The 115,343-nt window shown below is 53.9% G+C and carries 75 protein-coding genes and 9 pseudogenes; 47 read left to right on the plus strand and 37 right to left on the minus strand.

Annotated features, from left to right (window positions below; all coding sequences use genetic code 11):
• A pseudogene (locus ACMGFL_RS15315) lies at positions 1-590 on the plus strand (transposase domain-containing protein); the annotation flags it as partial.
• Positions 591-609: 19 nt separating this feature from the next.
• On the opposite strand, the gene ACMGFL_RS15320 reads toward ACMGFL_RS15315, so the two are convergent.
• Complete coding sequence (locus ACMGFL_RS15320) at positions 610-1,494, minus strand: NAD-dependent epimerase/dehydratase family protein (RefSeq protein ID WP_436936468.1); 885 nt, start codon at positions 1,492-1,494, stop codon at positions 610-612.
• Positions 1,495-1,614: 120 nt separating this feature from the next.
• On the opposite strand from ACMGFL_RS15320, the pseudogene ACMGFL_RS15325 reads away from it, so the two are divergent.
• Positions 1,615-2,474, plus strand: a pseudogene (locus ACMGFL_RS15325) (transposase); the annotation flags it as partial.
• Between the two features lie 1,152 nt (positions 2,475-3,626).
• Here the strand turns inward: ACMGFL_RS15325 and ACMGFL_RS15330 are convergent.
• A complete protein-coding gene (locus tag ACMGFL_RS15330; RefSeq protein ID WP_436936469.1) occupies positions 3,627-4,613 on the minus strand; it encodes an ABC transporter permease in 987 nt (328 codons plus the stop codon).
• Positions 4,600-5,604, minus strand: a complete 1,005-nt coding sequence (locus tag ACMGFL_RS15335) for an ABC transporter permease (RefSeq protein ID WP_436936470.1) — start codon at positions 5,602-5,604, stop codon at positions 4,600-4,602. Before ACMGFL_RS15335 ends, ACMGFL_RS15330 begins: the two co-directional genes overlap by 14 nt.
• Before the next feature lie 161 nt (positions 5,605-5,765).
• Here ACMGFL_RS15335 and ACMGFL_RS15340 point away from each other — a divergent pair, with 161 nt between their 5' ends.
• The 4 genes from ACMGFL_RS15340 (at position 5,766) to ACMGFL_RS15355 (ending at position 11,472) form a co-directional block, all read left to right on the plus strand.
• A complete protein-coding gene (locus ACMGFL_RS15340; protein WP_436936471.1) occupies positions 5,766-6,833 on the plus strand; it encodes an ABC transporter ATP-binding protein in 1,068 nt (355 codons plus the stop codon).
• A 17-nt stretch (positions 6,834-6,850) separates the two neighbouring features.
• Entirely contained in the window at positions 6,851-7,891 is a 1,041-nt protein-coding gene (locus ACMGFL_RS15345) for an ABC transporter ATP-binding protein (RefSeq protein WP_436936472.1), read from the plus strand.
• 565 nt (positions 7,892-8,456) lie between these two features.
• Complete coding sequence (locus ACMGFL_RS15350) at positions 8,457-9,386, plus strand: mannonate dehydratase (RefSeq protein WP_436936574.1); 930 nt, start codon at positions 8,457-8,459, stop codon at positions 9,384-9,386.
• Between the two features lie 991 nt (positions 9,387-10,377).
• Positions 10,378-11,472 carry a Gfo/Idh/MocA family protein gene (locus ACMGFL_RS15355; protein WP_436936473.1) on the plus strand — a complete coding sequence of 365 codons (1,095 nt, stop codon included), beginning with the start codon at positions 10,378-10,380 and terminating at the stop codon, positions 11,470-11,472.
• A 79-nt stretch (positions 11,473-11,551) separates the two neighbouring features.
• Here the strand turns inward: ACMGFL_RS15355 and ACMGFL_RS15360 are convergent, their stop codons facing one another.
• On the minus strand, positions 11,552-11,854 hold the full coding sequence (locus tag ACMGFL_RS15360; RefSeq protein WP_436936474.1) for a hypothetical protein: 303 nt from the start codon (positions 11,852-11,854) through the stop codon (positions 11,552-11,554).
• Here ACMGFL_RS15360 and lipP1 point away from each other — a divergent pair.
• From lipP1 to ACMGFL_RS15390, 6 genes and pseudogenes are all read left to right on the plus strand, one after another.
• On the plus strand, positions 11,817-12,680 hold the full coding sequence (gene lipP1 / locus ACMGFL_RS15365; RefSeq protein WP_495849335.1) for a LipP1 family hormone-sensitive lipase: 864 nt from the start codon (positions 11,817-11,819) through the stop codon (positions 12,678-12,680). The genes ACMGFL_RS15360 and lipP1 overlap by 38 nt on opposite strands.
• 920 nt (positions 12,681-13,600) lie before the next feature.
• On the plus strand, positions 13,601-14,365 hold the full coding sequence (locus ACMGFL_RS15370) for an IclR family transcriptional regulator (protein ID WP_436936476.1): 765 nt from the start codon (positions 13,601-13,603) through the stop codon (positions 14,363-14,365).
• A 1,150-nt stretch (positions 14,366-15,515) separates the two neighbouring features.
• Positions 15,516-15,780: pseudogene (locus ACMGFL_RS15375) on the plus strand (IS6 family transposase); the annotation flags it as partial.
• A gap of 53 nt (positions 15,781-15,833) precedes the next feature.
• The gene (locus tag ACMGFL_RS15380) at positions 15,834-17,687 is read left to right on the plus strand and encodes an ABC transporter substrate-binding protein (protein ID WP_436936477.1); all 1,854 of its coding nucleotides are present in this window, start codon (positions 15,834-15,836) and stop codon (positions 17,685-17,687) included.
• A gap of 261 nt (positions 17,688-17,948) precedes the next feature.
• The gene (locus tag ACMGFL_RS15385; protein WP_436936478.1) at positions 17,949-19,436 is read left to right on the plus strand and encodes a sulfatase family protein; all 1,488 of its coding nucleotides are present in this window, start codon (positions 17,949-17,951) and stop codon (positions 19,434-19,436) included.
• 97 nt (positions 19,437-19,533) lie between these two features.
• On the plus strand, positions 19,534-20,547 hold the full coding sequence (locus ACMGFL_RS15390) for a DUF4432 family protein (protein ID WP_436936479.1): 1,014 nt from the start codon (positions 19,534-19,536) through the stop codon (positions 20,545-20,547).
• Between the two features lie 118 nt (positions 20,548-20,665).
• On the opposite strand, the gene ACMGFL_RS15395 is transcribed toward ACMGFL_RS15390, so the two are convergent.
• Positions 20,666-21,676 (minus strand): DUF5005 domain-containing protein, encoded by a 1,011-nt coding sequence (locus ACMGFL_RS15395; RefSeq protein ID WP_436936480.1) that lies wholly within the window; start codon positions 21,674-21,676, stop codon positions 20,666-20,668.
• A gap of 268 nt (positions 21,677-21,944) precedes the next feature.
• On the opposite strand from ACMGFL_RS15395, the gene ACMGFL_RS15400 reads away from it, so the two are divergent.
• From ACMGFL_RS15400 to ACMGFL_RS15410, 3 genes are all read left to right on the plus strand, one after another.
• Complete coding sequence (locus tag ACMGFL_RS15400; RefSeq protein WP_436936481.1) at positions 21,945-23,192, plus strand: glycoside hydrolase family 38 N-terminal domain-containing protein; 1,248 nt, start codon at positions 21,945-21,947, stop codon at positions 23,190-23,192.
• Entirely contained in the window at positions 23,189-24,730 is a 1,542-nt protein-coding gene (locus ACMGFL_RS15405) for an alpha-mannosidase (protein ID WP_436936482.1), read from the plus strand. The genes ACMGFL_RS15400 and ACMGFL_RS15405 overlap by 4 nt, the downstream gene beginning before the upstream one ends.
• Before the next feature lie 377 nt (positions 24,731-25,107).
• Positions 25,108-26,298 carry a DUF5005 domain-containing protein gene (locus ACMGFL_RS15410; RefSeq protein ID WP_495849333.1) on the plus strand — a complete coding sequence of 397 codons (1,191 nt, stop codon included), beginning with the start codon at positions 25,108-25,110 and terminating at the stop codon, positions 26,296-26,298.
• 84 nt (positions 26,299-26,382) lie between these two features.
• Here the strand turns inward: ACMGFL_RS15410 and ACMGFL_RS15415 are convergent, their stop codons facing one another.
• Both ACMGFL_RS15415 and ACMGFL_RS15420 read right to left on the minus strand, forming a co-directional pair.
• Positions 26,383-27,345, minus strand: a complete 963-nt coding sequence (locus tag ACMGFL_RS15415) for a mannonate dehydratase (protein WP_436936484.1) — start codon at positions 27,343-27,345, stop codon at positions 26,383-26,385.
• A 125-nt stretch (positions 27,346-27,470) separates the two neighbouring features.
• Positions 27,471-28,229 (minus strand): RraA family protein, encoded by a 759-nt coding sequence (locus tag ACMGFL_RS15420; protein WP_436936485.1) that lies wholly within the window; start codon positions 28,227-28,229, stop codon positions 27,471-27,473.
• Between the two features lie 140 nt (positions 28,230-28,369).
• Here ACMGFL_RS15420 and ACMGFL_RS15425 point away from each other — a divergent pair.
• Positions 28,370-28,975, plus strand: a pseudogene (locus ACMGFL_RS15425) (IS6 family transposase).
• Positions 28,976-29,006: 31 nt separating this feature from the next.
• On the opposite strand, the pseudogene ACMGFL_RS15430 reads toward ACMGFL_RS15425, so the two are convergent.
• From ACMGFL_RS15430 to ACMGFL_RS15440, 3 genes and pseudogenes are all read right to left on the minus strand, one after another.
• A pseudogene (locus ACMGFL_RS15430) lies at positions 29,007-29,645 on the minus strand (IS6 family transposase).
• A 745-nt stretch (positions 29,646-30,390) separates the two neighbouring features.
• Complete coding sequence (locus tag ACMGFL_RS15435; protein ID WP_436936486.1) at positions 30,391-30,786, minus strand: HVO_A0114 family putative DNA-binding protein; 396 nt, start codon at positions 30,784-30,786, stop codon at positions 30,391-30,393.
• An 891-nt stretch (positions 30,787-31,677) separates the two neighbouring features.
• On the minus strand, positions 31,678-31,998 hold the full coding sequence (locus ACMGFL_RS15440; protein ID WP_436936487.1) for a hypothetical protein: 321 nt from the start codon (positions 31,996-31,998) through the stop codon (positions 31,678-31,680).
• 726 nt (positions 31,999-32,724) lie between these two features.
• Between ACMGFL_RS15440 and ACMGFL_RS15445 the strand changes: the two genes are divergently transcribed.
• Positions 32,725-33,369, plus strand: a complete 645-nt coding sequence (locus ACMGFL_RS15445; RefSeq protein ID WP_436936488.1) for a helix-turn-helix domain-containing protein — start codon at positions 32,725-32,727, stop codon at positions 33,367-33,369.
• Here ACMGFL_RS15445 and ACMGFL_RS15450 read toward each other — a convergent pair.
• The 3 genes from ACMGFL_RS15450 to ACMGFL_RS15460 all read right to left on the minus strand — a co-directional run bounded on the left by ACMGFL_RS15450 (position 33,362) and on the right by ACMGFL_RS15460 (position 38,563).
• Positions 33,362-36,853: a type IV secretory system conjugative DNA transfer family protein gene (locus ACMGFL_RS15450; RefSeq protein ID WP_436936489.1), complete on the minus strand. Its 3,492-nt coding sequence runs from the start codon at positions 36,851-36,853 to the stop codon at positions 33,362-33,364. The two genes, ACMGFL_RS15445 and ACMGFL_RS15450, sit on opposite strands and share 8 nt — an antisense overlap.
• Before the next feature lies 1 nt (position 36,854).
• The gene (locus ACMGFL_RS15455; protein ID WP_436936490.1) at positions 36,855-38,102 is read right to left on the minus strand and encodes a DUF8128 domain-containing protein; all 1,248 of its coding nucleotides are present in this window, start codon (positions 38,100-38,102) and stop codon (positions 36,855-36,857) included.
• A 212-nt stretch (positions 38,103-38,314) separates the two neighbouring features.
• The gene (locus tag ACMGFL_RS15460; protein WP_436936491.1) at positions 38,315-38,563 is read right to left on the minus strand and encodes a type II toxin-antitoxin system RelE family toxin; all 249 of its coding nucleotides are present in this window, start codon (positions 38,561-38,563) and stop codon (positions 38,315-38,317) included.
• A gap of 396 nt (positions 38,564-38,959) precedes the next feature.
• Between ACMGFL_RS15460 and ACMGFL_RS15465 the strand changes: the two genes are divergently transcribed.
• A complete protein-coding gene (locus ACMGFL_RS15465) occupies positions 38,960-40,360 on the plus strand; it encodes an ATP-binding protein (protein ID WP_436936492.1) in 1,401 nt (466 codons plus the stop codon).
• Positions 40,361-40,554: 194 nt separating this feature from the next.
• Here ACMGFL_RS15465 and ACMGFL_RS15470 read toward each other — a convergent pair whose 3' ends face one another.
• Positions 40,555-40,794: a MarR family transcriptional regulator gene (locus tag ACMGFL_RS15470; protein WP_436936493.1), complete on the minus strand. Its 240-nt coding sequence runs from the start codon at positions 40,792-40,794 to the stop codon at positions 40,555-40,557.
• A 366-nt stretch (positions 40,795-41,160) separates the two neighbouring features.
• Here ACMGFL_RS15470 and ACMGFL_RS15475 point away from each other — a divergent pair, with 366 nt between their 5' ends.
• Positions 41,161-41,652 (plus strand): HNH endonuclease, encoded by a 492-nt coding sequence (locus ACMGFL_RS15475; RefSeq protein ID WP_436936494.1) that lies wholly within the window; start codon positions 41,161-41,163, stop codon positions 41,650-41,652.
• Between the two features lie 380 nt (positions 41,653-42,032).
• On the opposite strand, the gene ACMGFL_RS15480 is transcribed toward ACMGFL_RS15475, so the two are convergent.
• Entirely contained in the window at positions 42,033-42,512 is a 480-nt protein-coding gene (locus ACMGFL_RS15480) for a hypothetical protein (protein ID WP_436936495.1), read from the minus strand.
• 228 nt (positions 42,513-42,740) lie between these two features.
• Here ACMGFL_RS15480 and ACMGFL_RS15485 point away from each other — a divergent pair, with 228 nt between their 5' ends.
• The 7 genes and pseudogenes from ACMGFL_RS15485 to ACMGFL_RS15510 all read left to right on the plus strand — a co-directional run bounded on the left by ACMGFL_RS15485 (position 42,741) and on the right by ACMGFL_RS15510 (position 51,191).
• Positions 42,741-43,100 carry a MarR family transcriptional regulator gene (locus ACMGFL_RS15485; protein WP_436936496.1) on the plus strand — a complete coding sequence of 120 codons (360 nt, stop codon included), beginning with the start codon at positions 42,741-42,743 and terminating at the stop codon, positions 43,098-43,100.
• Positions 43,097-43,437: pseudogene (locus ACMGFL_RS15490) on the plus strand (type II toxin-antitoxin system PemK/MazF family toxin). Before ACMGFL_RS15485 ends, ACMGFL_RS15490 begins: the two are co-directional and overlap by 4 nt.
• Positions 43,438-43,499: 62 nt before the next feature.
• A pseudogene (locus tag ACMGFL_RS15935) lies at positions 43,500-43,604 on the plus strand (DUF6788 family protein); the annotation flags it as partial.
• Positions 43,605-43,987: 383 nt separating this feature from the next.
• On the plus strand, positions 43,988-44,182 hold the full coding sequence (locus tag ACMGFL_RS15495) for a hypothetical protein (protein WP_436936497.1): 195 nt from the start codon (positions 43,988-43,990) through the stop codon (positions 44,180-44,182).
• A gap of 417 nt (positions 44,183-44,599) precedes the next feature.
• On the plus strand, positions 44,600-46,822 hold the full coding sequence (locus ACMGFL_RS15500; protein ID WP_436936498.1) for a PD-(D/E)XK nuclease family protein: 2,223 nt from the start codon (positions 44,600-44,602) through the stop codon (positions 46,820-46,822).
• Complete coding sequence (locus ACMGFL_RS15505) at positions 46,815-49,703, plus strand: UvrD-helicase domain-containing protein (protein WP_436936499.1); 2,889 nt, start codon at positions 46,815-46,817, stop codon at positions 49,701-49,703. The genes ACMGFL_RS15500 and ACMGFL_RS15505 overlap by 8 nt, the downstream gene beginning before the upstream one ends.
• An 84-nt stretch (positions 49,704-49,787) precedes the next feature.
• Positions 49,788-51,191, plus strand: coding sequence for a PD-(D/E)XK nuclease family protein (locus tag ACMGFL_RS15510; protein ID WP_436936500.1), 1,404 nt, complete (start codon positions 49,788-49,790; stop codon positions 51,189-51,191).
• Between the two features lie 9 nt (positions 51,192-51,200).
• On the opposite strand, the gene ACMGFL_RS15515 is transcribed toward ACMGFL_RS15510, so the two are convergent.
• From ACMGFL_RS15515 to ACMGFL_RS15560, 10 genes are all read right to left on the minus strand, one after another.
• Entirely contained in the window at positions 51,201-54,116 is a 2,916-nt protein-coding gene (locus ACMGFL_RS15515) for a helicase-related protein (RefSeq protein WP_436936501.1), read from the minus strand.
• 109 nt (positions 54,117-54,225) lie between these two features.
• Positions 54,226-54,975, minus strand: a complete 750-nt coding sequence (locus ACMGFL_RS15520) for a hypothetical protein (protein WP_436936502.1) — start codon at positions 54,973-54,975, stop codon at positions 54,226-54,228.
• Between the two features lie 2 nt (positions 54,976-54,977).
• A complete protein-coding gene (locus ACMGFL_RS15525) occupies positions 54,978-55,760 on the minus strand; it encodes a hypothetical protein (RefSeq protein WP_436936503.1) in 783 nt (260 codons plus the stop codon).
• 9 nt (positions 55,761-55,769) lie between these two features.
• Positions 55,770-57,962, minus strand: coding sequence for a BREX-5 system phosphatase PglZ (gene pglZ, locus ACMGFL_RS15530; protein WP_436936504.1), 2,193 nt, complete (start codon positions 57,960-57,962; stop codon positions 55,770-55,772).
• A 3-nt stretch (positions 57,963-57,965) separates the two neighbouring features.
• Positions 57,966-62,294 (minus strand): BREX-5 system adenine-specific DNA-methyltransferase PglX, encoded by a 4,329-nt coding sequence (pglX, locus tag ACMGFL_RS15535; protein ID WP_436936505.1) that lies wholly within the window; start codon positions 62,292-62,294, stop codon positions 57,966-57,968.
• Between the two features lie 124 nt (positions 62,295-62,418).
• Positions 62,419-63,927, minus strand: a complete 1,509-nt coding sequence (locus ACMGFL_RS15540; RefSeq protein WP_436936506.1) for a hypothetical protein — start codon at positions 63,925-63,927, stop codon at positions 62,419-62,421.
• Between the two features lie 304 nt (positions 63,928-64,231).
• Positions 64,232-68,074 (minus strand): hypothetical protein, encoded by a 3,843-nt coding sequence (locus tag ACMGFL_RS15545; protein ID WP_436936507.1) that lies wholly within the window; start codon positions 68,072-68,074, stop codon positions 64,232-64,234.
• Positions 68,071-68,652, minus strand: a complete 582-nt coding sequence (locus tag ACMGFL_RS15550) for a BREX protein BrxB domain-containing protein (RefSeq protein WP_436936508.1) — start codon at positions 68,650-68,652, stop codon at positions 68,071-68,073. Before ACMGFL_RS15550 ends, ACMGFL_RS15545 begins: the two co-directional genes overlap by 4 nt.
• The gene (locus tag ACMGFL_RS15555) at positions 68,649-72,359 is read right to left on the minus strand and encodes a hypothetical protein (protein WP_436936509.1); all 3,711 of its coding nucleotides are present in this window, start codon (positions 72,357-72,359) and stop codon (positions 68,649-68,651) included. The genes ACMGFL_RS15550 and ACMGFL_RS15555 overlap by 4 nt, the downstream gene beginning before the upstream one ends.
• Positions 72,356-73,198: a BrxA family protein gene (locus ACMGFL_RS15560; RefSeq protein ID WP_436936510.1), complete on the minus strand. Its 843-nt coding sequence runs from the start codon at positions 73,196-73,198 to the stop codon at positions 72,356-72,358. Before ACMGFL_RS15560 ends, ACMGFL_RS15555 begins: the two co-directional genes overlap by 4 nt.
• Positions 73,199-74,016: 818 nt before the next feature.
• Between ACMGFL_RS15560 and ACMGFL_RS15565 the strand changes: the two are divergent.
• The 3 genes and pseudogenes from ACMGFL_RS15565 to ACMGFL_RS15575 all read left to right on the plus strand — a co-directional run bounded on the left by ACMGFL_RS15565 (position 74,017) and on the right by ACMGFL_RS15575 (position 78,057).
• A pseudogene (locus ACMGFL_RS15565) lies at positions 74,017-75,043 on the plus strand (Cdc6/Cdc18 family protein).
• A gap of 412 nt (positions 75,044-75,455) precedes the next feature.
• Positions 75,456-76,790, plus strand: coding sequence for a restriction endonuclease (locus tag ACMGFL_RS15570; RefSeq protein ID WP_436936511.1), 1,335 nt, complete (start codon positions 75,456-75,458; stop codon positions 76,788-76,790).
• 91 nt (positions 76,791-76,881) lie between these two features.
• Positions 76,882-78,057 carry a PD-(D/E)XK nuclease family protein gene (locus ACMGFL_RS15575; RefSeq protein ID WP_436936512.1) on the plus strand — a complete coding sequence of 392 codons (1,176 nt, stop codon included), beginning with the start codon at positions 76,882-76,884 and terminating at the stop codon, positions 78,055-78,057.
• Positions 78,058-78,292: 235 nt separating this feature from the next.
• On the opposite strand, the gene ACMGFL_RS15580 is transcribed toward ACMGFL_RS15575, so the two are convergent.
• The 3 genes from ACMGFL_RS15580 to ACMGFL_RS15590 all read right to left on the minus strand — a co-directional run bounded on the left by ACMGFL_RS15580 (position 78,293) and on the right by ACMGFL_RS15590 (position 80,400).
• A complete protein-coding gene (locus ACMGFL_RS15580) occupies positions 78,293-78,691 on the minus strand; it encodes an AAA domain-containing protein (protein WP_436936513.1) in 399 nt (132 codons plus the stop codon).
• 18 nt (positions 78,692-78,709) lie between these two features.
• Positions 78,710-79,147: a hypothetical protein gene (locus tag ACMGFL_RS15585; RefSeq protein ID WP_436936576.1), complete on the minus strand. Its 438-nt coding sequence runs from the start codon at positions 79,145-79,147 to the stop codon at positions 78,710-78,712.
• Between the two features lie 452 nt (positions 79,148-79,599).
• The gene (locus ACMGFL_RS15590; protein ID WP_436936514.1) at positions 79,600-80,400 is read right to left on the minus strand and encodes a DUF8170 family protein; all 801 of its coding nucleotides are present in this window, start codon (positions 80,398-80,400) and stop codon (positions 79,600-79,602) included.
• A 115-nt stretch (positions 80,401-80,515) separates the two neighbouring features.
• On the opposite strand from ACMGFL_RS15590, the gene ACMGFL_RS15595 reads away from it, so the two are divergent.
• Positions 80,516-81,004: an ArsR family transcriptional regulator gene (locus tag ACMGFL_RS15595; protein WP_436936515.1), complete on the plus strand. Its 489-nt coding sequence runs from the start codon at positions 80,516-80,518 to the stop codon at positions 81,002-81,004.
• A gap of 209 nt (positions 81,005-81,213) precedes the next feature.
• Here ACMGFL_RS15595 and ACMGFL_RS15600 read toward each other — a convergent pair.
• A pseudogene (locus ACMGFL_RS15600) lies at positions 81,214-81,744 on the minus strand (SOS response-associated peptidase); the annotation flags it as partial.
• A 48-nt stretch (positions 81,745-81,792) separates the two neighbouring features.
• On the minus strand, positions 81,793-83,136 hold the full coding sequence (locus tag ACMGFL_RS15605) for an RNA-guided endonuclease InsQ/TnpB family protein (protein ID WP_436936516.1): 1,344 nt from the start codon (positions 83,134-83,136) through the stop codon (positions 81,793-81,795).
• 557 nt (positions 83,137-83,693) lie between these two features.
• Here ACMGFL_RS15605 and ACMGFL_RS15610 point away from each other — a divergent pair.
• Both ACMGFL_RS15610 and ACMGFL_RS15615 read left to right on the plus strand, forming a co-directional pair.
• Entirely contained in the window at positions 83,694-84,629 is a 936-nt protein-coding gene (locus ACMGFL_RS15610; RefSeq protein ID WP_436936517.1) for a hypothetical protein, read from the plus strand.
• 2 nt (positions 84,630-84,631) lie between these two features.
• Positions 84,632-84,952: a DUF8156 family protein gene (locus tag ACMGFL_RS15615; RefSeq protein WP_436936518.1), complete on the plus strand. Its 321-nt coding sequence runs from the start codon at positions 84,632-84,634 to the stop codon at positions 84,950-84,952.
• Positions 84,953-85,285: 333 nt separating this feature from the next.
• Here the strand turns inward: ACMGFL_RS15615 and ACMGFL_RS15620 are convergent, their stop codons facing one another.
• The gene (locus tag ACMGFL_RS15620) at positions 85,286-86,932 is read right to left on the minus strand and encodes a hypothetical protein (RefSeq protein WP_436936519.1); all 1,647 of its coding nucleotides are present in this window, start codon (positions 86,930-86,932) and stop codon (positions 85,286-85,288) included.
• A 929-nt stretch (positions 86,933-87,861) separates the two neighbouring features.
• Between ACMGFL_RS15620 and ACMGFL_RS15625 the strand changes: the two genes are divergently transcribed.
• The 3 genes from ACMGFL_RS15625 to ACMGFL_RS15635 all read left to right on the plus strand — a co-directional run bounded on the left by ACMGFL_RS15625 (position 87,862) and on the right by ACMGFL_RS15635 (position 92,487).
• Positions 87,862-88,482, plus strand: a complete 621-nt coding sequence (locus ACMGFL_RS15625) for a hypothetical protein (RefSeq protein ID WP_436936520.1) — start codon at positions 87,862-87,864, stop codon at positions 88,480-88,482.
• Between the two features lie 876 nt (positions 88,483-89,358).
• Complete coding sequence (locus ACMGFL_RS15630; protein ID WP_436936521.1) at positions 89,359-90,828, plus strand: orc1/cdc6 family replication initiation protein; 1,470 nt, start codon at positions 89,359-89,361, stop codon at positions 90,826-90,828.
• A gap of 828 nt (positions 90,829-91,656) precedes the next feature.
• Positions 91,657-92,487 carry an IS5 family transposase gene (locus ACMGFL_RS15635; protein WP_436936522.1) on the plus strand — a complete coding sequence of 277 codons (831 nt, stop codon included), beginning with the start codon at positions 91,657-91,659 and terminating at the stop codon, positions 92,485-92,487.
• Between the two features lie 55 nt (positions 92,488-92,542).
• Here ACMGFL_RS15635 and ACMGFL_RS15640 read toward each other — a convergent pair whose 3' ends face one another.
• Positions 92,543-95,833, minus strand: a complete 3,291-nt coding sequence (locus ACMGFL_RS15640; RefSeq protein ID WP_436936523.1) for a KAP family P-loop NTPase fold protein — start codon at positions 95,831-95,833, stop codon at positions 92,543-92,545.
• A 585-nt stretch (positions 95,834-96,418) separates the two neighbouring features.
• On the opposite strand from ACMGFL_RS15640, the gene ACMGFL_RS15645 reads away from it, so the two are divergent.
• The 5 genes from ACMGFL_RS15645 to ACMGFL_RS15665 all read left to right on the plus strand — a co-directional run bounded on the left by ACMGFL_RS15645 (position 96,419) and on the right by ACMGFL_RS15665 (position 102,974).
• Positions 96,419-97,411, plus strand: coding sequence for an amidohydrolase family protein (locus ACMGFL_RS15645; protein ID WP_436936524.1), 993 nt, complete (start codon positions 96,419-96,421; stop codon positions 97,409-97,411).
• A 295-nt stretch (positions 97,412-97,706) separates the two neighbouring features.
• Positions 97,707-99,104 carry a ribonuclease H-like domain-containing protein gene (locus ACMGFL_RS15650; RefSeq protein ID WP_436936525.1) on the plus strand — a complete coding sequence of 466 codons (1,398 nt, stop codon included), beginning with the start codon at positions 97,707-97,709 and terminating at the stop codon, positions 99,102-99,104.
• Positions 99,105-99,109: 5 nt separating this feature from the next.
• Positions 99,110-101,536, plus strand: coding sequence for a DEAD/DEAH box helicase (locus ACMGFL_RS15655; protein WP_436936526.1), 2,427 nt, complete (start codon positions 99,110-99,112; stop codon positions 101,534-101,536).
• 560 nt (positions 101,537-102,096) lie between these two features.
• Complete coding sequence (locus ACMGFL_RS15660) at positions 102,097-102,414, plus strand: DUF6788 family protein (RefSeq protein WP_436936527.1); 318 nt, start codon at positions 102,097-102,099, stop codon at positions 102,412-102,414.
• Between the two features lie 278 nt (positions 102,415-102,692).
• Entirely contained in the window at positions 102,693-102,974 is a 282-nt protein-coding gene (locus tag ACMGFL_RS15665) for a hypothetical protein (protein ID WP_436936528.1), read from the plus strand.
• A 92-nt stretch (positions 102,975-103,066) separates the two neighbouring features.
• Here the strand turns inward: ACMGFL_RS15665 and ACMGFL_RS15670 are convergent, their stop codons facing one another.
• Both ACMGFL_RS15670 and ACMGFL_RS15675 read right to left on the minus strand, forming a co-directional pair.
• Positions 103,067-104,389: an RNA-guided endonuclease InsQ/TnpB family protein gene (locus tag ACMGFL_RS15670; RefSeq protein ID WP_436936529.1), complete on the minus strand. Its 1,323-nt coding sequence runs from the start codon at positions 104,387-104,389 to the stop codon at positions 103,067-103,069.
• A gap of 351 nt (positions 104,390-104,740) precedes the next feature.
• Positions 104,741-106,786 carry a RecQ family ATP-dependent DNA helicase gene (locus ACMGFL_RS15675; protein WP_436936575.1) on the minus strand — a complete coding sequence of 682 codons (2,046 nt, stop codon included), beginning with the start codon at positions 106,784-106,786 and terminating at the stop codon, positions 104,741-104,743.
• A gap of 572 nt (positions 106,787-107,358) precedes the next feature.
• On the opposite strand from ACMGFL_RS15675, the gene ACMGFL_RS15680 reads away from it, so the two are divergent.
• Positions 107,359-108,777 (plus strand): lamin tail domain-containing protein, encoded by a 1,419-nt coding sequence (locus ACMGFL_RS15680; RefSeq protein WP_436936530.1) that lies wholly within the window; start codon positions 107,359-107,361, stop codon positions 108,775-108,777.
• Positions 108,774-109,058, plus strand: coding sequence for a DUF3006 domain-containing protein (locus tag ACMGFL_RS15685; RefSeq protein WP_436936531.1), 285 nt, complete (start codon positions 108,774-108,776; stop codon positions 109,056-109,058). The genes ACMGFL_RS15680 and ACMGFL_RS15685 overlap by 4 nt, the downstream gene beginning before the upstream one ends.
• Positions 109,059-109,189: 131 nt before the next feature.
• On the opposite strand, the gene ACMGFL_RS15690 is transcribed toward ACMGFL_RS15685, so the two are convergent.
• Positions 109,190-109,474, minus strand: a complete 285-nt coding sequence (locus ACMGFL_RS15690) for a hypothetical protein (RefSeq protein ID WP_436936532.1) — start codon at positions 109,472-109,474, stop codon at positions 109,190-109,192.
• A 340-nt stretch (positions 109,475-109,814) separates the two neighbouring features.
• Here ACMGFL_RS15690 and ACMGFL_RS15940 point away from each other — a divergent pair, with 340 nt between their 5' ends.
• Both ACMGFL_RS15940 and ACMGFL_RS15695 read left to right on the plus strand, forming a co-directional pair.
• Positions 109,815-110,003, plus strand: coding sequence for a glycine zipper domain-containing protein (locus ACMGFL_RS15940; RefSeq protein ID WP_495849334.1), 189 nt, complete (start codon positions 109,815-109,817; stop codon positions 110,001-110,003).
• 230 nt (positions 110,004-110,233) lie between these two features.
• The gene (locus ACMGFL_RS15695; protein WP_436936533.1) at positions 110,234-111,478 is read left to right on the plus strand and encodes an RNA-guided endonuclease InsQ/TnpB family protein; all 1,245 of its coding nucleotides are present in this window, start codon (positions 110,234-110,236) and stop codon (positions 111,476-111,478) included.
• A 229-nt stretch (positions 111,479-111,707) separates the two neighbouring features.
• Here the strand turns inward: ACMGFL_RS15695 and ACMGFL_RS15700 are convergent, their stop codons facing one another.
• Positions 111,708-112,037 (minus strand): hypothetical protein, encoded by a 330-nt coding sequence (locus ACMGFL_RS15700; protein ID WP_436936534.1) that lies wholly within the window; start codon positions 112,035-112,037, stop codon positions 111,708-111,710.
• Between the two features lie 252 nt (positions 112,038-112,289).
• On the minus strand, positions 112,290-113,288 hold the full coding sequence (locus ACMGFL_RS15705; RefSeq protein WP_436936535.1) for a Cdc6/Cdc18 family protein: 999 nt from the start codon (positions 113,286-113,288) through the stop codon (positions 112,290-112,292).
• Positions 113,289-113,432: 144 nt separating this feature from the next.
• Between ACMGFL_RS15705 and ACMGFL_RS15710 the strand changes: the two genes are divergently transcribed.
• The 3 genes from ACMGFL_RS15710 to ACMGFL_RS15720 all read left to right on the plus strand — a co-directional run bounded on the left by ACMGFL_RS15710 (position 113,433) and on the right by ACMGFL_RS15720 (position 115,311).
• Positions 113,433-114,080 (plus strand): hypothetical protein, encoded by a 648-nt coding sequence (locus ACMGFL_RS15710; protein WP_436936536.1) that lies wholly within the window; start codon positions 113,433-113,435, stop codon positions 114,078-114,080.
• A 55-nt stretch (positions 114,081-114,135) separates the two neighbouring features.
• Positions 114,136-114,399, plus strand: coding sequence for a HalOD1 output domain-containing protein (locus tag ACMGFL_RS15715; protein ID WP_436936537.1), 264 nt, complete (start codon positions 114,136-114,138; stop codon positions 114,397-114,399).
• Between the two features lie 222 nt (positions 114,400-114,621).
• Positions 114,622-115,311: a DUF3050 domain-containing protein gene (locus ACMGFL_RS15720; protein ID WP_436936538.1), complete on the plus strand. Its 690-nt coding sequence runs from the start codon at positions 114,622-114,624 to the stop codon at positions 115,309-115,311.
• Positions 115,312-115,343: the final 32 nt, after the last annotated feature.

Genomic DNA, 115,343 nt, shown 5'->3' on the forward strand with positions numbered 1-115,343 from the left:
TTCAGTTGCATCTTGCTAAACTATATCTTTCAAATATGTAATTATTTTTGGCATTTGGTGTCGAGTGCGCACGATCCACCGTCTATAATTGGTTTTACAAAACCGATCTACAGCCCGAAGATGGACAGAGTCCGGATCACGTTGCGGTTGATGAACCTGTGATCCGGCTCAGCGACGAGCAGTATTGGCTGTACGCTACCGTCGATCCTGAAACAAACGAATTGCTCCATACAAAGCTTGAATCGACCACTAACAATATTATTGATTACGCATTCTTTGCCGAACTCCACGAGAAACACGACGTTGACGACGCCCCCAGAAATCGGCGGTTTCTGGTGTGCAAACGAGACGCGATGCGTCTCGTTAACGCCGTGCTTCTCGTCGATGGCTCGCACTCGATGAAAAATGCCAGTTCGCGGCACGGCCTCGATTTCAGATACGCAAAACATGGAAATCGAGATGCTGTCAGACATGTTTCTAGAGATATAAAATGATATCATTCTTATCTTTCAAACTGTTTCAGTCACATCGAACCAGACGCCGACGACTGGCTCACAACCTTAGATTTCGCATGGAATCAGCTTATCTGACCACTACCTCGTTTAGTGCTCAGATGTCTCGCCAACTTCGCTGCGGTTCCCAGCCAAGCATGCGCTTGGCCTTCGAGATATCGATCAACGATGTGGTGCCGGTCAATTCTTCTCGCACTTCGACATTTGGAAAGTATTCGTCGATCAACGTCCTTGTCGGAACGGCTGCGGTCGTATCTGCGGCGACGGCCCAGAACACCTCGTGACCGTCGTGGTCAGCCTCGATCGCACGCCGTGCGATCGAGGCTGCGTCATCGATGTGCAAATACGAGAATAAGACATCGCGCGTCGTCCCTGTGTGGGCCTCCGGGAGCGCAGCCAGCGATCGGTCCGCGTCGGCGAACATTTCTCTTACTTCGTCGTCGTTCGGAACCCAGGGATATCGAATCGATGAGATGGTAAGATCTGCGGATGGCCGTCTAGCAATCCCGTCTGCTGTCACCTCCATGGCGTGCTTGGCGATTCCGTACGAGTCGTCTGGCGTTCTATCGTGTGCTTCGTCCACGGGGAGATACTGAATCTTTGCGTTCCGTTCTTGATGCTCACTCCCAATCGCGTTGATGCTTGAGGGGAGACAGATCGCTTCCAGATCGAGTGCATCACCCGCTTCAATGACATGTGCCGCCGACATGACGTTGCTTTCATACACGCGAAAGTCGGGATCGCTGTTTGGGTGTGGGATTGTCCCCATGTGAATAACCGCGTCGATGTCGGTTTTCGCTATTGCACCGTAGGTCTCTCCGGCATCCAACAAGTTTGTCGTGATATACTCGTCGGACACCTCTTCACGGCGACTTCCACGAGCAATATTGACGGTTTCATACCCGGCGTCCGCTAGATGGTTCAGGATTGCGGATCCAATCTTACCGTTGCCACCAGTCACTGCTACCTTTGATACTGACATTTTACTGATATTGACAGGGCTAACCGCTAATATCTTTCGCTCACCCCGAGGTAGTGTGTAGCTGTGAGGGTGTTATAGAACAGCTATCACATCAAAGAGCAGCATGAACGCTGCTGTGGAATGAGTTCAGCGACTTTGCAAGATGATCCTTCGGTAGGGTCGTTCTTGAATATCGCGGAGACGGAGACGCTAGTTGTTTGAGCATTTCTCTTCCGGGTTTCTCGAAGAGTTTGACGTACGCGCCCCGTCTCCGCCGGGCGAACACGAGTGCACGAACTACCAGAGCTGCTACGGAATTTTCTGCACTGCTACAACAAGGACATCTACGGCATTCGTCCGGTTGGGGGAGCTTCAGAACGCGATTGTTTGCCTGAGCTGTGGCTTCGATTGACCGCGTCTCGGGACGACGGTCGATCGCTTCCTCACCGATTTTGAACACATCGTTGACGAGGCCTTCGACCATCTCGTCGAGCAGGCCGCGGCAGGCGACCTGCTCGATTTGACCTACTGTATCGATTCAGTCGACGTGAGGACGATGCCTGCCGATCAAGACGCCCCGAAGTGCCACGATCCAACAGCCGAGGAGTCCTACTACGGCTTCAGCTGTACGATCCTCTCAACCGGGCAAAAGATCCCGGTTGCGGCGGCGTTCACAGAGAGTAAGCAACGCCAGAGGAGACGATCTGAATGGTCGATGACAGCGCCTACGACACGCTCGACTGGCACGAATTCCTGCTGGCCGCAGGGGTCGTGCCAGTCGCTCCGTACAAGGGGCGAAACACTGACGACCCGAAAGATATCAAGTACAGGGTCGGAGACCGCATCGAGGAATACAGCGAGGAAGTTCAGCTGAAGCAATCGATGCTGGACGGGACGTACAACCACCAGTTAGAAGTCGAACGAACCAATAGTGCAGTCAAGGACTGCGGCCTCGACATGTCTGCGCTCGAGGGCGCGCCCGCGCACGAGCGCAGGTGTATTATTAAAAGAGACAGTATTGGAAGGCGATAACCAGGAAGGCGCAGTTGAATACTGAGTTTAAGCAAATATTCCAGTGTCGCTTACATTCAAAAGATTTAAATTGAACTAGTCTATACTAATCCTGAAGCAAACAAGTTTTCCGGCATGAATACTCAGAAAAAGCTACGCCTCAGCCATCAACCCGTATCTGAACTCCGCCTCGTGGAAGAGGCAACGATTAAGAGCCAACCAAATAGTCACTCTAAAAATGTCATCTGATTTTTCTGATCGATTCTGGATTCGGGTCTGCAGAAACAAAGAACTGTTCGTCGTAGGTTTTTCCCTATCGACGACGCTGTTGTTTCTCTCGCTTCTCGCATATCCGGTGGTAGATCGGGGGACCGCGACCTTCGTCATTTTAGTCATAGATCTCGTGATACTCTCGGCGGTGTTCGTCCTTAGTGTAATCATTCTGGTGGTCTGTCGACGAAGAGAGAAGCTACCCTCGCGGCCGACGAATCCGAACGATTGAGTGGACTGTTCTCCACGGCACTTGCAAGCAGTATTCATTCGGGGATTGATCTTCGGCCGTCTCTCAGGCCACTACCAATTGGCAAGGTCGTTAGCGTGTCATAGAACTCTTCACACACTACAGTCAGGTTGAGTACTATTATAGCGGATTATTATCTTAGAGGTGTGTACACTAAGTGCACGATGTTTAGAATTGGTTAGAGAGTGCTTTTTCGTTTTCGAATGATTATTTCTCGAACCCGTTCAACGTGGTTCGTCTCGGTTTGAACGAATGCTGAGAGGATGGCTTCGACGATCTCGGAGCGGCTGACTCCGAGATTGTCACACGCAGCGACCAATTCATCCACATCTCGTACGATTTCTTCGACGACAGCGACTCCGAACTTCTCTTAGGCATAGCTACAACAAGCTAAGAACAGTGTGCATCAAGTGTATGGCGTTATCACTTCGTTAGAGTTGATTTAGCAACCCATGTGGACTCATCTTTGACGCCCTCTACTAATGTTTTACCTCTGCCCGCTGCACTTTGACAACGCCGAATCCCCTCAACCTACAGCTGTTTCCGAAGAGCACAACTCTAAGGCCCTGCGAACGTGCGGAGAAGCGCGGCATCAAGAAATAGTGTCTGGGAGTTACTGGGTTCAGAGCTCAGACTCGGATTCCGATGCAGTCTTTTCACTTTTCACACGGATCCGTGGATTGAAGACGCTATCTGAAGCCTGGGCGAAGAGCACGAACGCGTAGATGAACGCAGTAATCGCAATAAATGGAATAACGATGGTATGCATTCGGCCGAAGCTGTACATTGCACCCTGATTGTATGCTTCGTTGAGCATGATACCCCAGTTGAGGTTCCTTGTTGGGAGGATACCGATAAAATAGAGCGCAACTGAGCTAAACATAATGTTGCGGACAGCATTAGCGAATCGGATCATAATGTATGGCATGACATTAGGAAGGATATTCCACTCAATAATGGTTCTTGGTGATATTCCCATGGCACGTGAGGCTTCGACGTAGCTTTCGTCACGTAGGGTGAGTATCTCTGACCGGAGCGCTCGAGCAAGCCCTGCCCAAGCGTTGATCGCGAGGATGATCCCGACGAGTGCAGGGCTTTCCGGCTGAAAAATCGCCGACAGGACAACAACCAGCGGGAGGCCCGGAATCGTCATAGCGATGTCCGTGAATGTCATTAAGACTGAATCGACACGGCCACCCTTGTAGCCGGACACGGTGCCAACGATTGTCGCTACAATCGTCGTGAACAGTGCCCCGGCAGCTACCATTTTTAGCATCGCGGGCGTCGAATGTACCAATAGGCGGAGGATGCCACGTCCCTGAAGATCTGTTCCTAATGGATGTTCCAGCATCTGGAAGGGTGAGAGATAAGACAGTGCAACGTCCGATTCTGGCGTGGGGACCAATACGACGCCGACAGTACCCATAAAGACGTAGAACGCAATTAGAACGATGCTTAATTTCCCCCGCCAGTCACTCCAAATGACTCTTGCTGGCGCCGCAACGTACTGGTCGAACGTTTTGTAAAGATCGGAGCGGTTATCGCTATCCGTTTCGACATCATCAATAAACTCGAACGTCTCGACGGGAGTGTCATCAGTACGACTCACGGTCACCACCTCCTGCACGGGGATCGACAAGTCCGTAGGTCAGGTCTGCGAGCAACACGCCGAGAACCACTGCTAGTGTGAGCACGATGAAAGTTCCCATCATAAGTGGATAATCGCGGCTGTAGACGCCTTGGAGCATGTAATACCCGATACCGGTGTACTTGAAAATCTCTTCAAGGATGACCGACCCACCGAAAACGACTCCGAGACCGATCAAGAAGTCCGTGTACAGGGGGAGCATCGCGTTTCTTGCAACGTATCGGTAGGCGATGCGAGGTCCCGATAGTGCTCGAAGGCGGGCGACTCGAACGTAATCGGATTCGAGTGCGCTGATACTGTTACTACGCATGCGGAGTGCGACGACGCCGAACCCGGTAATGACGAGCGACAGTATCGGTAACGCAGCGTGTTTGAAAACGCCGACCACGAATGGCAAATTGAAACCTGCCACCGTGCTCGGATCCATCTTCCCGCCAGTTGGGAAGAAAGGGTACTGGTACGCAAACAGAATCAGGAGCAACAGTGCAACGAGGTAATACGGGACTGAGTACAACACAGTTGACAGCGCACTCATTCCCGCGTCGAATCGAGTTCCCTCGTAGTACGCCATGAATGCGCCCAGCAGGAGGCCAAGGATGTACTGGACGATCAAAGCGGTCCCCATCAAAAATATCGTCCATGGGAGTGCATTAGCGATTATTTCGTTGACAGATCTGTCTATCGTGAGCGGATTCCCCAAGTCCCCCGTGAGGATACTCCCCATGTAATCTACATATTGTTGCCACAGCGGGGTGTCGGGCTGCATGTTGATGTACACATCTATCAGCGATTCAAGCTCTTGTGGAGACATGTTCGGATTCCGTGAGATGAGCTGTGCCCGAACGTAGTCCATCGGTCCGCCAGGCATGAATCGGATCAAAAAGAACGTGAGAGAAACGACAGCAACTACGGTGACGATGGCCTGGGTCAACCGTTTCACGTAGTAGTGCATACGATAGTGAAGGGTTTGTAAAGGAACCAAAATAAGTGTTTTGGGAAGGCGCGGATCAAAACTATAATTCTCCGTAAATCGGGAACCGCGTCCTCCGTATGCATGAGTGAATTGTTGCTACCATCGATAGATTAAAATAGTGGTGCAGTTTTTTTCACCCCATGTTGGATCGGGATGCTTCCGACCACGGGCGAGACCAGCACTCGAGACGAGGCACCACTGATTCCATCTTCGAAATCCGTAACGTCACCGTCGAGTTCGGGATGGAACGGGGCACGTCTCGAGTATTAGACGATGTCACCCTCGATGTCTACGAAAACGAAATTCTCGGTATTATTGGAGAAAGTGGGAGTGGGAAGTCGATGCTTGCATCGTCGCTTCTGGATGCGGTTGTCGCCCCCGGCACAACAACAGGAGAGATTCTGTACCACGAAGATAATGAACCATATGATGTCCTCAACCTGAACAGTAACGAAATGAAATCATACAGATGGGAAGAAGTTTCGATGGTCTTCCAAGGGGCGATGAACTCATTCAATCCGACGATGAAGATTGAGGAACACTTTCGGGAAACGATCACTCGTCACGGCGTGGCTGTCGAAACAGGAATGAAACGCGCACGCGAGTTATTGTCCGACCTCCATCTGAATCCCGAGCGAGTCTTGCGATCTTATGCCCACGAATTGAGTGGAGGGATGCGGCAACGCACTCTTCTCGCTCTCAGCTTGGTACTCAATCCAGAAGTCGTCGTGATGGACGAACCGACTGCCTCTCTAGATTTACTCATGCAGCGGGCGATACTCTCGTTGCTCGAAAACCTCAAGGACAAATACAACCTGACTATCATTTTTATCACACATGACCTCCCACTTGTCACCGACCTCGCCGATCGTCTAGCCGTGATGTACGCGTTCGATATCGTAGAAATTGGTTCGACAATAGACGTTCTGAGTAATCCTTCTCATCCATACACCCGGGAATTGCTTATGTCCACGCCGAGTCTTGAAACCGTTACCGAAGAGATGGAAGCTATTGGAGGATCGAGCCCGGATCCAGTCAACCCACCCTCCGGGTGTTCGTATCACCCTCGATGTCCGCTCGCAGACGACCAGTGCGAAACCGAGGAACCACCACTAGATGAAGTGTCCCCGGGACACCAATCGGCGTGCTTCTATTCAGAGGCTGCCAGTGAGAAAATTCCGCTCGAAAACACGCTGGAGGATCTATGACACCACCACTCCTTTCGATGGACAACGTCGAGGTATCGTTCGAACAGTCAGCAGGGCTCAGAGAATTGTTTAGCGGCCCGGTGAAAGTCGACGCAGTCGACGGCATCTCTCTAGATATTGAGGAGAGTGACGTCGTCGTTCTTGTCGGGGAGAGCGGTTGTGGAAAAACGACTCTTGGAAAAACAGCGATCGGCCTGCAACGACCGACGAACGGATCCGTCCGATACCGAGGGCAAGACATTTGGGATGCGAAGGACGGACGTGGAGAGGTCACCATTTCGTCCCAAGAGATCCGTCGTTCGTTACAGATCATCCACCAAGACCCATCAAGCGCACTCGATCCGAATCACCGCGTGATGCCGACGCTCAAGCAGCCACTAGAGAAATGGTATCCGGAATTATCTAATCAGGATCGTGAACAACTTATTCATAAACTACTCAACTTCGTCGGGATGGCTCCACCGGCCGATTACGCACGCCGGTATCCCCACCAGCTGAGCGGCGGCGAGAAACAGCGGGTCGCTCTCATCAGGGCGTTACTGATGGACTCCGATCTGATTTTGGCTGACGAGGCAATCAGTGCCCTCGATGTCTCGTTGCGCGTTGACATGATGGATCTGTTCATCGAGATCCAGGAAAGTGTTGGGACATCGTTCCTGTTCATCTCCCACAATCTCTCAAATGCGAAGTACTTAGCGGACAGGGCTGACGGACGAATCGGTGTCATGTATCTGGGCGAACTCGTCGAGATCGGCCCAGTCGATCAAATAATCGACGATCCGACTCATCCCTACACGAAGGCATTAAAATGGGCGACACCGCGTCTCTCGCCGACCCCGGAAGCAGAACGGGAGTTGCCACTCCGGGACATCGACATTCCTGATCCGGTGAATCCCCCATCGGGCTGTCGGTTCCACACCCGATGTCCCGAGGCCAGAGAGGCCTGTACATCAATAACGCCCTCGCTTAACGAAACGGAAGACGACCACTACGTTGCTTGCTTCCGATCTAAGGACGGCCACGAATACTGGGCGAGCGACCCGCTGGACGAGACGTGACTATTATTCGGAGTGGAAGAGCCTGTGAGGAGCTGAAAATTACTCCGTCGTGATGGTACTCTGAGACAACATCCATGTTTTTCGAACAGTTCATCATGGTAATTACTAGAACTGATATTCGCTAACCGGTATATTTTAGTCGATCTAATCATATATTCTTATGATAAGATGAATAGCAACAGCCGCTCACTATCCTTCCGGTTCAGGTACTGTCTCAGTTCGCAAACTCTCCGATACATTCGTGAGAAACGTTCTATCGATCTCTTCGACACTGGTTGGACCGTCAGACTCACGAGAAGGCCGGGGTTTCTTACTGACTCACGGGTGACACTCAATAACCCGACTACGAGTTCTGTTGGTCAGCGACTACGGGACCGGAGTTCGACTCGTCGCGACACTCACCGCTCAACAGTGTCACCGTTTCCGGTGACTAGACGGACGGATCCTATGATTGCAGCAACCACAATGGTGTTCGATAATGTCTGATGACGGACAGGATCGACTAACCGGTGGAACTGCTCGTCGGGACAGCAAAGCAACGTCTGACGGCATAGACCCGGCACTCATACTCCCACCGCATCCTGATCGCCGCTGGACGCTTGCGAAGCAATTGGGCGTCCACTCGGCGGTGGTACGGTTCTGGGGCGTCGACGACTGGTGGGAATACGAGACGCTCATGCGAACCAGAAATAGGTTCGCGGATCAGGGATTCTCACTCGACGTCGTCGAAGATCGTCCGCCCATGCAGAACGTTGTCCGAGGGACTGACGGTAGGGACGCCGAAATCGAGACAGTCAAGAACCTCATCCGGAACATGGGAAGGCTCGATATCGATACGTACTGCTGGGTCTGGACTGAAAACCCACTCGGTGCGATCCGAACCTCTGACTCTGTCCCTGGCCGTGGCGACTCACAGAAAACAGCGTATGACCACCGCTGGATAAAAGGGTTACCCGATCATCCTGCTGCTGGTATCACCGAAGAAGAATCGTGGAAGAATCTCCAGTACTTTCTCGACGAAGTCGTCCCAGTCGCTGAAAGTGCAGGCGTCAATCTTGCACTACATCCTGACGATCCACCGCGAACCCCGATTCGAGGTGTCCCACGAATTGTGACTTCGGTTGAGGATTATCGTAGAATTTTAGATATGTACGATAGTGCCCGGCACGGGATTACGTTCTGCCAAGGTAACTTTTCCGCGATGAACGCCGATATTCCGTCCGCGATACGAAGATTTGGTGACCGCATCCACTTCGTCCACTTTCGCGATGTGGATGGGGATGCGGATTCCTTTGTCGAAACCTGGCACGACAACGGGCCGACCGACATGAAAACCGCGATCGAAGCGTATCAGGACATCGGATTTGAGGGTCCGCTCCGGCCAGACCACGTCCCGCGAATGGTCGGGGAAGACGACCGCGATGAGGCGATGGCAGGATACACAGATATGGGTCGACTGTTCGCTATCGGCTATATCAAGGGGTTGCTGGAGTAGGTATCTCGAAAAGAAGTGCTGGGTTCTGATGGTGGGAGGAAGCGATACCCATGAAGGGTAGATTGTCCATCCGCGGCTCGCCTACTCCGTGGCCACCAAGATACCATCCATGAGTAGCCAGCTGTTCGGACATTATATCGGGCACTTCTAGTCCAGGGAGTTTGAGAAACGAGGAGTCATAGCGGGAACTGTTTATGGAACTCGCAGACTCCCTCAGAGAGTACTTTGACATAGCAATTAAGACGCTAGGGAGAAGAAGCGTGCAGCGACGCCCGTGCACTGTTTCGCGGTTCGACTTCACTTGATGGAGTTGTCGTTGCATGAAGATGAGACAGTCTTAGACTGGCTGGGTGTCGATCGCTGCCATCACAGCGTACCATAGAATAGTCCGCATAGTTGTCTGCATATTCGGGGTCAGCGATTCCAAGATAGTCATCTCCATTCTCACCGCTGAATATGGTGTTATGAGAGGCTCTCTGAAATTACCGGTGACCGGCGAAGGGGGCCATGGCGGTTCTTGATTTTGTTGAAGTGGGCGTCGCCCATCACCGCACGCGCCAATACCGCGATTGCCAGACAAGCGTCATACTTGTCGGTACACAGAATTACCGTTTCATCATCCTCCATCAGAACTACCCCGCGTATGTCTTGGAGATTCTCCCGGACTTGAAACCCAACTTGAGAGTCGTTTCGACGGACAAGTGTTACGACTGGCGGTTTGTCCGATTAGAATCTTCTCATCCTATTTTCGAGTCCACGCTCGCGCCGACTCTCGTCTTTATTTCTTATTTGACCGCTCTCATTACTGTTGCGTAGATTTCGTCGGCTTCACACATCTCTAAAATCTTGAGTTCGACCAACACTTCAGTCAACTCGGAAAGATAAATTTTAATCACCTCTAGCAGGAGTCAAATCTCTCCATCCTTTTCGCTATGTTAGGTGCAACGTCCACCATAAAAAACTAATACGAGGCGAGACGTTGATCGAACGCATGAATCTGAAAGCCGGGATTATCGGTACCGGCGGAATCGCCGGAATGGGAATTCTCGGGATGCACAACGAGAAAGACATGGGTCAAAAGAAATTTCAGGCGAGTCACGCCGGGGGATATAACGCGACCGAGGATATCGAACTTGTGGCAGTCGCCGATATAGACTCCAAGAAGGCGGACAAGTTCGGTGAAGCATGGAACATTCCCATCGAGGGGCGCTTTGATGACCACGTCGAAATGGTCGAAGAGATGAACCTCGACATCGTCTCCGTGTGCACTCCGACGTATCTACACCACGACCACGTCGTGGACGTCGCACAAACCGAGAACACTCCCGATGCTATCTGGTGTGAAAAACCCATCGCATCCAGCATTTCCGACGCCGAAGAGATGCGGAAGATCTGTGAATCTGCCGGGATTGAACTCGTTATCAATCACTCATTCCGATTTACCGAACGCATCGACAGTCTTCGTGAACGCATCGGCGACGGACTCATCGGTGATGTCAAATCCGTCAACGCACAGTTCCGACGAGAATTGTTGCGGAACTCAACACACCTTCTCGATACGTTGGCTTTTTTCCTCGGGGAGCGTGCCGCTACCGTTAGTGGCTACATTAATGGCGAGAACGATGCCGTCGACGCTCTCGACGGCGATCGGGCTGTGGATGACGCTGGCGGTGGTGGAATCGTTGTCATGGACGACGGAACCTTCGTTACCATCGATTGTACGGTGGCACGTGACATCTCATCGATGTCCTATATTTTCATCGGGGACGAAGGAAAGCTCTACCTCAACAACGACGATGGAGAGTGGCGATACTGGACGCTAGAGGATGACACTCACGTTGAGCAGAACCTTCCAGGAATCGACGGGACGTGGTCGTGGGACGACGACTATCAGAAGGCGTTTCAACGCGCTGCAAAGCACGTCGTCGCAGTCGTCAAAGGAGACGCGAAAAACAAATCCCCACCGGAGGAAGCGACAAAATCGCTTGAGATCATCATCGGATTTTACGTTTCTCATTACACGGGAGCGGACGTAGACATTCCGCTGAGCCGTCCGCTCCGTGACATCGAAATCACTTCTTGGTGAAAAACCCGCCGTTTAAGCGACGACTCCCTATCCCTTGTAGAGGTTCCACTGGCGGGACGGTCGAATGTCACCGAAATATTCAAACCCCTATATTATATAAGATATATGTTAATTTTAAAATTACTTGACTTTTAGGAAAATTATCTGTTTCAGTGACCTCATACATTTCGAGAGTGCCTGATGAAACCAGTAGCTCGTCTTGCATGGAATTAGCAACACTGACCGATTCGCTGGTATCGAGCGAAACTATTATTTCAGTAAACGACTCATCTACAAAAGTGAGAGCCGCAGAACCTGCCCCAGAGGCACGGGAGTTACTCCGACTTTCAGAGGGATCTCCCCCGATGAGTTCCCTTTCGCCAGACGGGGCACGCCAGTTCATGAACGAACTGTTCGATGGCGAATCAGAAGAAGCATCGGTCGAGGATATCTCTGACTACTTAGTTGCGGGACCGGACGGAGACCTCCAGATCAGGACGTTCACGCCGACGCTGGACACTCAATTGCCGATCCTCGTCTGGTTCCATGGCGGCGGGTGGGTAACGGGTGGTATCGAAAGTTCGGAACCGCTCCTTCGAACACTCGCTAATCAGGTTCCTTGTCTCGTGATCACCGTCGATTATCGACTAGCGCCCGAGCATCCATTCCCTGCCGCACTCGACGATGCGTTTACCGCAATAGAATGGACAACAGAGTATGGGAGATCGATCGGTGGGGATCCAGAGCGGATCGCCGTCGGCGGCGACAGTGCTGGCGGAAATCTCGCTGCAGCGGTTGCGCTCTTGGCACGGGAGAGGCGGTCGGTTTCTATCAGCCATCAGTCGCTGTTATATCCTGTCCTCAACCACTCTTTCAACACGACTTCCTACGAGGAAAACTCTGAAGGGTATGGTCTCACCAAAAAGGACATGAAGTGGTTCTGGGAGCAGTACCTCCCACACGAAATTGCCGGGCATAACCAGTTTGCGGCACCCCTTCGAGCGAGGAACCTAGAGAACCTCCCGCCTGCCACGATCGTCACGGCGGGCTTCGATCCACTTCGGGACGAGGGGATAGCCTACGCAGAGCGCCTCGATCGTGCCGATGTTCCGGTAAAGCACGTCAACTTCGAGGGGATGGTTCATGGGTTCGTCGGCATGGAATTCGATCGCAGCGTTGAGGCACGGACCATCGTGATCGACAATCTCGAAACAGCTTTCAGTGTGTAATTTCAGCGGAGTAACGCCCTCGAGGGGGAGTAAACCTTTTACTGAATTTGACTGATCAACTTAATTACACAGACGCTCTTTTATAGCATTTTCCCTGAACTCAATAAAACCCGATCGGGCATATCGAGCTATTGTGTAGGTGACTGTACTCTGTCCGTTCTTTGACTGAACCGCTACAGATTCAGCTACCGGTGTTCGGTGTCGGGATCGTAGGGCTGGTGAGACATACGTTCATCCGGCGAAAGTTGCAGACAAATCGACGATTCGACTTTTGCTGGCTTGCCAGCGTCCCAATCTGTCTATACTAACAGCTTTCGAAACCACGAGTTACTGGATGAGAGCGATATAGTCAACCGACAGTACGTTGGGCAACGGCGGGGTTGTATACGCTGATGGAGACATCCACACCAACACCCACGAGAGTTGTGTGTAGCGGTGGGGGTAGCCAAAGTTTTCGTTCACCCCGAATAAGTGTCGAGTTGACTATGGCCATGCGTCTAAAGAGACCAATCGTTTATCCAAGATAGTAGGAAAATAGTCTCGGATGCGTGCCGACACAGCGCAACGAATTTCAGTGAAGAGGTCTCTTCCGTTCAAACATATTTTATCGCTTTTCCAAGGGCAAGGCACTCCATGTAATCTGTGATATATAAACAAGGTAATTTGTAAGAGAATCTACCGAATTCAGTCGAACTTTTCCAGATAACGGATATGTAAAGACTATAAAAACATAATCCAATATAATTGGATATTCTTATTGTTATTATCACACTCATAAGAGAGAATGAAACAGGGGCACCGAATGTCAAGGCTCCGTTCGGTAGGACGATTTAACAGGGTCTCAGAAGAATGAGAGTTGTTCGTATCATTAGACTTAATATCCGTAAAAAATTTTTACCAAGGCATCGAATATTGTGGTAATGACCAACAAACAAGGCACGCAAACACTACAAGGGGTTCAAGTTGCGTTCGATATTGTCCGTTATCTCGCTAAAAGCGGCACAAGTTCCGTGACGGAGATCTCCAACGAATTCAATTTGCCTACGAGTACTGCTCACATCCATTTGAAGACGATGACGGAAGCAGGCTACCTCCGACGAGTTGGTAGTAAGTATCAACTGAGTCTACGCTTCCTCGAACACGGGGCGCAGATAAGGCGTCGACACGAAATCTACAAAACCGCCCAAGATAAGGTTAAATCGGTTGCCCAGACGACTGGAGAGGTGGCGAGTCTAGGCGTTGAAGAAGGAGGAAAAAGAGTTCTTTTGTACAAGTCCGAAGGAGGAGATGCAGTGTACGACAACGCCGTCACAGGAGAGTTCACATATCTCCACTGGGTGTCACTCGGCAAAGCCATTCTCGCTCATATGCCGGAGTCCGACGTGCAAGACATTATTGACAAACATGGATTACCGAGTGCAACTGATGCAACAATTACCGATGAGGATCAGCTCTTCGACGAGCTCGTATCAATCCGCGAGCGTGGATACGCAGTTGAGAACGAAGAACATCACAAAGATATTTGTGCTGTAGCCGTGCCAATCCGTACAAACACGAAGGTAGTCGGAGCAATATCTGTTTCCGGACCAAAGACGCGGTTTGACGAATCGCGGATCAAAAACCAACTCGTCGAGGAGCTCACGGATCGGGCTAATGTTATCGAACTCGAAGTAAAACACTACTAAGACCCGTGGCGGTTCGCTGCTGAGACTTTAGATTCAAACGGCGGTGGTGCAGAAGTTTTCTTACAGCGTGGTGGTAGGGATAATGACACTATTGTCACGGTGATCGGCAGGGATGTCTGCCCCTGTCGATTCAATAAACTTGTCAAGTGGAATCTATTCTGCAATATCGTGAACCAAGTCAGTAAAACAGACTCTGCGATTAGTCCAATAAGAATGATAAACTGTGAGGGTCTCTGTTGAGACGCAAATTTCTAAGCCTATATCGTCGCCATACATCCTCTTTGTAGAATTCTTGTGCTATTAGTGGAGAGCAGTAGATGTCCTGATAGAAGTAGTGAAGAACGCCTTTCAGTAGTTCTGATGACTCACGCCCTGTGGCCTCTTTAGATCGAAGACGAACACGGGGATCAATAGGAAACGAGAGAGCAAACCCTCGAAGAGTGTCATTATCTCAGTGTCTGGTGTTTTGAAAATCTGCTCGGCCGTATCTTTATATGATAAGACGAATCTGGTCGTAGATTCATCAGATTAACCCTACCGCTTCTTTGTGAGGTTTTGCTGTACTAGTGCATTACAGTCATACTGTTGTAATCCTATATTGATGCTCTTTCCAATATTATTGGAAGATCTATGAACGTATCGACGTGTACTTCACCATCCGTGTTTGTCTATGCGACAAATTGCCCAACCCAGTGGGTATTATGATTGAGGGATCACGTCTGAGACTGACTGGCACAAACGACTGAAGGTCGCTGTCGACGACACGAAAATCGATCGAAGTCGACGGCGAGATAACTCTACGTGTTGGCGGCAGTCGGCTGTGACACGCTCGAAGTGTACATTTGGTGTCTCACCTGGCCGATCAAGCCTCGATGCGTAGCTGTTTCTCAAAGAGGTACTCAAGTGATGGCGCGGTTGCCCGCTGTAATGAATGAAAGAAGAGCTGCAAATAGTGTCCACCTGCGTCAGCAGTGGTCCCGTGTTAGTGCCACTGTTTAAAGCTGGTTTTCCCAGAAACCTATCTTTCATTAGTGCGGGCCAACCGCGGCCTCTGATATGATTGGGTGCTAAAGATCCCTGACTGTAAGCCCCGACGCGGCACTGTTCAAATAAGATCTGAAGAGCGAGACGGACGGTTTTGTTGGTGCCTATGCCAAGAAGTGTCCGCCTCACTGGATTTAGTACTGACTTCGAGTTAGGATTTGTGGAGCGAGAGGCGACACCCGAGCCAGTGATGAAGCTGAGTATCCAGCTGCATGCTGCAGGATTCTCTCTGTCGGATACCTTCTCGGTGTTATGGCTTGGGTGTCGGCCGGTGTCGGTCGACCGTGCATAATTGGGTGCAGAAAGCCGATTTACAGCCAACGAGCGGGAAAGCGCCGAATTACGTTGCGATAGACGAAACGGTGAATCAGTCACACCCCGATGCACCCTAACTTATTTATGTATAAGCAATAATGAGAAATTTATGAAGTCTGAATCACAGAGCAGGCGGATTGGACGGCGTGAATATCTTGCTGGAGGAGTATCGGTAGCCCTCGCCGCACTCGCAGGGTGCTCAGGTGATGGTGACTCGTCGGGAGATTCTGGTGATGATGACTCGTCGGGAGATTCTGGTGATGGTGACTCGTCGGGAGATTCTGGTGACTCCTCAAATACTGAAACTGAGACCGGAGATGGCGGAGTAGCTATATTAGATAGAAAATTTGATAATTTCACACAGACCAATCCAGATGTGGCCCAGTTCAATCGGTTCAATCCAAACAACGCTGCTGACAGGGTTAGCGAAATAATTTATGATCCACTCGCTGGATACAACCAACAAACTGGTGAGTGGGAGTATTTACTTGCAGATGATCTCTCGGTTCAAGAATCGTCTGCGACGCTCACGCTTAGCGATCAATACACCTGGCACAACGGCGATTCAGTGACCGCTTCCGACCTCGTCACTCAGTTTAAGATCGCCAGGGTCACAGACGATCCGCTGTGGGACTTCGTCTCCTCTGTCGAAGCAACCGGTGATTACGAAGTGACGTTCGGGATGGATTCAGCGACCAATCAGAACATCCTCAAAACACACATTCTGGACACGTATGTCAGTACACCAGAAAGTGTGTTTGGTGAAAAATTGAGCGCAGTGCAAGATGCCAGTGACGACGAACAGAGTCAGGTTCTGACATCCGAAATTCTGGAATGGGGTTGGAAGGATCCAATCGGTAATGGACCTTTCCAGTTAGAGGAAGCAGTGACACAGCGGTTCGAACTCTCACGGTTCCCCGATCACCCTAATGCAGATAAGATCAATTTCAATCAGTACCACGTCAAATACGTTACCCTTCAAGAAAAGACCCAGATGGCGATTAGCGGTCAGTTGGATGGTGGTAGTGGGGCAAACACGTCTGTCACGAACCGAAACCAGATTCCGGATCACTACGAATTTGTCACGTATACTGGTTACAACGGGGACGGCCACTTCTTCCAGTTCGACGACCCGCTGACCGGGAATATCCACTTCCGGAAGGCATATCAACATCTCATCGATCAAGTAAAAATGAACAGAACGGTCCGGACACCAAATACCCAAGGGTTCACTTGGGAACCCCACACCCTACAGACCGGGATTATGGAGAATCAAGCGGACACGTATTTGGACGGAGTGATCGATGGATTCACCGAGTACAACGGTGGTGCCGAGCGAGCAGCAGAAGTGCTCCGCGAAGGCGGATTCTCGAAATCGAACGGCAGTTGGCAGCTCCCGAACGGCGACGACACGTCCCTTGAAATTATCGTCGTCCAAGGGAACCCCTCGCTCACCGGCCAAGCTGGATACGTTGCGGAGCAGATGAACGATTTCGGGATTAGCACAAACGTTCGCGGGGTCGACTTCTCGACATACTTTGACGCCTACCAGACTGGCAACTTCCAAGTGACAATTTGGCTCTGGGGCGGCGGAAATCCCGATCCATACTTCCATTTCTCTAACTTACTCGATAGTATTGCCGGTCCAATCGGCTATCCCGAAACGATCGAGGTTCCGATGCCGGTCGGCGACCCCGATGGATCGATGCAGTCCGTTAATCCCCGAGAAAAACTGGAGCAGCTCGCCACCACGATTGACGAAGAGGAATATCAGACGCTCATCCAGGAACTCGCCTGGATTTTCAATCAGAGCGCACCGCTTCTCCAGGGCGTCGACGCCCTGTGGAATAGCCTTATCAGCCGGGACGGTTGGAATTGGCCCAGTTCTGATTCGGACGCTCTTGCCGTCCGTCCAGCGCCCGCTTGGCTCCCGAAGAAAGGAAAAATCACCGCCGAGGAGTAACGTCAGGCTACAGCAGCCATTTTTATCCGTTTCTCTTGCAACAAAGCGTATTTTCATTCTGATTCCGTTGGTAATTGCTCTTTCTTGGGTACTCGAAGCTCGTTTTCAGGTTCATCGAATTATTGAATTGCGTACCGACAATATGTACCGCGACAGTATCGGCACAAAATGTATCACAGTCACGGGGCTTGAACCAACCGGCCCTCGGTTTCGCTAATCATTCTGGACAATTTTTATGTATGTGTGGATAGTTTCCAACTTATGCGCATTCTGGTTATCGACTGCGATTCGTTGCGACCCGACCACTTGGGCTGTTACGGTTATAACAGGGATACATCCTCAAATATTGACGAACTGGCGGCTAATGGACGGCGGTTTACGAATTACTACACATCGGATTCTCCGTGTCTCCCGTCCAGGACAGCACTATTCACCGGACGCTTCGGGATACACACCGGTGTCGTCAACCACGGTGGATTGAACGCGGATTCGCGACCGGTAGGACGGAACCGCGAGTTTCGAAACTTCGGAGAGTTCCGGACCTTCGCCGAATCACTCCGTCAGGCTGGGCATCAAACAGTAATGATAAGCCCGTTCCCGAGTCGACACGCAGCCTGGCACGTTCTCGATGGATTTCAAACGTGGACAGATACTGGCGGGTATGGTGGCGAACGGGCCGGTGTCGTCTTCGACGAGGCCGACGCTTGGTTGGCCGAACACGGACGCGAAGAAGACTGGTACTTACACGTTAATTTCTGGGATCCGCACTGTCCGTACGACACGCCTGTGGAGTATGGCAACCCCTTTGCGGACGATCCGGCACCCGAATGGCTGACAGCGGAGACAATCCAAGAGCATCGTGACGGATACGGCTTCATTAGTGCGAGAGACACGCTCTGGTTCGCAGACTCACGGCGGACGGAACGAACCCCAGACGAAATTGCGACGCGTGAGGACTTCAAACAGTGGATCGATGGGTACGACGTGGGTATCCACTACATGGATTCGTACATCGGGCGGATCATCAATCGGCTGAAAAAACAGGGTGTCTTCGAAGAGACGCTTATCGTCGTTACGGCCGATCACGGTGAGAACCAGGGAGAACTGAACGTGTACGGTGATCACGAAACTGCGGATGACAAGACGGCACGAATCCCACTGATTATGCACGGCCCTGAGGTGGCGTCGGGAGTCGACACAAATCTCCACTACCACCTCGACCTCGGGCCCACGCTGGTCGAGTTAGCCGGTGGCGAGACAGCCGATAGGTGGGACGGCCGGTCGTTCGCGACTGCCGTCCGCGATGATGGAACGAGCGGCCGCGATTTCCTGGTTCTAAGTCAAGGAGCCTGGGCCTGCCAGCGAGCTGTGCGCTGGGACGATTGGCTCTGTATTCGAACGTATCACGACGGCGTGAAGCAGTTGGACGAGACGATGTTATTCGATCTAGCGGCAGATCCACACGAGACAAACGACATCTCAGAAGAGTACCCGTCAGTCGTCTCCAGTGCACTCGAGAAACTACAGCGGTGGAAAGCGGCTCGGATGGAAGAGTCTGCAACGGGCGAAAACGGTGGCAATCCCAACACTCCGAACGGACTCGTCGATCCGCTGTGGGATGTGATTTGCGAGGGTGGCCCGTATCATCCGAATCGTTCCGGTCGCCTGTCGGAGTACGTCCAGCGGCTCGAAGACACGGGACGAGAGGAACACGCCGAAAAGATCACGCGCCAGTACTTGGAGGGGTAATGATATCACTCTCGTTCGGCCTCGTATGGTTATCGAGCGAGGGTGACGCGACGGTTTGCGACCATACTATTATTAGGTGTCGACCGAATTTTCCCGTATGGCTGGCTGTCGAATCAGCGCAGAGTACGAGTTCCGCGGGAGTCAGGTTGTCCGCCTCGAAAACGAATCGTTGCGCGTCGAAGTCTTGGCAGGGAAAGGCGGTGACGTGACCGAAATACGAGACAAGCGAACAGACATCAACGTCCTGTTCGAGGCGCCCCACGAGTGGCACACCCCTGACGACGGGTACGAACATCCGACTGATGAGGCCGCAACGTTCCTTGATTACTATCCTGGCGGGTGGCAAGATGTTCTCCCGGCAGCTGGCGGCCCGTCAGCACCGTCCGGTGTCCCGATCGGCGTGCACGGTGAAACAACACTTGCGCCGTGGGAGGTCATCAAGGTTCGGGACGAACCGGAAAAAGTCGCGGTGACGCTGTCACTCTCGTTGACGCGCTACCCGTTCACCGTGGAACGAATCCTCGCGCTTGAAGCAGGGGATCCCGTCTTGCGCGTGGACGAACACGTTACGAACGAAGCGCCGATTGCGGTGTCGTTCTCGTGGCTCCAACACATTACGTTCGGACCGCCGCTGGTCTCTCCCTCCACTCTCGTGGATGTTCCCTGTACAACAATTCTCACCGATCCCGACCACGATCCAGCGGCCGCACGATTACCGCCAGACGAGGAGTACAAGTGGCCAATCGCACAGCGTGAGAATGGCCGTGACATCGACTTACGACGCTTGCCTGATCCCGACGAACGAGTCCACGACCTCGTCGCACTTACTGGATTCGATGAGGGGCGTTATACGGTGACGAACCCGGACATCGACCTAGGTGCGACGGTTCGATTCCCTGAGGACCTCTACGAGTACTTGTGGTACTGGCAACCGTTGGGTGGATTCACCGAACCCCCGTTCTTCGGGCGAAACTACAACATCGGACTTGAACCGTGTACGTCGATTCCGAACTCCGGTCTCGACCGGGCCATCGACAACGAGACGGCTGCAGTACTGGACGGTGGCGAGTCGCAACAGTCCACAATCGAACTTGAAACCCATCCAGCCTAGAGGCTCCGAGGTGTGGGCCTTCGGTGCGTTCGATGGTATTTCAAAGGAAGCGACGCGCCGACAGTAATGACCACAACGGTGTTCGCCCGCATTCCGGAGAGGAGGTATCCCCTCCCAATTATTCCAGTTCGACTTCGATCAGATGAGGGAAGTACTCAGCGAACTCAACGTATGTGATGTAGATTTTCTTTCCGCCTTCGATCGCGAGTTCAGGATGTTCCTTTCCGGCGTAAGTTGGGGTATGGGATGCTAATCGTTCGTGCTCCGGGTCGACTGACCAGAGGATCACCGGATCATCCCATGGTCCCCAAGGGGTCGGTGCAGTTCGACCGACGACTTGACCAGTCTGGTCGAGAGAATAGACGGTGAGGTACGCGTCGAGATGGGCGTTGTACGAGACAGACATCTCGTTAGGCATCCCGTGAAAGACTGGACGAGCGTCTTGGAGATCAACCGACCATGATCCCTCACCATCGAAGTATTCATAAGCCGTTACGTCGGCAATCGCGTCGTGGGGGACTCGAGCGACGTAACAATCGTCGACGCCAGCCGGTGCGTGCTCTGCACCATAGACGAACACGTAGTCCATATCATCCGGGTCAAGCACGGCCGTTCCGAAGTGTGGATCGCGACGATCCCCTTTCTGATCTTTCTCCCAGAGGATCGAGGAGTTGTCGTGTTCGACCCGTGTGAACTGATAATCATCGGCCGACCCGCGCGCGACGCCCGAGCCGATCAGTTCGAATCCCGAAGCAAAGTCGTCCTCGACTTCGGAACCGATTCTGACGACCACGTAATACAGATAGAGCGTCCCGTCGACGTAACAGCCGTCGAGACACCAAGGGCGGATTTCCGTCTCGTCTTCATCGGGGTGGGTCTCGACGAGCTGGCGGATTTCGCCGTCATCATCCAAGATGTACTCGAAGTTCTTGAGGCCGTCCGTGCCATCGGAATCACGGCAGATGAGTCCACAGTTGTACGGTAGTCGTTCGAAGCCCCCATACTCCCTGAGTTGCTCTCCGTGGGGCATCCGCTCGTCGACGGCCCGATCGCCGATAAGAGTGTCGCCGAAGAACCAGAGCGCTTCGCCCTCCATCGGAATCGAGTACGCTCCGTCCTGGCCGCTCATTCGATTCGGATTATCGGCAAATTGTGGACCGAGATCACGCGCTGTCACGGGTCGAAGTGTGGTATTCAGGCTCACATTCCAATACGAGCGTGGCGACCATTTATTGCTTATGTTTGTTTCAGCAGTCACCGGCGACGCGATCCAATTCCGTCAGTAACTCACAGCAGTTCATGGCAACAGGATGAAATCGGGAGAACCAGGGGCTTCTCCATCATCAAGTACCGTAACTACTATTACCTACTGTTTTGTTACTACATAACGATTATTGATGTCGAAGCTTGAATCAATAAAACTCGTCCATCACTGTCATACGGACATCGGTTATACCCACGACCAACCGGTGCTCTGGGATCTCCAGCGCCGTTTCATCGATCAGGCACTAACAATCACTTGGAACGAACGGCAGCGAGACGACCCCGGCGCGTTCAAGTGGACCGTCGAAACAACTGCCCCCCTCCTGCTCTGGTTGGACACGGCCTCGTCAGAGCAAATCCGGAAGTTCGAGGAGTTGGAGAATATGGGGCGGATTGAAGTCATGGCGACATTCGCGAACATCACGCCCAACTACGGCCCCGCACAAACCGTCGAATCCCTCCGGCCCGTTCGGTATCTCCGTGAGGAATACGACTTCGATGTTCAATACGGAATGAACTGTGATGTCAACGGACAGAATTGGCCGTTTGCGGACGCGCTTCTCGACGCTGACATCCGCGGGTTCTCGATGGGAATCAACGAACACTTCGGCGGCATTCCGTTCGAGCGTCCCAAAGCATTCAAATGGAAGGCACCGAGCGGACGTGAACTACTCTCATTCAACGGATTCCACTACTCGACTGGGATGCAACTCGGCATCGGTCACGACGAAGAATACCTCGAAGAGACGGGCGTGCCGCTACTGGAGCGACTCACGGATGAGTCTGGGTATCAACTCCCCTCGTTATTGGTCCAGAGCTACCACCCGTTTGGGGACAACGGTCCGGCCTACGCGCAGTTCTCGGACTTCATCCGGTCGTGGAACACTCGAGACGGTGTGGAAGCAGGCGAACTTCCATCTCTTGAAATGATTACTCCCGCCGAGTGGTGGAGCACCGTCGAAGCGCACGCGGACGACCTTCCGACGTACGAGGGGGACTGGACGGACTTCTGGAACTTCGGTTCGATCAGCAGCGCCGCTGAGGTCGCCGTAAACCGGAAAAGTCGGCGCCGTCTCCACAGTGCGGATGCGGTAGAGGCTGGCCTCTCCGCAATAGACGCCGGACAAGCCGACCGAGAGCCGTCGCGTCGGAGCGCACCTGGAACGCGGTCAGACGCTTGGTGGGCCGTCAACCTCTTCGACGAACACACTTGGGGTGCGGACACGGCTGTCAGCGTTCCTGACGGCGACGACGCACGGAGTCAGTGGTACCACAAGGCGAACTACGCACACGACGGGCGAAGTCTCAGTCAGATGCTTCAGCGCGATGGACTGGCAGAACTCTCCCGGCGCGTCGATCATGAGGGAGGTGAGGAGGCGTGAGCAAGTTCGACGAGGGGGTATTTCTCTTCAATCCGCTGCCGTGGGACCGCGACATCGCGGGACCAGTGCCGCTGCACGTCCTCAGTCCGCGCGGCGAGGATGACGACCAGACAGCCGGTCGGCACTATCAGGATCGCGATCCTGAGCAACCGTCGCTGCCAACCCACGATGGTGCGGATCGCGACTCCTCGCTGTATGGCTCGTCAGTGCTCCTCGAACCGACGACGGTTCCTGGGTACGGGTATACGGTCGCTTCTCCCGATGACCTCGTCTCTCAATCGGACATTTCAGAGTCCGAGCAGGGTACCATCGAGACTCATCGATACGACGTGAGGTTCGACCGTGAGCGCGGTGGAATCGCCTCTTTGTACGACAGAGACCTCGAACACGAATGGGTAGACGACGACGCGGAGTACCCCGTCGGCAGTTTTGTTCACGAACAAGTCGCTAACGACGACTGGTCACAGCCGCGTCAGAGATTGTTCCGCTGGCCAGCCGACGAGTGGCACGACGCGGCGATCGGGCTCGGCGACAACCCTCGCGGATTTCAGGCCGACTGGCACGCTCAGCGGCGTGGTCCCGAACAAGTTCGTCGCCATGTGGTCTACGATACGCCGCTCGGCTACGACGTGCGTCAAGAACTCGTCGTACCCCAACTTGAGAGTGATGTCGCACTCCGGCTGTTCTTCCCATCCTACAGCGACGAGGTCGTCGTCGAGGCACGCTGGCAGATGGGACTGACGACTCATCCGGAGTCAACTTACCTTGCGTTCCCTTTTTCGATAGACGACGCCGTTCCCCACCTGGATGTTGGCGGCACCGCGATCCAACCGGGAGCGGATCAGATGCCCGATTCGGTGCACGACTACTACACCGCACAGAAGTGGGCTAGCCTCTCGAACGAGAGCCACAGCATGGTCGTGAGTTGCCCGCTGAACCCGATGATCCAGTTCGGCGAGTTCGGATTCGCGAACAACGACCGGGAATTTTCGCTCACCTCTCCGCAGATTCTCGGGTGGGTCACGAACAACTACTGGGATACGAACTTCCGGGCGCACCAGCCTGGACCCGTGACGGCCCGCTATCACCTCACGCCACACGATGGACCATTCGACGAGTCCTTCGCGCACCGACGCGGCTCTGAAGCTGAGGTGTGGCGCCCACTCGCACAGACCCTCGGAGAGGGAACCGTCTCAGATCCGCCCCTCGATGCACGGGGACAGCTCCTCGACTTGCCCGCACCGCCAAATCTCGTCCTCCAGATCCGTCCCCTCGAAGAGCAAACAGGTCGGTCGTGGCCGGATTACACGGTTTTCGACCCTTCGGACGAGTTCGACATGCTCGTCCTAGTTCATAATGCCTCGGATACGAAGCAGTCCACGTCGATCGAATCGGAGCAGCTAACGATCAAAAATGCCGAATTCCGGACGCCACAGGGTGGATCGATGGACAGGGATCTCCAGAGTCAGGGCGGCCGCGTTGACCTCAAACTGGCACCGAGGAAGACGATCGCCGTCGCACTCGACTGCACGCAGTGAGAGTTACCGAAAACGGAGTTCTGATCAGGTTTCCAGTCAGTTCCAGTGAACGATGGTGACTTTCTCAGGAGGTTTGATAGTACAAGTTGTATCTCACATCGAATGCTTCGGATTTCGTATGTTGCCATCCCATGAAACACTCTATTGGGCAAGAGAACTGCACCGGCTTCGATCGTACACCGGAAAAATGCGGCAGTAGTTCGTGGATCAAACTGTTCACCCCTCGGAGAGTTTTCTCGGCCAACTCTAATAAAAAATTATTAATAAGGAGGTTATAATGAGTGGTACGTTATCATATAACTCAACAGAGCTCCACCCGCGAGGAGACGAGAGACACATCAGACGAGAAAGAAGAGCCACGAGTATCGAGGCGGTCGATGATTACAAGTGTCGTGGTCGCCGGCACTGCATTTGGTGGGATCGGTGCATCGCCGACCGTACTCGCTAAGAACGGATCCCCATCGGCAAACAATTATCCGAGAACGAAAGTCGCATCTGAGTGGACGAACAGGTTCGACCGAAAATCGGGGTGGTTGGGAGCCGCCGACATCTACTCACTACCGATGGAGGGGTACGACGCGCGTGTTCCACCGACAGATCAGAAGACGCTGTTCCTGTTTAGTGATTCGCTCGTAGAACTCGGCGATCCAACCGACGACTCATGGAGCGAATTCACGATAGTGAACAACACCCTCGGTATGATGGATCCCACCGACGAGAGAGGCGGGATGGACTTTTACTGGCGGGAGGACGATGCTGGTGATCCACGGGCCGTTTTCATTCCGGAGGAGAGCGATACCGGTGACTGGTACTGGCTCGGTGATGGGTATGTGAACAACACACTCGACGGCCAACGGTACGTCTTTGGACTGCAGTTCCGCGACGATCCGGACGGGTTCTTCCCTATTCAGGTGGAAACGGATCTCCTCATCCTCGGATCAGACGAAGACCCGCCATATCGAGACTACGATCGGCGGAGCACCCCGCTGTTAGTCTCGGCAACAGAGAACCGGGGGCGGCGCGCGTTTACGTCCTGTGTCATGCCAAACACGGAAGCCGCGGGCGCACCGAATCCGGACGGGTACGTCTATGTCTACGGCATCGAAGAGTTGGTGAAGCCAAAACAACTACTCGTTGCTCGGGTCAAGCCGCGACACTTCGAAAACTTCGATCAGTGGGAGTACTGGGACGGCTCGTCGTGGGTATCACAACCGGGCGCCGCAGCAGGTGTCACCACTCGCATCTCGAACGAATTGAGTGTGACGCCACTTCCCAACGGCGAGTATCGGCTCACATTCCAGCTCGACACGAACTCGAAGTATACTGCCGTGCGCCGTGGCGAGAGTCCCGTCGGTCCGTGGGGGCCGGTCGAGAAAATATGGGCTGCGGCGGAGCCGAACGAGGACGACGACCACTACGTCTACAACGCAAAGGCACACCCGCACTTGTCCACCGGTCGCGGGTCACTCCTCATCAGTTACAACGTCAACACGCGGGCATTCTTCGAAGACTACGATCGGTACCCGAGTTTCTACTATCCACGATTTATCCGCTACCAGGGACTGTAAGAACTAGACAGGTCTCGGAGTCTCACGTCACCGTTTCGTTTCACGTATCGGTATAAGCAGCACCCAAACCCGCGGCCCAGACAGCTAGACGACGTCTTGCATCGAACGGTACTGGTCGAAGAGTCCCTTCATGTAGCCGATCGCGAAGAGTCGTCCCTTGTCCTGGTAGCCCGGGGTGTCGTTCGGTTCGCCAGCCATCGTTGGAGTGTGATCTGGCCGGATTGGGCCATCGAACCCGATTGCATCGTACGCGCGAATTGCGGCACCCATATCCGTCGGCCCCTCATCCTGCCAGACTTCCGTAAAGGAATCCGCGGTTCCGTCCACGTCCCGGAAGTGTGCAAAGTGAATTCGCTCGCCGAAGTGACTGATCGCCTCGGGGACATCCACTCCCATCGCCGTGAAGTTGCCCTGGCAAAACGTGATACCGTGGTGGCGACTGTCGTTGAGCGCCAAGGCGCGATCGAAGTTTTCGACGCTAGTCATGATCCGATCGACGCCCCGGACAGAACTGATCGGCGGGTCGTCCGGATGCAGAGCCAGTTTGACATCCGCTTGCTCCGCGACTGGGATCACTTTGTCGAGAAAGTACTCGTAGTTCTCCCACAGTTCCGTCTGGTTAACGCCGACCAGATCCGGTCCTCGTTCCATCTTCGCATGTTCGTATCGTGTAACGAGCGAACCGCCCCGACCGCGAACCGAATTACTCGTTCGCAATACCGTCAGTGGTGCCATCCAAGCGTAACACCAGATATTGATTCCCACGCGACCCATGTTCCGAAGCATCGTCTGCACCGAATCGATCTGTTCGTCGCGTCCGTCCCGACCCAGAATCACGTCGTCGAGTGGCGGCCAGACCTCGAGCACATCAACATCGAACCCCGCGTCCGAGAAGCGCTCATTCATATGGAGGAGCGGTTCGAACGCCCACGGGTCAGTTTCGTCGTCCGTCTCTGGAAACCGCGTGACTGCGGTCGTGAGACCCATTTGTCGCGCGAGATCCCATCGTTCGGTCAGCTCTACAGGCAGGATTACACTATGATCCATATTTTATAAGAACACCAGAGGTAGAAAAGTATGGGTATTGCGGAAATATTATAATTTCTCGCGGTTGGATCGTAACACCATCACCGCTGCTTCAGTCAGCGGACGACTTGGGGTATTGGAACGCCTTAGAGGACGCCAAATTCTTCATAGACCTCGTCGATCGGCATCCCGTCGGCGATCTGTTCCCGCTCCTCGTTTTCCTTCTCGTAGATCGACTCGACGCGGAGCAATACTTCATCGACTACTTCTCTGGGAATGAGTTGAACACCGTCGAAATCTCCGAAGATGAAGTCCCCGGGTCGTACGGTAACGTAGTGGGTCAGGTGGCCGGGCAGATGAATTGCTTGGTCTATTTCGACGATCTCCCAGCCACCGAACGCATTCGGTGCAGTCCCCTGCGTGTAGATGGGAAACTCGTCCATTTCCTTGATATACTGCGTGTCCCGGACGTTCCCAGCACATAGCATCCCGCGAGCGCCGTGGGAATACGCCAGTTGGCAACTCATCTCTCCGAAATGTGCCAGCTGGCTGTCACCTCCCACATCGAAGCAGAGTATGCTTCCGTCCTCTTTGGCCTCGACGGTTCGCATCATCTGTTTCTGCGGGTGTACGTCGTCGCCTTCAACCTCTTCCCCGAACTCCTCCGGGTGGACGGACGAGTGAAGTTTCACGGGAAGTGCGCGTCCGGCGAGGATTTGATCCTCGTTCAGGGAGAAGAACTGCTGGGAGAGTACGGTATTTGTAATTCCAAGATCCCAGAGTGCGTCAGAGACGTTGCCGCCGTAGCCAGCACGTTTGAACCGCTCAACGCGTTCGATGTCGTCGATGTCGAGTTCTCGGGGTGCATCCTCAATCTCGAAGTCGTAGAGTGTCTCGGTTGGCATCATCCAAAGTTTAGAACCGATGATAATGAAAGTATTCCTCATTAATGGGGTCGTGTTTAGTTAAGCGTGAAGAGTGAGGCAGGAGAATTTCTTACTGATCTATGGCAGAAATCGCCCGCCTCATCGGAGTTAGAGACTGAATTGAATTAGAGTTTGTGGAGAGCGAGCGGACACCCGGGCCGGCGATGGAACTAGGTATTCAATCGCACGTTGCGAGACTTTCACTGTCGAATACCGTCGAGTTATTCGAGGGCCTGGGTGTCCAAAGCAGCCGAAAAGCAATCCATGATTGGGTCGAAAAAGCCGATCTACAGCCAGAATCCGGACGAACTCCGAATTAGGTTGCGCTTAATGAAACAGTGATTCGGATCAACGACCAGCAGTTCTGGCTGTACGTCGCTGGCGATCCCCCCACGAACGAGTTGCTTCACGTTCATCTCTTTTTGACAACAACGAGCGGACTCACCGAGATCTTTCTCCGCGGACTACGACAAAAACACGACGTCGAAACCGCCGTCTTCCTCGTCGATGGCGCTCAACACCTCCAAACTGCACTCCAACGATCTGGACTCCGATTTCAATCCTCGCGCCACGGAAATCGGAATGCCATCCAAGGGATTTTTCGAGAAGTGAAGCGATGAACATCGTCTTTCTCGAACTGCTTCAGCCACGTTGAACCAGAAACAGCCGAATCATGGCTCCAAGCCTTTGCTTGCTGGTATAATGCTACAAACGGCACTGTATAGATAATCTCAGCGGGTGTTTTCCATCAAGTGATTAGTGCGGTCTGTGGTGGTTGTAATAGTACTGGAATGGTCGCAACCACCGCCGGACGGCAGCCCGACTGCCCACCCATGAGGTATGAAAGCGGTCGGTACACATTTTGAGGGTGTGAAATTATTTTTCGGTGAGGTTTCGAGTCGAGTAGTCGAGCCGACCGCTCAACCCTAATCGAGAAAAGGCAGTCGAGTAGCCAAAGCCTTCGACGAGAAACTCTGCGTCTTCGACAGCGTGTTTCTCGGTGAGACCATGCAGAAACGCCGCTGCTGGATCAGTGCCATGGCGGCAAAATACAGCGACATCGAGCAACAGCTTCGTCTCAACGTCGATCGCAGCGTACACCCACTGCCACTCACCGTCGATTTTGACAGCGATCTCGTCGACCGCGACCCGCGTCGGCTGTGCCGACGGCGGGACAGGTGCGCTGTCAGCCAGTCGCTCCTTCCACTGCCACACAGATTGATGTGACCGATCTATGTCGAGCAACTCCAAGATAGCAGCTGTTTCCCGAAGCGACAGCCCCGCTGAATGGAGGCGGACGGCGAACGCCCTGACGACCGTCGTCGTCCGCTCCCGTTCCCAAACCTCATTATATTCTGCTTCTAAGCTCTCATCGAGGAGTTCTTTGAGTGGCATGGACACTTACTCAAAGAACTCCCCACCTTCTCAAACTCACTAACTAGACAGTGTCCGATCGATAAATATATTAAATATATTAGATACACCTGGAGATGATAATCCGGCAAGATGAGTTAAAAATCAGCTTCATCAGCATCTGCGGTGTCGTTTCTCGTGCCACAAGATCTAAGACAATCTGATCGATACTACTGCGAAAGTCTCGTTGTCAGACATAAATCCTTTGAAAGTGCTACGGCTCACCAATTATCCTTCTCTGTACACAGCCAATTACATAATATTCCAATTAGAACAGATTATCGTAAGTTACCGCGATAGGTAGTAGGTCATCTCGACGCAATCTCTAACAAGGAATTGCAAGACGTCCTCAACAACGTAGACGGATAGTAGCCAACTTGACTACTTTTCGCGGCAGTAACATACAAGCTCGACGGGACGTAAACTGAGTCAGCAGTATAGTACGACGTGGAGCGGCAAACCATCTACGGTTGGCTCGAATGCTTCGACACCAGTTAGTCACTTGAGCAGACCGATGTCTAATAATTCTTGAGATGGTAAAAGATAGAAGATAACAGTATTAGATAATATTAATTTGTAAAATTATCAATCAAGTCCACCTGAAGATATCAGGAGGGATGTGCCAGCATTAACCCGGGTCGATATTGAGATCGTCATCAGCAGGACCGATGTCACTGTCCAGTCAACAGACGTCATTCTGGTTAAGTACAATCCGATGGACTTCTTCTCATCTATCGAGAGGAGGGTCAGACGTAACGAGCGGTTCTACGATGACGGTCTCGTGTTCCAGTACAGGACGTTTGCTTGTTCCAGTCTCGACGTATCCAACGATGTTACTTCTCACAAGCGCACCCAGATCACGGCTTACATTCCCGTAGTCTCGTTCAAGAACGTCGGCAAGCTCGCGAACAGATTCTACGTTCGTCCGAGTGAGCGCCTGGATGATCTCGCGGCGATTCGGAGTGAGGGTTTCCTCGGCTGTCTCATGCGAAAGTACAAGCACATCGTCATATCCTGCATCAGAGAGAGTCTTCGCCAGCATGGAGCGGGCACGGACACGTTCCGGACTGTTTGCGTCTTCCAACCCCTTGCCAATTCGATCCTCGTGTTTGTTCTCACTCATACTATCACCAGTGACACTATTGTAGACCTCTACAATATTTAAATATTGGGGTAATAGCAATATGAACGAGACAACAAACATCGACTTCCGCCAATCGAGACAGTAGTGGTGGGACAGGGGAGTCGAAACACAGGGGACATCGGGGGAAGTGTCTCGAGGTGGCCTGACCACCAGAGACACAGAGGGGGAGAAGTGAGCGGGGCGTCGAAGATCGGGGAGTGAGCGGTCGAGACACAGGTGGGGGAGTGGGCAAGCTCGTCGCAGGTGGGACTCTCCACCGGGAGAGACACACTTGGGGACTCGGCAGATCTGCACTCACCTCTGGAGCGGGAGCTGTAGCGGTGCGGTGGCTGTCGGCGGTGCGGTGACACACACCAGGAATCCAACAGTCTGAGCCCACCTGGGGAGCGGGGCTGTCTGCTGTCTGCGGTGGCTGTGCTGTCGCGGGCTGTGGACAGCGGTGGAGAGTCGGGCAGGAGACTCGGACACTGGGGGGCAGGCCACACTGAGGCACACGGGAGAATCCACTGTGCTACACTCACCTGGGGAGCGGGGCGGTCTGCTGTGTAGTGCTGTCGGCGGTGGCTATCACTGCTGTCTGCGGTGCGGTATCTCACGGAGCTCGGCCACGGCACACCAGAGGACCAGATCAGTGTCGCGGGGTGACTCGTCCACAGTGTTCAGAGAGAGGCCGCTGAGAGGGCGCTGAGAGCGGTGGCACGCTGACAGAGGGGAAACCACATGGATTGGGTGGGAGAGTGCTGGGGCGCTGTCTGGAGCGCGCCACGCGGCCAGCAGAGAGTTTCTCCGGAGCCACGGAGAAACTCGATGGGTGGAAGTGGTGTGACCAGCTCACCGGAGATCTCTACTGGACTCGCTTCGCCACCTAGCTCAACTACCTGACTCAGCTAGTCCACCCACGCTGTCTACCTCCTGGTGCCGCTGTCCACGCTGTCTCCACTCGCCGCCGCTGTCCACGACGCTGTCGACGCCGCTGCTGATTCGGGACGGTGCTGTCGCTGTTGCTGTTGGAATGCTGTTTGCTGTGTTGTTGCGGTGCTGTTTCTGTTGCTGTTGCTGTTGCTGTTGCTGTCCCCGGTGCTGTTGCGGTGGCTGGTGTCGCCCAGAGACACGCCGGGGGTGCAGGTCTCGGAACCCGGTGGGGATACTCACCAGTGACTCGAGGTGGAGTCCCAGCCAGTCACCACTCATCTTGGATGTCCCCCTTCTCGATACCGGGGTGGTCCCACTGTCTGCACGCTGCTTCAGAGCTCCACTCTCGATGAGAGTCCACTTCGCTTGGAAACAGTCCACCTAGCCCTCCTGGTTGAGACAGTCCTACTCTCGATGAGAGTCCACACTCTTGGGAAGAGTCTGGATAGTCCTACTCGTAGAAACAGTTCTACTCTTTCTACTCTTGCTACTCTTGGGAAGAGTTCCACTCCCGGTCACACTTGCTGGAGTCTCACTAGTTCCACTCGTAGAAATAGTTCTACTAGTCCCACTCTTTGGACTAGTCCACACTCTTCCAACGATGTCTACTCTTTCTGATAGTACTACTCTCTGGAACTCCTCCACTCCCCTTTTCGCTTCGCCACCTGGATTCTCTCACACAGCTTTCTGTGGGTGCCCCCTGATCTGTCTTGACTCTTTCTCGCTCCACACTCTCTCCTCTCTATTCCACTCCCAGGCTCGCTCAGCACACCCACACTTCTCACCTTTATGATATAGGCCGGAGAGGCCAGCATCGACTCAATTCTGTATCCCACTCTCACATCGCTACTAGGGCACCCCAATATAGGGGTGACGCCGATGTGGTTTGTAAAGGAACTGTAGGGAAATTTGTAGGGAAATTTGTAAGGGAAAAGATTGTAAGGGAAAACTTTGTAAGGGAATTGTAGGGAAAGTTTTTTAGTACTTGGTTTCTGATACTTTTGCATGGTAGAGGTTCATGCTGAGATAGAACTGGACACGATGAGTGTGAAGATACTACAGGTGCTTGATGAACATGATGGGGTTGCTACCTCAACAGAGATAAAAAATGTTCTTGGACATGACAGTACACGCCTCATAAATTATCGGAAATATGAGTATCTGGAGCCTGCTGGGCTGATCGACACTTCTCAGACTGAGGGTGAACGGTCGGGAGGAAGACCCACTCAGGAGTGGTCGCTGACGGAGAAAGGATTGGAGCTTGTGGACGAGATCGATGAAGAAACGGGAGAGCCTCGTGGACTTGCAGACCGAGTTGAACGGGTGGAAGATCGGTTAGGAGCACTTCAAGAAACGTTGTCTGAACTAGAGGAGCAGGGGGTGAACTCTGACTCTGAAGCGGGTGAGAACGACCAGATTCTCTCGCTGATCGAGTCAGTCAATAATCTTCAACAGCGGGTTGGTGAGGTCGAAAGTCGAGTCGAGTCGATCGAGTCATACCCGGTGTTCGATGAGGAGATGCAAGGAACACTTGATGCTGCAATCACTATGTCGGCAGTGTCAAAACAACTCTTGGCAGAAGAGCACGGTGAGGAGAGGGTCGCGGATCTCTTTGCAGAAAAAGAAGAGGATCTTCACACTTTCAGGTGAGGAAATCCATCGTTTCACTGGGTTCTGAGTCGTCCTGCTCTGTGTCTTCTGTGGTTGGCTGTTCCTCGGAGTGTGTCTGTTCGTTGGCCTCGTTGCTGGGTCTAGTGGCCTGCTCTGGTGACTGCATCTCATCTTCAGACGGGGTGTAGCCGCAGTGTTCACAGGCAAGCAGATCGCTTTCCGGCGCTCTCTCGTAGCTGGTCTCCTCCCCACAGTTCGGACAGACATCAGGGAGTTCACTATCGCGCACGTCGCTCGCTTGTGCTGACCCCGCACCAGAGTCACCTCCAGAGTCGCTTTCACCGGGGGATGGTTCCTGCTCTGAACTGTCGCGTTGTGTCGCCTTCGACGCGCCACCCTCAGTACGATTTGAACCGGGTTCGTCGGGTTGTTCGCCCGCTGACTCCGGGGGTTCGCTCGTGTCTTCACCACTTCCTTCGGGCGTCTGCTCCTGGTCTTGGCTGGGTGCTTCGTGGTCGGGTGGGGTTTCATCAGCGGCGTCGTCAGCGCCTTCGTCGGTGTCGTCGGTCTGCTCATCTCCCTCTTCGCTCTCCTCGTCTGAGTACGAGACTGTCCCCATGTTCACGTCGTCGTCGGTGAACAACGGCTCCATCTCGCCTTGTTCGTAAATCATCGGCTCGTGGTAGTTCTCGTTGGCGCTGTCGGGGAACACCACGAACAGGAAATCATCGTCACGGGGCATCCGTGGGAATTCATTCTCGGGGATGAACGGCGTGTAGAGGTCTTGCCAGTCCTCGCGAAGCTCATCCAGCGACCCATAGGAGTGCGTCTCTGAACCTTCTTGGACTACCCACTGGTCGTCAACAATCTCGCGGTACGCTTGCACCTCAGTTCGCTCCGGGTCGCCCACAGCCTCCGGGCTCTCGAATTGCGCGACTACCTCCTTGCTGTCTTCAGTCTCGGCAATCACTGCATCCCCGTCTTCTTTCCACTCCAGCGAGTCGGATGGATCAGTAGCTCGCCGGACGGCGTAGGCGTCGGCGTCGATCGCGAATTTCGATGTTTTGTTGTAGAATTTCCGGTTGCCCTGCGCGTCGACGCTCGCTGCACACAGAATCGTGTCGTGGTCGATACCGTTCCCGCTGGCGTCGTAGATGACTTTCTCGCCCCGCTCCGGCCAGTGCTCGATCTCGTGGCTGTCGGTGTCATCGAATGTGGCGTCCTTACAGGTGAACACGCAGGTCTCGTTCGCTTCGATTGCCTTCCGCAGATTCGTTAACGTCTGCATCGGCTTCATGATCGTTGAGGTCTCTGCCTCAATCGAGATGTGTTTCCCGTTGCTCACCTCGTACAGCCGGGGGTATTGCGTCTTCAACTCCTCCTCGGCTTCTTTGATCGCGGGCAGTGTCTCTTCCTCTGTTGGGTCGATCGGGAGTCGCGCCACTCCGTCCGGCAGAGACTCACCCTCTTGTGTCGGCAGTGACGTGATCGCGCCGAGTTTCGTGAACGCTTTGTAGGACTCTTGGAGGATGTAGCGGTGGTCGTCACCGCCACCAGACGCCGACGACCCCGTATCCGCGCTGAAGACGGTCGATTTGCCGTGGTCAGTCAACTCGATCTCGACGTCTCCTTCCCCCCGATGCCGATCCACTTCCTCGTATTTCTCGAAGCAGTTGTTGATGATCGACTGGTAGCCGGTTTCACCGAAGCGTTGCTCGATCACTTCAATAGCGAAATCGGTCGGGACTGGCGTCTCAGCGTCTTCATGCAACACTTGCGCGGCGTAGATGCCTTCGAGGATCTTCTGTTTCGGCATTTCTTCGGCAGTCATCTCACTGGCCGCCCCGCCAAACGACATCTCTGTACCGCGCGCAGATTCAGTGAACGCCTTGCTACCCGGAACATCTGAGTCGCCCAACTCGGTGAAATCCCCGAATTTCAATTCACGCTGGATCTCGTCGTCGGTGAGTGGCGCTTCACCGTGCTCTTCGAGCGTCCGCTCGATGATCTCCTTCGCTTCTTCCTCCGACCGCAGCGGTGGATACGGCGCGAACGTCCGGAGGTTGAGTGGATCAGTTTCGTCTGCCCCATCGGGGAGCGGGAGTTTCGTCCAGCAGCGATAGAAATTCGTGTTCATCAAGTCGTTTTTGTCGTAGCCCTCAAAGTTCGACATCAGGATCCGGGCGTCTTTCTCCCCTGGCGTCCGCATCGCGATCTTCGTGTTGGCGTTGTTCTCGACGGCGTTGTAGACGTGTTCGTGCTTGCTCTTGATCTGGTTGGGGTACTGCGTTCCGAGACAGACTGAGAGCCACATCGACCGGGCTCGAACCAGCATGTCCTCGACGGCAAGGTTGTCGTTCGCGATCTTCTCGAATTCGTCCAGTTGGAGGAAATACGGCTTGAGCTCGCGATCCGGGTCGCGATCCTGGCGTTTCTTCGCACTCCAGAGGTTCCGGATCACGGTGAGCGTGATCATCTGGTGGATGTCCGACGAATCTACTGGGATCCGAACGAGCAGGATCTTGTCGTCATCAATAATCTCGTCCCAGTCGATGGTAGAGTCTCGCTTGGAGATGATCTTCCGGATGATCGCGTTTTCGACCCAGGATTTGACACGCCGGGCGAGCGGGCGCACCTCGTCGTCCTCCATCTTCGCGATCTCGATGAGCCCTTGTCTGAGGTAGTAGTCGTCAACCTCATCGATAAATTCGAGGCGGCGTTCAGCGTTCAACAAGATGAAATACAGATCGATAACGGTGTATTTCTCGGAAGGGTCACGGTCGTCATCGAGGGCGACCTCGGAGTTGTGTCGAAGCATCGCGCGACCCATCGACTCGATGATTGAGAGCATCCGAGCGCCGTCAAGCCCTTTTTTGCCGCTGCCGAAGATCGCGATCAGGTTTTCGAGCCGACTCTCGATTTCTTTCTCACGTTGGGACTCGTCTGTCTCGGCAGGCATATCGAGCATGTTGATCCCGACCTCGCGATAGAACTGGCTTGAGCTCGGCTCGAGGAAGACAACATCATCCAGACGGTGTTGCGGGATCTTCTGGAGGAGTTCAAGGGTGTCACCGCTGGCTTTCGGGTCGATGTTACAGAAGCCGTTGCCTGCGTAAGCGTGTTGGACGGCCTTGTTCTGGAGGATGGTGCTTTTGCCCGCGCCGGTCGTCCCAGAGATCCAGAGGTGGCGTTTGAGCGCGTCGAAGGGGACGCCAGCTTCGCGGAAGCCGTCACGTGCGTTGTCGTCGTAGCCAAGCCAGAAGCCCTTGTTCTCGTCGGAGACCGCTGGATGCTCGAACATGTGTCGGACGGTCGGCCCAGCAACAGGGCCTTCTTCGGCTGTATATTCAATTGGTTCGTCTTCTCCGGCGCGTTCATACGCTTCGTGCTCGATCGCGTATTCCTCGCCAAGTAACGTCTCTGGGTCGAGAGTATCTTCAGTGTCTTCATGGGTCCCATAGATGTCCTCTTCCAGCTCTTCAACGGACGGTTCATCATCTCCACCGATTCCAAACAGCCCCATGTTATCGCCCTCCAAAACTCATGCCCGTGTCTCCATCTCCTGACGTGTCGTTGCTGGTAGTCGCCGTCTCGTCAGACCTCTCGTTGTGTTCTTGAGCGTCTACGTCGGAGGTCTGCTGAGGTGTGTCTGAGGACGTCTCATTATCGGATTCGGAATTGAGATGAACGCCTTTGTCTGCGTCAGAAGCCACAGGTTCACCGGTCTGCGTGGTCTTCCAGGGGATCTGCGGAACCTCGATGTGGGTGTTCGGGATGTGTGCGATCCCGGCGAGTTCGTCAAGACTGAGGATCATCTCGTGGTCGACCCAGCGCCGATAGACCATGTTTTTCAGGAATCCGAGCGCCTCGGGCTTTTCTGTCGGCATAGGGTGGTCAACGAGTCGCTGTTTGGCTTCACCGGAGTAGACGTTCGTGAAGAGTCGACTGACACCGCGCGCCCGCTCGATGGCTTCTCGCCGGTTTGGTGAGGCCGCTAAGACGCGGATGTCGATGTGGAAGCCCTGCTTGCCGCGTTGCTCGCGGACGAGCTTCGCGGCTTGCTTGTCTTTGTGGCTCGGGCCGTATTCCTCAATTTCGTGCCAGGGAAGCCACGCGGAGATGTTGCGGAGACTCTCGACTTCGCCTTCGAGAAGGCTGTTGGCGACTTCATCGACAGACTGGCCGTTTGGCCCGTTTTCTGTCCAGTCATGCCGAGCGGGCTTGAAGATGACTTGGAGGACGACCATCGAATCATCGAGCGTGGCCATCTCGCCGAGGATGTCGGAGTAGGGGTCGCCATGCGGGAAGCCGTCGCCTTCGTGGTGTCGGATCGGGACGAACGTGTGTCTGTTCTCATCGAGAGTCGCGCCGGAGATGTAGTAGCCTTCGTCCATCTGCGGGAGCGCGTCACAGTTGTCGAGTGTCGCAACCTCAGAGTTAGTGTAAACGCTTTCGACACGTCGCTTGAAGCGGCTTTCAGCGCGGGGGTTGGCAGCGTACATTCTGAATTTGAATTTGCCTCTGTCGAACCAGATCTCGAAGGCGTGCGAGTCGCTTTTGTTCTCACCGCCTTCGATGTAGACGTCGTGAAGCGTCTGTAGGAGGTTCGCACCCGCGTCGATCCCATCGTTTTCTTTGTACGGACGGATCTTAAGTAGCTTTCCTGGCAGTTCACTTGATCCGGGGTGTGTGTCGCTCTGGAGTTGATACGTGTTGTAGTCGAGCGGCCAGTTGTCATCACCACTCGAGGAGGGCCAAAACGGCAGTCCCATTATAATTAACCTTCTTTGATTTTTTGTTTATAAACTTAACGAGGGATCAAACCGACAAAGTGTTATGGAATTGGGTTCGTTGATCTCCTAGGTATTTTTGTTGAGATGCTCCATCATTAGACCAGTAACACCACAAATTTCTCTGCCCTTGGCTTCACTCTTAACTTAAATCTACTGGAGCAAGCGGTTCAATATTTTTCTCAGATTGTCACTTAGTCGTAGATGTTTCGCTTGTAGCCGATGTCCCGAACAAAGAGTTCCTCCTTGTCATTACGCCAGTCAGCAGTCAAGCGGTGATCCCCAATCCGGAACCAATAGTGCGGCGAGTTACGCAACCGTTTCAGGTAGTGGTTGGGAAAGTCTGAAATTTCATTGGGTTTATTCACGATACGGTCTCTCACGTCCGGTTCGGCGTCACGTAGCCACTCGGCCGCATTATCCGATACGACAACCTCGGCCATATCAGCCACGTGAGTTCAAATTCTTGTTTCAGGTCGTCAAGAGTCGTTGCATTCTCTCGATCAGCCGAGTCCACGCGGTCGAGTGTCTCCGGGGAAAGCTGTGGGGCAACCGTCGACCACCAACCAGCCCCACGCGCGCCGGTTTTCTTCGTGTCTACGAGCCCTTTTCTCGCATCTGCTCTAATCGATAATGGTGTGCAAGCCAGAGCGAAAGTGGAATATCCAGCCCGGGAGTCTCTGGGGACAGTCAAACCGGGCTTGCGCGATTCACGCCCGGCCTGGAGGCTGGGATTCTCTCGCTAAATTAAGATAGAGACCAATATAATACTCTGAAGTACCATACTCTAAAGTACGATTATCGAAAATACTATTATCTGTCCGGCGGGAAGGGATTGTATGTCCGAATTCGTGAACCGGACGGAAGAGCTCGCTCGTCTCCGCGAGCTCTACGACTCAGACGACGCGGAACTTGCGGTGATATTCGGGCGTCGCCGTCTCGGAAAAACGGCGCTCGTCCGAGAATCGCTGCAAGAGTACGATGACGCTGTCGTATATCAAGCCAAGCAAAAAACGAGTGAGTTACAACTCCAGCAGTTCATCGAAACAGCTGCAGAATCGCACCATGGAGTAACACGAATTCGAGAAGATTGGAATGAAATTCTCGGGTATCTCGCCGAACAGGATGCGATTATTGTCCTTGACGAGTTCCCCTATCTTGTTGCGCAAGACGAGAGCCTCCCGTCCGTGTTACAGGCGATGTTCGACCACGAACTCGATGAGTCAGCTGCGACATTTGTGCTCGTTGGATCATCAATCAGTATGATGGAAGACGCAGCTTTACTCGGAAATAGTCCGCTCTACGGTCGTTCATCCGTCAAACTCGATATTAGACAACTGCCGTTCGATGCCGCGATGGAGTTCTTCGACGACAGATATAGTGCAGATGAGCAGATACTCACGTGGGGTGTTTTTGGTGGCGTTCCGTACTATCTAGAAGAAGTTTCCCCGGATGCGACGCTCGCAGAGAATATTCTGCGGACGATCCTTTCCCGACATGGGACACTCCATGATGAGCCTGATTACGTCCTCCGAATGGAACTCACCGAGCCAACGCGGTACTTCTCAATTCTGGAAGCCATCGCTGGCGGGAGTACTAGCCGAAACGAAATTGCCGGAACCACCGGCATCGACTACAACCAACTTTCAAAGTACCTCAATCGACTGTCTCGATTGCGTCTGGTGGATCAGCACGTCCCGATCACAGAACAGAAAGAGCGGAGTAAGCGCAGTCGGTATCGGATTCGTGACCCATTCTTCCGGTTCTGGTTCCACTTCGTCTACGGGACAAGTGAGCAATATGACGAGTTAGGAGACGATGCATACGACGCGCTGATTGAACCGGAGTTGGCTGACTTCGTGAGCCGGTCGTTTGAAGATCTCTGCTGTTCCGCACTTCGAACGCTGTACCCGGAGTATACGATTACGAACACTGGACAATGGTGGTATGGTGAACACGAGATCGATGTTGTCGGCCTTACAGCTGGCGAGACACTGATTGTTGGCGAGTGCAAGTTCCAGCAGTCACCACTCAGCTACAAGTCGCTATCGAACCTCCAAGATCACACCGATGAACTTCGATGGTCGCCACGAGATGGGGGTGATCGTGTTGTAGAGTATGCGCTCTTCTCACGGAGCGGTTTCAAGCCGTCAGTCGAAGAGACAGCCGCCCAGCGAGATGACCTCCGCCTATTCACCGTCACTGACGTTGTACAGGCGCTTTCAGTGGCCAAGCCGTAGTTCACGGAACTCCGACATCGAACGAACCCCAAACCGCGGTCAAGGACTCTATAATGCCAAGATCAGCCATACAAAACAGTAATGAATTCGAGAATAAAGGACTACTCATCGGCCAGATTCTCGCAGGTCTTCTCCTTTTCACTTACCTGATCATTTGACCCGAACAGGTGAAACCGAGAACCCAAAGACAGTAATCAATCCTCTCGCGGATCATCGACAAATTCGTAAAGACCACCTTGGTTTACCTGTTTGATCCAGCCAGCATTTCTGAGATTCCGGAGGGCGTACTCAACTTGCCCTTTGTCGAGAGAAGAGTGTTCTCGCAGATATAATGGGTTTACACGTCCCCACGGCTCGCCTGAGTCTCGACCCTGTTTGAATAGATCGAGGACAGATTCCTCCCGTTCATTAGGTTCGTATTTTTCGTTGACCATCAGCCACTCTCGCATTTGTAGTCGCGAAATATAATACAAAGCATTTTGCTTGATGTTTTGTTTTTCTAATTGCTCAGCATTTTGCTAAGCAAAATATTTATATACTATCCACCCATAGAGGGTAATGTGAAGTGTGGGATACCTCAGAAGTGGAGGCTGGTGTCGTAGCACCAACCCCGCGCTTCGCAAGTGAACGAAGCATGACTACGAACAAACCCAAACGACTTCAAGATACCGAGTTCCCAGAACGATTCAGTCCGACAGGATTGAGCAGTCTGGGACAGAGGGAACAGAGAGTCAAACAAACAGAGAACGGTTCAATAGGGACGGCATCGTCCATCAGTCACCAGGGAGGAGGTGTGTAGGATGGCAACAGAAACAGCTAAGAATGCGTTGTCGGACACGATGCGAGAAAACATCCTGGAACGTGATGACCATCAGTGCAAATACTGTGAGGTAGGGAGTCCAGTCGCGGCACTTGAGGTTCATCATATCCTTCCGGTTAGTAAAGGGGGCCGGGATGTCCCTGACAATCTCGTGACGCTGTGCGAACGGTGCCACAAGGCTGTTCATCGGCTGAGCGCAGTCGACGGATTGTCGTGCTGGATCTTGGACGTTGCTCAAGATGAGGAGATGAACACTCCCGACTCACCGGAAGTCCTGCAAGACAAATACAGCATTCCAGTGCCCGAGCACTGGGACTCAGAAGAGTGGGTAGAAACGATCTCAGAGTTGGAGGTGCCAGCGCGTGTCTACCTCAGCAAGAAGACCATCAAAGGGAATGAGTACTACTACTTCCAGTGGCGTGATGGTGACTCTGTGAGATCCGAATACATTGGCCCGGCGAACCCGAGTTAGTAGGAGCGCAACAAGCAGCAAGACCGGAACCGGGGCGTTAGAGAGGATCTCTACAAACCCACCGGGGCCCCTGTGGCTCGGACAAAGAATGGATGCTCCGATAATCCTGGAACCTGTTTCCGGAAAAGTGACTCAACCTGTATAATATCTCAAGCCCTTGAAAACCAGAGATATCGAGGTTTCCAGAAACGCGGAAAGGACACGCCACGGCTTATCATGAAGGCAAGCAAAACCACCAATATGACAACTGAACCGGGACGACAACCAACGCTGTACAGTTCATCGGGTGACAGATGAGTACTCGCTTGACGCATGTGCCGTTGGATATCGAAACGGCTGGGTTCGATACAACCGCGGAAGTGACCGTCGTTGGATTCACATTACCGCTCGGCAATCGAATCTTCCTGAACACTGGTGGCCGTGAAGTCGACCCCACTAACATCGAAGCCCAGTTGACCGCGACGTTCGAGACGGAGATCCAGCTCAGTGCCCATCAAACTGAGAGAAGCCTGTTGGAAGGTGTAGCTGAATTCGCTGCCGAAAAGCTGGCTCCGCGTGATTATCTGTTGATCGCGTACAACGGCGAGCGGTTCAACGGCGGCTTTGACCTCCCATTCCTCCGGACACGATACACGCTGCAAGACCACAAATGGCCGTTCGATGGTCTCCCCTACGCAGATCTGCTCCCGGTTATCCAGAATCGATTCAATACGAGTATCGACGGGGAAGAACAGAACGGACTCGTCAGCGCATATGACACGCTCGTTGGTGGGAATCTCACTAAGTGTGACCCATTCGATGAGAGCGAAGAAGCCGTAATAGCGTTCGAGACTGGAGCGTTCGAGCAACTCCTCGCACACAATCTCGCGGATATTCTCCGAACAAAAGCGCTCGCATCACTCGCAGAACAATACTGTGGCAAGTCCGAGTTTAATCTCAAATCGCTCACACCCTCGGCACGTGACCCAGACTTGACATCCCCTTGAGATCCTCGCGTCGCTAACTGCGTTTCCCTGCCGATATTCCCCGAGTGCATCCGTCGAACATACGTCGATATACCTAATACACTTGCAGACAAACAAATACACATGCCCATCGACATCGAGACGTTCGAGTCCTCCCCTGAAGACCGACTCCAACACAGCGGGGAGACAAACGCCGACCGCGTGATGCAGTTCCTCGCCGCCCATCCCGAACAGGCGTTCACGCAGAGCGAGATTCGGGACGCGACTAATGTGAAAGCCGGGAGCATTAGCGTCGTCCTCTCACGCCTCGAAGATCGCGGGCTCGTCCGCCACAAGGGAAACTACTGGGCACTGGGTGAGGCTGACGAGGTGGCCGCCTATGTGAGTATAGTCGAGAGCACGCGCGCCGCAAACGACCGCTTCGGTGAGGAAGACATGGACGAGTGGCTGGAACACGCTGTCGACGACGAGGAGACTAAATGAGCTATCAGCGCGGCGATGTCGTCTGGGGCCCGGATCCGTTCAAGTCGGGTGAAAATCCACGGCCGTGGCTGATCCTCAACAACGACAGCCATCCGTTCGGCGATGAGGAGTACATGACGGTCACACTAACGACGACGGCCCACGATGAAGGACTTCCTCTCGAAGACGCCAACTGGATCGAGGGTGGGATGCCAAACAGAGCTACGCCTCACCGTGGGCAGTCGCATCACCGAAGCACGCCGCGATCGTTCGGCGTCAGGGTCGCCTCGAAGAGTCGTTCGTCCAGACGGTTGTCGATGCTCTCGGATCCTATCTTGAACCACCCACCGGGGAATAATGATATTTCGGGTAGTGTCACAGTTCACAGGCGTAGGAATCAGCAACCCTGTATTAACCAACAAAACCATCAAAGAAATCAACGACAATCGCTACTACTACTGGCAGTGGCGAGATGGCGATAAAATCAAGTCCAAATATAAATCTCCAGTAAACCCTGATGAGTGAGACCCCAATAAGTTTTCTAAGGTGGGAGTGGGAACACCATCTTCAGCAATAGCGTGTCTGGGTTGCACAGCCCAGTTTTGGTAGTCGCCTCACCTTATTGTGCTACATTATCATCCGATACGGCTCTGTTCGCTGTCTCGCCGCGTTTCCTTCGGGCTAAATAGGCGGATGCTCTGAGAACCAACTCAAACAGAGGGAATTCAATCAGTCCGAACACGATTCCAATATCGGGACTCGGAATTAGAATGCCTTCGGGGATGAGGAGCCAACTGGCGATACCGAGCAAGCCCGTACCGATTGTGAGTAAAGACGATGTCGATGGAGTACTCTGTGCAGCCTGCTACAAAATCATTAACGGGAACAGCGATGACCACAGAACGGTCGTGGAGGCAGCAGAGAATTCGGAACTGGATGTACGTGCCGACGACGATCAATTCAGTAACGCTCCCGGATTTTTCTTTATGCCTGTCGAAGACGCCACAGAACGCCAGGACGCTGCAGAAACTCTTATTGAACACTTCCGTCGATTCGGCGACTATTGGGGTGTCGATCCTGCAGAGGTCGGCACAGAAGAGTGAACACCGCCGTGACAGGCCACACCACACGCAGTCACCAATCTTTTTGAGGGTAACAAGCGGATTTCGGATGTGTCAATAAGACGGGCTCACACTATTGATGAACTCTATGAGAAAGTCGCCGATTACGACTTGGTGTTGACAACTGACGCACCACTAACTCTGGCGCTGAACCGGAGAATCGATCATCCTCGACTCGGTATATTTGCCGCGACACCACGAATATTGGCTTCAGGAGAGTTTCGTCCACGTGACGACCGAGAACTTTTTCTCGAACTCATCAACGTAACTGACATAGATTGGAAACACGCTGCGTACCTCGTAGAGAATATACTAGGCTGCTGGGAGGAAACTGGAGAACTCCGCGCCATCCTTGAATACGACCAGTTCGATACTCGCGCCACGCGCCGCGCCATCGATGTGATCGATACCGCCGATAGCGCCCACAACGACCTCGGCGATTACACGATCCCGGAGGACCAGTCTGTGGCTGTCATCGGTGAAGAGCAATTCACAGCGCTTGACCGATCGGTTCTCCCTGACGAATACGAGACGGTTGATCCATTCGGTGTCGGCAGCTTCGAATTGCCGAAGTTTCATCTCTACGAGTCCACGACCGACATCGTCGATACCGTTGTTGACAACGTGACGCCCGAGAACGCTGAAGACGTGGCCATCATCATGGATCGGGGCAGTGAGTACCCCGCGCTTGTCGAGTCTGCACTCGAGGCGAACGACATCCCGTTCTATGGCGGCCCCGGCTTCGCCGACGACGAGAGTTTGCGGACATTCATCCGCTTGTTGCGGACGGCCCACGCCGATAGACACGCGCGGCTGGGCGACGTTCGACCGATTCTTCACCATCTCGGTATCCGGCCGTCAGTCGAGGACGATAACAAACGCCTGCACGAACTCGATCATCCGGAGATCGAATCGCTCCAGCAGTTCTGTGAAACCGTTCACAACCGATCGTTCGACGAGGCACTCTCCACGTTCGAAACGTGGTGTGATCGGTCGCTAGACGCCTTCCGCGATGAATTAGAGCGGCTCGGCGTTCGCCACGCTACTGTCAGAGAAGACACGCTCGACGGTGTCGAATTCTACCTCCAGTCGTTCGACGTCCCCGTCGACCGGGACGACGCAGGCGTCCTGCTTGCGGACGCTACCGCGGCCGCCTACGTGGATCGCCCGGCTGTTTTCTATCTCGGGATGGACGCCGACTGGACGCACCGTATCCCCGACCGGCCGTGGATCGATGCCGATGCCAAGGATCGCCAGTACCTCAGACAATTCCAATTGCTCCTGCAGAACGGCAACGAGCGGTACTTCCTCGTGCAGGAGACGAGTTCCGGCGAGCCAGTAACACCGTGCCTTTACTTCCACGACCTCCTCGGCGCGGACTTCGACACGTTCGGTGACCTTCCGAGCACGTCCCACACTCGGTTCGCCAGTCGTGATGGGGACGGATTCGAGAAGGAACCGGTCAACGCTGAGCCGACGACCATCGAGACGCTCAGCCCATCGAGTCTGAGCACCTTCGCCAACTGTCCGCGCGATTATTTCTTTGATCGCGTTGTGACCAGCCCCGACCGCGATCACTTCCAGAAAGGTAATCTCTTTCACGACTTTGCCGAATTCTATGTCAATCATCCAGACATCATCGACTCGACTGCCGGAGACGAATTGGTCGACCGTATGCTGACCGAGATGCGACCCTACGTCGACGACGTCGACTTGGAAGTATTGCGTACGGAGTTCGAGATTGGTATCGAACTCATCCAGCGATTGCTTACCGATGAACCTCCGACGGAACGTGAATACGAGGGATATGGATTTCGCGAAGACTCGAACATCTTCGCTGAGCACTTCGACCAGTCGATTGATTCACCCATCACGGAGCGGTGGTTCGAGAACCCCGCTCTCGGCGGGAAAGGGAAAGTTGATCTCATTCACTCCCCATCGCAATTGGTCGATTACAAGAGCGGTAGCCACACGTCGGCCTCGAAGGTCGTCGACAAGTCGGCAATCGATGAGATCAGTGACGAACCAAATTTCCAAGCTCTCCTCTACCTTGCTCACCACAGGCGCGTCCATCCCGACGAGCGGATTCGATTCGTGTTCTTCCACTTCCTCGAGCTGGTCGACGAGGAGGTTGTCGGGGAAGCTGCCCCCGAAGACGCGTTGATCCGGGTCACATACTATCCCGAACTCTTCCACGAGTTCGCCAAGCGACGGGCAGCGTTCGACACGCTTCGAGAAGGCGTCGCCGAGAGCAACGACCGCCGCAAGACGCTTGAACGAATGGGCTACGATGTCTACCAGGCGTTCTTTGATCGCCACGACTTCCCGGATGTCAAGGACACGGACGCATTACTCGACACCGACCTCGCCGCTAAGTTCACCGAACACGCGAAGGCAGAGGTAGGTGACTACGTGTACGTGGACGATGGAACAGATTCGGTGCTGAAAGAACTCCACAGGCTACGTGGTCGGAACTACTTCGAGGACGAGGTGGATGCCTTCGAGCGATTCCTGCAGGAACAGATCGATCGAATCAACGAGTATCGTCGCTCCCGGTTCCCTGTCGGCGATCCGAACGTCGACCGCGTCGATCACCGCGACCTCATTCAAACCGATGACTGACTTCGAACCCAACGACCAGCAACAGGAGTTGATCGATGCCACGAGCGGCATTCACGTCGTCGACGCCGGTGCCGGAACAGGCAAGACGTTCACCATCACGCGTCGGTATGCGAACCTCCTGCAGCAGGACGAGACCGAACCGGACGATATCCTGCTGATCACGTTCACGAACAACGCTGCAGCCGAAATGAAGGAACGCGTCGTCGCGAACTGCGACTACTCGATGTCGGCGCTCCGGGACGCGCCTATCAACACGTTCCACGGACACTGTCACGAACTACTGCTCCGGAATGGGTTCTCGGCTCCGACACACCTCGGGATCGACGATCGGATCACGTCCTCGACGCGCCTACTCGAAAACGAGGTGGTCGAAGAAGATCGGTTCCGGGAGTTCATGTCGCAGTTCGCCGACGAGCATCCCGAACATCACGACTTCCTCCGTGTCCTCCGTGAGAACACGTCGCTGCTGGAAGTGATCCGCGAACTGGCTGCGAAAGGTATTTTCCCGACTGTCGATGGCTGGTACCGGAACGGAGAATCCTACCTCGACGGTGATTTCGAGGCTTTTGAGGAACTATTCGAGGCGGCAAACGAGCCAAACGAGGGCGCGAACGGGCCGACGCAGTCCGATTTGCGGGATGGTCTGAGTGGGTTCGAGCGCGGCCGCTGTTTCCTTCCCGACGCTCCGGCTGAGTCGGAACTCCGGGACAACTACCCGAGTATCGACCACGAGTGGGCCGAGCGTGCCTTCGACGAGGAGCGAGACGCGCTGAAGGCGTTCGTCCACGACATCTATTTCGAGTACATCGAGTTCGCGCTCCGCCAGAACTATCTGAACTTCAGTTTCCTCCAGATGTTCGCCTTCGTGTTGCTGTGTGAGGATCACGTGTTGCGGGAGGCAGTGCAGTTCGACCACGTGATGGTCGACGAGTTTCAGGACACCAGCGAGATTCAGTTCAAGCTTGCCCTGTTGCTCGCGGGAACGGACAACTTCTGCGTGGTGGGCGATTGGAAGCAGAGCATCTACGGGTTCCAGTACGCTTCGGTTGACAACATCCGTCAGTTCGAGGAACGCCTCGAGAACTACAAGCGGGAACTCAACAGCGACAGCGAGCGGGTCGCGTTTCCCGTCGACGACGTGACCGAGATCAAACTGGAGAAGAACTACCGCTCGACCCAGTCGATACTGGACTTTTCGAGGCACAGTCTCGGCTTGCCTGCGACGAGCAACGAGGAAGTCGACCTCGATATCGAGGACGACATCACACCGCTGACGGCCACCACCGACCACGACCACTCGAACATCGAGGCGTTCACGAGCGACGACGAGTGCGAGGCAATTCTGACGCGTGTGCAGGAGATCGTCGGCAATCGTGCGTACGCCGTCGAGGATGAAGACGGTGAATTGCGCCCTCCCTCCCACGAGGATATCGCGGTCTTGACCCGGACGCGCCGATTCGGTCGTGAGTTGCAGAGTGACGCCCGTGAGTACAACATCCCGGTCGCCTACGAGGGCGGTGTCGAGCTGTTCGGCACCGAACAGGCGATCCTTCTGCTGGCGTGGTTGCGCCTCCTCGAAGATCGGCATTCAGAGCGTGGTTGGGCGGTCGTGCTGGAAGAGGCGGGGTACACACTCGACGAGGTCAAGGCGATCCTCGAGAACGAGTCGTATCCGTCGAATATGCTCTCGTTCCGGGAACGACTCGCCAGCGGCGAGACTGTTGGAGGCATCGCACGGCTTGTGTTCGATCGCTACGGCTTCGAGGACGCCTACGCGGATGCACTGGTGGCGGTATTGCAGGGAACGTTCGACAGCACGACCCACAACCGCGGGGCCATCATTCGCTTTATGGAGCAGAGTCTGGAGGCCGACGCGACCCACGACGTGGACGACAACCCCGGTGGCGACTCGATAACCGTCCAGACTATCCATGCCGCGAAGGGGCTCGAGCATCCGATCGTCATTCTGGCGAACATCAACCAGTACAGCTTCCCGCCGTCGGGTGGCGGAGCCGACAGAATTCGCTATGAGGATCCGGTCGGGCTCCGGCAAACGAAAGACTACGCGGATGCTCACGGACGCCCTCACATCTATGATAACTGGCGATATCGCATCCTCTCGAAGTGTCTCAACCGTGACTACGACGAGGAGCGCCGGTTGATGTACGTCGCGATCACCCGTGCGGAGAGCCACGTCCTGTTCTCTGCGGGTCCATCGCCCAGTCCGCTCTTCGAGAACCTGCCGCTCGAGCCCGAGACAGTCGAACCTGATGTGGAGGAGGCAGGGACAGCGCGGACGGAACAGTCCCGGTTGCAGGTATCCGTTCCAGTCCCCGACATACCGGCCGGTCAGTCACCACACTCGCTGATGGACGACCACGTGTTCAGCGATGCCGACGATGGGCGAGGGATCGAGTTCGGTAATCAGGTTCACGACTTCGCAGAACAGTATGCCGAGGGAGCGGTCGTCGAACCGTCGAACGAAGACGAACGACACGTCGCCGAGTTTTTGGACTCCCTCGACGGCGAGCTACGAGCCGAGGAGAACGCCTACCTCCCGGTGACGGTCGGTGAACAGCAGGTAACCATCTCGGGAATCATCGACCTGCTCCACGTCGCTGAAGACAGGATCGACATCGTGGACTACAAGACAGACATCGGTCGCCACGCCGAATCGGAGTACCGGAAGCAGTTGAGCGTCTATTACCACGTCGTTCGGGCCGCATTCCGTGACTACCGCGTCACGACGGCACTCTTCTACACTGCTGATGGTGACCGCATCAAGATTGACCCCCTCTCAAAGGACGAGATTGCCGATTTGATCGATCGGGACTATGCCGAAGCGCAGCCTGACAGCGAGGAAGATCCCATCATTCGATAGCAAAACTCTCACACTAGCCCAAGACAGTGGGTGGTAGGAAAGTTTCTATTCCCTGCCGCGCCATTCACAAATGTGAACTGACAAATGGACACGAACGGCACGCAGAAGGCGGATTTACAGACACTCGAACGGAAGTGGATGCAGATCACGGACGTTCCCGAGTCGCCTCGCTCGCTGATGGACGTGATCGAGTACTCGCTGGGCAGTCAAAAGAAGGCCGAGGTGTACGTCAACCGGCTGATGGCGTACTTTCTCGATCCAGAGGAGCCACATGGGATGGACGCGGAGTTTCTTCGAGCGGTTCTCGATGGGCTACCGGACGAGTGTGACTTTCAGGAAGACATCCACGATCTCTCGGATGTCGTGGTGGATGATCAGGCGCAAGTTGAGAAGGTGGTCGACGGAACAACTGAGTCGCCCGGTATCGTCGATATCCTGATCGAGGTGCCGAACGAATGGTTCCTGATGATCGAGCTGAAGTTCTCGGCTAAGGATACGCAGACTGAGTTCTACTACCGCAAGGCAACACACGTGGACGGTCGGCCAAAGGCCGACTACGAGTCAGGGGAGTACTACCTGTATCTTCACCAGAGCGACCAGCCTTCCGCGAACGAATCGAACTTCGCGAACTGGACGTGGCAGGCATTCAGGAGCGACGTACTGGAACCGTTTCTGTCCGAAAACGCGGCGCGGTTTCCTCAACGGACAGTCACCCAACTGCGCGAGTTCAACGACGACATTGAGAGCATTTCAGGGATGACCGACCAACAACAGAACGAACAGGAGAAGATCGAACTGTACCTCGAACACTACGATGCAATTAGCGATGTTACTGACACGTTCGACGACCGTTGGGAGACATTTTCCGATCGCTGGGGCCGTCGGTTAGGGGAGACTCTCGAACGCGATGGCCACGGTTCAGCGTCCGACTTCGACGACGATGTGACTAGCTTCGTACTTGCGACGGACGACACGAGGCGCGGAGATTGGCGGTTTCGCACGAGCAGTTCGGACTGGGGAATGATCTTCAAAGACGGCTGGTGGCGCCACGTCGATGACCTGAGTCAAGTATTGCACAGCAGGGCTGACGACCGAAACGACGTACGAATCGGCTTCCACCATCGATTGGGCCGGAACCGTGATTTGGCACTCGGCGAGCGAACATTAAACGTCTACTTCAGGAATATGGGGGCGAATGATCAGGAGTTCATCGACGAGTTCGTCGACGCCTTCAACAGTCGGACATCCGAAATCGGCGATCTTCTGCCGCCGAGGGCGGAAATCACCGGCATAAAGGATGATATGCTGGTAGCGGCCTACGATATTGAGGTGGAAGACGACCAGTCCTTCTTTGACGCGTACATCGAGTCGCTGAATGAGGCCTTCGTTGACCTCGTAGTCGAGAACGAGGCACTGGTTTCGGTTCTCGACGACATCTACTACGAGACGATAGAGAGCGTTTATAGTGTCAGTATTCAGTCTGATTGACCACAGTACTCACAGCGGTAACGTGAGGCAGTAGTTCTCCACCTCGGGCGCCAGCGAGATAACCTGTTCCCGACGTTTCAGCTCTTGGCGACGCGTCTCGATTCGCTCTTCGAGTTTTTCGAGACGCTCACGCTGGCCCCGGATCGCGATGTCCATATCCGAGCCAGCCTCGGACTTGCGTTCGTACTCCTCGATAAAGGACTCGATGCGCTCGCGTTCGGACTGTGCGTACTCGTTGAGATTCTCGAGTTCCCGGGCAGTCTCCTCGTGACGTTTTGAACTGAGGTCGGACTTGATCTCGTTCACCCGAGCACTCACGTAGCGGTCGGCGGCTTCACGAAGTTCGTCTTCGGCGTCCACTACTGTCCGGATGTCATCCACCTCTGGTTTCGCAGATACCGTCTCACCCTCAACAACCCGCTCACCGAGTGCCTGTTGGGCATCTCGCTGCTCGGCGTCGACGAAGACGGGGATTGTCTCCTCCCGGATCACCTCTCCCGTGCCATCGTCGAACGCTACGCGATAATTGTAGGTGACTCCCGGCGTGTCGACGAACGGGAGGAGTTTGAGGCCGACCTCTCCCCGATCGGACTCCAGCACGCGTGCCATGAGTCGCTGGAGGACATCCGTGTCGGGCGCTACGAACGTGATATCCTCGTGCTCCATCGCAAATTCGCGGTCGAACGTGAACGGGCCGAAGGTCGCATCCACGTCCGGGGGTCGGATGTCCTCGGGTAATTCGGCCTGATAGAGATTGGTGCCGCGCTTCTCGAACTCGCCGCCGAAGGCCTCGACTGCCTGCTCGAAGAACTCCCGAATGTCACCGGCGCTCCCGTAGACGTCTTCGGACTCGTCGACGACCTCCTGAATCTGCCGGCGACTCTCCGCGTCGAACGTGCTGGTATCGACGAGACTCCGCTCGTACCACTCTTCGAGCGTGCGCTGGCGCTCCTCGATCAGCTCCTCGAGTTCCTCCTTGGTTGCGCTTGGCGGCTCGTCGTTCTGGATGGACTCCATAATGAGCGAGTCCACGTCGATATCGTCGAGGATTCCGAGTACGTCCGCCGTGTTGCCGAGCTTCGAGCGAATCTCCTCGACTTTGGTCTGGAGCATCTCGAAGATTTCACTCTCACGAGTGTCATCAAAGAGGAAGTTCCAGACCTTGACCTCCCTGTCCTGCCCGTAGCGGTGGATGCGGCCTATTCGTTGTTCGAGCCGGTTGGGATTCCACGGCAACTCGTAGTTCGCCATAATGTGGCAGCTGTGCTGGAGGTCGATCCCCTCGCTCGCCGCGTCGGTCGCGAACAGCAGTCGCGACTGGCCGTGATTGAACTCGTCTTCGATGCGGGCCCGCTCCTCTTTGTCGACATCGCCGTGGATGACCAGAATCTCGTCGGCCCACGGCTCGTCCTGCACAAAGTCGAGGAGGTAGTCGAGCGTATCCCGGTACTCGGTGAACAGCAGGAGTTTCTCGTCTGGTTGCTCTTCGAGGAGTTGGCTGATGAACCGCCGTACCTTCTGGGCCTTCGAGTCGACGGGTAGGTCTTCGGCGAGTGAGACGAGATCGCGGAGCGTGTCGATCTCCTCTTGGAGTTGTTCGTCGTTGCTGGCGACGGTCAGTCCGGCAATCTCGTCTTCCGCTCGCTGCTTGTCGTCCTCGTCCAGATCCTCACCGTCGAGGTAGGCCTCGGCCTCCTCGGAGAGTTCGTCCGTCGCCGTCTGTTCGTCGAGCAAATCGTTCAGCCGCCGGCGGAGCGTGGCGTGAATCGCGCCGACGCTGCTGACCAGCCGCTTCTGCATAAGCGCCATCGCGAACCCGACCGCGGGCTCGTTCAGCTTCTCAGAGCGATTGTAGACGTTCTTGACGTAGTCGGTGACGGCGCGGTAGAACTGCCGTTCGTCGTGGGTCATCGAGACGGAGACAGAGTTGACCTCCCGATCGGGGAAGATGCGCTCGCCGTCGTCGTCGTAGATGTCCGTCTTGCCGCGTCGGATCATCACACGGTCGACTGTCTCCTGCGAGAGTTCGCGATTCTCGGCGACAAGGAAGGGATCGATGTACTCGACGAGCGACCGGAATGCCTCCCCCTTCCCGTCGTGGGGCGTCGCACTGAGGAGCAGGAGTGAGTCGGAGTTGCCCGCGACGGTCTCGACCATGTTCGCCGTCTTGCTCGGGGAATCGCCCCGCTTCGCGGCCTTGTGGGCCTCGTCGACCACGACGACATCCCAGAACGCGGCTCGGAGCGAGGGCCGGAACTCGTCTTGCCGCAGGAAGGCCATGCTGGTGACGAGTTGCTGCTGGTCTTGATTCCAAATGTTTGCCTCCTCTCCGAGGCGTCGACGCTCGCCTTCGACCCACGCCCGGTCAGCGACGGTGAGATCCACATCGAAGAAGCGATCCATATCTCGGATCCACTTCTTCTGGAGGTGGGCAGGGACGACGAAGAGGACGCGGTCGGCCCGGTTTCGGGCACTCAATTCTTTGAGGATGAGCCCCGCCTCGATGGTTTTCCCGAGACCGACGTCGTCCCCGATGAGCGCACGCTGTCGAAGTTTTTTCATCACCCAGTTGACGCACGCCAGCTGGTAGGGTTCCAGCCGGACGAGCGAGTTGGAAATGCTCAGCAACTGCCCCTGCTCGTGAGCGAGCTTCAGCTTCGTCGCCTGCGTGTGGAGGTCGAACCACTGGGCAGACACGGAGTCGTGATCCGGATGAAGATCATCGAGTTGCTGCCCGGAGAGGGTCTCCAGCCCGGTTTGGTGTGGCTGGACATCGACGTCGTCCAGACAGACAGTCTTGACGCCCTCGCCGTCGATGTATGCTCGGAGATACTCGATGTCACCAACTGTCCGCGTCTGGATGACCTCCGCGGACGTGCCGTTGAGAATCACTTGTTGGCCGGGAGAGAATGTAGTGTCCGTCATCGAGTGATTCCTCGATTAAAATGTAACACGACATCTTGAATGTTATTTGTCATAGGTGATCCTACTCCCACGGTGGGTACTAAATCACATCCGTCGCCGTGGTTTGGTATCATGGCCCCGGTGAGTAAGATGCGTCAAGTGCGGCCTGATCCAAATCTTGATTCACCTCATTAATCGATAACCCGTGGTCGATGTCGTGGTCGATATATCGAAGTAGAATTTTGGCAAAAACCACACGAGCCTCTTCAGCAAGAGCGGAGGCGCTATAATTGTCGAGTTCACTGTTATTGACCTCGTCAATTGCATCCGCGAGCGATCTATCTTGATGTACAATCTCTCCTCGAACGGCATAGAGCCCCGAAAGAAAATCCCTAATTTTCTCACGGTTCCACGATAACCGATTCGACCCGTCAAGTAGGAAACTCCCACGTAGCCCGATCCGGAATGTGTAGGAAGATCCTTGTGTCCCTCTTAGAAGCGTACCTTCTAATGCGATCAAACAATCAAGGATTGCATCTTCGTCTCTCCGCTTATGGAACATCTCTTCAAATCTCACAAGGGGCTTGTCGTAGTGAGAATCCTGATCAGTAAAGTAAGATGAATATCTGTCCCAAAACGCGCTGAACCCTTTTTGATCGTCATCGAGTACTATTTCTCCGTGACCCGCCTCCCGCTCGACATTTACTTCATCAACAATATCTACAGCAATCCCACGGTATGCCAGCCAACTCGGAGACAGTATATATCCCGTTCCAAATCCGGGGTCACAGCGTGGTTTATAGTGGTGAAGGGTTCTTTCGAGAGTATCCGCTAATTCCCTCATCAGATGGTCGTGGATCTTAGCTGAAAAGTTGTCCACTGTTAGTACGGAAACAGATTCAGCATTGAGTTTAGTAGGATCCCCCCTCGATTATTCAGAATATATTCTCGGATGTTCTGCCGCCTTCTTTCGATAGTCACCCGCAGTACATTCGAGTAAGAGTAGTCTTGAGTGGGTTCCGGGAGTTGAGTGTTGGTTGGCGCATCAAATGGAGCATCGAATGTCGCTATTCCGTTCCACTCAGTATCAGAGACATCCGTTATTTCTATGTTAGAAAGGTGATATGGGCCATCGAATTGGCTATCGAATTGAAGCCCTGTCCCGAGAGTTATATCGGATCCTGCTCTAACGCCTCGTAGCGGGACAAGTATTTGATACTCCTCTCGATCTGCATAATCTGGTTCAAACTGGCGATCGTAAGCAGCCTCAAAGGCTGCATCGTCGAAATCAAAGCTGCCAGCGTAATCCAAGACAAGTCCGGCGAAGTCCCTAAGACTATCCTCTATTTTCCCCGACAGCTCTTCGTTGACTACGAATTGATTCCCTTCCCCGTCAATATCGACTTCTGGAACCATCTCAAACGGGAGCTCATCAGCAATATGTTCAGCAACAGACTCGAATTCCCCAGAATAATGTTCCCCCGGATTTCGCCTCAGCGCAAGTGAGGGACGATTAATTTCTGTAGCCTCTCGGAATCTCACTCCAGACCCGATCAGTTTGAAGACTGTGTCGGTAGGTATCTCGTCTTCACCTTGTTTTATCGAGGATATGTAGTCTCTGCAAGCAGACTTAACATCGTCGTGAATTTCGGATTTCAGAGTCATTAGCTGAATTCACCCTTGCGTGATGCTGATGAAGTCGAGTACGAACTCCTGCGGGAGGAGCCCACCGTGGTAGAAACGGGCGTCGCCGACACCCTGCTTGCTGAACCGCTTGAGCGGGCTCGCGAAGGCGCTGACGTTGGCATCGAGATAACCCAATCGTGTGCTGGCATCAAGCAGCACACCGGGCGAATCCTCATCGACGTCCTCGCCGGCAATCCACCGACGACCGGAGTCTGTCGACTCCGTCGGTCGTGAGATTTTCTCAGGGGTCATGTCGTGGGGCAGGAGAACGAACCCGTGGTCGGTCAAGACGTAGGCCTGATCCCACTCGCCCTGTTCGATCTTTGTCCCGATGAATTCGGCAAGCGAGTCGACGCGTTGGGCGAGCATCTCTTCGAGGTCGCTGAGTTCCTTCTCACCCATATTGTCGAGGTCGTTCTTGAAGTAGGCCACACGCGTCGACTGCCAGCCCTCGTCTTCCTCACGAGTGACTGTCCAGCCGTCACCATCCAGCAGCGAGTTGCGTCGGTTCGTGTCGACCTCACGGTTGTTGCGGAGCGGCTGTAGTTCCCCATCGACAATCGAGATATCGAACATCTGGACTTCCCCAGGCGTGAGAGCGGCCTTTCCGAACTCGGTTTCCGAGGGAAGCGTTCCGAGCCAGACGCTCTCCTCGACGGCGAATTCGGGTGCGTCGGCCGGCAGGGTTGAGACGTACTCGCGGAGTTCGTCCGCGAGGCGACGGGCGAGATCGAGCCGAAGAGCGTCGATGACGAACAACGCGACCGTCTGCCCGCTTTCGAGGCCGTCGGATTCCTTGGTGAAAAACTGATAGGCGTGATCCTCATTGACGAAGGGAGCGCCAGCCTCGATGGTCTCGGTGACGAGGTCTCCGAGGTCTTCGAGGTAGTCGACATACTCCGACTGGAGCTGGGTGCGGAGGTCATCGAGTGTCTCGGTTGCTGGGTGGTCACCGGGAAGGCCGGTCTCCGGTTCGCCGGAAACGACGAGGTTGAGAACGGCGTTGTCGATCTGCCACGTGCCGTCGTCCTCGTCCGCGTACAGGGAGACGACATCGTCGCTCACGCTCTCGTCCCACGTGTCGAGCTGGTGTGCGAGACGGGCCACCTCGGCGGCCTGCTCCCACGTTTGCGTCCACGGACTGTCTGGGCCGTAGGCGCCTCGGTAGTTTCCGTGGATGTCCTCGCTCCCGAGGAGGGCTTCGTATCGTTCCTCTGCTCGGTCGAGACACTCCTCGTAGTCGCCGGCTTCGAAGGACGCGTGCCATTCCTCCCAGAGACGGCGTTCGAGCGCAGCGTCGACGATACAGCTCGACAGTTCCCACGGATCGTCGATGGTATCGATGACCTCGGGCCAAATCGTCTCACCGAGGTAGTCGTCGGCGATCAGGTTAGGTGAAGTCGTATTGTTCAGCAGCGACTTGAGTTCGGGCAGGTCGTGAGCGCCGGCGGTTTCGGCACGGAATTCGTTCGGGAACTGCTCGGCATCAGCGCCGGCGTGAATCAGCCACTCTGCGACCGCCCACCGACGCGTCTGGGTTTCGATGGCCGTGGGATCGCTCTCGTCGGCGACCGCATCGACGCCCTCGCTGGTTAGCAAGTCCTTCATCTGGTCGACGGTCTGGGGGTCGTCGTCGATGTCCGCCCAACCGTTCTCCAGCACGAACGCTACCGGGTCGGTGTACCCGCCGGTGACGATCTGGGTGCGGAGTTGTTCGAGCGTCGGGAGCTGGCCGCCGGTGAGCTGGTCGTGGAGGATTCGAGCGATCTCTCGGCGCTGTTGTGGGTCGTTGGATTCGGTGGCGTTCTTCAGTTCCCACGCTTGGAGTTGCTCGCTCCCGAAGACGTGGACGGTGAGATCCTCGATGCTCATCTCCACCTCGCTCCCTGTGTGCTGGACGTCTCGGAACCAGTCGTAGTCGCCCTCTTTGTCAGCTGGTTCTTTGACGTGTGGGACGTACCAGACCTGCTCGCCGTCGACTGGGTCAGCGCGGAGTTCCAGCGGTGTTTTTTCGGCGGTCTTCAGCGGGACGCCGAGTTCGGCGCACGCCTGACGGAGGATGTCTTCGAGGTAATTGCCGTCATCCCACCAGAGAACGATCGGGTCGTTCGACTCTGCGCGGTCGAACTCCCGCCGGATGGTGTCTTTCGCAGCGTCGGGGAGGGTCTGGGTCGCTTGCATAGGTTAGAGCACCTTGTCCCCAACTATTTCCGGGACGATGTTCTTCTCCGCAAGCGGAGTGATATTGATTGCAACGCCGTGCTTCTGATTCGGCTGGTAGCCAGCGGTCGTGATTTCCGACAGCGCCCGATCAGACCAATCAGAGGGAATCTGCTTATCGATGGTCTGACAGCGGTCGTCGATCTCCTCAGCTAACGCCTTGAACTCCGCTAGCGGCGGTAGGTCATCAACATCATCGACATCTTCGTCGTCCGCAACCTGTTCGAGATATTCCTCGTTAATGATGGATGGGTCGTCTACTCCTGTCGCGAGCGAGGCGAGCATCCGTTCGTCCTCAGTCAAGTTCTCGAAGGGCTCTCCGTCTTCGTTCAGGAAGTTCGCTCCCTCGCGCTCGAAGTAGTAGGTCATGAAGAGGATACCTGTGCTGGAGTAATGATCCGATCCTTTGATACGTCCGCTGAAGTATTCGAAGAGATCGGCAAGATGGGCTTCAACAGGTTCGTCGCTGGGTCTAGCGTACGCCTCACATGCTTGCTCAAGTCCGTTGAGAGCTTCCAGCCATTCTTCACTCCATTCGTCAACGGTGCTCCAGAACCCCCCGGAAAAGGTTTCTCGGAACCAGTCCTCGCCATTTCTCTCGTAGAGTTTGGTGAGTATCTCGATTCGATTGGCGGTTTCCTCCCGGAACGCAGCGACCTTGGGGGCTAAATCACTAACTAGTTCCCTATCGTCGGTATTGAAGTCCCGATCGCTTGTAGAACCGAGTGCTTGCATTACCTCCTCAAATTCGGCAATCTGTTCGAGAGCGCTCGAACAGAACTCAAACTCCTCGGACGCTTCAGCCCGTTCACTCGTGGAGAGAGACTCATCGTTGCGTCGCTGATTCGCTCCTGATCGACGTTCGCGGAGTTCTGCTTTTCGTGGTTCGAGGTATTGGTTACTCAAGCGATCAAATAGGCTAGCGTCGATTTTATGGTAATCAACGAAACACGCGAATCCTTCCCCCGATGAATCGGCAAGGAGTCGTTCGCTGCTTAGCTTCCAGAAAATAGGCTTGTTCTCCATCGTATCGACGTGGTAGGCGAAAAGATCATCCTCAATGAATGTTCGTAGGTTAGGGTAGGCTTCGTCGGCGGCAGACTTTGCCCCGAGGATGTCGTCAACCTCGACGAGTCGATCATCAGCATTCTCCCCATATGCCTCCTCAAAGCGTTCAATAATACGGTCAAGCATATCGTCCTGCTCATCCGTCCCTTCCATCGGGATGATGCCGTCGTCTTCTTCATGGATGGCTTCTAATGCGAAGTGCTGAATGAGATCTTTAACATCTCTCTGAAAGTCTTCAGATGGCTCACTGATCTCCTCAGGATCGTATTCCTCGGTTTTTCGAGGATCTTCATTAGTGCGTAGTGCAATTTCCAAGAGTATATCTGAGACAAGCGAATCCTCAATCCCGAAATGCTGGAATAAATAATCGTTTATTTTTTGTTGTTTATTTTCAAGACGGTTGGATATAGTTGCTCGATATTTAGCAGCGGTTATTCCTAACTCATAGAGACTCGCAGTAGCGTCATAACTGTCGATATATCCAATTGAGTCAATATTCTCCAGTAGTTCTCGGTGAGGGTGGTCACCAACAAACGTTGGGTTTTCGTAACCTATCAACGAGAGTAGGATGGGGCTCTGATAATACACCGAATTGAATTCATGTCGTCTTTCACGAAGTAATTCAGCGAGGATCTCCTTGGCGTACGTCTCTAATTCTTCTGAATCCGACAAGTTGGGATCCCAAGGTAGCCGCGAAACCTCGCCAGCCTGCCAGTGGCGCCCTGTTGTCAATGCTAGCATCAGGTATGTGACGAGGTCGCTATTTGAATATGCAAGTGCCTCCCAGATGTCGGTATCCGGGAGGAATGCTTGTCCAGCAGTGCCAAAGATCGAAGAATCATGAAGATAACCAAACCTCCGTCCACCTTCTTTTATATTTGTATATGTCAGAGCATCCCGGAAATAGTATCTTTCACTTCTTGGATATGATCCCTCATATCTTTTTATTTCACGTCCTCTTTCCCCCCAATTTGTAACATAATTAACTCTCGGCAAAATCCAAGCATCAGAACCCCCCTTCGCAAAAGGAACCCACTCATCATAATCCTCTATTTCCCAAAACCGACGAAGGAACCGACTGTTATTTCCTGTTTGTAAACCGACTTTCACAGTCCCCATTGATTCTTTCTTCGCTGGGGAATTCTCCGCGTCAAAACATATATCTGACTTGTATATTTCTCTAATTTTTAATGGAACCCAATAGGAGAGTGGAGATCCGGGAATAATAGAAAACTCGGAAATATCACGGTTATAATGTCTCTTGACTCCATTATCTCGGCCTTCAGTAAATGCAGATGCAATAAACCGTTCCTCTTTCAACTCTTTCCCGACGTCATGGAGTCGATAGAAGTCGGCCTCCTTGCTTTGCTCTTGTTCAATTCTGACAACTGTACCAGCAGTTCGAACTGTAGCGTTATCAAGAACCCCCATGCCATACTCTGCCAAGAAATCAAAAGACCCTCGATCGCCTATAAATTCACTTCTGAAATCCTCAAATGTCTTTTTGAACATAAATGTTCGAGGGACAATCATACCTACTCTTCCCCGGGGCTTGACAATCTTATTACAAACTTCGAAAAAATTCACATAGAACTCTGGTTTGTATCTATAATGCTCTCGGATATACTCCTCAACTACATCCGGCATTTTGTTCTCTGTTCCGTACGGCGGATTCATTAGCGCCACATCATAATCCTGCGCCAGCACGTCCAACAGTCGCACGAAGCTCCGCAAGTCCTGTGCCAAGAACGAGTCGTCCTCTCGGTGGTGGTCAACGGCCTCACGTAGACTGTGAAGAATCTGTCCGAGCGTGTGATCTTCGCGGGGGTCGTCGTCCAGCTTGATCTGAACACTCCCTTTGTCAACCTCGTCTTCAAAGAGATCGCCAAGCGTCCCACGAACATCCAGCAGACTCCCAAGCCCGTGGACTTCCTCGAACGCATCGAGGATTCGTCGAAGGGCGTTTTCGACATCGGATTTGCCCTCTGCGACCTCGTCGAACACCTCCTCAACGCCCTCGATGTCGGCTACTTTCGCGTCGGCACAGACGATACCGACCTCCGGCATGTCGAACCCGCTTGCGCCCTCGGCCTCGGCACGCGTTCGGCCCTTCAGATAGAGGTTGAACGCGGCGAGTTGGCAGGCCCGCATGTCGAGGTCGACACCGTAGAGGTTGTTCCGCAGAATCTCCCGGGGAATCTCCGCGTGGTCGAGGTCAGTCTCGGCCCGGTAGATGCGCTCCAACACGTCGAACGCGTACAGTAGGAAGTGTCCGCTACCACAAGCCGGATCGATGACGCGAATGTCCTCGGGGCTGTCGAACTCCGGTGGCTCACCTTCCTCTTCAGACGGAACGAGATAGGTACAGAAGTCCGCGATGTCTGGAGAATCGTCAGGGGAGAACTGGCGGTTCTTGCGCTCGTCGGAAGACATCGAGTCCTGTCTCTCGACAGTATCCTGTAGCTCGCCCCGATATTCGAGATAGAGTTTGCCGAGGGAGTTGTCGGTGAGCATCCGCACGACCCAGTGCGGCGTGTAGAACTGGTTCGCCGCCGGTACGTCTTCGGGTTCTAACCCCTCACGGTCGCCCTTTCGTCGAAGATCGTCGAGGAGTTTGACATTATAGTATTCGTACACCCAGCCCAGCACATCGTCGGCCCGCCAGACTTCGTCGGAAACCTCATCGAGCATTCCACAGAGGTCTTTGTAGGTGTCGTCGTCGGGATCGATCAGACTGTACGCAGATGAGCGGTCGAAGAGAATCTCGATTTCCTCGGCGAGGGCGTCGCACGCGTTCCGGTAGGCTTCGAGGACAGCCTCCTCTTCGAGCATGAACTCCTCGGTGACCAGCCGGTCGGCCGCCGGCGTGAGTCCATCCTCACGGAATCGCGTCACCTCGTCGTCGATGAAGTTCCGCACTTCCATACAGCGGAGAGCAGCGAGCCGATTGACGATAGTGTAGCCGACGCCGGTGATGTACTGTTCGTAGCCCTCGTCCCACTCGTTGCCGTCGACGGCTTCCAGTTCGATGGCCTCGACGAGGTCTTCCTCTTCGTCGCTCAGGGACGAGTCCTCCTCGGGACGCTCTTCGAGGTCATACTCTTCGAGTTGGTAGCGAACGTTCGCTTCGACGCGCTCCCGCATCTCGGTGACGATGTCTTCGAGATGCTCGCGTTCTTCCTTGTCGAGCTGGGCCTTTCGCGGGGTCGCAGAATTCCCTTCCATATGAGATTCAGTGATGTGTGTTGCAGAGCCACGGCACTGTCTTGAAGATTTTCACCTGTCCGACGGGCTGGTGATGATATTGGATGAGTGCATCCGCTTGTTGCAGACTACAAGCCGTGAAGGATCACGGGCTGCCGACAGAAGCAATATACTTCCCACTTCCCGGCGCGTTGCGCTCAATGCGGAGTTGGATCTCGTCGCCTTTCTTAAGCTCTTCCAGATCCTCTCGCTCTGACTCCGAAACATCCGCTTCGTCGATACGCAATCGTTCGTGTCCGCTATCTTGACCGAATACGTCATTCACATAGACTTGAAATTCGCCGTGTTCGTCGGGTGGTTCAATGACCTCACACCGGTGTGTGTTCTCTGCTCTGCGAGCCTGTTCCTGCTCCCTTCTCATTTTTCGCTTGTGCTCTCGTGTTCGCTCTTCTAATTCGATTTTTTCGTATGCCTGCTGTGCAATCTCCGTAGGAACATAGGTAACTTTCTCTGATGTAAACTCAAAAGGGAGAGCGGAAATATCTAAATCCTCTTCCTTTAGTCTGTCAACGACACGATTGTATCGTTGAATTTGTTCAAGCGTGTCGCCGCTCCGGAGCTCTTCTAAAACCTCGTCAGGTCGCAAGCTGAGTTCATCTGCCGTAGCCTTACGAGCCCTCGTATGGCTGTCGAGCTCTCGGCCCAGCCTATCAATCGCTGTTTCGACTTCATCCTCCATTTCATTAATCGTAAACTCTTCGTGAGTGTGTGGCGGCCTCAAAGTCGTTTCATCGGTGTTGCCTGTTTTCTCGAAAAAACCCTCATCGACCATTTGCTCAAGTAGATACTCGCTCACTTTCTCGTCAAGTACGCCCTGCATCAGGACATGTGAGTCGTCAATGGATGACGGTGATATCGTTCCTGAACGTAATGGTCTATTGTGTTTCAGGTGCAGATCAGATAGCTGAAATGGGTCTGTCCCAACAGCGACATAGATTTTCTTCAAAAGGTCTTGCCGCGGTCGGTTAAGATCATCCCATCCGTTCTCGCTCCGAGATCGGAGGGCGTCAATACTCGGAATGTAACCCCTGAGCTTGTAGACAACAGCGCCGAGGGTAGCAATACCGAGAACAGCACCAACGATAGCAAGCGCCCCAAATTGCGGAATGATAGAGACAAAGGGTAGCAGAACTCCGAGCGCAAACAGCGTCGTTGCGAGTATCGTGAGTCCTGTGCATCCTGAGATGAGAAGGTCAAGAGTCTCAACCGTGCTGCTATACTCATCGATTGTATCTTGGATACGGTAGCGCCGTTCGTCTTCTGGGATATCACCCAACATTGCTGCTTCGACAGGATCGAACTGGCACTTAGCGACGACACGGGATCGATGATATGTGTACGAGAGGAACATTGTGGACACAAGCCATATGACCAGTCCGACTTGTGTGTAGGCGTTGTTGAAGACGCGCTCTGGAGAGAGTTGATTGCTGAAAAAAGAAGCAATTATGGGCAGAAAGAAGCCGATAATGAAGAAGTTGGTTCGCAATAGGCTTCGGGCGTCCTCAGCTGCTGATTCGAAGTGACTCGCTCGCTCCTGAATGAATTCGAACCGAGTAATGTTACTTTCTTCAGGCGATACTCTTGAGTCCGACATTAATCTCGTATCCAGTGTTACTGATGCTAGTTTAATATAGGTGCTGACCCGTTGCGAGTCTCGTTAGAACAAGTCGGAAGACCGTGTCTCCATACGCGCTCCCTCGAATAAAGCTAGTTCCTTTCCCTTGTCTGTTGGTTCGTTCAAAATCCGTCGCGCAGCTTGGGTTTGGAAATCTCTTCTTTCGTCCAACTCTGATCATGGGTATCGATATACTGCCTGATGGATGAAGGATTGATTGGATGATTCGTCCTACAAATACCGGGATCGGTTCGAAGTGAATTCGAAAAACGATTGGCGTAATCTAATCAGGTTTCTCGACCAGCACGACCGATCCATCCTCAAGCTCGTCTATCGTCTCTTGGATCGGTCGCAGTTGCTCGTCTACCCCTTCTAGCAGCCGGTCGGCCGCCTCGATCAGTCCACCCGCGCGTTCGTCGCTCGGTGGACTTTCAGTCTTTACTGCGGCCAAGACCTCGTCGGTCGTCTCGTGGTCGGGATACTTGGCCTGTAGTTCGTCCGCAAGATCTGCTAGCCGCTCGTCGACTCTGAACGGGTCTTCAGCCTCTTCGAGAAGCCGCTGTACTTCGTCGACACTGGGTGGCTGTGAGCGAGTAAGCGTCTCCTGTACGTCGCTCGTCGTCGGGTGCGTAGGATACCCTTCTTCCAGTCGTTTCGACGCGTCCTGGAGCTGTGACCACAGGCTCGCGCTCCCTTCGATCGATTCGAGCAGGTGTCGAGCCGCCGCGTACCGTTCGGCCTGCTGGATAACTGCTGGATTGACGAGTTCTTCCTCGGAGAACGAGCCTCCCTCCCACGCTGTTTCGAAGAGATCGTACAGGTCGTCGATCGTCACACCCCCGAATTCGACGGAGACGCGGTCGGCGATTTCCTTGCTGCTCCCGTCGTGGGCGTAGAGCCACGTAACGAGACTGGAGACGACGTTCTCAGGCCCCTCGTCAGTTGGCGTCTCACCGGTGATGCGCTCGTACTGCTCCCGAACGACGCGCTGCCTGTGGGCGTCACCCTCGTCTATCTTCGCCCGAAGTTCCCCGGCGTCGGGCACCTCATTACCGCTGGCAATGCCCTGCATGTCGCCAGTGACGTCAGCACCGGGATGGAGGCGCTGCATCTCGGCCGTCCGCTCGCTGAACCGTTCCCACAGCGTCTTGCCGTCCTCGTTCGGCCGGAACAGCTCTCTCGCGCGAGCGAATCGTTCGGCCTGTCGCTCGACCGCGTCGGTCGCGAAGTCCTCGGTCTCGAGCGCCTCACCACCGAGCGCCGGTTCGAGGGCGTCCTCAAGGTCGTCCAGCGACGCACCTTCACCAAACTCTCTGCTGACACCCCGAAGGACGCGTTTCACGAGGACGCTATTCTCGTCGACCCACTCCGCTAGCTCCGAGAGCCACGCATCCGGGTCGCTACCCTCCGGTGATTCGCTCATAAGCATCCGGACTGTCTCCCGAATCTGGTCGGGATCGATGCCGTCCAGCGACTCGAATCGAATCTGTAGACCGGTCAGATTCGTCTTGTTCCTGACCGCCCGTCCGATCTCCTCGGGCTCGGTGATGTACTCGTCGTCGCGGCGGAGAGCGATCTCGTTGGCCGTGGCGAGCGTGATCAGCAGCGCCGCGATGGACTCCCGTGGCGTCCCGCGGTATTTGCCCCCGCGCTGGACGGTCTGAGCGAGCAAGTCCTCACCGCGGAGCGATTGCGTGTTCTCGTAGTCGTCGAGGAACTCCTGACACCAACCGTCCGTGAGTTCCGATCTGTCGGTATCCACGCCGAGCGTGACGGCATCCTCGCTCGACAGCGGCCAGTCGTCAACACCGCGGAAGAACCGCGCCATCTGCTTGGCGTCGTCGACCTCGGTGATCCCGTTCATCAAAGCGTGCCTCGTCCGGCCGAACACCGACTGCACCTGATTGGTCACGACCTGCTCGAACACGTCGCCGTAACGACCCCTCGTGTCGCCGGTTCGGACGTAGACGTCGGCCTCGTCGAGCTGGTCGCGCACCGTCGATTCGAGCGCACGCTGAGCGTCGCGGTGGTCGGACTCCAAGTCCGGATAGGTCTCCGTCTCCTCCGAGAGGACTTCCTGCATCCCCATCACGTCCCGCAGACGCTCGACCGTGGACTCCGAGATCTCCACGGCCACGAGGACGTGTTCGCCCCCGTCCTGTCCCCCGTTGGTCGACTGCCACGCATCCAACTGATCGGCCACCGTGTCGGGGCGGTCGGCGACCAGCCGGACGCGAATAGCATCGAACTTCGGCGTGGGAGCCCGCTCGATCGGATCGAGAACGGAGTAATCGAACCGGAGCGGCACGCGGCGCTCGCCGTCGAGGTCGACCTCGTGTCGACTGCCAGCCGAGAGGAGGTGGTCACTCCCCTCCTGCAGGTACGTCTCCAGCTTGGCCGACAGGCGATGCGACGAAATCTGTTGGGCACGTGTCTTCGCCCGCGTCAGGATGTCCTCCTGCTCCTCGGAGACGAGCAGGTACTCTTCGTCACCTCGGTCGCTCGTCTCGGTCAGCACCTTTCTGTCCTCGACGAGGTCGGCCAGTGCCGACTCGACATCGTCTTGGACTTCTTCGAGTGATGCGTCGGTCGATTCCACCATCAGTCGGGCAAGGTTCGCCGGCGTGGATGGCACCTCCGAGCGCACCTGATTCAGGAGGTACAGCGCCTTCGCGACCCGCACCGAGAACGCGTCTTCCTCCCCGCCTGCGGATGGGACGAGCTTGTTCTCGACCATCTCCTGCACCCACAGCGGGACGTACGTTGTCTCCTCGACCAGCAGGTCGTACAACTCGTCCCATGTGACGAGGGCGCCGACGGATTTCTCGCCCCACTCGAACCGCGTGAACAACGACCGAACGAGGATGAGCAGGGCTCGCCCCTGCACGTACTCCTCCTCGGTCACGCGGCCACGCGGCATCAGCTGCTGGATAACCGTGCGCAACAGTCCGAGGTCGTACTCGCGGAACGGGTACGACTCGATTGCATCGGGATCCGCGCCCGTGATGTCCGCGTACGTATCGAGCGTGAGGTCGGGAAGCTCTTGAATCGCCGCGTCGACCGCCTGCTCGCCGTTGCCGTCCTTCTGGAGCCATCGTTTGCGGACGATGATTTCGGTGTCGGCCCCCTCCAGCGGCTCCTGCTCGCCCCACCACGGTTCGTCGGTGACGTCGGAGTCCTCGAACTCCCCGTGGATGCGATCGAAGGGATACTGGCCCGTCCCGACGATGGGTGGGTTCGGCCCCGTCGCGGGGTTGGTCAGGGCCTCCATCGTCTCTTGGAACTCCCGATAGCGGTGGCGGCCGTCGCCGATGAACAGCGCCACCTCGTCGAGGCCGATCAGCAGCTCCGTCTCTGTCTCGGGCGTACTCAGGGCCGCTTGTGCCGCTTCGACCCGGTCGACGAGTTCGTCCGGGTCGAATTCGTCCGGGTCGACCTCCTCAATCGCAGTATCGATCGACTGCTTCACCTCGTCGCTGGAGCGATACGGCGAGTCGTCGAGTGTGGGAACGGCCCCGTAGAGCCAGCTCCGCAGCGAGGCCCGCTCGTCGTACACTTCGTCGAACGTTCGCCCGTCGTATTCGATCTCCTGCAGTTGCTCCCAGCAGTCGCCGTGGTTCATGTCCAGCTGCCACGCCCATTCGAGCAGCCAGTTCGGATCGGTCGGATACCCGAGTTCGCGGCCGATGGCCTCGTAGATGAGGTAGGGGAGTGGCGGCTCCTGTGACGCGTCTCTGTTGAGGAGGTTGAGGAACACCGGCTTCAGGCGGTCGACGTGGGAGTCGGCGATGCTCTGTCTGAACGACTGGAACCCCGGCCACCGACTTGCCAGCTCTTCACCGAGGTCAGCGAACTCCGACTCAGTATCGGCGGCGAATCCGGCGAGCTTCAGGAGGTGGGTCTTTCCCGACCCGAACGTGGCGGAGATGTAGAGGAAGCGTGGCTCCTCCTGTGGGTACTTGTCGACGAGGTTGCCGAGCGTAGTGAGGACGCTCCGTGCGCTGTCGGTCTCGTAGAACTCGCGGACGTCGTTCTCGGCCTGCGCTCTGGCATTAACCTTTTGGACTTCCTCGAGTTCGCGGGTCGGTGACTGCTGGAAGATGTCGTGGATTCGGTGGTCGCTCATTGGAGATGCACCTCCTCGATGCGGCCGTCGATCTGGTGGGCCGGGTAGTAGTTGCGTGATTCCTCGCCGAAGAAGCTCAGCTTCCCGCCGACGATGTCCCCGGGGAACGGGATGCCGATCGTCGACTGGACGTTGCGGCGGTCGAGTTCGTCGAGCAACTCTGAGGCCCGCGTGAAGGGATAGAGACTGCCGAGATGGGTCAGGATGACCACGTGTCGCTGCTGGTCGGGTGAGGCGATTTCTTCGACCATGACCTCGACCAACTCTTCAGCGAGTCGGTCTTGCATCGTGTCTTCGATCGTCGCTGGCTCGGCTTCCTCACCGAGGTCAACTGCGAGGTCGAACACGTCGGTCTCCACGAGCAACTCGTCAAGTCGGAGGACTTGCACGGTTCCGTCCTCCGGGAACCCCTCGGTATCGTGTGGGTTGTCCGCCCACTTGACGAGGCGGTCAGCGACGCGTCGCTCGTATTTCGGCTGAACGGGGACGATCACGAACGGGTTCCGAATGCCGCGACGCCCGTCCGCGAATCGGGCGAGCCGATCCTTGAAGTCGTGGAGCGGTCGCTTGCTCGTCATCGGACGATCACCCCCGTCTCCGTCCGCTCGATACTGAGATCGCGCCGTTCGGCTAATCGCTCGAGTTCAGCGTCCAGCGACTCTCGATCCGACGGGAGGACGCCGACTGCAGTGACCTCCGACGGCCGTTGGTCGCCGACGACCGTCTGTAACTCTTCGAACGTGGCCCGCAGTTCGCTGATCTCACTGCCCGTGACCACGCGGAGTGGCTCCGTGTCGACCAGCGTGTCCGTCGCGCGAATGAAGGCATCCGCTTCAGTCCCCGTTGTACCGCCAGTCACGGTGCCGACGGCCTCCGAGATGTCCTCGTACCACGACACAGCACGGCGAAGCGGCGTGATGTATTCGTTCTCGAAGGCAGGGCGGACGTTCGATCCGAATTCGCTCGGCGGTCGTATCCACGGGTGGTCATCGAGTTCGCGAACGAGTGTGTCCACGTCAGTCGAGTTCTGGAACGTCTGCCATGCGTTCTCGATGGCGTCGTCCAAGGACGGCGAGACAGTGCGGGCATCGTTGAACCTGTCCCATCCGTCGTGTGTCCACCACTCGTCGTCGTACTCCGCGATATTGTCTCGAAGTTTCCGGCTGGCAGTTTCGCACTCGTCGGTCAGCCAGTCGAAGGACTGTCGAGCGAGAGTGAGCTGGGCGTCGAGTTGTGCAAGTGCCGGCAGGCGGAGGTTCCACACCTCCTTGGCATCGTCGTACCACTCTTGGGCATCGTTGGTGGCTTCGACGACCCGCTGCCAGTCGGTATCGCGGGACTTGACGGCCTCGTGGCGGTCGTTGGCGTCCTGTTGTTTGTCCTTGAGAGCGTCGACGAACGAGTCGAGCAGACCCTGAACGTGCGGCGTCTGGACGTCGCTTTCTGCGACCAGTTGCACGTCCTCGATGAGGCTTCCGAGGCGGCTGGCCAGCGTGTCGTTCGCGGACTGGAGCCTGACCATCCCGTCCGGGATCGTCTCCGTCGAGTCGATGAAGCCACCGGCCTCGAGTGCCTCGCGGACACCACTCCCTCCTGCAATCTTGAGGCGCGTGGTCGTCAACTCGTTTAGATCAATAACCGAATCGAGTTCGAGCGAGTCCCCCGTCTCGTCGACGGGGAGGAAGTCCCCCTTGCGACAGAGTCCCCAGATGATGGCGCACAACGCTGGCCGGGCATCGCCATACACTGCGAGTTCGGAGGTCTTTTCGCGTTGCTGTTCTTCTTTCTCTACGATTCCGTCAAGAATCTTGATCATCGCGAGACTACCGTCGCTCTGCTTCAATTGCTGGCCGGTGAATGCCCGCACGTTGTTCTGGATGGAACCGCCGTGGGTCTCCGGATCTTCGGTGGCAACCTCGATCTGTTGGGCCCATGCGGGCAGCGGGTCTTGGGCCGAGAGTCCTCGGAGTTCCTGTAGGTGTTCATCACCGATCTGCAGCATAACGGGGTGGAAGTCGTCGGGATAGCGAACGTCGACGAACTCTTCGACCGCCGAGGCCAGTCCACGAAGGTCAGTCCGATCCTTGACGGCAAACGAGCCGCTCTTGAGTGCCTCAACGAGCTTGCTTCGGACGCGAGTCGCCCGCTCGGAGAGGTCGCGTTCCACGGACTTCGGGAGTGTGTGATCGCCGACGGCGGCCCTGAGCGACCACCACTCGATGAGGTTGTCGCGGAGATCGTCGAGACCGTCCTCGCTGATCGTCCATTCGAGTGGGTTGCCATCATAGTCGACCTCCGATACCTCGGGTGACAGCCCCTCGATGGCGACCTCGACATCGAGTGCGTCGCCGGCCTCGACGGTCGTGTCGAACGCGTTGCCGTCAACGCTGAACTCGTATCGAACAGGGTACTGCTCCCCAGTGTCGGCGTACTCGACAGACGTCGGGAGCGAGAGATCGCGGACAACATCGTCCCAGAGGTAGCTGTCGACGGACTCGATGATGGCATCCCAGTCGGGATCGTCGAGGTTCTGTTCGGCGGCCTCGATGATTTCCCGCTCCTCCGGGTGGGTGAAGGCGTACTTCGGCCCGGTTTCATCGTGCGTCGGCCGGATGAACTTCCGGAGACGCTGGAGAGAATCCTCGACTCGGTTCTCCATCTGGAACTGGGTCGGGCCGTCGAGGTCACTTAGGATGGCCACCGCGAGATTCCGCTCGGACATCGGAATCGTCTCGGGAACGTGCTGGAGAAGCAGGACGGCCTTCGCAACATCCACGTCGATCTTCTCCAGCTCGCCCTGCCGGTGTTGCTCCTCGATCTCCTCGATGACCGCGACGTCCTGCGGCGTTATGTCTTCGAGTTCCGGTTCGATGAGGTCGTAGAAGTCGACCAGCGAAACGAGGTGTGCCTCCTCGCCGGCCTCCATCCACTCCTGCAGAAGGCCGTGGACGAGGGCCAGAATGGCACGTGCCGTCCCCGAGAAGATCGACTTGGCGGGATCGCGGGCCTCTTGCCGGAGGTTCGAGAGAATCTCGAGGAAGAGCGCTGGCTGATATGGCAGGAACGGGTAGAAGTCGAGGAGTCGCTCGTGGTCGATGTCGTCCAGCGGCGGTTCGGTGTTTTGCTCGATGCCCGAATACACGAGTAGCGTCTCCGGCTCGTTGCTGGTGCGTTCGAGAATGCGTTCCGTCGCCCGTCTGCCGTCCTCGGTCTTCTTGAGCAGCCGCTCGGTCGAGATCTCCCCGACGTGTCTGCTCGGGAGTCCGAACCGGTGCGGGAACCGATCCTTGACGATGCTGAAGTCGGCACCGCGGGCCGCGAACTGCGGTTGGACGTCCTCGATCTTGGCCTGTGCGGTCGCCACCAACTGGATGTCGCCGTCGCCGACCTCGTCGACACTCTCCGCGAGCGTCTGCAGTTCGGTCAGGCGGTCGAAGTCGGTTCCGATGAACAGACTCACCTCGTCAAGCAACAGGACGAGTTTGACTGGCCGCCCGAGTTCGTCTTCCCGGTCGCTTCGCAGCTGTTCGAGCCGGCTGACCATCGCCTCGGGATCGAGATCCGAGGGAGTCAGGTCGTCCAATCCATCGGCCGTTCCGGTCTCCTTCTCGAAGAGCGTCGGCAGAACCACGTCGGCCAGCGCGTTGTACTGCTGGACGTTCACCCAGTCGTACTTGTCCGGGTTGGCGACGGTATCGCGAAGCGCAGCCCGAGCGTGGGTCGTACGGTCGGGCCACGCATCGGTCGTCCGGTACCAGTCCTCGAAGTAAGCCACGTCTAGCTGGGGGGAGAGCCCGCCTTCGACGCCGGTGAGGCGTTCCGACGTGTGGGCGGCCTGCAGGACGATTTCACTGAAGCTGAGTTCCTTCTGCCCTTGGTGCTTCAGGAGATTCACCGAGATCGGGATGACCTCGTACTCGTCGTGAATTGAGTCCCACGTTGTCTGCAGCGTCGACAGATCGCGCCCGTCAGTCAGTTGTCCCCAGATGTCGTCTCGCTGGCGGAGCCACTCGCTGTCCATCAGGCCGCGAAGCACGCTGAGGAGGTGGCTCTTCCCGCTGCCGTAGTATCCGTAAAGCCAGTAGTTTGCTCCCGACCGCATGTCCTCCGAACGACCGAGCAACCGTGCGAGGAAGTCGGACATGAAGTCCTCGGCCTCGTCGGTCACGTGGTAGGTGTCAATAGAGTCCAGCCGATGGTCGCGGCCATCGTCTTCCCGGTCGATACGCACGGACTCCTCAAAGTCGGCGCCGACATCGGCGGTGAACCACGATTCGTTCGTCATGTATCCTCCTCCATCGGTCCGGCCCAACCGTACGTGTTGTCAACCGGCTCGAGTCGCAATTCTCCGTGGATGCCACTTGCCTTCCAGCTGGGATGGTTGCCGACCCGTTCAGCCAGCGACTCCCAGTACTGCTCCGGCTGGAAGAGATAGAGCCAACCGCGAGGTTGGGAAAGCCACTCGTCTCCAGCATTCTCCCAAGAGTAGCCTGCCGCGACGAGGAGTGGGATATCGCTGACATTCGGAGTTTGGCCTTGTTGCGTTTGCTGCGTTTCGATAACACCGATCTCTCGCATCACGCTTCGAAGTCCTTCGCCCCAGCGAGCGGTGGTCGAATCTGCGTAGTCGAACTGCTCCCCGTCAGAATAATGGAACTCGTTGAGAAGCGACTCGACGATATCCTGTTCAAAATCAAGCACCTCCACACCACGTTCCTGCAGTCGGCGGACGTACTCGTGAACGACGAATTTGACGAGCGGGTCATCCTCGATGAGATAAAAATACAGCACCTGTGCCTTGTCACGCTTCCCTCCGCAGAGATCGAAGATCGACGGCAGTCGGGAAATCGCTGGCAGTGACCTGTCTGCGGTTTTGAAACGGGAACTCAATACCCGATAGATCTTGCGCGAACTCCCACGAGTGCTTCGACCATCACGTCTCTCCTCGAACCAACGATCCTCGACTGTCGTCCAGTCCCTATGTGTCGCGTAGAGTCTTGCCATCTCCTCAGCATTCTCCACGAGGAGGCCGCACATCGTGAGATCCATCGAAACCTCATCCTTGGAAAATGTCGAGTCCAGCGACGGTAGAGAGGTTCCTTGTCCGTCGTTGCGAATAGGCATATTATATGCAGTCCCATCCACGGCACTTATTTGATAGGGATGCTCCATCGTCTAGCATCAGTCCGTCATTTGCTTTGGTGAATCAGCCCAGGAATTCCTACAAGGGCCCGATTGAGATTAATTGAGTGGCGTTCTATCGCACATTACCTCGCTCTACCGTCCAAGTTTAGACTTGCAAACGCTACTATAGGACAAGTATTTCCGAGATCTCGAAAGTGCTTCACCGGGCCTGATGGTGCTCTTTTCTGACCATGGGAGCATCTATAGAAAGCATCACACCAGAGACGATCGGCTTGAAACAGATGACGGAGTAACGCTACATAGATTGTTCAGAGATACGGAAAATATGGATAGAAGCGACGCCACAATATCTCTCAAGAAAGGTGGAACAAGTTACGTCAGAACGAAGCAACGCTTTTGACTCCGACAATTGTGACTCTTCAGTATCGTCGAACGCACCTCCTTGCGGGATCCTCCGTCGAGAGTCGCACACGACTGGGTTCGATTACGTCGCATTAATGGAAACAGGTGATGGGTTTTTCCGAACCCGAGCAACTCCCACCCCCTGATAAGCAGATTAAGCGAACGACGAAGGTTTGGAAGACAATATGGTCTATACCTCTGGGTGCTGTGGATCATAATGTATTCTCCCCGGGGAATCGATTCCGGAAAGTCTCGGAACTCCCCGTTTACCACAAACAAGAATCGCACTATTGCTAGGTGTTTGAGTAGGTCGACAAAGGCCCATATGGAATGATTCCAGAAACAACCCAATCACGTTTTTATTACGAGCCAGATAACCAGTCTAACAAGCAAAGATGATCCGCGATGCTCGCGTCCTCCGCGCTGGATTCGTCCCTCGGGAAGTTGAGCATCGCGACGCCGAAGTCAACCACCTCTCCAGCGTTCTCGAGCCCATCACAAACGGCGAACCCGCCGACACGGCCATCGTTACTGGGCCCAGCGGCGCTGGTAAGACTTGTATCTCGAAGTTCGTCACCGAACGACTCCGGGAAGAGATTCTCGACGTCGAAACCACATACGTCAACTGCTGGCGCAACTACACCCGGTTCCGAACGCTCTGCCAGATTCTCGATAATCTCGGCGAGACTATCGATATCCACCGGCAGTCCACACCGCACGACGAACTCGTCGACCGCCTTCAGCAATACGACGGTCCGCGAACCGTCGTCATCCTCGACGAGGTCGACCAACTGGAGGATCCCAGCGTGATATACGACCTGCACAGCCTCCCTCAGTTTGCGATCATTTGTATCGCGAATGAGGAAGAGGAACTGTTCAGCCGCGTCGACGACCGCCTCGTGAGTCGTCTCCGTTCGAGTGAACACGTCCGGATGGACAAGTATCACAACGAGCAGCTGTACGATATCCTGAATTCGCGCGTGAAGTGGGGCTTGACGAAGACGGGATTACCGACGAACAGCTTTACCGGATTGTAGATGTCGCTGCTGGCAACCCCGGCTTGCCATCGGGATCCCTCGGACATCCGCGAGCACGGCTGACCGTGAAAACCGCGAACAGATCACTGACGACATGCTCCTTGACGCTGCCGAGGACGCCCGCGCGCAAATCAAGCAGAAGAACATCGACTCACTCACACCACACCAGCGCGTCGTCTACGACATCGTGCGCGACCACGGCCCGCTCGGGCCAAGTGAGATTCACGAGCGCTATGCCGAAGAGGTTGATGACCCGCGGACGAAACGGACTGTCCGAACCCACCTCTCGAAGATGACCCAGTACAACCTCCTCAAGGCAGAGGGCACGAGCCGGGATCGAGAGTACTCGCTTGTCGATTCGGCAGCAGCGTCGCCGATGCAGTGATGCCAAAACAGATTCTCGATCGTGTCGTAGCAGACGTTCCGTTTGTCGTGGACTCTGAAGTAGATCGTCGGCACTATTCAGATAAGGTCTGAAGAACGAGGCGGTGTGAGGTTTAGGTGTCCATGTCGAAACCAGACCGCCTTATTGGATGTAGTACCGACTTCGAGTTGGGGTTTGTGGAGCGAGCGGCGACACCCGAGCCAGTGATGAAGCTGGGTATCCAGCTGCAGCTGGGTTCATCAATCCACAATAACTGGGTGAATACTAACTGTTTCTCACGATTTGTACCCAAATGGTCAAGATTATCGAGCTAATTTCAACCCAGCTCTATAGTGACGAAGACACCGGTCTAATACGAACGACGTGATAGCCAGTTATTTGCCACTTCTCAGGGAATTACCCACACAAGATAATGCCGGGGATCGTGATATTCACCGCCGGTCGCCAGGACGCCTACGAGGACTACAAGCGCTCTGTCGATGACGGCCACCCAATTGAGGAACTCGAATCGTACCTTTCACCGGAAGATTGCGAAGAGTTGCGCGTGACATCCGAAGACGGGAATGCACACCTGTGGGGCAGTTCTGTCCCTGATAAATGGCATAATGTGGAAGCCGGAGACATCGCCCTCATCTACCATGGCGGTGAATTCGTTGCTCGAGGCCAAGTGACGCTCCTCCGTGAGAACTACGAGTTGGCCGAGCATCTCTGGAAAGACACAGTCGACCACGACCGATGGGATCCAGACAATCCCTGGAAATATCTGACCTTCCTCTCTGATATCGAAGAGATTTCTGTTGACGTAGAGGCGTTCAATAAGTTGGTTGGCTATGACGAAACGTATCGGCCACAGGGGTTCACGCGAGTTGCAGATCATCGATTAGACCAGCTCCGAGAAGACTACGACTCCGTTGAAACCGCTCTGGCAGAACTCACAGGGACTGGTGAAAAAGTGCATCACGTCGACGAGACAGAGGTCGAAGAAACCACGGATCTCGCCGACCGTCTCAAAGCCGCCAGTACGAACGGAAGTCGGGCCGAAGAGTTCGAGCAGCTCGTTGCAAAAGCGTTCACTCGCTTGGGCTGTACGACAAACTGGATTGAAGGCGGCGGCGATACAGACGTCGAAATCCATGCCCCACGACACATTGTTATTGAGGCAAAGACACGCGGGCCGGGGACGCTCAATACGCTCGAAGCTACTAACGTCGACAAGCATCGCCGGCAGAAAGATGCCGAGCATGCCATCGTTGTCGCCCCGGCCTTTTCACCGAAGGTTATCGAAAATGCCGAGGCAAACCAGCTAACGACGCTCGCTGTTGATGATCTGATTGCGCTCCTCAATCGGCGGCGACAATATGCGATCCCACCAGAGGATGTCCTTGAGCTGCTAACTCGGCCTGGCCCGTTCCAGGATGATCGCCTCGATCTCTTAGACGAACGCATTAACGAACGGCTCGATGCCGGCGAGACGATACTGAATGTAATTCGAGCGCTTGAACGAGCAGATAGCCCTGTCGAAAGCGCAGCAGATCTACGCTGGATCATAATCGGCATGGAAGAGCCGAGTGATGTCCCCGACGAGAACGCGATCAACGAAGCGATCCAACTGCTGAGCCACCCGAGTCTCGGTGTCGTTGAGCGAGTGGAGGAGGGGTACCAGACAGTCACCAATTACGAAAACGCAGTCGAACTCTTGCAGTCGATAGATGCCGTAATCCAATCAGTGAATAAGCATGAGGAGTGAATTCTCTATTGTTTTGCCCCTACGAACCTCGTAGATGACTGCTTCAATAAGCGTGGGAATATTTTAGAAGAAAGGAGATAACAGACGAGATGTGAGCGAATCGACTCTAGAGCGACAATTAGAGGTGATCAAGCAACAACTTGGAGACACTGGCCGGCTCCCAGTCCCAACGCTGGAGATTATCGGTGAAGAACAACGGGAGCCACACTGGCAGTCATTGTTAGCGTACTTTCTCAACGGGGAGACCCCTCATGGATTCGGAACGGATGTCCTGGCAGCATTCTTGGACGCGGTAGAGTCACATCCAGAGACGACCTTCGAGAGTGGGTTCCAGGATCTCGATCAGGTCGATATCCAAACGGAAGTTCCCACTGGAAATGGCCCAGTTGATCTGCTGCTCTCGTGTGATGACGAATGGTTCATCTGTCTCGAACTCAAGGTCGGCTCGCCAGAAACAGGCGACCAGACGGTTCGCTACGCAACTGCGACGAGTCTCGGTGACATCGTGGTGAGCCAACATGCTGGAACGGGAGAGTATCTGTACCTCGCCCCAGAGAGTGCCCCGGAACCAACTTCTGAAGAATTCGTCGCGATCTCCTGGCATCGGATCGTGACCCACCTCGAAGATGTCCTCCGAGACGGACACGGACAGTATCCAGCGAAGAGCAGCGCACAGCTCTCCGATTACCTCGACACAATCAAACAGGAACTCAACATGACCGACGTCGACAAAATCTCCAAAGAGACGGAACTGTACATCGAACACCATGACATGATCGACCGGCTGAAAGACGCCTACGAAACGGACAGAAAGCAACTCTTCCGCGACCTCAAGCAAGCGTTTTTCGCCGAGGGTGACGTCGACCTCGAGGACTGGAAAGTCAATAATAGCCCAACGAGGTATATCAACTTCTACAAAGAATCGTGGCAGAATCTGGACTCCGGAACCAGCATCGAATACGAACCTCACGTCCACCTGAAACGCGAGTATCCACGTATCCGGCTCCGCCTCGATATTGAACACGGCGACAAGCACGCAATCCGAGAGGAGTTTCACGATCTACTCGGAGAGAATGGACTCCAAGAACTGGAAACGAACGACTGGGAAGTGACTGATGGTAGCTACGGCTACCTTGCCAAGTCAATCCCCATCGATTTTGAGACACCGAACGAATCAGTGCGAGAGGCGGCGCAAGAACTCCACCAACTTCGAGATATCGTCGAGCCCCACATCGAAACGATTGCGGCTAACCATCAGCCCGAGTGAAACCGTAGAGATTTACCCTACTGGTGTAACTCGCTTTTTGTTTCCCTTTGACTTGCGCGTGGCAGAACCGCTACTGCTTGGTATTCGTATAGAGGGTGATTGTTGTCGGCAACTCTGGTTGAATCACTGATCCGACGATCTCCATCCCCACTGCTGCTAATACTTCGCCAAGATCTCCTTGCCAATCATATTCCGTCGCTCCATTTCCTGGTGCTTCTCCGATTTCCATCGCCAGTTATTCCCAGAGCGTCGTTTGGTCATACAGCTCCGGATCGTCGGGAAGGTAGCCAAGCAACGTTTCGGGAGCGAGGCCGATCAGCAAATTGCGATGGCGCGTGAACGAGACGTTGATACGATTCTCTGTCAGCAGGAACTCGTCTTCAGCCGCGATGTAGTTTGGATCTGAGACGGTGGCGTTCATGGCCATCAGATCGCGCTCACCACCTTGGAAGCGGTTTACCGTCTCGACCTGGATGTCCTGTCCTGACTCGTGATCAGCGTCAGCCTCATCGCTGCCGACAGTATATCCGCGTTCCTGCAACAACGACTGGACACGTCCCCGCTGAGCGTTATGTGGCGTGACGACACCCACGGTCGCGGAAGACGCAGCCGCCATAATCAACGCTTCTGTCAAGACACTCTCGATGAGATTCTATTGCCTGTACTCTCGTTCGCCAGAATACGTGAGCAGCGCGACCGTCGCCTCTCCGTCGAAAAGCGTGGCGAACGGCCCGTCAAGGTCGTCGTCCGCAGCCGGGACTGGATCTGGCTCGCGCCCAGACGAGTATGGAATACCGTCTTTCTCGTAGATCGTTTGCTGTATGAACTGCGCGATCCATTTGTCGAACCGATACGTCGTATCCAACTGCACCAGTGGAATCTCCATTGCGTCAGAATCACGCTCGCACCCGACCCATGACTCTTGCTCGTCATTAAGGACGTCGTCACCCCGGAGGAAGCGTATGTAGTCCAGTGTCGACAGGTAGGCTGCTGTAGACCGGATGTCCCGACGGCTGACTTCACTCCAGTCTCGTTTCTGGACGGGCGGCAGTTGCCGGTGGTCACCACCGACCAGCACCTGGCCGTTCACGGAGTTCTGTGAGATGATGCTGCGAGCAGCCTGGACAGCGCTTGGTGTGCGCAGGGCTGTTCCAGCGAATCAACCGCTCGACGACCGGTTCTTCCGGTAACTGTCCACCGATCCGGACAGCGGTCCTGAGTGGCGACACTGTCGCGTCGGCGGTAGCCCGCCGCCGACAGCGACCCCTCATCGCCGAAACTCACCGTTAGTCCTACTTCGAGACAGTCCAAGCACAGAACCAACAGATTCAGCGCCTACTGAACGAGATTATGCGGCTGTCGATGTGATCGACTGAGGCTCATCTGAGGGTTGATCCATATATCCCATTACATACAATATCATACTAAATCTTACTGTATTTGGCAACAGTTGAGAACCCAGTTGTCGACTTTATCCCACCCGTGAACGGGTGGCTTTCGCCTCGCTACTGCTGTACCGCCAAGCGAGTAGGGCAGGATAATTCACTGTTCCCCACTCTCTTCCCACTCCGGACGTGGCGTTGGGGACGGGAGTTCGTCAACCACAGTTCGGAGTTCGTCCTCTGTGATCCACGGGAAGCACCGTTCGTGGAGTTCGAATTTACGGAACTTGTTGAGATGAACCCAACTGTATGTTGCCGGCTCTTCGCCTTCATCTGCCCGGTCGTCGATCACATCCCAAACCTCCTGTTCGTCGATGTCAAGACCGCTCTCTTGGGCGCGATCAACGAACGACCCGACTTTTGATTGGACTTCATCCGCCGACAAATCGTCTGCGAACGCTATCTCAAGGGCAGCCTGAATGACGTGCTGTGTCGAGTCAAGGTTCTCGTCAGTCACCCACGCGTAATCACGCGGGAACACGTACGACTTGTCAAAATACGGTGGGTCATCGATCTCACCCAACTCAGGCGCCTCCCCACCACTTTCCTTCTCGAAGACCCCGACGATGTAGTCGCTGTATGTCGCGAGCAACGAAAACATGATATCGAACGTATTGAGCCGGTCAGTCGGGAGTTCGAGGAGATCACCCATGATGAACGGATAGGCACCGATCTGCTTCGCGAGTTCGTTCTGGACGGCGCGAAGCCGGCGGATATAGGGGTCGCGATAGCTCCCCAAGATGAAATACGATGTCCGCTGACTCCAGAGATATGGCAATTCACGCTGGGTGAACCGCCAAATCTCCCGTTTCTCTGCAGGCTCAAGTTCGATGCCCCCGACGGCCTCGTGAACAACGGTCATAATCTCCCCAGCGTCCGGCGGCGGGCTTGGATCGGTCATTAGTTGCCGATACAAACCACACCACCTTATCCCTTCTGAATCACTTTGGTTTTTTCTGATTTAACCAACTTGGACAACCCTAACTGTTATAGCGCCCTCCCTCGTACCATCAAGTATGAGCGAAACCGACATTGGCGCGGCCGATGCAGGGCCGTTTGCGGAACAGCAGCGGCTGTTCAAGCTGCTGTCCCAGGATACGCGCCATCTCATCATCCAGGAGCTGCTGGGCCACCCCGCCCATCTGATGTCGCTCGCCGAACTCGAGTATATGACTGGGAAGAGTCAGGCGGCCATCAAAGACCAGCTGGAGACGTTGATCGACGCCGGGCTCCTCGCACGCTACACGTACGACCCAAGTGAGGGAACACGTGATCTCCCCTCTCAGTTCTACGGGTTCACGGAGCGGGGCGTCGAGATCCTCCACGACTATAAGTATCTCCGTGGACTCCCGGTCGCACGCGCTCTCTACGAAAACACGCGGAAGACCGAAAAAATCGAGCGCCACGAATCGGCCCCTCGCCCGGAGCTTCCCGACGCTGTCGCGGAAGCACTCGAGTTCGACGAGCCCGATCTCGACGCCGTCGATGGTGGTACAACCCGATAGACTCTCGTGCTAACTCGAAGTCAGTGCTAAATCCGGTGAGGCGGACGCTTGTTGGCATAGGCACCAACAAATCCGTCCGCCTCGTTCTTCAGATCTTATCTGAACAGTGCCTTCCTCCCCGCCCTCCTGTGCTACTCACTCGCTCCGCTCGTTGCGTTGCTCCTTGAGGACGGGGATTCCACTCGAAAAAGTTGAACGGGCACCGTCCTCTACCCCGAGCTGAACTCACCGAGCCCCGATTGCTCGTGATCCAGTGGCTCAATAACCTGTGGATCGTCGTTACCTGGATTGTTGACCCGCGTCGAAATCTCGTAGGCGTCCAGATCGTCGTTCGGATACGGCTGGCACAGCTCTGTGCGAGTGTCCGGGCCCGCAGAGAGCCAGTCGGACTCTGCGTTCTGTGGCAGAATGACTGGCATCCGATCGTGGATGGGTTGCATCACATCGTTCGGCTCCGTGGTGAGAATCGTCACACACGAGATAGTCGCGTCGTCGCCCTCCCAGACATCCCAGAGGCCGGCCATCGCGAACGCGGGGTCGTCCTCGCGATAAATCCGGTAGGGTTGTTTCGGCCCACCGTTCGGCGATTTCCACTCGTAAAATCCCGACGAAAGGACAAGACACGGGCGGGACTCCCACGGCCGCTCAAAGACGCGCTTCTCGTCGACAGTCTCGGAGCGAGCGTTGATGATGCCCTCCTCGGGCTCGTCCGCCCAGAACGGAATCAGTCCCCAGTAATGACATCCTCCGCGCCGTGAACGGCACGGTTTCCCCCGTGGGAGTCTGGACTATGCCGATTCCCTGGAGGCAACATTCCCGTCACGGTGGACGGTACTCGGGTCTGTGCGCTGTTCTTTGGGACTTTCGTGAGAGCATGGCAACTCCGACCATTGGTGGTCGTCCCACTCGAACCGCACAGGCCGTGCCATCGGCCTGACTGCTTTCTCTATGTGTCGTCTCAGGAACGTTTCTGACGCAGTAAGGTCGGCGTGGCCCTCGAATCCGCACGGACAGGTGAGCGTGTCCTGATGCCGTGTCGTCCGATCAGTGCTACCACACTGTGGGCACTCTTGGCTTGTCCACACTTCGGACTGGACTTCGACCGAAATCCCGTATTCTTCGGCGGTGCAGACCAGTCGCTCGGTAAATTGCTTAAACGCCCAAAAGTTGTGGGTCTTGGCGTTGGTTTCGACCGACCAGTGCGTTTCTAACACGTCGGTCAAGCCACCGATATACACAGTATCGACACCTTCGGCGTACAGCCGTTCAAGCAGGTCACGACACAGTGCGTCTTGCGCGTGGTCACGGCGACGGGTTCGCTTCCGGTACAGTCGCCGGATACGCTCGCTACTGTATCGGCCTTCCGGTAGCTTGGACTGCAACCGGGCAATCTCTCGCGTCGTGTCGCGGAACCGCTGGAACAACTCACGGCCCTCGTACAGATATTGCTCGCCGGTCGTGGTGGTACAGGCGACAAGATTGTTCGCACCAATGTCCAGAGCGGCCTTCTCGTCGGCCAGTGGAGTATCCCGTGTCTCATCAGAAACAGTCACAGGTTGCGAGGCTCTGAACGTGCTGTCAGTCTCGTCGTACCACAGGTCTAACCGACCTTGTTTCTTGTAGTTGGGCCAATTCGGGTCGCCAGCGATTTCAAGTCGGAGCCGTCCGGTGTGGTCGTATCGGTCTTTCAACTCGCTCCCGACCAGTATCTCAAGTCGAGAGCGGTCGCCCCATTCGAGGGTGTACGACGTGTTCCGAATGACGCCTTTGAGGTCACGCCCATCGTCCTCGTTGCCACGGAAGCCCGGCGGTTCCGGGTGTTCCGTGACCGACGTGTTTGACTCGTCGTGGTACTGGTCTTTCAAGCGGAAGAACGCCCGCCACGCTTCGGTGTTTTTCCGAATTACCTGCTGGGCAGTGGACGCGCCGAGAATGCCTTTGTACTTCCCTTCGAGTCGGCCTGTATCGGCGTCCCAGACGTCGCCCTCAAAGCCGTCTTCGTCGTTGTACCGCATGAGGCGCTTGTAGTTGACCTCGTTCCAGAGAGCGGCAGAAGCGTCCAATAGATCCCGTAGCAGTTGCTCACCAGTATCGGAGAGCGGTCGCACGGCGAACGTGTTGGTACGCTTCATCTGCCAACTACCCGTAGGAGCCGTGGGAAAGTAAATGCCAGTCACCCAAAGTGAAACTAAAACTATCGGTGATCGTCGGAGACTCACGGCCAGTTGTAACATGATGATTCCTCACAGGAGTTTATGCGATTCACGCCCGCCGTGAACGGCATGACTCTCTCGCTGTTACAGGTAGTTCAGAATAAGTGATAGCGGTCGACACTCCCGGGTGTTTCCGCGTAATCTTGTCAATTAGTATGTATCCCTACGCATCGCTTGATTCACCGAAATGTAGTCGAAATCAACACCATCAAAATAGTTCTATGACACACTCATACCACAAGCAAAACACCACCGGACTGATCGGGGAATATTAACCAACACAAAGACCGAAGAGTCTAAATTGTTGGTTAACACCGCCAACACTGAGGGAGTCGATTCTGGAAACAATCTCGGAAACAGCGGATCGAGTACAGAAAGGCAGAGACACAGTCCGGATCGCTGTCAATCTCGCATCTTCTCGGAAACGCGGAAGCGACACGCCGCGGCTTATTGGGAGTGTGACCAACTATTCACACATGAAAGAGAACTCACCATCAAATCGGATGGCGGTGGTGCAACCAACGCGAGGTGCTGACCGCAATCAATCGCTCACGAACCAGGCAGACCCAGCGACGGACGAGATGCTACTACCCTCTCTCGACGCGGGCATTACGCTACTCGACGTAGAAGGGGGTCGTGGCGTTCCGATCCTACAATCGCTCGTGCTCGATCACCTCCTCCTACACGACGGGCCAGCTTTCTGGGTCGACGCAAATGGACATGCGACAACGACCACACTCGCGCAAATCGCGCCCAGCCAGCGGTTGCTTGACCGTATCCATGTCGCACGCGGGTTCACCGGCTACCAACACTACGGCGCCGTCTGTGATCTCCCAGCTGCGGTGAATCAGTCGATCCAAAGATCGGTTGCCAGGCGAGATGCACGACGGGATCCCCATCGCGGCGATGGGGCTCCGTATACGCCGTCACTTATTGTCGCACCCGCCATCGATGCGCAGTATCGCGGCGACGACACACTCGGGGATGCACACGCAGAAACGCTCCAGTCCCGAGCGCTTGCCCGGTTAGCGACCTACGCCGAGGGGTACGACATCCCAGTGCTCGTTACGCGAAACGAACGTAACGAATTCACCGAACCGGTCGCGACGGCCGCTGACCACCACCTGGAGTGTGAGCAGACGCGGATGGGGCCACGGGTCGTCGGAGACGACTTCGAGACGACCGTCTACCCCGTCGAGGACGGTGCCTACTACCAGACGACCTTCGCGTACTGGCGAGAGTTGCTCGCGACCCGCGCCAGCCAGGTTGGTGTGGAGTCGACGACGCCAGCGACAGCCACGCCAACTCCAGAGGGCGTCGGGACGGGAGTCACAGCCGAAGGAGAGACGGTGTCTGTCGCCGCGAACCCGTTGCTCGATGCGTGGACAACGGCAGACGCCGGGGGTCAATAACGATGGGGCGCACGAACCCGACATACCGGGACGCGCTCCGGGCCATCGAAGAGCGGTGGGCGGAGTTCCGACGAGCGCTGCGGCGTCGCGACCAGCCGCGATTCGACCGGCTGTTCGAGTACGCCCGCGAGCACGCTGACGCAAGTGGGCTGTTGAATCACCAGAACCCGCTGCTGCCGGCGCTGCTCAGCATCAACCTAGAACAGGAGGTACGTCTCGAGGAACACGAGGGGCGCCTATCAGAGCTTGAGCAACGGCTTTCGAAAGCTGGGGACGACCAACAGCAATCGCCCGCCGAGGGTGATACTGGAGGTTCAGAATAACTCAAACTACGCAAATCGTATTCAGACATATCATGTTCAGACATATCGTATTCAGCCATAGGAATATTTATGAATTTGGCGAGTGGATACTCGTGTATGCCGTCATCATTCGTCAATCGTTCGGAAGAGCTGTCACGGGTTCAGCGGGCTTACCAGTAGTTGGCAATTTGGACCAAGTTATTCAATTCAACGCACTCTCAAAGGACGGAAATTTTTCAGCCGGTGGAAGACTGCACACTAACCGTGAATAAATATACTATAGTTTACCTTATCTATGAACAGACGACCATCAGTTCGAATGCAGTCTTGTAACTAATGCTTCCTAGCCAATGTTCACTGTCCGAAGGAGTGTTTGATTCGTATTCCTGTTCTTAGCACGTCGTAAAGGACAAGAATAGCGTTGGATGGGTTCATTTCGGCGTAGAACATTTGAGAGTGTGCAGATCGGTTACGAAGATTCTGGCCTTGTTTATTGCTGTACTTATATTTTATATAATATCCGAGGAAAGGATCTCGATCAATTAGAATGTCGTCTAAGAGCCCCTCTAAGCCTCGTTGTTCAATACTGTCGTCTGGTTTCAACGCGTTCGTTACTTCACCTCGGGATTGCAGTGCTCGTTTAGTAACTCCCTCAAATCTTGTGATCGCTATGTGATAGCTGGCGTCGTATTTTCCCTCATAGTAGTAGTCAACAGCGGATTCAAGAAATTTGATGTCATCCTGTGAGAGGCCAGGTATAGATTGAATGACTCCGTAGAAGTCCTCTGTATCGAGTGTGCCGTCATCAACCCGTGTTCTAAGGCACTCCGACAGAAGTTGATCATTCAACTGTAATTCAGCGGTATAGGCGAATGGGACGTTGTCTTTTATGCCCTCTACACCACCTTCGGTTTTTGAAATCGGATTGTATTCGGAGTCTGTTATTCGTCTACTCAAGATGTCTGAGATTCCCGGTTCAGATTCGGTAATGTGGTTTGGTGATGGGAAAAATTCGTTCCAAGTCGCAGAATTCCACAATGCTGCCTGAGCCGAGATTCGAGATCGAGTAGTTTTGAAGCGGTCGTCGAATGTATCGATAAGGCCCTGAAGTTGTTCTCTTTCAATAGTCTCTTCGTGCACCCCGTACTCACCGGCGTCAACTGACTCTTTTTCGTATGCTTGGATGCGTCCTGTGAGCTGTTTCTGCTCCTCGGTGGTGAGGATTTCTTGGGCATCAAGCAGAGCGTCATGCAAGAAGGTGGCTTTCAGATTGTACTGATCGGCTTCTTTGACTGATGATTCATACGATTCTAGCAGACGATCATATCCAGTTAGCGTGTCCTCATCTCGATTTTGAGTCTTTGCCAAATTGATGTAATGCTCCAGCCAGTTACGCTCAACCATGTAACGCCCTTGATGACCGAATTTGAACGCACCGAACGAGGCAAGTTCAAGTGCGTGAAGCTTGCTCTCGTCAGATACTTGCCCCATTTCATCTTCAATCAAATCAAATAATTGGTATATATGGCTAGAATTCAGATAATTTGGTATTTCAATTGATTCGGGGTGGCTGAGAGTGCTTTCGTGGGCCAAAACCAGATTGAGAAGTCGGTTAAGGTCCGATTCAAGATCTTGCCCGGGTACATCGGCGAGTAGTTTACATTTTTGCAGAAGACAAATGTAGGCAGAAGTGCTCCACCCCGATTTATCGAAAGCATTCATAGCATCTTCTAAATCGTCTTTCGCGGGGTTGGCCCCACCTCTAAAATCATCATTAATGTACCAAGATTTCAATTTTGGAAGAGCTTCAAACACGGGGTGGTCAATTTCGGCTTTCTTGATTTTCTCCACCCGTTCTGCCATGGTTTGATTTTGCTCAGCTAAGCCGTTAATCACTATATTCAGATCATACGGAAACGTATCTTCATCTCCAGTACCCTTTGATTCCTGAAACTCTTGCACGAGATAATCCGGTCTCTCATATGGATCACTATCGGTCATAGTGTCAGAAACTAACTGGACTGTTTAAATTATTGGGTCTTTCCCAATGTCAACGGTGAGAAGATCGGTCTAGTTACCGTCGTGCTGATTGGGTGAGTAAATACACAAATAAAGCAATAAAGAAAGCTCCAATAAATCCCTCAACGCCAGCAAGTAGTCTAATTATTGGCGATTCAAGTTCTGATCCCCCACCGAAAATTAACGAGACAAATGCTTGAAGACTGGTAGTATAACTCAATAGGATGTGGTCTAGAGCCGAACCAGTCGATGCAATCAGCAAACCATAGACCTCTGCAAATATAACCACGGATGTCAATGATGAGATGACCACCCGGGATGTTCGCTCTCCATACCCTGCAATAGCATCATATGTTAAATTGAAAAGAGCATTAGAGTATTCCCCTTGCTCCCAATCCCTTTGACGTCGATATCGAAGTTCACGCAGGAACCGCGAAGAAGGGGGTGCTCCGCGTCGGAACCCATCGAAAGTACGGTTTCGGAGAGTTCCGGGTGAAACCACTCACCGACACCGTCAAGCACACTAAGGAATCTGATAAATGATGGTTAAACCGACGGATCGACACTGCCGAAATGGCACGAATCACCAGATTCAATATCTAAGTTTGGCGGTAGAATCTGGTCCTTGCGACTGTGTCAAGTTCATCGAGTTCACAAATGCATAAAATTAGTTAGGGTATGTTACCCACAGGCACGGTAGTTTCACTTCAAGATGCGGTTGCACACGATGTCAATACTACAATATCGGCTGTCGTCGATAGCCGGGTGCTGGCCGGTGTCCTTGGTTGGGCTCACAGAAACTATTTACAACAACCTGCTCTCTGTGGCGTATATGAGTGGCCGATCGTCGATCCGGTGCTAGCCGAGAGCCCAGTCACGCGGCGTGACTGACGGTTCTCGGTTAGATATCAATGACCGAGAATACCGACTCAAACGAATCTCAGAAGCCAGGGAGTGCAAACAGCGGGTGTTCCAACCACACCGAACAGCGATCATCCACCGGATGCCAGGGTAGTGGTGCTTCCCCGCCGTGTGATGCGTGTGACACCACCCAGTACGACAAACTCCACGAAGTCTCTCTTGGTGAGCGGGCGTATGATGTGTGTGGTGATTGCCTCCAGCTCCTCGTTGACGACGTCGAGGAGTACTACTGGTGGGACCGCCTGACTGAAGCGCACTACAATCGCGCTGCGGAGTTTCTGCGCTCCCTTAATGCAGTCTGGTGCGTCAAAGATCAGGCGTACGCTGGCGGGGAACTGTGGGTTCACACTCCCTATTGCGATGCTGCAGTCGTCAGAGATGTGTGTGACCACTTTGGGTTCCAGATTCGCTGGTTTAGCGTTGTATACCCCTTTGACGATGGATTCGAGTGCGTCTCAGAGCACGGCCCCTGTGTCGAAATCAACCTCACGTTCACGACCCACGATTCGGATCCACTCCCGCTTGAATACGACATTCAGAATGACGTGACCTACCACGAAATCGAGTGGCTTGACGAGGATCGGCGCCTGTTCACGTCACCTCTCGAGTAGTTCAGACTTGCAGATCGAATTGTCTCTCCGACGTTTGTACAAACGCCTCACTATTGGCGACCCACCCTGAGCGTCCAGAGTCTGTATTCCACGCTCACCGATATAGTCATAAATACATCGGTAGAATTGGAATATATGAGGGAAGCGGAGCTACGGGTTGACTCTGCAATAAAATAATGTGCCTCTATTGGTAAATGCGTGACCACCACGCGACCTTCGAGTCAGCACTCGCGATGCTCGACCGGATGCACGAGGTTCGTTTCTGAGAATATCTATCCTGCTCGAAAGTTTTTCAGACACAGACACCCCTCTATCGATGTGTTTTGGGCCTGGATTGTAGCCAACTTTGAGTAGCATTACGATTCAAAGATCACCGACTTGGCTTTTAGAGGACAGAGAGGACGAGTCTATACGGATTTGTATACTGGACCAGAATGCAGAGGTGATTAACAATTTTGTTGTTTTGGAGTGGTCAAATAGGAGTTGATTGAAACAGATCGAACACATCGATAGAGGGGTGTGTGAGTGCTAGTTCTAGTAAACTAGAAGAAGGAAGAAGAGCGTATGGAGATCAATTCAGGAAGTACGGATATAGTCCTTGAGAAGGCCTTAGCATGAGAATATACACAGAGTTATCTCTCTCGAATATCTCAAGTTGTGTTTCGAGACCCCTCCCGTTGAATACGGAAAACACATCGATAGAGGGGTGTGTCTGTATCGAAGAGAGACATCAGAACACATCGTTAGACGTATCGTAAAAGATAGTCTGAGTACCGCATCTAAAAGCAGGAAAGCTAGATAGAATCGTTCTACTCATAGAATTCATATCGATAGAGGTGGGGAACCTTTTTATTATCTCCCTGTATGATTCACCTCATGGATACTGACGACACTGATAGTTCTCAACGAGAGTCGAGAACTTCAGAGAGCGATCCCCCGGAACAAGCTGAACTTTCGTCTGAGTCCATATCAACAGATAGCAGTGGAAGTGATCTCCCTGACTCGAGCGACGAATCGGATACAGCGACACCCGAGGAAAGTTCAGGCACAGAATCACAATCAATCGAAGATATGTTGCTCGAATTTGATCAGCAAGAGGGGTTAATTCGTGATCGCTCGCTTCTCGATCCTAATTACGTCGTTGAAGAAGATCGAATCGTTGGTCGCGATACACAACTCCAGAAAGTCACAAAAATGCTGCGAGTGGCTCTCGGAGATAATCGACCACCGAACCTCTTCCTCTATGGCCCGTCTGGCACGGGTAAATCACTGATTACGAAAGCGGTTTGTAAAAATATCAGTAGCATCTGTGAATCCCGAGATATCCAGTTCGGAACAATTGAAGTCAACTGCCAAGACCTCGATACGCTCGGAGTTGCGGTGTATGAACTAACGAAACAGGCAGCTGATGAAGCTGGAGTTGACGTCCAGGTGCCCAAACACGGCGTCGCGACGAAAGAAAAATGGGACGAGCTTTATCGAATCGTCAACGAAAACTTCGATTCTGTCGTGTTCGTGCTCGACGAACTCGATATGCTCGTGGGCCGACGAGATAAAAAGGAACCCGCGTTTTCACGCCTACTCTATCAACTTTCACGGTCAGGAGCGAATGACGACCTAAACGCATATCTTTCGGTAGTAGCAATCTCGAACGACACCCGATTGATGGAATCAGTTGGAAGTCGTGCCCATAGCTCGTTTACCCCTGAGGATGTTCACTTCGATGACTACGATGCGAACCAATTGAAGGCTATTCTTCGACGGCGGAAAGACGCCTTCCATGACGGCGTAGTTAATGAAGATGTCATCCCTCTTGCAGCTGCATTCGCGGCTCAGACACACGGTGATGCACGGAAAGCTATTGATCTGATTCGAGTGGCTGGCGAGCTTGCAGAACGTGAAGGAGACGACCATGTGGGCGAAAAACACGTGAGAGAAGCGCAAGACAAAGTCGAAAAGAACCGTGTCCTCGAGGTTGTCAGAGGAATCAGTACGCAGAAAAAACTCTGTCTCTATGCGACTGCAGCAGTCGCTGCTGAAACAGAAGATGGCTCTGCCCGGAGTACGACCGGATATCGGGTCTATCAATTCCTCACTGACACGATCGACACGGACCAATATCATCAAGAAACGTATGTCAACAAAATGAAGGAGCTAACTACGTATTCACTGGTTGACTTCGAGCGGAGAAGCCACGGCCCAAGTTCAGGGATGTTTCTGGAATTCCAGTTCGGTGAACGACCGGATACGATATTGGAGACGCTTCGCGAGGATTCGCGACTCGAGATGGTTTCGAGCAATGAAGTCGAGACGGTTGTCCATGCTCAACTGCGAAATCGGAATTAGCCACTATTTCTGGAAGTTCATTCTTCCCCCTACGCACACCCCTCTATCGAAGTGTGTAGATCAACCGTTCGCATAGCAACTTTGATCTCGAAGAACGGATCCTGGGGGTTGTAGATAAGAACTGATGATCTCTAAGAAGTATCGAGGCTGACTACGCATCTCCTCGATTATCTTACGCCTCGATCAGTACACACCCCTCTATCGATGTGTACCTTCTGAGCGATGATTGAGGACACACCCCTCTATCGATGTGTAGCGATTTGTGTTGTGTATTCCATAATTAAACCCATATTACTTTCATAATGGTAATCGTTTGTATGATGTCGAATTATTTTTCGCGCGATCAGCGGGTGTGGCATCAATTCGCAATATGTTAACCAACATATAGACCGATCCGCAGAGATTGTTGGTTAACTATTTTCATAACCTGTAGGCAATCATGAGTTTTAATGAGTATATTGACATTAAGCGAAAACAATAATAGACTATACTCTGATGATAGTTTTGCTGCCTTTCAGGCAGCTACCTCTAACGGCAACTCGGATCCCATCGACAAGCTCGTGTCCGACCCGTGCATGGGAGGATTGTATCCTGTCAGGCCAAAGGGAGCGGCTTTCCACGGGACTCCTCGAACTCGTCAAACCAATCCCATGGCAGATCGGGGGTTCTCCCACTACCCGATCTTCAATTGTGACCGCTCTGTTGAAACCCTCAATTTGTGATAGGCTACAGAACTCGTGCTGAATAGAGGGCGCGGGCCGTGTTTAGACGGAAGAGAGACGCTATCTCTCCAGTGGTTTTGAGGAACTGAAGCGGGACGAGGGGAGTATGCCATCTCAACTCGCCCGCTTCACTGACCGAATCGTCGATTTGTCTCAAAAAGCTGTCGTTGGCAATCCTGCTCCAGCAGTCAAGAAAGGTGACGCCGGCTACGCCGACTGGGTGATTGTCGCGCTTCACTGTCTCAGAGAGTATCTTGATCATCCGTATCGGCGGTTGCTCGATGTCCTTCACGAGATGCCTGGAATCGTTGGGAAACTCGGCCTCACGGTGGATGAACTACCGGACTTCACCACTGTGTGTACGCGCAAGCAAGACCTCGAAATGCGGATCTGGCGGACGCTGCTGCGGGTGTCTGGGTCGTTCCACGAACGCGGTGACGTCCAGGCAATCGACTCGACGAGTCTTGCCCAACGAAAGTCGAGCCATAATTACGCAAAACGCGTCGAAGACACCTTCGAGTCAGTCAAAATCACGTTTCTCGTCGATTGTGACAGCGGCGCGATCCTTGACGTTCACTGTGCGATGACGCTGCCGCACGACACCCAGATCGCCTGGCAAGTTCTAACGCGAAATCTTCACCAGCTGGAGACAGTCGTCGCGGACAAAGGCTTCGACTGGGACGATCTCCGCCACAAACTACGGGATGAGGGCATTAGACCGGTCATCAAACATCGTGAGTTTTACTCACTGGACGCAGCGCACAACGCACGGATCGACGATGACACGTATCATCGTCGCTCAATTGTCGAGGCGATTTTCTTCTCACTTCGCAAACGGTTCGGCATCCCAAACCGGGCTAGAACGTGGTTTGGGCAGTTTCGAGAGGTTGTCCTAAAGGCCGCAGTCCGAAACCTCGAACTATCCGTGAGGCTCTGAAACATTCGATTGTGCGCCTCTAAACAAGGCCGAGGGCGCATATACAGCACTGAAACTAGTCAGCTAGCTGCTGTTTCAATTCCTCAATACGATCTTCTTTAACATCACCTGCCTCTGCTATACTATCAACCAGTTTTCTAGCACTACTCCGAATCTGGCTGTTACTATTGTTCTTAACTAGGCTCTCTAAACGGGTAAGAACCGTTTCTTCCTCTCCATAGTACTCTTCGAAATCTCCCATTTTCTCGATAAGGTTTGCGACCTGCCTATTGTTGAGATTGGAGCCCTCGAATTGATCTGAAAGGCGCTCAGCAACCCATTCGCCGTCACCTTGTTCGATTATACCGCTTCCAGACATGGAGCTAAAGACTTCAACGAGAGGGAACAGTTGGTTCTGCTGAATATTATTGCGTAACTCTCGACGTAACTGGCTATCCAGATTCCTCGCCACCGCCTTTTTCTGATCTTCAGTCAACTTCTGGTTGACTTCCTGCCAAAGATCTTTGAAGGCTCGGTGGTCCTGATGGTTGCCGGAAAGGAGAGAATCCAATTGGGTAAGCATACTCTCCTGCTCAGAATCATCTAAATCGTCGAATACTGCGAAGCCTGCTCTAAGATATGTTTTCTTCTGATCTGCGTTATTCGAGTTACTAATCTGCGTGCGGCACCGGTCTAAGACCTGTTCACGTACAGGCCCGAAGCGATCAGGATATTCTGTGAATATCTTGGCCCCTATCTGGTTATTCGAGTGATCATTATCCTCGCAGAGCATCTTAACCAATTCAAAGAGACGCTTATTGTGTTTATCCGGAATAGCAGGTATTAATGAATTGATGACGAAGCTATCGTTATTCAGCTTATTCGGAACCTGACTACAGACACTATCAACCGTGTTCTCGTCATCGAAGATTGGAACACCTTCCTCCTCTGCATGTTGGGCGATTTGTTGAATCCTGCCCTGGTTCCAGCGGCCTAGCAAGTTTGCAATCCAATCTTGGAAGTCCTCTTTCGTCCCCGGGCTATAAGACTCGTAGAAACTGATAGCCACCTTAGCTAAGTCAACAGGTTGCCCGTTAGCAGACGAGACCCTATCTTCCAGAATATCGAACAGTCGATCACCAGTCTCCCGCGTGACTTGGCCGTTCAACCGGCTCAAGTACTGCTGGAGTTCATTGTTATACTGATTTCCTTGCTCGTTATCGACTTCATCCTCCAGATCTAGCAACTGCTCCACGAAGTACTGTCTTCCATTAGCTCTTGCCTGGCTGTCTAACTGCATGTAGTACTCAGTTTCCTCAAACTGATTCCGCTGACTATCCCACGTAACCGATTCAGCAGCCCGTTCTAACAGGTCGGAATTTGCCAGCTTCTTAGACTGCTCTGTCTGACTTAAAATCTCCAGAGAACGGTTGAAACCGCTGTCAAGATCAAGCAACGTCTCACAGAGCTGTGTCTGCGCTTCCTCCGGCACCTGATCAGCATGATCTACGAAAGCCTGCAAAACATTTTCTCGAAGCTGACCTCCAGAATCCACTTCCTGCGAGTACCTAGTGAAGATAGTTCGCTGGTTCTCATCCGGTATCTCAAGAAGAACAGGGAAGAACTCCTCCGGATCAAAGTCCGAGAGATAACCCTGAGCAGGTTCAAGAACAAGGTATCTACCGAGAACTTCTGCCACATCACCTTGATACTCTTCCTCGAACTCATCAAATACCGTTAGAAGAGTACCAACCGTACTAAAGAGGGGATTAAACCGGGCCTCTGAAACATAACTATCCAGGGTACTATCAATTGCCTGGAGGTAGGGTGAAATCGACTGATCATCCTCACGGATCGACTCTATCTTGTTACGGACATCACCCTCCTGTCTGGTTCTAAGATTCTGAAGGAAAGCCTCAGCATCGCTAAGATCACTAAGGAACGACGGTTCACCAAGGCGCAGGAACGGTTGAGGGTTATCCACTCGGTAAGGAATTGTGGACCGCAAGAACTTCTCAAGACGTGACTCACTGTCGGTAGATCCGTTCTCTTTCCTCAGAAGATCCTCAATCCTATTTTCACGGTCGCCCTCAGATAAGTCGCCCCGGAAATACTCTCTCACGTCTTCAAGGAGTCGAGGATCGTCCTCTAACTCTGAATAAAACTCCGGGAAGTCCTCCTGTAACACCATAACCTTCGCTAAGAAATCAAGGTGGTCTGTCAGAGCCCCTTCGTCGAGGTGATCCTCCTCTTCGATCTGCTCAGCAAGTATTCGAAGTGTCGTCAGTTGATTCAGAGACTGCTTGATTCTACGTGGATTTTTGACATAGGCACTTGTGATAACATCAATAACGTTTTGATCGAACGGCTCTGCTAAATTGTCGTTCTTGCTTTTGGCGTATTCCTCGATATCTTCAGGGATGAAACGGGGAATACGAATGTGTGTTTGGAAGAATTTCCGTAAAAACTCACGCCCATTTCTTTTACTCTCGAAATACTCTCCTCGATCATCAATCGATTCGATATGGCTCTTAAGCGCCTGGTCATCACAAGGAATAATATAGACACACTGATCCTTCTCCAGGAAGGTCTTCAGCGAAACTAGGACATCATATACTGTTTCGCTCTCGCACCTGTCCAGGTTGTCAATAGATATTACGACTTTGTCAGCATCCGTCTCATCAAGAATACGTTCGAATAGGTTCTCATAGGCACCAGACCACTCCCTCCGTGGGTACAGAAATTTTCTCTGAAGGGTATCAGTGGCATCGGAAAGTTGCTTAGCCATATGAAGGAACAAAGGAGCGAGTACAACGGTGAAGATACCAGCTCCTATAGGTGGAGAGATGAAGATACCTGCAAGAAGAGCTATTGCCGATATGCCGACAATACTGTAAGCAACGTACTTCTGTTCGTGGAAAAACTGTTTTACAGCTTCCTTTGTAGAGCGTTCGTCCTTTGTCCGCTCTGAGGCTTCCTCAACATCATACAGTTCGTCTGTAATCTTCTCCTCTCCTAGAACAGCTGGCTTGCCTTCATCATCTGTTTGCCCTGTTTTCTCACCTATGGCCCGGTCCAAATTCAAAAGAAGATCCGTTCTGATGGACTCTTCAGCATGTTTCCAAGCATCGAACTCCACACAAACATAACCCGATTCAGAATCCCTCAGCCGTGAATATAGCATCCGGATGATCGAAGTTTTACCGGACCCCCATTCACCGAAAACACCGATATTCCAAGCTGGATCGGCGTTTTTCACCATCTGTTCCAAAGTGTCTACATACTCTTTGTGGCGGAATTCATCCTCATCTACAGCCTCTATCGGAGAATCAGAGAGAAACTTGTCCCTACCGTCTTCCGCAGTCATAACCACAATAATGAACTTGACTGATAAATAACTAATGAGTATACTTCCACAGTCTCTTGCTGATCTTTAGGAACCGCATCCAGCCCGCCGTACCTGAATCATCAGCTGACATGACTACAGAGGACGATTAGTGCTGAACTCAGTCTTTGTATTTTGCACGGGGCTTGTGTCACCTTCTGAGGGTTTCAACAAGGTCACTGTGACAAGTCTCGCTACAGTAACTCTGATCAAAGAACTCGATTATATTAGGTTCTCAATAGTCTGAAAAGCCAGCAGCGTTGGCAGAGATGAACTGGATTGGCAGTAGAGTCGCCAACGCTGTTGGGATGAGGGGGTTGGGGGTGGGGGTTGGGGTGCCACCAATTGGTGGCGTCTCTTTGTAATTCGTCGATAGACTATAGTTCTTTTCCAAAATTTGCCCAATATGATCTGGTAAACATCTATGAGTGCGTTATGATATTTCTATTACTATATTAAACTTCCACTCTGTTTCCAGTGTTTGTCTTTCTTTGATAGCAATAACTTATTTATTGTTCTCATCTGAACCAATCTCTCATCGGCGGGGATACCCGCAGTGAGACCGTAATGGAGTACCCACATTCACCTGATGTCGAGGAACGGGAGTTGTTAGAAGACGGCTTCTCTGCTGGTTGGGGCGCACATCATCAACCCTCCGAGCGATATTGGATCGATTGTCATACCCATATGCTGGAGACTGAAGCAGGCAGCGTAGTTGACGTAATTGAGGATTGGACCGATTACCTTAACGCGTGGCGGTTTGCAGGGGCCGTGGGAGTTGATGGCCGTCCCGCAGTTATTGATGAATTCGAGATCGCAGACAGAGAGACTGATCATTTCCAGTGGATGTCGCGACTCGACTATGATAACCCCAGCATGGACGCTATCGGCTCCAGTTTGGAGGCTGGCGCTTGTGGCCTAAAACTCCATAATAAACCGCTGATCGAAGCAGGGGAACCGCCTTCAAAGTGGCAAGACCCAGAGTGGCACGATGTCTTCGATCGACTGGAAACGGCTGATCTCCCGGTCTTCTGGCACGTAACTCAACGACTTACTGACGCCCCCTATATCGGACAGGGCCGGAATAAAAACTGGAATCAAGTATCAAACAGTGACACGAATTATACAAACGAAGATCTTCTCCAGTCCTTCATCGAGATAGTGGAAGAGTATCCTGACACAGACTTTATTGGAGCACATCAGTTGCATCTCGGATTCGATCGGCTCGCAAAGTTATTCGAGTTGTATCCAAACCTCTATATCGATACCAGTGCCGGATTTTTCATTCGCTGGGGTGATCGCATCTATCCCCAAGACCGAGATCGGGTACGGGAGTTCGTTATGAATTGGTCCGACAGGATTCTGTTCGGGACAGACTGCGCCCTCCACGGAGATGTTCAAACCGCGAATCTACGTCAGCAATTCCTTGGCCATGTTCGATTTATCAGACAGCTCAACCTCCCTGATAACGAACTCCAACAAATATCTCATCTCAACGCTGAACGATTGCTAAATCTTGAGCACGTGCGAGATACGGGTGGAGATGGAGTCCGTCCCTAGAAAACCGTGGGCCAAGATTTCTCACGTTTGGATGGATTGAGTGTCGTGTACCAGGAGAAAATAAGGTGACGGGGACCAGTTTCGTTCTGGGGTAGATGTTTATCACACCCACCGACTAATCCTAAATATGGCCAACTGGGAGATTTATAAAATACAACCTCGAGTATCCTGTCGCGAAGGATATCGTCGAGACTGCTGTGCGGTACCCGGTTTAGATGATTTGAGAACAGATCCATCTTGAAACATGTTGGAATTGACCGTCTACTCTGAAGAAGCTATTTCACGATCTACTTCGATGCAGATTACCGACTCTCTCGAGTACTTTTCACCTGATGTTGTTCTTGTACCGTCAGACCGGTTTCGATACGAGCTAACGACTCTTGTTTCAAATTCTACGGAAGTAATTTCTCTGGACTCCCATCATTCGAAGCTACGTCATATATCGACGGTTCGTGGAGTCGAGTTATTGGTAGCACCGACGATAGATGCTCTCTCATCCCTTTCGGAGTACGAACGTGAACACCCCGCAAAAACGGTTTCAGACACGTATCTTCTCTCAGATATACTCGAACTCGATGTCAAACCAACACGCCTCGAAACACGACTCGTAGGATGCGACCAGTACGAAACCAGATTTGCTGATGATAATTTGGAGCGGTCATTCACACACCTGACACCAAATGCGAATCCGGGATATCGTCAAACGTGGGGTACACTCCATGTACAGGGAGTGATGCCCGGCGTAAATATCACTCACTCTAACTCAGGACCACAAATCGCTCATCTCTCATTACTCCCGGACGGGGTTGTCTCGGCACGCACACGGATGGCCTCTCAGTTCGGAGTTCGAGCACTCAACCAGGTCGGTCAGACTCGCTGTGAGACGCTTCGGGAAGCAGGATTTCGATTTCCTGAAGAGATCGCCGACGCAGAGTTATCACGCCTGATGGACATCTCCGGGTTTGGACGCTCGACTGCGAAGACTATCGTCGATGCTGCTGAGGCGTTTGTCGCAGGGGAAGTTCGTCGAACTGGAGACGGCACACTTCCAGGCGGCGACCCGATATTCATCGACATCGAAACTGACGGTTTGAATCCAACCATCGTGTGGCTTATCGGTGTGTTGGACAGACAAGGCGATGAACGGTATCTCTCGTTCCTGAATACTGACCCGAACAATCCCGGTGATGCTGTTGAGTCGTTTATGTCGTGGCTAGACGCATACGGTCACAACCGGCCTGTTGTCGCGTATAATGGATACGAGTTTGATTTCCCGATAATTGAGGAACACGTCAATCGTTATTGTCCGGAGCATCTCGAACTCTGGGAGGATACCTGGAAATTTGACCCGTACCGGTGGGCTGTATCGGAGGGCAAAGCCCTCCTCCCAGGGCGAACGAATAAATTAGATGATGTTGCTCAGGCACTCGGCTGGACGTCTGAAGAGACTGGGCTCACGGGCGAAACAGTCGCACGATTATTTCAGGCCTACATGGAGAATCCCTCACCCGAGACTGAATTGGATTGGGAACGACACGAACGATATTGCGAAGACGACGTCCGGGCGCTTGCATACGTGTATGATGCGCTCGACGACGCATCTACTCGAGCGAATTCCGAGGCCACGAGTTCAGGTGAATCACAATCAAGAAAATCAAGCAACACGGCTCAAGGCCGTCTCACCGACTTTTGAATCACATGGCTAACACAAACGACCCCTCAGATACGGAAAGTACGCCGTTTCATACAGCGAAGCTCAAGGCTACGTATCCACATTATAAACAGCAGTTACTCGCGACAAGAACGCAGTCGGAGCAGCACGCAGACACCGTCGCAGCGGATACTGTTCTCCCTCCTGAGATAGCTAATTGTCTCGAAAACGATCTCTATTCTCATCAAGCGGAGGCTCTCGATCGACTCACTGACGGTGAGAACGTTTCGGTCGCGACGTCGACTTCGTCAGGGAAAACCTGGGTGTATACACTTTATTACGCGCTTCGAAAGCACCGTAACCCGGACGCGCGAGCGTTGTTCCTGTATCCGACGAAAGCTCTAAGCGCCGATCAGGAACAAGCTGTGAACAACTTGTTCAAACAAATCGGTCTTGACGCGACCGCGGAAACCTACGATGGCGATACTCCCGGTGACCGGAGACCGATCATCCGCGATCGGGCTGATGTGGTCATCTCAAATTTCGCTGGCATCAACGCCTATCTCAACACGCACGTCAAATGGCGGGATATCTTCTCGAACTGTGAACTCCTGGTCATCGACGAGAGCCATACATATACTGGGATCCACGGAATGCACGTTTCCTGGATCGTTCGACGACTACGGCGTATCCTGGAATATTACGGTGCAACACCACAGATTGTCTGTTCCACAGCGACAATCGGGAATCCGAAAGCCCACCCCGAGACGCTCACCGGTTCGGAGTTCTCTGTCGTCGATGCAGACGGCAGCCCGCGTGGAAAACGAGAAATCGCGTTCTGGCAACCCCCGATAGATTCCGACGATTCCCACTCAGATATCGACACACAGGACGCCATTCCGTCGATGCGTGTGAACGCCAACAAAGAAGCTGCATCGCTCCTGGCTCATCTCGGTCTCAACGACGTGCAGACATTACAGTTCACTCGCTCTCGGCAAGAGACGGAATTCGGGGCGAAACAAGCAATTGCTGCTGCCAAACGCAATCCGCAGCAGGGGTATCTCGATGTGGATCCGTACCACGCAGGGTTGAGTAAATCAAAACGCCGAGCCACGGAGAACAACCTCAAATCTGGCTCACTCGACGGTGTCCTCACGACAAGCGCTCTCGAACTCGGTATCGATATCGGCTCCGTCGACGCCACCATTCTCGCTGGCTATCCCGGGACTCGACAATCGTTCTGGCAACAAATCGGTCGAGCAGGCCGGAATTCATCTGAGGCGCTCTCGGTGTTTGTCCCTCGGAGCGACGCTATAGACCAGTATATCTTGGATCACCCCGAGTACCTCTTGGGGGACAATATTGAAGACGCAGTCGTCGACCTCTCGAATAATGCAGTATACGCGCAACACATCTTGTGCGCGGGTGCAGAACGGCCCTTGACCCGGGACGATGCGACCTGGTTCGGTTCCGAGGATCGCCTCGAACGAGCCGTCCAGATGTGGAAAGACGCCGGACAAATGACCGGCGACCTTGACCGTGGAGCGCAGTACGATGGCCCTCCACGCCCTCAGGGCACTATTTCGATGTATGCGACCACTGATGAACAGTACCGTGTTCGACGCGTTGACGGCGATATCGACATGGAGCCGTTGGATAAAGAACGAGTCTACCGCGAGTACCATCCCGGAGCGCTCACATTATACGATGGAACACAGTACGAGGTCGTCGATGTTGTTGAAGAAACACCTCGGCCATACGTGGAAGTTGAACAGGTTCAAACCAACACGTATACACAGACGTTGAGCGACAAACGCGTCCACAACCTCGAAATCGAACGGTCACGCGACTTGGGCGACGGCTATCGTCTCTGTGCCGGAATGGGCGACGTCGATGTACACTACCATTCGTACAAAGAGATCGATATCAACACCGGGAAAGCTGTCGGAATGCCGACATCGACTGGTCTTGATCCGATATCGCTACGGACGCAATTGATGTGGGTCGAATTCCCACCCACCATCGGTGACCGAGTGATTAGAGAAATCCCGTCAGAGACACTCCTCTCACCCCCTGAAGATTCACCGATGGGTGCGGAGGAGTGGACACTTGGCGGTGGTCTCCACGGCGGCGAACACGGGATGATAAAAATGTCGCCGCTCGAACTCCGCCTCGATAACAGTGACATGGGGGGACTGAGTACACTAACGCATCCAGAAGTCGACTCCCCGGTGTGGTTTATCCACGACGCCGTAGAAGGTGGGGTTGGGTTCTCCCACAGCATCTATGATAATTTCACTGCTGTTGCTGAACGGACGATTGAACGGGTTGAGGAATGCGACTGCGACCGACCAGAAGGATGTCCCTCCTGTCTTATGAGTAGCCAATGTGGGAATGAAAACGAACCACTACACCGTCCAGCCACCTCTGTCTTACTCAACGCAGTTCTCGGACAGTTCTCAGAGGATACGTAAACCGCCTCGGAGCCAATCTCGAGGAACTCAGTCACCTCCGTCCGTAAACCGTACTCTACGACAATTTCGGGAAAGGAGGTGGTGTCCACATCCTTACACATGACCGATCACCTCCAGAGCGAACCGGTCTGTGCAGCCCAATCGTGAGGGATTTGGGGCGCCACGCAGTGGTGGCGTTTCACATATGCCCTTTTTCTCCCTAAAGGTTTGTGCTGGGTACGTTAGTCGATGATCTCGACGATCTTAGAGCAGATTGGGCACTTCCCCCTCCCGCCTTCCTCGGCACTCAGTAACTTTGATTCTTGGCCCGTCCACCCACAATCAGGACAAAGTACGTCTGTGGAACCCATCTTCTAGATTACTGTCTGAACTCAACTTATATAGAATTTATGATACTGGTGAATATTATCGAAAACCACAACTGATGATACAAGTGAGATACAATAACTCTCGATCTCCCACTTCTGAAACCACTTAGTTGGGGGCTATCGATGGAGGATTAAGCGTTAACCAACAATCTCATGTACTTACGGCTTTTGTTGGTTAATAGGACTCAATCCATGTCATACTCTCCACCACCAGTTCCGTCTGATATCCCAGACGACATCGTCCGAGATCTCGATAATTGTTCCCCGGCACAACTCCGTTCGGTCGCGAAGTACGCCGAAGAACTTGCTGAGTACCGAGAACGAGAAGAACGATTATCAGAAGAACAGAACGGTGATGATGCTGTACCCGAAGACACTCCAGATGATGTTCCTGCAAAGGCAACTATCACCATAAAAGAAATCAACGAGAACCGATACTATTACTGGCAGTGGCGGGAGGGAGACAAAATAAAATCCAAATACAAGGGGCCGGTCAACGCTGATGAATAACTGAGCATACCGCGTATACCACCGTGGAATACAGTCAGCGATAATCAACGATACTTCCGGAGAACATCCAGCGAATTGATTGGCTGTAAAATTGGCCTTGTTGAAATCCTCAGTCGGTGATAATTTTCAACGAGCCTGTTGCATACAGGGCGCGTATCTCTCAGCGGTCTATTTCATTATCAAATGAGGCTCCGTCTTAGTGACTAGTACAGACTCCGATGCCTGATTGAAATTCTGTGGTACGTTTTAACATAGAGCCAACTGTTGTTTCAAGAACGATGCCAGACCCAGAGCTACCGATGCTTCCAGATGGTACGACGCTTCGATGGCAGTACCTCGAGCAAGGGGAATACTCCGCAATAACGATTTTTGCGGAAGTTCAAGATGGGCGGATTCAGTTCCAAGTCGAGCCAAGGAGGCCCTCAGGCACGACACGTGATTTTGATAAACTAATTAGAGGGGACGATGGGTACGCATGGGACTATCCGTGGGAAGAATGGGAGTGGAATGACGGAGAGGAATGGGTTCCAATTAAGGCGCTCAGAGAAGGTAATAATTGAGTCTTTGTCATACTCAGATTTCGTTTAACGTCGTAGAATCGGGATATTAGAGAAGACCGTGCGCCAAGTTCACGCTGTAAACTACCCCCACCCTACTCGCTCACGGCTTCGCCGTTCGCTTCGTTGAGGGTTCCGTCAGACAGAGTCTGACGACGTGGAGGCTGTGAGCCTCCACTGGGGCTTTCGCGTGGACTCCCGCTCTGGCCGGAATCCCCGGCAGGAGGTTCATACTCTCCGTTCGCGTTCAACGTCCCGCGATTCAAGCGCACGCCTACGGGTGCGCCTCCGCCGTCCCCAGTTTGGTTCCGGCGGAGATACCGCAAGCCGATGTTCTTGGCGGCGTTGTAGTCGGCGTGGTTCTCGTATCCGCATTTCAGGCACTCGAAGTCCTCGCCGTCGCGGTTGTCTGGGTGCGTGAACCCACAGTGTGAACAACGGCGTGATGTATTCTCTGGGTCCACCTGCTCCACGTCGATACCGTGGAGTTCGGCCCTGTATTCGACGTACTCGTACAACCGCTCAAACGCCCACTTGTGCCCCCACGAGGTACCGGAGAGGCGGTCGCGGATGCCGGTCAACTCCTCGAAAGCGATGACCGTACAACCGTTCTCGACGGCTTCCTCAATGATGCCGTTGGCAATCCGGTGGAGCATCATCTTGAACCGACCCGTCTCCTTGCGACCGACCGCTTGGATGTTCTCGTGAGCGTGACGTGAGCCACACTGCTGGAGTGAGGCCCGGCGTTTCTCGTACTCGCGCCGCCAGTGGTCGAACTCGTGCCCGCTCCAGAACGTGCCCGTTGACGTGACCGCGAGGTGGTTCACGCCGAGGTCAACGCCGAGGACTGTGCTGTGCTCGGTCGTTACCTGCTCCGGCGTGTCCGACTCCATCTCCGCCTTTGTGCGGAGATGAAGAAACCACTCGCCGTCCTTGTTGTGGAGTTCTGCCCCCGTCACCTCGTAGTCGTCGTTGTCGAGATACCGGCTGTGAGGTGTGTCGCGGCCGCCGTCTGGTAGGACGTACTCGACTTCGATGCGTTCGTCTATCGTGGCGAGGGAAACGTGGTCGTCGTGGAACGTCGCACACCGCTTGTCGTAGACAACGGTCGGCTTCGAGAAGTGTGGTTTGCCAGCATACTCACCTTGCTTCCAACGAGCAACGACGCCCTGTACGGCGTCGGCGGCCTTGTTGCGGGCGTTCTGGACGAGATTCGCGTGTAACCGGGTCCGGTCACGCACGTCGTCGTAGGTTTCCTCCTGCAACTGGGCCTTGCTCGTGGTCTTGTAGTTGCCTTGCCAAGCGTGGTCAACGACGTAGTTGGCAGCCCATAGAAACTCATCGACTGTCTCGCGGAGAAGTGCGGCGTCGTCGCTGTCCACGTCGAGTTTCACCGGGACAGTACGCCGCACCTCCATACGTCAGATGTATGGCTGGTAGTTTATCAACATTAGGGAGAAAGGGCGGCAACAGTCCGTGGTGTGTTTCGGGGTTGTCGGCTCCTGCGCGCGGGCTTTGCCCGCTCGTACGGCCCGAGGCGCTCCGCGCCTCGCTGTCGCCTCCGGCCTCGAAACTGCTGAATGCAGCACGAACTACTTAACAGATCGACGGTAGATCGATTCGGAGTCTACGAACCGCAATAACGCTTGTTGCGCACGCGAACCTCGACAAAAACTCTGATACAGAAAGGAAAGTGCAAAGTCTCCTATAACTCGCTCCGCGTTGATCTCTCTACTCAACAGTTATACTGCTAAGGCATTATGGCCAAATCAGAACTGCTGGCGCTCGGCGAACGCAAACGGGAGTACAGGACCACTACCTGCCCGCTGCAGGGTTCGACCAACTTCAGTTAGTGTCCAGCGCGACCCGAACACATCATCCACGAGCAATACCGGCCCTTCACGAATAGAGTCGGTCACCTCGAACGCCCCCTGAACGTTCCAGCACTGTTGATATGAGTTAGCTAGGTCTGCTTGGGGAGCTGTTTCCTCCACCTGTTCAACAATAGGATCATATGGAAGTTCTAATTTGGTAGCGATGCGCTCGGCGGCATCGGTGACCAGCCCCTCAACCGAAGTTGAGGGGATCGCCGTTACCCATTCTGGCTCTGGAGAAGGATCCCATGTTGTCTCGATCAAATTGACGGCAGACTCGATGAGTTCCTGATTAAAACGCCCACGTTCGGTTCTCCCGTGTTGAACCAGTTCCCCCCAGCCCGGATCGTTATACCTTGCCAGAGCACGGCCGGGTTCGAGTTGTTCGGTATCAGGAATCCATCCAAATGTGCCGTGCTTTTCAGGGAGTTGACGACGCGGCTCGATAATCTGCCACCTATCGTCGCGGTAGTATACACGTGCCTTCTCAATCAAATCATCATCGAAGATCGTCTCCGGAAGGAAGTTCTGATCACAGTTCGCGCACTGTCCACATGGTTCGTTGAGAGGGGCGTCTAACTCCGTAGCAATAAACTGCATAAGACAGGCATCAGTCGAGATGAACTCCTGAATGCAGGTCAGTTCTCGCCACCGCTCTTCTGTTACCTTTTGATAACGTTCATCATCGTAGATCCATTCCTCACCAGTTCGAACAAATCCATTTTCGAGTCGATCAAGTGCGCCATCGACACGGAGGATACTAAGGCACTTGTCTATCTTTGTGTACGAGAGGTTGAGGAGCTTTAGCAACTGTCGCTTGTGTAGGGGTTCGTCGCTGGCTTCAATTGTGTCCAGTATCTGCTCGAAATCCTCCGGGTCCGGAAACGAATTCTCGATAAAATACCGCGCGACTTCGTCGTCTCGATCATGAGAGAGGACGAACGCATACGCCTCGTTGAGATCACGGCCCGCCCGTCCGATCTCTTGATAGTAGCGAATGAGATTCGGCGGCCGTTGGTAATGGATAACGTACCCGAGATCAGGCTTGTTGAACCCCATTCCGAGTGCATTAGTCGCAACGAGCGCATCAATTTCGTTGTCCATTAGCTTCGCTTCGAGTTGCTCACGACGCTCACCGTGCATGCCACCGTGATACGGTAGAACATCCACGCCATGGTCTTGGAGCCAGGTAGCAACGTCCTGAACGTCTTCATGAGTTAGGCAGTAAATGATTCCCGAGTACCTCGTTGCCGAGACATTTTCCGCAAGCCACGCCAGCCGTTGTTCTTGTTCGTCGAATTCCAGAGTCTGAATCTTCAGTGACTCCCGCATCAGTGGCCCTCGCAGCGACATCATCCCAGGGAGTTGCTCGGTGATGTCGTTGACAACACGGTCGTTGGCAGTTGCGGTTGTGGCCGCAATCGGTATGTAATCGGGCAATCGCTCAACCATATCTCGAATGCGTCGATAGTCCGGGCGGAAGTCATGGCCCCAGTCTGAGATGCAGTGAGCTTCGTCGATGACGAGCATCCCAATCTCCTGTTCCATCTCGTCAAGGACCTCCTCTCGGAACTCACGGTTGGCGAGACGCTCTGGTGACACCAATAACAGGTCGCATTCACCGGACTTGACCGCTCGCTTTGCATCGGCCCACTCGTCGGTATTGTTCGAGTTGATTGTGACCGCATGGAGTCCAAGGTCTGCCTCAGCGTCGTTGATTTGATTCCGCATCAACGAGAGTAATGGACTGACCACCATGGTTGGACCAGCACCGTGGTCGCGGAGTGCTTTCGTCGCTATGAAATAGACGATGCTCTTCCCCCATCCCGTCCGCTGGACAATAAGTAGCCGCTCTTGGTTATTAGCCAGTCTATCGATGGCTTCCCACTGTTGGGGACGGAATCCAGCGTTGTTGTTTGTACACTCTCTGAGATAGCGCACTGCATCTGATTCAGAAATGAGAGTCAATGTGAGTCTACAAAGTACGTATCAAATTGGGGCTAAGAATGTTACGACAGGTTTCTACCGGTATGGTTCTTCGATTCTGTGACTGTATCCATCAATTCATTTTCACAACTACCAGACACGAGCATGATTTATAAACAGAAGGCGCCATCCAATATCAAATAACTCCATCCTCTGGAATTAGTTAATCAGTTATCGGAATCCCAGCCTCGTGCGACTTTATACCAGCACTCCGCGTGGAACTGGTACTTTTCTGTCTCGGAATAGTCGGCCTGGATGGCTGCCTCAACCGTGAAGTACTCACGATCACGAAAGATCGGGTCGCCACACTCGGCACAACGGGAGGGGTCAGTCATTATGAGAGAGAACCCTGCGGGTGAATATACTCATGTTGATCGATAGATGGAGTCCATCGTACTACCCTATCGATCCTCAATCAATCAGGGGTTCAATTCAGTCGCGCAGGCCTATCAGCGTCAACTGGCGTGGAAATGTTGCTGGCTAGACGGCCCCGCTGCATCTATACATCCTGATGTCCTGCATGAGTTATGGAGCGTTCACAGTTGCTCCCAGTTATTGTGCTGGTCGCCATGATTCTCTTCGCTGGCTGTTCCATGGTGGCAGATGATACTGGGGATGGGGCACCTGCTGTCGACACAGAGACAGATACTCCCAGTGAGTTCGAGGCGAATGGGACATTAGCCGTTCACAATATCAACGTCGGGCAATCTGCCGGCACCCTCGTTGTCGGCCCGACAGGTGAAACGATGTTGATCGACACCGGCCACTTTAATGACGACGGGGAGCACGTCATTTCGTATCTCCAGCAGCACGATATCGACCAGGTCGACTACTTAGTAACCACACACAACGATGCCGACCACATCGGCGGTAATGCTGCTGTGATCGAGTATCTCGAAACAGAGGGTGACGGCGTCGGTGCAGTCTACGACCCCGGGATCGCGGCCAGTACGAACACCTACGGAGAGTACCTGGATGCAGTCGAGCAATACGACGTGACGCTGTATGAAACCAGGGAAGGTGATTCGATTCCATTCGAAGATGTCGATGTCGAGGTGCTCGGTCCGCCGGACCCCTATCTTAATGGCGAAGACCGAAATGAGAACAGCATCGTTCTTCAGTTCGAGTACGGGCAGACGAGTTTCCTGTATACCGGCGATGCTGAGGAGAATCAGGAAGGGTACCTCGTCGAGGAATACGGCTCCGCCCTCAATTCGACCGTGTACAAGGCTGGTCACCACGGCAGCAGCAGTTCCAGCAGTGGCGAGTTACTGGACGCGGTTGACCCACGGGTCGCAGTCATTTCGAGTGCGTACGACTCACAGTATGGCCATCCCCACGATGAAGTGCTGCAGAAGCTTGCAGACCGCTCGATCGAAACCTACTGGACGGCGACGCATGGCGATGTTGTCTTCGTCTCAAACGGTGAGGGGATTTCAATTCGGACGCAGCAGGCAGCCCCAACAAACGCCTTATCGCTTTATGATGGCGAGTCAATTGCACCAGGGGACGAAGGCTCCGTCAGCGAGCGTAACCGAATTGGGACTGGTCCAATCGAAGACTCGAGCGACACAGCCGGAGAGACAGACGGAGACGCAGACGACAGCACGAGTGGCGAATTGAGTATCGAGACAATCCATGCCGACGCAGAAGGCGACGATCGGGAGAATCTCAACGACGAGTACATCGTGTTCGCGAACACCGGTGACGAGTCGCTTGCGCTCGGTGGCTGGACAGTCGAAGATGAAGCTGGGAAAATCTATACATTCCCAGCCGGATTCACGCTCGAACCCGGGGCAACGGTGACAGTGCGAACTGGGACCGGGACAGATACCGACACGGATCTCTACTGGGGCGCAGGAAGTCCCGTCTGGAACAACGGCGGGGACACCGTTATTGTGACAGCCGGTGACGGAGAACGTGTAATGACGGAGTCCTACTCATGATTCCCGATGGAGAATATACAGCAGTGGTGGATCGGATTGAAGACGGTCTCGCGAGCGTGTTGATTGAAAAAGACGGGACCGATGCCTACGAACTGGTCGTGGAGCCATCGGAATTACCCGAAGACGGACAACACGCTGATGCGGTTCTTTCCGTCGAGATTCGAGATGGAGAGTTGGTTGCAGCGGCTTATGAAGCGAGCGAAACTGAGGAACGGCGGGAGTCGGCCCAAAACCGGTTCGACCGGCTTTCCCAGCGCCCTCCGTCGGATACCGATGAGTGAGCATTTCAAACTCTCTCATGGTTGATGTGACCTCTGCTGCAGACACGCGCGCGTCAGGCAGACGGAGGTCCGCTCATTCGCGGTCAACAACTCGGGGATCATGGCCGGTACACTGTTTGGGTGAGTGACAATTATGGGTCAACCGACGCCCCGATTTCCGCAGCTATCGCTTGAAGATCGGCCTTCTGGAACGTGGAGTCGTCCGCCATATCCGGCGACTCTGCGATGCCAACCTGCGCCCGAATCAGTCGGCGCATCCACAGTGTCGACGGTCGCTCCGCCCCGTTGATATCAAGCTCAAGCACCTCACAAATCGCCTGCAGTTCCTCCTTCGTGAACGACGCATCGACCTCCCGTTCGAAGCGCCCTGTCGCCACGCGAATTGCGCTCCGAACCTCGTGCACAGTCGGACTCATCGTTTGTCACTCTCCTGGTAGCTGCTTCACGGTTCCGACTCGGTCGTAATGGGCTCTTCAGAAAATACAGAGTGGATCCAATCGCTGACTAATGCTGATTGCACGCTCTGAGTCGGCCAAGCGGTTCCTAACAGAAATCGTGGAGGTAATTCAGTGAGTGCTGATTACAAGGCGCGAGCCTTGTTTAGACGCTCCCCAAGTAGGTGGATTAGGGGCTATGGTTGGCCAATATCTGTCCAAGAGTTCCTCTTATCCCATCTTGTCTTTCGACTAGCGGCCGTTTGCGAACGGTCTGCACGCATCTAAACAAGGCCCAAGGCGCGAGATTAATACAGATGAAATGGTAGAAATTAACATTCAGTCGTCCCCACTACAACCCGTGCCCGGTTCTGAATCAGCTGGGAACGGAGTTGCACTTGGTATTGCCATCGGTCTCGCCCTCGGTGCCGGGGTCGGGGTGGCGATAGATAATATTGGACTGGCCCTCGGAGTTGCACTCGGTGTGGTGTGGGACCAACCGGGAGAATAGACTACTTAACGCTTAATTCAGCGCCGCAAATTCTCGATTCTACGCCCGCCGAGCCTACTAGTAGAAACTCACGCGGCCGAATTCCCGAGGCAAAATTCAGATTATAGAATAGCAGGAGAAAACCAACCCCTTCAGGGGTTGGATGAATCCGTAAACTATTGGGGGAAACCACCGACAAACACTCGGCCGACTCCCCAACGTATTTGAACCTACACCCTCGCTTATAACATATGGAAGTGCGGCGTACTGTCCCGGTTAAACTTGATGCGGACAGTGACGACGCCGTACTCCTCGAAGACACCGTAGACACGTTTCTCTGGTCGGCGCAGTACGTCGCAGACCACGCTTTCGAGGGCGAATACGTCACCACCAGCAAAACCACGCTAGACGACGAAACCTACGACGACGTGCGAGAAGCCACAGATGGCTTCAACGGTGGACTGGTACAAGCCGCTCGAAACAAGGCTGCCGAAGCCTGCAAAAGCGTCGTCGCCAAGTGGAAACAAGGCAAGAAGGCATCGAAACCCTACTTCACCAGTCCACATGTCGTCTACGACCACCGCACGGCGACGTTTCACGACGACTACGTGAGTCTTGCTACCACGAGCGATCGGATCGAAGCCGACTACGTACTGCCAGACGAGAACCGTGACACGCCCCACGCGGAATACCTCTCTTCCGACGAGTACGAGACAACAGGTGCAGAACTGCACTATACGAACGGCAACTGGATGCTTCACATCCACTGCAAGAAGGACGTGGAGCCCGACACGCTGGATCAGGCGACCACCGAGAACGGAACGGTTCTCGGGGTTGACCTCGGCGTGAACAACCTCGCAGTTGCTTCAACTGGCACATTCTGGACTGGCGACGAGTTCGACCACTGGCGACGAGAGTACGAGAAACGCCGTGGCGACCTACAAGAGTGTGGCACGCGGTGGGCACATGAGAATATGCAGGCTGTCGGACGCAAAGAAGAAGGCCGGTTCAAGATGACACTCCACCGCATCAGCAACGAACTCGTTGCAGAAGCTCGTGACAACATGTGTTCAGTTATCGCGTTCGAAGACCTGACTGACATTCGTGACCGTACTGGCGCGTCGTGGGGACACAAGTGGGCATTCAACCGGCTCTACGAATACGTCGAGTACAAGGCCGCAGAGTACGGTATCAACGTAGAACAGGTTGATCCAGAAAACACGTCACGTCGATGCTCACACTGTGGATTTACCCATCCAGACAACCGTGAGAGTGGGTCGTTCGAGTGCCAGAAGTGCGACTACGAGAACCACGCCGATTACAACGCCGCGAAGAACATCGGATTGCGGTATCTCCGTCGTAACCAAACTGGAGACGACGGAGGCGCACCCTTGGGCGTGCGCCTGAACAGCGGGACGTTGAACGTGAATGGAGGGTATGAACCTCTTGCCTCAGATGAGGCTAGAACGGGAGTCCACGCTGAATCCCACCCGTGAACGGGTGGGTAGCTCAAACATAACGTTTCCTCAAATCCTAACGATAATCCGACAGATTTGTAGTCCCATTTGACCATCTATCTAAATTGATACGGCCGTTTTAGACTGCTCTCACAGCTATACGAAACTAGCTGTGTAACTGACTACAAAGACCTTGTTGACATTCTCTGCCGATAATTTGTTTCATCAGTCCTGCTGAATACAGGATTCCGAAGTATGGGTAGTTGAATTACAACCAGTCAGCGGGAAGTTCGTCTTCGTGGTCGTCCAACAGTTCCAGCAGTGGCCTGATTTCATCGAATTTTGGTCCCTTCATGACTTCGTGGGTTTCCTTGTTCCACTCAATAAACCCATAGTCGGCCAACTTCGGTAAGTGGACGTGCTGCATCGTAATGAGGCGCTCAACAGCATCTGTTTCGCTGTCAGAATCAGCAATAACGACTGGCGCTTCGTCTTGCGGATTGTGCTCTAACAGCGAAATCAACAGTTTTCGTCGCTGAACGTTAGCCAACGCATCGACCATATCATCAAATGAGATGGCTTCCAACGTTTTCTTCATATTTCTACATAAGTCTGTGCACTGATAACACCCTCTCTATTTATCCCACCTAGACGTTTGATTAACTGAGTAACAATATTTACAAGAAAACAGGATTGGAACGGGGCCTATTTGCTCAATTCGCACATAAACTGAGCGGCTGATTCGTCGAAGAGTAGATGAAAGATACGAAGTCGGTTTGCTAAACTCATCCTCTGTACCTCGCACGCAGGTTCTATCATCTTCAGAGGATTTCAACAGAGCCTAAAAATTCTAGTTGGCTGATTTATACACCCGACTCGGGCCTTTTCCTTCGCTTTTCACCAGGTTATACTGTTCGAGCTTCCGGAGATACTTCCTGACTGTGCGTTTTGATTTTGGCTCTTGGACCTGTTCGGAGTAGTGTGACACGATCTCGTTTGGCATCAACTCCTCGTTCTCGCGTAATATCTCATAGATCGCTAATTGATGATCGTTGAGTCGGTCAAGGCTTTTTTCTCGCAACTCTGCCCGGGCCTTTGGAATCGCTTCATCAATATCCTCTTCTCGAATTTCCTCAACACCTTCCCGTTCGGCTCGACGAGCCGCCGATCGAAGGATACTGATCGCGTCTCGGGCGTTTCCTTGAGAGGCTTTAGCCATTTTGTGGAGCTGTTGATCACTCGTTGCGCCGTCCACCAACCCCCAAGAGACTCGGTCGGAGAGTATCGCGACGAGTTCGTCGTGAGTGTATTTGTCGAATGTAATTGTCTCGCTGCTTCGTAGTCGCGACTGGAGACGTTCGTCGAGCGGCGTAAACAAGTCTCGCTCGTGATTGGTGATCAGAATCATCGTGACCTGGGGTATCGCATACAACCTGCGGAGAAGATCAGGGTCGTCGAGTTGGTCGGCTTCGTCTAACACTATCAGGTACGGCTTCTCGATCTCACCGAGTCGCTGCAAGAGTTCGTCTGTTGGCGTCGACCTATGGATGTCGTATGTTGTTCCGATACTCTCTAGCAGTTTATATAGAATCCGGAAGTCGTTGGGGTGTAGCCAACAGTCGACGTGTGCAGTATGGACATCGAAGACTTGTTCTTTGAGTCGGTCGAGTGTCGCCCGAGCGATACAGGATTTCCCGGCTCCAGATGGCCCGGTCAGCAGTGCATGCTGGGGCTTATCGCCGTCGACGACAGGCTCTAGGGCGCCAGCAAGCTGCGAAATCTCGTTATGGCGGTGGACGATCTCTCGGGGGAGGTGGTCGTCCTGTAACACCCGCGCGTCCTTGATCATACCGTTGGGTACTGAACGCTACCCAAATAAACGGAAGGGTCAACCTTCCGAGTTTCCGAGTATCAGATTTCGAGAAGATGGAAACCCGGAAACCCGGAAGCGTGGCGGTCGAACTTAAGCATCTCTCAGCGACCACTAGATAGTATGAAGACAGCAGCAATCGACATCGAAACAACAGGCTTCAATCCGGATGATGAACTCACAGTTATCGGGATAGACATCCCTGCAGGGTCGCGAGTGTTCCTGAACACTGACGGACGGACGTATTCTGAGACTGTCTCGAAACGAATCGAGACGGATTTCACCAAGTTTGTCAATATCAGTTCTCACAGCTCCGAACGTGAGGCATTAGACGCATTTCGGGCCTTCACTGAACGACGGTTCTCGAAGACAGATTCCGGAGATGAGTACAAATTTGCGGCGTACAACGGGGAGACTTGGAACGGAGGGTTTGATTTACCGTTCATCAGGACTCGTTGCCCGGAACTTGATTTAGACTGGCCGCTTCAGGGGCCGTATATCGACGTGATGGAGGTGATTGGATCGCGATTTAACGTCACTAGTGAAACCCTCGAAACGACATACGAGGAGTTAATCGGTGGGGAATACACTGAACTGGATCCATTCGATGACAGCGAGCAGGCTGTTGTGTGTTGGCGTGACGGTGAGTTTGAACCATTATTGCGACATAATCTCACAGATATTCGCCGAACGCGAGAATTAGCACAAGTGGCCGAGAGATATTGTTCGACATCCCACTTCTCGATGCGAACGCTCGAACCAGTTAATTAATATTCTTTACATATGTCTGACGAACTATTAATAAACACCCCTCCAAATTCGGGCCATGGAACAAGCCGAAGGTCCGATCTCCGAGCGCGTCATTCAGAAAGTAGCGGCTGCGACCAACACATCCACTCTGGAGTTACCACCCTTGTATGATGATGTCGATCCTGACGCATTAGATTCACTCATAAATGAAATGTCTGGAGGAGAAGTCATCTTCATGTATAATGGCCATAAGGTCTCTGTCCAAAGTAACGGCGATATTCATCTAGATGACGGTAGTCAACGTTCTTCTGCAACGAGATATGCAGAATCCGATGATTGATATATACGCCATTTTTGTTAGTTCTGAAAATATATCGCTCCCCAACCGTTGTGCTGAATACTCCGGGTATAGTCAGCATCCCCTACAGCTGACCAGTATTAATCGTCCTGACTATTGAACAAACACTGCTGAATTATGGTTGGAAGCTTTGATCTGCCTTCCAAATTAACAGTCAACAATACAGGGAAAACTGTTATTACAGCTAGTGGCACATGTTATAACATGGCATCCACCAATTCAATAACTGGTTTCACTTCGGATTTCCTCGATGACAATCGCGACCGGGCTCGTGAATTAGTCGACTCGTACTATAATGACGAATTTCTATCAAGTATTGGCGATCCAACTGATGTGATCCTTAGCGAGTTCCCCGCGATCGCCTGGCGAGAACTCTACCTAGGGTGTCTCCCTCCGAACAAGCAAGTATATCTCATCTACGAACGGGGAGAACCGTTTGGACGAGATCGGGATTTGATCGTCGGTCTCAATAAACAAATCAAGGATGAATTCAAACATGCAAAGATTTTCACAAACTATCTCAGTCAATTCGGTGTTGATGTTGATCTGACCACTCATGAAGAAAGCGAGGAGATAATCCAGGCATGTCGGACAATGGTCGACCGCGACGAACCCCACCATATTGCTGCTGGATTCCAGTGTTCGACAGAAATTCGGGCAGCATTCATGGTTCAGAACCTCGCGGAATATATTGAACAAGAGTACCCGAATGTTGCAAACACATTAATGAAACACGTCGTTGCCGATGAGGGCGATCACCTTCACGTCGGTCGGCAGATCATCGAACGGTTTAGTAGTGATGATGAGACAGAGATGATGCAAACTATCACTGATGAAAAGTTCGAGAAAATCGATGCCGCAATGGCTGCCCGTTTTGAGGCAGCAACCAACTGAAGAATCATGCCTGACAAACTCCAGTTTGACGA

This window comes from Halovenus marina, assembly GCF_051414115.1.
GTDB classification, from domain to species: domain Archaea; phylum Halobacteriota; class Halobacteria; order Halobacteriales; family Haloarculaceae; genus Halovenus; species Halovenus marina.

Coding starts and splice junctions, on each gene's coding strand:
- ACMGFL_RS15320 (WP_436936468.1), bottom strand. CDS start 1,494: ATGTCAGTATCAAAGGTAGCAGTGACTGGTGGCAACGGTAAGATTGGA.
- ACMGFL_RS15335 (WP_436936470.1), bottom strand. CDS start 5,604: ATGCACTACTACGTGAAACGGTTGACCCAGGCCATCGTCACCGTAGTT.
- ACMGFL_RS15340 (WP_436936471.1), top strand. CDS start 5,766: ATGTTGGATCGGGATGCTTCCGACCACGGGCGAGACCAGCACTCGAGA.
- ACMGFL_RS15345 (WP_436936472.1), top strand. CDS start 6,851: ATGGACAACGTCGAGGTATCGTTCGAACAGTCAGCAGGGCTCAGAGAA.
- ACMGFL_RS15355 (WP_436936473.1), top strand. CDS start 10,378: ATGAATCTGAAAGCCGGGATTATCGGTACCGGCGGAATCGCCGGAATG.
- lipP1 (WP_495849335.1), top strand. CDS start 11,817: ATGAGTTCCCTTTCGCCAGACGGGGCACGCCAGTTCATGAACGAACTG.
- ACMGFL_RS15360 (WP_436936474.1), bottom strand. CDS start 11,854: ATGAACTGGCGTGCCCCGTCTGGCGAAAGGGAACTCATCGGGGGAGAT.
- ACMGFL_RS15370 (WP_436936476.1), top strand. CDS start 13,601: ATGACCAACAAACAAGGCACGCAAACACTACAAGGGGTTCAAGTTGCG.
- ACMGFL_RS15380 (WP_436936477.1), top strand. CDS start 15,834: ATGAAGTCTGAATCACAGAGCAGGCGGATTGGACGGCGTGAATATCTT.
- ACMGFL_RS15385 (WP_436936478.1), top strand. CDS start 17,949: ATGCGCATTCTGGTTATCGACTGCGATTCGTTGCGACCCGACCACTTG.
- ACMGFL_RS15390 (WP_436936479.1), top strand. CDS start 19,534: ATGGCTGGCTGTCGAATCAGCGCAGAGTACGAGTTCCGCGGGAGTCAG.
- ACMGFL_RS15395 (WP_436936480.1), bottom strand. CDS start 21,676: ATGAGCGGCCAGGACGGAGCGTACTCGATTCCGATGGAGGGCGAAGCG.
- ACMGFL_RS15400 (WP_436936481.1), top strand. CDS start 21,945: ATGTCGAAGCTTGAATCAATAAAACTCGTCCATCACTGTCATACGGAC.
- ACMGFL_RS15410 (WP_495849333.1), top strand. CDS start 25,108: ATGATTACAAGTGTCGTGGTCGCCGGCACTGCATTTGGTGGGATCGGT.
- ACMGFL_RS15415 (WP_436936484.1), bottom strand. CDS start 27,345: ATGGATCATAGTGTAATCCTGCCTGTAGAGCTGACCGAACGATGGGAT.
- ACMGFL_RS15420 (WP_436936485.1), bottom strand. CDS start 28,229: ATGCCAACCGAGACACTCTACGACTTCGAGATTGAGGATGCACCCCGA.
- ACMGFL_RS15435 (WP_436936486.1), bottom strand. CDS start 30,786: ATGAGTGAGAACAAACACGAGGATCGAATTGGCAAGGGGTTGGAAGAC.
- ACMGFL_RS15440 (WP_436936487.1), bottom strand. CDS start 31,998: ATGAGTGGTGACTGGCTGGGACTCCACCTCGAGTCACTGGTGAGTATC.
- ACMGFL_RS15445 (WP_436936488.1), top strand. CDS start 32,725: ATGGTAGAGGTTCATGCTGAGATAGAACTGGACACGATGAGTGTGAAG.
- ACMGFL_RS15450 (WP_436936489.1), bottom strand. CDS start 36,853: ATGGGGCTGTTTGGAATCGGTGGAGATGATGAACCGTCCGTTGAAGAG.
- ACMGFL_RS15455 (WP_436936490.1), bottom strand. CDS start 38,102: ATGGGACTGCCGTTTTGGCCCTCCTCGAGTGGTGATGACAACTGGCCG.
- ACMGFL_RS15460 (WP_436936491.1), bottom strand. CDS start 38,563: ATGGCCGAGGTTGTCGTATCGGATAATGCGGCCGAGTGGCTACGTGAC.
- ACMGFL_RS15465 (WP_436936492.1), top strand. CDS start 38,960: ATGTCCGAATTCGTGAACCGGACGGAAGAGCTCGCTCGTCTCCGCGAG.
- ACMGFL_RS15470 (WP_436936493.1), bottom strand. CDS start 40,794: ATGGTCAACGAAAAATACGAACCTAATGAACGGGAGGAATCTGTCCTC.
- ACMGFL_RS15475 (WP_436936494.1), top strand. CDS start 41,161: ATGGCAACAGAAACAGCTAAGAATGCGTTGTCGGACACGATGCGAGAA.
- ACMGFL_RS15485 (WP_436936496.1), top strand. CDS start 42,741: ATGCCCATCGACATCGAGACGTTCGAGTCCTCCCCTGAAGACCGACTC.
- ACMGFL_RS15505 (WP_436936499.1), top strand. CDS start 46,815: ATGACTGACTTCGAACCCAACGACCAGCAACAGGAGTTGATCGATGCC.
- ACMGFL_RS15510 (WP_436936500.1), top strand. CDS start 49,788: ATGGACACGAACGGCACGCAGAAGGCGGATTTACAGACACTCGAACGG.
- ACMGFL_RS15515 (WP_436936501.1), bottom strand. CDS start 54,116: ATGACGGACACTACATTCTCTCCCGGCCAACAAGTGATTCTCAACGGC.
- ACMGFL_RS15525 (WP_436936503.1), bottom strand. CDS start 55,760: ATGACTCTGAAATCCGAAATTCACGACGATGTTAAGTCTGCTTGCAGA.
- pglZ (WP_436936504.1), bottom strand. CDS start 57,962: ATGCAAGCGACCCAGACCCTCCCCGACGCTGCGAAAGACACCATCCGG.
- pglX (WP_436936505.1), bottom strand. CDS start 62,294: ATGGAAGGGAATTCTGCGACCCCGCGAAAGGCCCAGCTCGACAAGGAA.
- ACMGFL_RS15540 (WP_436936506.1), bottom strand. CDS start 63,927: ATGTCGGACTCAAGAGTATCGCCTGAAGAAAGTAACATTACTCGGTTC.
- ACMGFL_RS15545 (WP_436936507.1), bottom strand. CDS start 68,074: ATGAGCGACCACCGAATCCACGACATCTTCCAGCAGTCACCGACCCGC.
- ACMGFL_RS15550 (WP_436936508.1), bottom strand. CDS start 68,652: ATGACGAGCAAGCGACCGCTCCACGACTTCAAGGATCGGCTCGCCCGA.
- ACMGFL_RS15555 (WP_436936509.1), bottom strand. CDS start 72,359: ATGACGAACGAATCGTGGTTCACCGCCGATGTCGGCGCCGACTTTGAG.
- ACMGFL_RS15560 (WP_436936510.1), bottom strand. CDS start 73,198: ATGCCTATTCGCAACGACGGACAAGGAACCTCTCTACCGTCGCTGGAC.
- ACMGFL_RS15570 (WP_436936511.1), top strand. CDS start 75,456: ATGCCGGGGATCGTGATATTCACCGCCGGTCGCCAGGACGCCTACGAG.
- ACMGFL_RS15590 (WP_436936514.1), bottom strand. CDS start 80,400: ATGACCGATCCAAGCCCGCCGCCGGACGCTGGGGAGATTATGACCGTT.
- ACMGFL_RS15595 (WP_436936515.1), top strand. CDS start 80,516: ATGAGCGAAACCGACATTGGCGCGGCCGATGCAGGGCCGTTTGCGGAA.
- ACMGFL_RS15605 (WP_436936516.1), bottom strand. CDS start 83,136: ATGAAGCGTACCAACACGTTCGCCGTGCGACCGCTCTCCGATACTGGT.
- ACMGFL_RS15610 (WP_436936517.1), top strand. CDS start 83,694: ATGAAAGAGAACTCACCATCAAATCGGATGGCGGTGGTGCAACCAACG.
- ACMGFL_RS15615 (WP_436936518.1), top strand. CDS start 84,632: ATGGGGCGCACGAACCCGACATACCGGGACGCGCTCCGGGCCATCGAA.
- ACMGFL_RS15620 (WP_436936519.1), bottom strand. CDS start 86,932: ATGACCGATAGTGATCCATATGAGAGACCGGATTATCTCGTGCAAGAG.
- ACMGFL_RS15625 (WP_436936520.1), top strand. CDS start 87,862: ATGACCGAGAATACCGACTCAAACGAATCTCAGAAGCCAGGGAGTGCA.
- ACMGFL_RS15630 (WP_436936521.1), top strand. CDS start 89,359: ATGGATACTGACGACACTGATAGTTCTCAACGAGAGTCGAGAACTTCA.
- ACMGFL_RS15635 (WP_436936522.1), top strand. CDS start 91,657: ATGCCATCTCAACTCGCCCGCTTCACTGACCGAATCGTCGATTTGTCT.
- ACMGFL_RS15640 (WP_436936523.1), bottom strand. CDS start 95,833: ATGACTGCGGAAGACGGTAGGGACAAGTTTCTCTCTGATTCTCCGATA.
- ACMGFL_RS15645 (WP_436936524.1), top strand. CDS start 96,419: ATGGAGTACCCACATTCACCTGATGTCGAGGAACGGGAGTTGTTAGAA.
- ACMGFL_RS15650 (WP_436936525.1), top strand. CDS start 97,707: ATGCAGATTACCGACTCTCTCGAGTACTTTTCACCTGATGTTGTTCTT.
- ACMGFL_RS15655 (WP_436936526.1), top strand. CDS start 99,110: ATGGCTAACACAAACGACCCCTCAGATACGGAAAGTACGCCGTTTCAT.
- ACMGFL_RS15660 (WP_436936527.1), top strand. CDS start 102,097: ATGTCATACTCTCCACCACCAGTTCCGTCTGATATCCCAGACGACATC.
- ACMGFL_RS15665 (WP_436936528.1), top strand. CDS start 102,693: ATGCCAGACCCAGAGCTACCGATGCTTCCAGATGGTACGACGCTTCGA.
- ACMGFL_RS15670 (WP_436936529.1), bottom strand. CDS start 104,389: ATGGAGGTGCGGCGTACTGTCCCGGTGAAACTCGACGTGGACAGCGAC.
- ACMGFL_RS15680 (WP_436936530.1), top strand. CDS start 107,359: ATGGAGCGTTCACAGTTGCTCCCAGTTATTGTGCTGGTCGCCATGATT.
- ACMGFL_RS15685 (WP_436936531.1), top strand. CDS start 108,774: ATGATTCCCGATGGAGAATATACAGCAGTGGTGGATCGGATTGAAGAC.
- ACMGFL_RS15690 (WP_436936532.1), bottom strand. CDS start 109,474: ATGAGTCCGACTGTGCACGAGGTTCGGAGCGCAATTCGCGTGGCGACA.
- ACMGFL_RS15940 (WP_495849334.1), top strand. CDS start 109,815: ATGGTAGAAATTAACATTCAGTCGTCCCCACTACAACCCGTGCCCGGT.
- ACMGFL_RS15695 (WP_436936533.1), top strand. CDS start 110,234: ATGGAAGTGCGGCGTACTGTCCCGGTTAAACTTGATGCGGACAGTGAC.
- ACMGFL_RS15700 (WP_436936534.1), bottom strand. CDS start 112,037: ATGAAGAAAACGTTGGAAGCCATCTCATTTGATGATATGGTCGATGCG.
- ACMGFL_RS15705 (WP_436936535.1), bottom strand. CDS start 113,288: ATGATCAAGGACGCGCGGGTGTTACAGGACGACCACCTCCCCCGAGAG.
- ACMGFL_RS15710 (WP_436936536.1), top strand. CDS start 113,433: ATGAAGACAGCAGCAATCGACATCGAAACAACAGGCTTCAATCCGGAT.
- ACMGFL_RS15715 (WP_436936537.1), top strand. CDS start 114,136: ATGGAACAAGCCGAAGGTCCGATCTCCGAGCGCGTCATTCAGAAAGTA.
- ACMGFL_RS15720 (WP_436936538.1), top strand. CDS start 114,622: ATGGCATCCACCAATTCAATAACTGGTTTCACTTCGGATTTCCTCGAT.